Below are 102,322 nucleotides of genomic sequence, written 5' to 3'. Positions count from 1 at the left end.
GTCGATGTGGCAAGAGGAGAGACCTTCAATTTGGTAACAAAAATCCGCTGCGGATAACTTTCTGCGCGGTTCAGCTTGACAAGCGAGAGGCGGATGGACTCGACCTGTCGGGTCGCTGGGCGAGGCAGTGCTCGATCCACCAGCGGTCGGTCAGTCCCGCGGCGCCGTCGCGCCCGAGAAAATCCGGCGACGGCGGCGGTCATCCTCGCGATAATGGCCGACGTGCACGAGGTCGAGGTCGTCGTCGCCCATCACGAGCGCGCAACCCTGCGCGTCGGCGACGTGTACTTGAAGATCGACACCGATCAGACGCGCACCGACGTCGAGGTCGAGGCGATGGCCTTGGCGCCGATTCCGACTCCGGAGATCCTGTGGCGTGAGCCACCCGTACTAGCGCTCGCCGCCCTCCCCGGGACGGCACTCGGGCGCCTGGGGGAACCGTCGACCGCGTCACCGGCGGCATGGGCCGCGGCAGGCGCCGCGATACGGAAGCTGCACGAAGCACCGCTGCCGCCATGGCCCGGTCGCAGCGTCGACGACCTCGCCGCTGAACTCGACCGTGAATGCGCGTGGCTCATCACGAACGACGTCCTTCCCGCCGACTTGGTCGAGCGCAACCGCCGGATCGCCGAGGCCGCCCTGCGGCCGTGGACGCCGTCGTTCACGCACGGTGACCTGCAGATCGCCCACATGTTCGTCGCCGGTGACGAGGTCACCGGCGTGCTCGACTGGTCCGAGGCGGCCCAGGGCGACGCCATGTACGACCTGGCAAGCTTGACGCTCGGACACGCCGAGCACCTCGACGACCTCGTCGCCGGCTACGGCACCGATGTCGACCTCGACCTGATCCGCGCATGGTGGTCGTTGCGCAGCCTGCGCGGGATCCGCTGGCTGATCGAACACGGCTTCGATCCGACCATGCCGGGCGGCGAGGTCGACGTGCTGAAGTCCCAGTGACGAGCGAGCGGGGGCAAGTGCATCGGAACCTGTTGTGCGCCAGAAAATTGCGGACGCCTCGCGTCACGTTCGGCGCATGAAAGCTATTGTGTAGTACACGTTCTGGATGTTCCGCTCCACGACGCTGACGAGCTCCCAGCCCTGTGACTCGAGCAGTTCGATGCCGTTGACCAAGTGCACGACCGGTTCGAAGATCGCGCGCTGATACCCGGCCGAGCCGAACACGAATCCGCCGGTCTGCGGCGAGCTCAACACGAGGTGCCTGCGTGGATAGGATCGCAGGTCCACCACGCCGTTCAACACGGCGATCACATCGAAAATAGGTCCTGGCGCAGGAGTATTCACCTACCCATCGTCGTGCATGCCGTTCGCTGGGACACTTCGCCCCCGAGTGGTCGGACGTGGAGTGCCGCGGACCGTCAGTGCTTGACCAGCGGCTCTGCTGTCGCATGGCTTCCGGACTGGAACGCGGGCAGGTTCGGCTGCGTCTGCGCCCACAGTGCCCGACGGTGCTGCTGGGCCGTCGGTTCGGCAACCGGCACCGCCAGCAGCAGGCGTTGCGTGTAGGGCGATCGGGGTGCTGTCAGCACCTGTGCGGTCGGCCCCTGTTCGATGATGGCGCCATTGCGCAGGACGACGACATGATCGGCAAGTTGTTGGACGATGGCGAAATCGTGCGTGATGAACACCGCCGCGAATCCGTGCGTGGACTGGAGTCGCCGGATCAGCGCCAAGACCGACGCCTGCACGGCCGCGTCGAGGGCGCTGGTCGGCTCGTCCATCACCAGGACATCGGGTTGGACCGCCAGCGCGCGAGCGATGGCGACGCGTTGACGTTGTCCGCCGGAGAGCTGGCGTGGGTAGCGCGTGATCAAGTCCGGGTCGAGCGACACCTCGTCGAGGAGTTCCTCGACCCGTTCACGCCGCTGTCTACTGTCGAGCTCGGTGTGCACGAGCAGCGGTAGTTCCACCGATTGGAGCACCGTGTGCTGCGGATTCAACGAGGACATCGGGTCTTGGAACACCACGCCGAGCTGTTTGCCGAGTGCCCGGCGACTCCGCTTCTGCAGCACCGGAATCGGCTCGCCGTTCAAGGTGACCCGGCCTGCGGAGGGGGTGACCAGCCCGCACAATGCGCGACCCAGTGTCGACTTCCCGGCACCGGATTCACCGACGAGTGCCACGATGTGGTGTTCGTGGACAACGAGATTCGCGTCCCGCAACGCGGTGAACCGGACACCGCCCTTGCGGTAGTCGACGGTGAGGTTCTCGACCGCGAGTACCGGCTTCGCCTCCTCGACAGCAGAACTCGGCGCTGGCACCGGCGGTTCCAGCTGCAACACCGCATCGAGCAGCGTTTTCGTATAGTCCTGCTGCGGAGCGATGAGCACTTGCCGAGTCGGCCCCGTTTCGACCGGGCTGCCGTCGCGAAGCACAACGACATCGTCGGCGAGGTCGGCGACAACGCCCATGTCGTGTGTGATCAGCAGAATGGCAATGTCGTTGTCTTGCTGCAATTCTCGAAACAGCTGCAGCACCTCGGCCTGCACGTTGGCATCGAGCGCGGTCGTCGGTTCGTCCGCGATGAGCAGCTGCGGCCCGCGGGAAATCGCCATCGCGATCATGGCGCGCTGCAGCTGCCCACCGGAGATCTCGTGCGGATAGCTGTCAGCCACTCGCTCGGGATCGTCGATCTTGACTCGCTCGAACAGGTCGAGAACCATTGCATTCGCCTGCGGCTTAGTGCATTTGCGAGTACTGCGGATCACCTCGCGCAGTTGCTGCCCGATTCGATACACCGGGTCGAATGCGGCCGCCGGGTCCTGGAACACCACCCCGACATCGTTCCTGCGCACCTGCCGCAGCACGTCGGGCTTCATCCCGAACAGGTGTTTGCCCGCCAGGGTCACCGTTCCTGCGGTTGTCGAACCCGGCGGAAGCAAGCCGAGCACCGCGAGGGCGGTGAGTGACTTGCCGGAGCCGGATTCGCCAACCAGTGCAAGGGTTTTCCCACGCTCGATCTCGAAACTGAGGTCGCGCAGAATGGGTCTGTCATCGATGGCGATGCCGAGATCGTGGACTGCCAGGACGGGCGACGGTGTCATTGTGCGAGTGAGACTTTGAAGTACACCGGGTAGGCAGGGAACGGCGGCACGTAGAAGTTACGGACGTCGCTGCCGAAGAGGAACGTATTCACCGAATTGATCAAGGGAACGTTCGCGACGTCTCCGGTGACGATCCGGTCCACCTCGAGCCACAGCTCACCCGCCCGCTTCGGATCGACTTCCGCGGTTGCCCGCTCGATCAGATCGTCGACCTTCGGGTTGCTGTACCGCGAGAGATTGAAGCCGCCGTTGCCGATCTCCGAGGTGCCGAAGCCGGGCTGCAACATCGAGGCCGCGCTCGGGAAATCGGCCTGCCAACTGGCCAGCGCCAGGTCGTAGCCGGATCCGTCCTTGTGCTGGGTGATGTCGGTCAAGCTTGCGTTGTCGAGGGCCTGGATGGTGACCCGGATGCCAGCGCGGCGCAATCCGGCCTCGATGGCCTGGCCGCCCGCCGAGTTCGTTGCGTCGTTCTTGGTCACCAACACCAGATCGATACCGTTGGGGTGCCCCGCCTCGGTGAGGAGTTGCTTTGCCTTCTCGACGTCACCGGTCGGCTGGGTGGGGAACGCGTCGAACTTCTGGTAGCCGGGGATCGCCGGTGGAATGTTGGTGGTGGCGTAGTCGCCGCGGGACTCGCCACCGAGCGAGGTTCGGAACGCCTGCTTGTCCGTCGCGTAGAGGACGGCCTGACGGACCTTCGGATCGTTGAGCGGCGACCGGCTGACGTTGATCTGCAGTTGATAGAGCGATCCGCCGCCTGCCTCGGCCACCCGGTTCTTCGCCGACGGATTCGATCGAACCAGCGGCAGCTGCGAGGCGGGCACAAAGGCGGCAGAAAACGCTGATTTGGCTGTGCCGGTGTCGGCGATGAGCTCCTGGCTGATCGTCGTCTGCTGCATTCCGAGCTGGAAAATCACGCGGTCGGGACCGGCGGTGCGCGCGGTGTCGGTCTTCGGATCCCAGTTCGGATTGCGTACCAGGACCACCTCGGAGGCTTTGTCGAACTTCTCCACCTGATACGGCCCGGACGCGACGGGCGACTGGAAGTAGGTTGCTGGGTTGTCCTTCGCCTTGGGCACCGGAGTGAACGCCGGTTGCGACGCGATCCAGGGGAAGTCACCGAACGGCTTGTTGAGGTGGAAGATCACCGTCTTCGCGTCGGGCGTTTCGATCGAGTCGAGCGACTTGCCTTGGTACGGGCCGTCATACGCCTCGCCGCCCTGGAACAGCGTGCGGTGGTAGGTGAAGCCGCCTGCGAGCAGCGGCGCGAACGAACGTTCCAGACCGTACTTGATGTCTGCCGACGTGATCGGCGCACCGTCTTGGAATTTGAGATCGTCTTTGAGGGTGTATTTCCAGGTGCGCCCGCCATCGGTCGTCGTTCCGATATCGGTCGCGAGATCCGGGATCGGCTTCATCTCTTTGCCCGGCTCGGCCTGCCAGGTGGTGAGCCGCCGTGCGATGAAACTGAGCGAGGTGATCGCCAAGTTCGTCGACTTGGCCGGGTCGAAGTTGAAATCGGTGTTCGACGAAAGGATCCGCAAGGTGCCGCCCCGCTGCGGCGGGACGGATTGTGTTGTGCCACTGGCGCTGTCGGTCGGGTTGGCATTGCAGGACGTTACCGACAATGCCACGGCTAGCGCGGCGGCGGCGAGCGCCGACTTGGACTGTTTCTTCATCACTTCACCCTGGGATCGAGCAGTCCGAGAACCGCGTCTATGAGGAAATTTGCGGCCAGCACGACCGCGGCGGAGAAGATGGTGACTCCCACGATGATCGGGAGATCGATGGTGTGCACCGCATCGATGAGGAGCCGGCCGAGGCCGGGCATGCCGAAGACTTGTTCGGTGATGACTGCCCCGCCGAGCAGTGCGCCGAGATCGACCGCGAACAACGTCAGAATCGGCGCGAGAATGTTGCGCACCGCATGCCCGAAGACAACGCGCCGCTCATCCAGGCCGTTCGCCCGTGCGGTGCGGATGAAGTCCTCGCGGAAGATCTCGATCAGCTGGTTGCGCGAAATGCGTGCGTACATGGCCGCATTCACCAGCGCGAGCACGACCCACGCCGCAACCATGTGCCAGGCCCACTGCACGACGCCCGAGCTCAACGGCACATAGCCGCTCACCGGAATGACGTTGAGCGTGAACCCGAACAGCAGCACCACGAGCAGGCCGAGCAGGTACGTCGGCGTCGACAGTCCGAGCGCGGCCAACGAGGTGACAGCCCGGTCGGTCAGCTTGCCTTGTCGCCGTGCCGCGAGCAATCCCGCACCGACACCGAGGATCAGCCACAACACCCCCGCGCCGATCGCGATGGACAGCGTGATCGGCAGGCGCTCGAAAATCAGCGACGCCACCGACTCGTTCTGTTGGAACGAGTAGCCGAAACATGGTGCAGCGCACTGGATCGTCGCCAACCCGGACCCGTAACTACGACCCGCGACGACGCCGACGATGAAGTCGAAGAACTGCTGGTACCACGGATGGTCGAGTCCCATGTACAGCTGCGCTTTGAGCAGATTGTCCGGGGTACAAGGCTCATGCCGGACCGAACGTATTTCGCAGGCCGTCGCCCACCAGGTTGAACGCCAACGTCAGTGTGACCAAAGCGATTCCAGGAAAGATCAGGAACCACGGATCGGTTTGCACCCACGCGACCGCTTCGCCGATCGACCTACCCCAGGACGGAGTCGGCGCGGGGACGCCAACCCCGAGAAAGGACAGCGATGCCTCGGTCGCGATGAGTCCAGGCACGCTGGTGGTGGCGAAAACAACGACCAGCGCACGCAAATTCGGCAACACCTCGCGGAACAGGGCGTGCAGCGGCGAAACGCCGATCACCAGCGCGGCGCGGACAAAATTTCGGTTTCGCAGTGACAAGGCTTGCGCTCGAATGACTCTCGCCATTCCCGGCCAGCCGAAGATGCCGACGATGAAGACCACGAGCACGGGCCGCGGGAACGTGGCCGGTAGCACCGCGCTGAGCGCGATCATGAAGAGCAGGGACGGAAATCCGAAGAGCACGTTGATCGCTCCGGACAGGATCCGATCCACCCAGCCGCCGATGAATCCGGCGGTAACGCCGATCACCAGGCCGAGCGCCGTCGAAATCACCAGCGCGCCTAGCGCGATGAACAGCGACGTCCGCGTTCCGGCGATGATGACCGCCAGGAGATCTCGACCGGTCAACGGTTCGACGCCCAACGGGTGCGCGGCACTCGCGCCGCCGAAACTGCCTGCCGGCACGCTCTGCGCATCCAGGGTCTCGGCATGAAATGTGTACGGATCGATGTCGAGGACGCGGTTGATCTGTGTCGCAAACGCGGCGACCAAGACGTAGCACACGACCACGATCAGGCCGACAGTGCTCCAGCGGTCGCTCGAAAATTGAACCAAGCGCGACCGCGCCACACCTAACCCCCTCTAACCCAACGAACCGTCCGCGTCACTGTAGGTAGGGAGCAGGGGGTGATCTACTGATTCCCTCAGCGAGATCCTAATTCGACACCGGTCGGGCGGGCAGGTCGCGGCTGCCATCGAGACGTCCCTCGGCAAGGGGACGTCTCGCGAGGCATCGAAAGCATTGGGAGATATGAGATTTTCCCTACGCTTGGATAACCTCGATGCGCACCAATGCATTGAATGAGTCGCAGCTGGCCCATGATTGGTTCTGGCCGTACTGCGCCGGGCCGTATTTCCAGTAGGTGAAGGGGACCGGCCATGCCACGCACGTGAGTTTCACCTGGTGCCAGGTCGGTAGTTCACAATTGGCCATCCCGCCGGTGTTGAAGATGTTGTAAACGTGACACCTGGCTTCCCACACCGGTACATCAGCCTGGGCAACGCCACCACCAGCGAAAACAGTGGCCGCAGTGGCGGTGGCGACGACGGCGCCTGCGGCGAGCCGCTTTGCAGAGAACATTCCGAACCTCCTTGATCGGTGTTGTCTGAACACATCGCACGCGGATCGCACGTGTTACGCAAACCGCCCGCTACATGCATTGCCAACCCAATGTTCGGTTTTACGAAAGAGGCGACGAGCCCGTGCATATCCGTCGGTACGAGAGGCGGAGAGTATGCCGCTAGCTCGTCGCCTGTGCGGTGATTTCGCGGGGCGTGAGCACGCGAATATCGGCCCCGCCGGCCGCGACGGCGATCATGGCGCGACCGATCTCTCGATTGTCGTTGAACGCGTTCGGGGCCAGTCGTTTGAACAGCGGGATCAGTGGTCCGGTGACCGCGTAGGCGGCGCGATACAACCGGGTCTTGGAGACCACACCGTCCATCGGCTGGACGAAGCCTGGCCGAAACATGTACGCCTGGAAGGGAAGTGCGAGCAGATCGTTCTCGGTCTTGCCCTTCACCCTTCGCCACATCGAGCGGCCACGCTCGGTGCTGTCGGTGCCCTGCCCGGACACGTAGATGAACGTCAGCTTCGGGTTCGCGGCCGCCAATGCGCGGCCGACTTTCATGGTGAGGTCGTAGGTGACCCGACGGTAGTCCTCCTCCTTCATGCCGACGGAGGAGACGCCGAGGCAGAAGAAGCAGGCGTCGAATTCCGGCAGTTCGCCGGCGATCGCGGAGAGATCGCTCGGATCGGACTGCACCACCTCTCGCAGCTTGGGATTCTCGATGCCCAGTGAGCTGCGCCCGACGGCGACGACCTGTTCGACCCGCTCGTCCCGGAGGCACTCGTTGAGCACGCCCTGCCCGATCATGCCGGTCGCCCCGAAGAGGATCACCTTCATGCCACCTATCTTCCTCCACCAGCATCTGGATCGAGCGGAACCACCGCCGGTGGTATCAACTCGCGACCACCGGGCACCGGAATTGCCGTTCAGCTCGGCACGGTGGGTGGAGCGGTGGTGGTGAATCGGCGCTTGTAGTCGGTGGGGGTGAGTCCGAGGTGGCGGGCGAAGGCGCGGCGCAGGGATTCGTCGCTGCCGAGTCCGCTGTGCCTGGCGGCGGAGGTGATCGTGTGCCCGCGCAGGATCAGTTGCTGGGCCAGGTCGAGGCGGACGCGTTCGATCCATCGGGCGGGGGTGGTGCCCAGCTCTGTGTGGAACAGGCGCGCGATCTGGCGGGTGCTCAGCGAGACGGTGGCGGCGAGCGTGGCGGCACTGTGGTCTGCGGCGGGATCGGCGTGGACGGCGTCGATGATGGTGCGCAGCGCCGTGGTTTGCGGGGATGGGGTGTGCAGAGCGGTCGAGAATTGGGATTGGCCGCCGGGGCGTTGCAGGTAGACGACCAGTTCGCGAGCGACCGCGAGGGCGCGGTCCGGGCCGAGGTCGTATTCGACCATCGCCAAAGCCATGTCGATGCCTGCGCTGATTCCCGCCGAGGTGAGGAAGCGGCCGTCGTTGACATGCAGCGCGTCGGGGAGAACGTCCACTCGGGGGTAGCGGTGGGCCAGGGTGCGGGCGTGTCGCCAGTGGGTCGCGGCGCGGCGGCCGTCGAGGAGGCCGAGCTCGGCCAGCACGAAAGCACCGGTGCACACCGACGCAACGCGGGCGGCGTCGGTGGCCAGTGTGCGCGCGGCGTCGAGTAGCGCCTCGTCGATGCGGTGCTCGGCCAGGGCATCGGCGCCGGGCACCACGAGGGTGTCGATCGGCCCGGCGGCCGCGGCGGCGGTCGTGGCGAGGCTGATCTTCGACGACGTGATGATCGGACCGCCGTTGGGCGAGAGCAGCACCGATTCGTAGGCGCCCGCGGTGTGCAGCACCTCGATCGGTCCGGTGACGTCGAGGAGCGTGACATCGTCGAAAACGAGGATTCCTACCCGATGGGTCATGTCTGAATCTGTGGTTTATTTGTCACTTTGGACATGGAGACAGCGTAGTGGACGCGGGCACAGTGAGGAGGTCGGCCACGATCGAAGGAGAAGCGAGATGAGTGCGGAGACGATCGCCGGGGTAAGGATCCCCGACAGCAGGATGGCGCGCGAAGCGACTGAGCTGGTGCGAGAAGTCGCGACCCCCTTGGTGTTTCATCATTCGCGGCGGGTTTTCGTGTTCGGGGCCTTGCGAGGCGGCGCATCGGGTCTCGAGTTCGATGCGGAGCTCTTGTATGTGGGTGCGATGTTCCACGATCTTGGGCTGACCGAGAAATACCGCAGCACCGATCAGCGCTTCGAGATCGATGGCGCCGACGAAGCCCGCAGGTTCCTGCGCGCGCACGGCCACGACGTCGCGGCCGCCGAACGGGTGTGGACTGCGATCGCGCTGCACACCACCCCGGAGATCCCGCTGCACATGGCGCCCGAGATCGCGCTGGTGACCCGCGGAGTCGAATTGGATGTGCTCGGAATCGGTTACGAGTCGATCACTGACGACCAGCGCGCCGAGGTGGTGGCCGCGCACCCGCGACCGAACTTCAAGACCGAGATCCTGGCCGCGTTCACCGAAGGGATCCGCCACCGCCCGCAGACCACCTTCGGCAACGTGAAGGCTGATGTCCTCGCACATTTCGTCCCCGGCTTCGAGCGCGCGGACTTCGTCGAGATCATCGAGAACTCGCCGTGGGCAGCATGAACACGCTGATCGTTTCGCCGGTGCACACCGACGCAGCGCGCGCCGCACTGCGGATCGCGGGGGAGTACTACTCGCCCGCGCTGCTGAATCACGCTGTGCGCTCTTATCATTGGGCGGCGGTGCTGGCGCAGGCGGAAGACATCGCCGTCGATGACGAGCTGCTCTTTGTCGCAGCAATGCTGCACGACTTCGGTCTAGTGCCCGAATTCGACTCCTATGCTCTCGATTTCGAATACGCGGGTGGTCATATCGCGGTGGTGTTCGCGGCCGGCGCGGGCTGGGCGCAGGCACGTGCCCGCCGAGTGCAAGAGATCATCGTCCGGCACATGGGGGATCAGGTCGATGTCGGCACCGATCCCGAGGGGCATCTGCTGCACCGGGCCACCGGCATCGATATCACCGGACGCGAGGCAGACCTGCTCCCTACGGACGTGCGAGCCCAAGTGCTGTCGCAGTGGCCGCGACTGGGCTTGGCCGAGGAGTTCACCCACTGCTTCGAACAACAAGCTGTCCGCAAACCGCGCAGCACGGCGGCCGTGGCGCTGCGTCACGGCCTGGCGACCAAACTGCGCGAGAACCCCCTCGGCGCCTAGGTCAACCGGGCTACCAGCCGCTTCGCGTTCATGTAGGCGATCGCTTCGATGGAGATCATCGGGTTGACGCCGGACGCGGTGGGGAAGCAGGATCCATCGGCGACAACAACATTGGCGACCTCCCAGGTGGCGCCGTCGGGGTTGGTTGCCGAGTGTTGCGGCGATCCGCCCATGCGGGCCGAGCCCATGATGTGCAGGGCGCCCATCGCGCAATGGCCCGGTCCGTAGCCTGCATCGCGGCAGGCGGTGGCGAAATCGGCGTGTGCGCCGCGGCGGCCGGGTTCGTAGTCGACGCCGGCTTGGTGGCCGGAGAAGATACGGCGTGCGCCCGCTGCCTCGAGAATGCTTGCGGCGCCATCGATCCCCGTGTGCAGGTGGGCGGCGTCATAGGCCGACAGGCGGTAGTTGACGATCGGTTCGCCGGTTTTGTCGATGGTGACGGTGCCCGAGTCGCGGTCGCGGGTGATGACGCCGATCGCGGTGGTGTTGGCGAAATCGAGCAGCGTGCGGCGGTGGGCGTCCGCCCCGCGCCAGCCCATGAAGCCGATGGCAAGGCCGGGATGGATCGGGCCCGTCTCGTAGATGACGCCGTAGCCGTTGCCGTCGAGATTCGCGTGCTGACGGCAGATCCTGCCCTGCAGTGCGCCTTCCCAGCCCCGCACTTGCTCGTCGAAGACGCCGAATACCGCGGCGGCCGGGTGCAGGCGCAGGTGGCGGCCGATGTTCTCGTTGCGCAGACCGGATCGGCGCAGCAGCGCAGGTGTCTGCACCGCGCCCGCGGCGACGACGACGGCGCGGGCCCGAACCTCGATCGGTACTCCGGACTCGGTGATCGCGGAGACACCTTCGGCACGGCCATTTTTCACCCGTATGCTGCGGACATTCGCGTCGACGACCAGCCGGGCACCGGCCGCCGCGGCGTCGGCAAGCCAGGTCTTGGTGACGGACTGCTTGGCGCCGACGCGGCAGCCGTAACCGCAGGTGCCACATTCGGTTCCGGCATCGCAGGCGTCGGTGACGTTGCGCGGCAACGTGTCTACCGCCCAGCCGAGTGCCCCTGCGCCGCGTTCCAGGACACCGTCGCGGGCCGACAGTGGGGAGCGGGTGTCGGTGACGGCGAGCCGGCGTTGCACGACGTCGATGGCATCGCCGAACTCGGCCGTTGCGAACTGTGCTGCACCCAATTCGGCCCATTCCGCGCGGACCGAATCGGGGGTGGGGAGGGAGGTGCTCCAGTTGACGACGGTGCCTCCGCCCAGGCAAGTGCCGGCGACCAGGGTGATCTGCCCCTCGGATGAACTGGCGCCGGGAGCGTACAGCTGTTCCAGGGCGACGAGTTCGCCTGCGCCGAAATCACGGTCGTCGTAATAGTTTCCGCGTTCGAGCACGATTACGTCGAGTCCGGCTTCGGCGAGCACGGCGGCTGCGGTGCCGCCGCCCGCGCCCGATCCGACGATCACGACATCGCAGGTCAGCGTGGCGCTGTCGGTGTGCCGCATCGGCGTCAGTGCCGGTTGCGGTGCGGTACCGAGCTGCCCGGTCGGCGCGGGATAGCCGACCTCTTTCCACAACGGGTTGGTGCCCGTTGGGCCCGGAGTCACGTTGTAGGCCAACAGTGCCGCCTGTTTGAGCGCTTGGAAGATCGCACGCACGGGTGCAAGTCGCGACGCGCCGAGCCGAAGCAGCGCCCGCTCTCGTTCCTGTTGTGACAGTGTGGAAAACCGACGCGGTCCGGCACCGAGGAGCAGGCCGGCCAAGCGGGAATCCCACCACCCCAACAGCATTGCCAGCTGCTTGCGATCGGCTTCCCGCGGCGCGCGAGCCAGCAGCCGGAACACGGTGTCCACCGCGCCGAGTTCGCTCGCCGAAGGCAACGTCGATCCGTCGCCGGGGACGAACGTATCGCAGATCATGCTCAGCGCTGCCCGCTGCTCGGCCGTTGGCTCCATGTAAAACTCCCCTTCTCCAATGCCGGTCGAGTTAATCATGTCGCGCGGAGTGCGCGCACCGTTTGGTGTCAACAACCAGGTAGGAGCCCTGCGGCGGCGGAATGTTCATTCACTTACGGCGTAATGTAGAATAATCACTCTAATACAAGATCCAGGAGGAGTGATGGCCGTATACAACGTGCACGAGCGACTACTGGCTGGAAAGCCCAGCGAGGTGGGACCGCTGATCGACACCCTGTCGAGCAGCAACGACATGCTGTGGCCGCGAGCGGCGTGGCCGCCGATGGAGTTCGATCGACCCCTCGAGGTCGGTGCGGTCGGCGGGCACAAGCCGATCCGCTATACGGTTGCCGCGTATGTCCCGGCTACCTGGGTGCGTTTCACCTTCACCGGGCCGCGCGGCTTCCACGGTTTTCACGAATACGCCGTCCTTGCCGTTGACGACGACCACACGCTGCTTCGGCACACGGTCGCCATGAAGACCACCGGTCTGGCCCGTCTCACCTGGCCACTGGCCATCGGGCCACTGCACGACGCATGTATGGAAGACAGCCTCGACCGCGCCGAACTGGCCTGCACGGGCGCGGTGGCGAAGCCGGCGCAGTGGGGACGCTACGTCCGTCTACTGCGCAAACTCCTGGGATCACCAAATCCCCAGAACAGCTGAACGCGGTCCGACCGGAGCCCGGCGTGGCTGACTGCGCGTGGAGGTGGCGCCGTTGAATCGTCGGTAGCCCGACAGTGGCACGCCCGGCAGGTCTGCATCGAGTGCAAACATGCCGAATATGCTTGTCGGGCACCGGATCACGACCTGGGCGGTACCGTCGAAACGGTTACCGAGAGTTATCGTGTCTGCGGGTCGGTCTTCGAAGCGAGCCGCCTGAAGCGTCCGAGCCGGGCGGGAAGATCGAGCGGGTCGGTCTGGAACGGCATGAATGTGCGCAGCGTGGTTTCGGTGATGGACTCCGCCGCCCATCCCGCTGCGAAGCCGTTACGCAGGTGGTCTGCCGTCAGCGAGGGCAGCATGTCCTCGAGTTTCAGCGCGTCACTGGGGAGTTGGTTCTCGAGCTGCTCGGCCACTGCCGACTGTTCGTTCCGGAGGAATGTGAAGGCGCGGTCGCTGATGCCGAGGATATGCACCGTGGCATCCACGCGGCAGGCGCGGTGTAGCGCTGCGGCATACCGGGTGAGCTGGTCGGGGTCGAACAAGTGCGCCAGGGCGGAGTCGATGACGGTGTCGAATTGGTCGTGGTAGCCGGTGAGTTCGAGGGCGTCGGCGGTAGTGAAGGTCGCGGTGAGTCCGCGTTCGCGTGCCTTCTTCTGTGCAATCGAGATGGCCGTCGGTGCGAGATCGACGCCGGTCACCGTGTGGCCCTTCGTGGCAAGGAAGAGTACGTTTTCGCCGCTGCCGCAACCACAATCGAGCACATCGCCGGCGATTGCCGCCGTCTGTTCGAGCGCAACGAAGGCGGGTTGCGGCCCGTCGATGTCCCATGGTGCCCGCGCACCGAACGGACTGTCGTCGCGATAGGCCGTGTCGAAGTCGAAATCATCTGTGCCGGAACGAGTATCGGATTCACCCATGCCTCAACCATGACGCGAACCAAGCCTGGCGGCAAGGCTAATCTTCAGCAATTATCGGCGCGGCCCCGAACCGCCTTGCAGCACGCTCAGGCACATGCGGGTGCATTCGGCGGCCAGCTCGGTGGTGGTCATGGTGACGGTGCCGTCGAGCCAGCCTTCGATCAGCTGATTGACCCCGCCGGTGATGAACATGGCCGCGCGGCGGAGTTGATCAGGGTCGTGCTCGCCCCCGAGGATGTCAGGGGCGTGCTGCACGACGAGGTCGGCGATCATGGTCAGCACGTCGTGACGGCGTTCGGTCAGTCCCGCAACGGCATTGGTGTCGCTGGTGACGATCCGCATGATCTGTGGATCCTCGGCCGCGGTGTCGAGAAATGCTTGGAGCGCCGCTTGGAGCTTTTCCGTGGCACCGCCCGGTGTGGTGAGTCCGGCCTCGACCATGACGGCGAGCAACTGGTCGCGCACATCGTCGGCGACGGCGAGCAGTAGCGCGTCGCGGTTGGCGAACTGCTCGTAGAAGTAGCGGTCGGTCAACCCCGACAGCGCGCAGATCCCGCGCACCTTCACTCCGGCGGGCCCGGATTCGGCCCATGCCTTGCGTCCGGCCGCCAGCAGCCGTGTGCGCCGTTCCGCTCGCCGGTCTTCGGCGCTGACCCCGCCGTAGGGGCGCACGACTTCAGCCCTCGTCATTGACATCACTCTAGGCCCCTCCTTAAATTGGATGACGAACGTCATCAGATTATCGGTTTCAAAGGAGAAGCGATGTCGATCGATGCGGTTGGTACGCCTGCCACGGGCTTGTACGAGGGTGTGTATGCGCCTCTGCTGGAGGAGCACGACTATCGCGTCGAGCAGATCGACGGAACGCTGCCCAAGGACCTCACGGGCACGCTCTATCGCATCGGCCCTGGTAAACATCAGGTCGGTCGTACGTTGCTGCACAACCTCTTCGACGGCGACGGCATGGTGTCGCAGTTCGTGCTCGACGGTTCGTCGGTGCGCTACCGTAACCGGTACGTCCGCACCCGCCATTTCACGCACGGGCAGCGCTCCGATCGCATCCGCTATCGCGGTGTCGGCACCCAGATACCCGGTGGTCCGCCTGCCAACATCGGACGGCTGCCTGCCAACGTGGCCAACACCAATATCGTCAACTACGACGGCGGGCTGCTGGCGTTGTGGGAGTTCGGCAATCCGCACCGCATCGACCCGGACACGCTGGATACGTTGGGCGCCTTCGATTTCGACGGCAGACTCGGATTTCTCGGCGCGTTCTCCGCGCATCCCAAGTGGGATCCCGACACCGGCGAGATGTACAACTTCGGGCTCGACCTACTGCCCACCCCGCGGATCCGGACCTACAAGGTGGACCGCTCCGGCAGGCTCCGCCCGCTCGCCACGGTGCCGATGCTGGACCTGGTCTGGAACCACGACTTCGCGCTGACCCGGAAATACCTGGTGTTCGTGCTCGATCCGCTGCTGCCCGACCTGTCCAAGATCGTGCCCGCGACGCATACGTTCATCGATTCACTGCGCTTCAAGAAGTCGAAGGGCACGCGATTCCTGTTGGTGCCCAAGGCCGGTGGTCGCCCACGCATCGTCGAGCACCAGGCTCTGCTGCACTTCCACCTGACCAACGCCTACGACGACGGTGATGATGTCGTCGTCGAGTTGGTTCGGTTCGACACCGCGTGGCACGAGATCCGCAGGCTGACAAACGCGATCAACACCGCCGTGCCGGAAGGCGTACGGTTCCCGGACTCGCGACTCATGCAATACCGAATTACCCGGGGTGGCACAGTAATCGAACGTGAACTCACCGACCGCTCGGTAGAGTTTCCGCAATACGACTGGCGGCAGTCCACGCGCAAGCACCGCTACAGCTACCTTGCGGGCAAGAGCGCGGACGCGAGGGTGTACGACTCGATCATCAAGGTCGACCAGCAGACCGGTGCGGAGACGCGCTGCGAGTTCCCGATCAGCAGCGTCGGCGAACCACTCTTCGTACCAAGGACTCCCGAAGCCGACGAGGACGACGGCTGGCTGCTGTTCCTCAATCACGAGCTTGCCGAACATCGTTCACAGCTCGTCATCCTCGATGCTCGCGATGTCGAACGGGGCCCGCTCGCCACTGCATGGCTCAACCATCACATCCCCTGGGGATTCCACGGCACATTCACCCGCCGGATCGCCCAATCGGGAACGCCGATTCCGAGCCCCGATGAGCTACCGGCCCGCTGACCAGTCCTTGTGGTCGTCGAAACACGCGTAGGCTCAGACAGTGAAGCAACTGACCATCGGTGTAGTCGCGACCTCCCGCAAAGAGGACGAGCACCGACTGGCGATCCACCCCGCACACTTCGACCGGATCGATCCGTCACTGCGTAATCGCGTTTTCCTCGAGCGTGGCTACGGTGACCGGTTCGGGTACACCGATGAGCACTTGGCGCCGCTGATCGGCGGCCATCGCTCGCGTGCGGAGCTCTTCGCCGAGTGCGACGTGCTGCTCTTGCCCAAGCCGCTGCCCGAAGACCTGGAGAATCTGCGTCCAGGGCAGGTGGTGTGGGGGTGGCCGCACTGCGTGCAGGACGAGCGGATGACGCAGTTGGCCATTGACCGCAGTCTCACCCTGATCGCGTGGGAGGCGATGAACCACTGGACGAAAGAGGGCAACTTCAGCGTCCATGTCTTCCATAAGAACAACGAGCTGGCGGGGTACTGCTCGGTCCTGCATGCGTTGCAATTGCGGGGATCCGCGGGGGATTATGGGCGGCGAATGCGTGCTGCGGTGATCAGCTTCGGTGCGACCGCCCGCGGTGCCGTTCGTGCGCTGTCCGCGCTCGGCATCAGTGATGTCACGGTGCTTACCCAGCGCAGCGTGTCCGCGGTCGCTTCGCCGTTCGCGTCGGTGCGGATGCAGCATTTCGAGCGTGACCCCGCGAACCCCAGTCGCACCTTGGCCCTCAAAGCGCCGGAACCGGGACCGCTCGCGGAAATGCTCGCCCAGTACGACATTGTCGTGAACTGCATCCTCCAGGACACCGAGCAGCCGCTGATGTTCGTCAACAACGAGGACCTACCCCTGTTCGCGCGCGGCACGCTTTTCGTCGACGTCTCCTGCGACGAGGGGATGGGCTTCGAATGGGCCCGACCGACATCGTTCGCCGACCCGATGTTCACCATCGGCGAAGACTTGCATTATTACGGCGTCGACCACAGCCCTTCCTACCTGTGGAACTCCGCCACCTGGGAGAACTCCGAAGCGCTGCTGGAATACCTGCCGATCGTGATGGCCGGGCCTGACGGCTGGGACGGCAACGCCACCATCCGCCGTGCCATCGAGATTCGCGAGGGTCGAGTGCAGAACCTGCGCATCCTCTCCTTCCAGCACCGCGCCGCGGCCTTCCCGTACGCCGTCGCCTGATCGCTTCCTCGAATGTGCCGAGAGGTGCGATTCGTGGCGGAGCGTATCTCGGCGCATAGCAGCAGCGGGGGACTGCTCAGTGGCAGGTGGAAGGTGCGGGGATACCGTTGAATCGGTCGTTGAGCCAATCCTGCGCCTCGGTGAATCCGACGATCGGCGCGTTGACAGTGTGTCCGATGATGGTGCCGGGCAACACCATTGGGAGCGGCAGGTCGACCAAGTCAACCGTGGCGCCTTTGTCGCACCAGGTGCGTGCGAGTTGTCGCGGGTCCGTAGGGGGCACCAGGTCGTCATTGCTCCCGGTCGAAAGCAGCACTGGCGCAGTGGGTCCGGTGCCGCCGAGCATCATGTCCTCGAGCACCTGAGCCGTCCGCGGGTCGGCTTCGAGCGCCTGTGCCATCGGTCGGCCGTCCTTGGTGAGCGAATCGGACGGCTGGAAGCCGTAACTCAGCATCGCCCCGCCGACGCATTGGGCGGTAGTCGTTTCCAGGAATTGCCTGCCTTTGTCGTTGAGCATCTCGTCGACTGCCGCGGCCAGCTCTGGGTAGGAGCTGATGAGCGATTTCAGGAAGAAACCGCCCGCGCCCAGCGACATTCCGCCCTCGGCGTACCTGAACAGGTTCAGATGCGATACCGGTGGTGCACCGACGTAAGAGCCCTTGAGATCGAGTTCAGGTGCATAAGATCCAGCCAGCTCGGCGGCGGCGCCTACCGCGTGCCCGCCCTGTGAGTAACCCCAGAACGCGATCGGCCCGCGCGCTGGAATACCGGCGTCCGGCAGCCGTTGTGCGGCCCGCGCCGCGTCGATGACAGCGTGTCCTTCGGCTGCGGTGATGAGATAGGTGCTGGGAATGTAATCGGTGACCACTACCGCGATGCCTCGCAACAGCATCGCACCGAGGAACACCGCCTCGTACTCTGTGGAAACATCGAACGGTGGGCGATGGGTCAGCACGCGTTGCATCAATTCCGAAGTGCGGCAATGGGATGCGATCCCATGGGTGCCGACCGCGAAGCTCACCAGTGGCCGCTCGCCGATGCCGCGCCACGGGAGAATCGGGCTGAGCACCGTGGCGATCGCGGTGGTCGGCGCACCCTTGGCGTCGGTCGTGCGGTAGACGATTCGCTGCGCGTTGGCGGGAAACGATCCAGGATCGACCGGTACCGACAGCGCCATCTGTAGCGGCTCGCTGGTGAGGATATCGCCCGGCGACATTGCTGCCGGCGAGGCGGCGAAATCGTCGGCGACCGCGACTGGCGGCACGTTGGCCGCGCTGCCCACAAGGACCATAGCCGTCAACCCGGCCGACACCACGACTGCTCGTCGAACCCTGCCGGCCATGGGCAACTCGTTTCACTCCGAAGGGAAACGCTCGACCGGACGGAGAATAGCCCGCCGAGGTCGGCATCGAACCGCAAACGCGCCGACATCCGCGGGCCGAGCACCTCCGAGATGGTCCGCCAGACGGAAAGGGCCGGACTGGCTTTTCGGGCGGCGGGGCCTGGCACCTTCGAGACGGCCTGTCGCGCGGCGGGGGATGGGCACCGTCGAGATGCCCCCCTCGGGCGGCAGGGGACAGGCTCCCCCGAGATGGCCCCTCGGCGGCAGGGGCGAGGAGCCATCTCGCGAGGTCTGGCTATGCGCTACCGGTGGGCGGCAGCGGGAACGGGCCGGGCTGCGGGCCAGGGCCCGGTTGCGGACCGGGGCCGGGCTGCTTGTCGGGGCCGGGCTGCGGGCCAGGATGCTGATCCGGGCCCTGCTGCGGCCCATGCGTGAGCTGCAGGACGGCCTGGTCGTTGGCGGGTGCCGCAGCGAACGCGGGCGCCGCAACGAGTGCCGTCGGAACGGCAAGCAGCGCGCCGGCGACGGCGATCTTGACGGCGGTCCGTTTGCGTGCGGTGTTCTTCGTTGTCATCTGGTCGGGACCTTTCATTCGCGAGTCCGGACGGTGCCCGGTAGGTCACGTACTCGGTGTGACCTGGGATGTAGTCAAACGTCGGCGGATGGGTGGCGACTTTGTCCATGCTGTGCATCGGATAAGCGCACACCCCGACAGGTGGCTCACAGCGAATACATAGCTACGGCACAGTCACGCCCGAGCTCGCTCGCACACGATGTGCAGATGTCCACCATCAGCGCTGGAAATGCCGGTCTCCCGGTGGAACGTGTCGTGATGCACCGTGCCGACGGTGCTCCCGTCACCGTGCTCGTCGTCGACGATGAGGCGGTGCTGGCCGAGATGGTGTCGATGGCGTTGCGCTACGAGGGGTGGTCGGTCACGACAGCGGGCGACGGCGCTGGCGCGGTGGTCGCGGCGCGTGAAGTCCGGCCGGATGTAGTGGTGCTCGATGTCATGCTGCCGGACATGACCGGGCTCGAGGTGCTCGGCCGACTCCGTGCGCAGATTCCGCACCTGCCCGTATTGCTGTTGACCGCAAAGGATTCGGTGGAGGACCGCATCGCGGGCTTCACCGCGGGCGGTGACGACTATGTCACCAAGCCGTTCAGTATCGAAGAGGTGATCCTGCGGCTGCGTGCGTTGCTGCGGCGTACCGGGATCACCACCGAAACCGACGGCGCCAGGGTCGTGGTCGGCGACCTGGTGCTCGACGAGGACAGCCACGAGGTTTCCCGCGCGGGGGAGCCGATCACGTTGACCTCGACCGAGTTCGAGCTGCTCCGATATTTCATGCGCAATCCCAAGCGGGTGTTGAGCAAGGCGCAAATCCTGGATCGAGTGTGGCGCTACGATTTCGGCGGCCGCTCCAACATCGTCGAGCTCTACATTTCGTATCTGCGCAAGAAGATCGACAGCGGGCGCGAACCGATGATCCACACCCTGCGCGGCGCGGGCTATGTGCTCAAACCCACGCTCTGAGATGGGATCACCGGGCCGAAGCTGGTTGCGCCGGCCGTGGTCGCTGCGGGCGCGGCTCCTGGTAGGTCAGGTGGTACTTCTCGCGGTGGTATGTGCGGGCATCGGCGTCGCGACCGAGCTTGCGCTGCAACAGTTTCTGACCAGCCGACTGGACAGCCAGTTGATCGATGTCGTGCAGCGGACGGCGCACGACGTCACTTGGGACCCCGGTCCGCCCCCGGGAGATCCACCGATGGGCCCGGTGACCGGACCGGGACCCGAGTTCCTCGGGCGGCCGGGCCAGCCCATCGGCACCATCGGCGCCGTCGTCGAGAACGGCAGGGTCATCACCGGCGGCGAACTGAATTCCAGTTCTTCCCGAGAGCCGTTGTCGGACACTGCGAGTGCGGCGATGGCGGCGGTACCGGTTGGTGCGAACCCGACGACCCGCGCCATCGGCGGCATGGGCAGCTACCGCATGATCGCTGAGTACAACCAGTCCGGCGAGATCATCGTCATCGGAATGCCGTTGGCGGACGTGCAGGCCACGCTGATTCGGCTGGCGCTGGTCTTGGTGGCCGTCACGGTGGTTGCCCTGGTCGCGGCGGCCTCGGTGGGCATGCTGATCGTCCACCGCGCGCTCACCCCGCTGAACCGGGTCGCGGACACCGCGGACCGGGTCGCCGATCTGCGGCTGGATCGCGGCGAAGTGACACTGCCGGTGCGGGTTCCGGCTGCGGATGCCACCCCGCGCACCGAGGTCGGTCGATTGGGTTCGGCGCTCAACCGGATGCTCGACCACATCACCGAGGCGCTTGGCGCGCGACAAGCCAGCGAGACCAGGGTCCGCCAGTTCCTCGCCGACGCCAGTCATGAATTGCGCACGCCCCTCACCGCGATCCGCGGCTATGCCGAACTCGCACAACGCAACCGGGACGAGGTCCCCGCCGTCGTCGCGCACGCGCTCGGCCGAGTGGAATCGGAGACCGGCCGGATGACGCACCTGCTCGAGGACATGCTGCTACTGGCGCGCCTGGATTCGGGCCGGCCGCTGGAACAGCAACCGGTCGACCTGTCGAGGTTGACCGTCGACGCGGTGAGCGATGCGCACGCCGCGGGCCCGGACCACCGATGGAACCTCGACCTGCCCGCCGACCCCGTGGTGGTGGCCGGTGACGGGGCGAGACTGCACCAGGTGCTGAGCAATCTGCTCGCCAACGCCCGAACCCACACCGGCCCAGGCACATCCGTGACCACCGCACTGACGGCCGATGCATCCGGCGGTGCGGTATGGCGGGTGATCGACGACGGCCCAGGCATTCCTGCCGCGCTGCAGCCGGAGATCTTCGAACGATTCGCTCGCGGCGACTCGTCTCGGTCGCGGCGAACGGGCAGCACCGGCCTCGGGCTCGCCATCGTGGCCGCGGTGGTCAAGGCGCACGGTGGAACCATCGAAGTGGACAGCGTTCCAGGCAACACCGAGTTCACCGTGCGACTGCCGGGTCCATTGCACACAGCTGCCTCATAGCGAGGACCAACGGCGCACATAGTCGGCCACACAACCATCGAAGGTATGACAACTGCCGCCCCGATCGACGGTATGACGACTGCCGCCCGCCCGCCGGACACCGAATGGCCGAGCCGTCCGGTGTCCCGGGCACCGCGCTGGGCTCGACCGAGCCTCGCGGCGCTGCTGATCGGCACCGCGGTGCTGTATCTGTGGGGCTTGGGTGCCTCCGGCTGGGCCAACGACTTCTACGCTGCCGCCGTCCAAGCGGGCACCCAGAGTTGGAAGGCCCTGCTGTTCGGTTCGCTGGATGCGGGCAACGCCATCACCGTAGACAAGCCGCCCGCGGCGATCTGGGTGATGGCGTTGTCCGGCAGGCTGTTCGGGTTCGGCCCATGGTCGTTGCTGGTTCCGCAGGCGCTGATGGGCGTCGGGTCCGTCGCATTGCTGTACAGCGCGGTGAAACGGTGGAGTGGACATGGGGCAGGCCTGCTCGCCGGTGCCATCCTCGCGCTGACTCCTGTTGCGGCGCTGATGTTCCGGTTCGACAACCCGGACGCACTGCTGGTGTTGCTGCTGGTCGCCGCCGCCTACTGCATGGTGCGCGCCACCGCGTCCGGCAGTACGGGCTGGCTCGTATTGGCCGGGACGGCAGTCGGATTCGCCTTCCTCACCAAACTTCTGCAAGCGTTCCTCGTGCTTCCCGCCTTCGGGTTGGTGTTCCTGGTCGCCGCACCCGGCGGCATCTGGAAACGGATAGGCAAGCTGCTGATCGCCTGCCTCGCCATGGTGATTTCCGGCGGCTGGTTTGTCGCACTGGTCAGCCTGTGGCCCGCGGCGTCGCGGCCTTATATCGGTGGCTCCACGAACAACAGCCTCTGGGAACTGGCGCTCGGCTACAACGGCCTCGGCCGCATTGTCGGCGGCGAAGGTAATGGTGGTGGTCCGGGTGGGGGAAGCGCCAACGCTGCGTTCGGCGGCAGCACCGGCATCACCAGGCTGTTCGGCGACTCGATGGGCACCGAGATCTCCTGGCTGCTGCCCGCAGCGCTGATCGGATTGGTCGCAGGGTTGTGGTTCAGCCGTCCGGGACACCATGCACGCTGGCCAGGGATCGCGCGCGCCGGACTGCTGCTGTGGGGCGTCTGGCTGGTGACGACCGGACTGGTATTCAGCTACATGAGCGGCACCATCCACCCGTACTACACCGTGGCACTTGTCCCGGCGATCGCGGCGGTCGTCGCGATCAGCGTGTACGAATTGTGGCGCGGCAAAGAGTATTTGGCCGCCCGGGTGGTGCTCGGCGCAATGGTGGTGGCGACCGGTATCTGGAACTACATCCTGTTGGATCGCACGCATGACTGGCTGCCGTGGTTGCGCTGGGTGTTGCTGATCGGCGCTCTCGCCGTCGCCGCGGTGCTGATCGCAGGCGGTCACCAATTGCGCAAGTTCACCGTCGTACTCGTCACCGCCGGGCTGCTGTTCGGCCTCGGTGGCACCACGGCCTACGCGATCGACACTGCCGCACAACCACACTCGGGATCGATACCCACCTCCGGTCCGAGCACCGTAGGCGCGAGTGCGGGGATGCCCGGTGGCCCAGGCGACAACACAAGCACCAACACTGTCTTGGAAACCTTGTTGCAGGACACGACCTCTCGCTGGGCCGCGGCCACCGTCGGCTCACACGGCGCAGTCGGCCTGGAACTGGACACCGGGAAATCGGTGATGGCGATCGGTGGTTTCAGTGGCTCGGACAACTCGCCCACGCTGGCGCAATTCCAGCAATACGTGGCGGGCGGCGACATCCGCTACTTCATTCGAAGTGACGGCCCAGGACGCGACGGTCGAACGGGCGACGGCCCGGAACGCGGCCCCGACGGAGGTGCGGACAACAGCGGGGGAACGAAGTCAGTCGGCCAGCAGATCACCACGTGGGTGCAGACCCATTTCGCCTCGACGACGGTTGGTGGCACCACCGTCTACGACCTGAGCTCGCCACTGAGTCTCTGAGCGACGTGGGAGTAGCCTCCTTTATGCAACCCGTGCATAAGTCTGTGAACTGAGGGTAGGCGGTAAAGGGCAGCTACTTCGATGAATGGAGGCTCTGATGAACGTCGACAACGTTTCTGCAGACCGAGGCCCGGCGCTCAGAATCCCGCGTAGCCGGGGAGCCCTCGGCGGGCTCGCGGTGCTATTGCTGGGGATCTGGGGCGCACTGATCCCGTTCCTCGGGCCCTACTTCGATTTCGCGTTCACGCCAGACGACTCCTGGGCGTGGACATCGGCGCGTGGTTGGCTGGAGGTACTCCCCGGCGCCACCGCGGTCATCGGCGGTTTGCTGATGCTGACAAGTCGCAACCGCCTCATCGCCGGCTTCGGCGGATGGCTGGCCGCAGCAGCGGGCCTGTGGTTCATCATCGGACCGTTCCTGACCGATCTGCTGAACATCGGCACCCTCGGCGACCCGGTCGCCACCTCCGACCTGAAACGCGCCGCCTTGCACCTGACCTTCTTCTACGGTCTCGGCGCCCTCATCCTGTTCTTCGCCGCCACGTCGCTCGGCCGCCTGTCAGTACGCACAGCCCGCGACATCGCCTTCGCCCGCCGCGAGGTCGACGCCAAGGCCGCCGCCCGAACCGACACCCAAACCGCCGTAGTACCAGAACCAGTGAGCACCACCGCCCGACCCGCCACAGGAACCAAGCCGCAACTGCACAAGCCCCGATTGGGCGGCGCTTGACCCACAGTCGTGGCCGCGGCTACACATCATCCGTACTCGGAGTCCCGGACCTCCAATCGGAACGCTTCGTGTCGGCACTCTCGCAATAGGTCGCGAGTTGGACGGAACTCCACCGAAAGTAGGTCCTCTCCGCTCGGGGCGCCCTTGATAGCAGTCTCGTAATCCTCCGTGGTCAGTTGGTCCAGTGGTGTCGTAAACGCTATTCGTCACGGGTTGGCGAATTCACTTTTGACGTAGTCGGCGTAGGGGATTGCTGGCTTCCATAGGCGCTGGCGTACTCCCTCGCAGTGGGCAGCAATTCGCGGATCGGTAGTCAGGGCGAGCCCGGCAGGCGCGCCAGTCTCGGTGGTCAGGTTGAACGCCACCTGTGCAGCGTCCATGAGCCACCAATCATCCGAGGGCACTTCGCCCGCAAGGTGGCGGGGCAGATAGCGGATATCTTCACCATCGTTCACCCGTACCCCGGTAACCGAAAGCAGCCAGCGGTGATAGTCGGTGTGCGGCACGGTAACCACTCGCACTCTGGATATCGATACGCCCCTGCTGGTGGCCTCATGGATGAGGTCGGGCCATTCCCGGCTAGGCGCGGGTACCGCTTCCTCTCCGGAGAGATAGCGGCGAATCCGTTCGGCCTCTTCTGGTACCGCGTAGGAGTCTCGCTGCTCCAGATGGAACGCCGAACGCTGACAGTGGGCGAACAGAGTTGGCCATAGTCTTGGCTCGTCGCCAGGCCGCAGGAGCACCGTAGAAAGTCCTTCCTCTTGCTATGTTTGTCCGGGGCGGCAGAGCTTTGGGACCAGAGCCGAATCCGCAGGCTTGCAACACGTCTCGGATATGACTTCGCCGACATGGTGATCTATGACCCGAAGTTCGGGCGGCCACCTCTGGCCCGTCTGAAAGCCCAGGCATTCCGCCTGGCGGCTGAGGCGATCATAGTGCCGAGCGTCGAGCATTTCGCAGGCGGCCAGGTGCCGGAGATGTTGGTGAAGCAACTCGACGTGATCACGGTGACCCCGGAGCAGACGTATGCGCGCTGGGCGACGCCACCTTCTCACTGTGCGAAGGCGTGAATCGTTCGGCTCGTTGGGGTTTCGATGAGGGTGTTCTTGATGATGGTGCCGTCTTTGATGATGAGGGTGAGGGCTTGTTCGGGGCGTTCGAGGAGGGTGATGTCTTTGAGGGGGTTGCCGTCGAAGAGGAGTAGGTCGGCTAGGGCGCCGGGTTTGATGACGCCGAGTTCACCGGGGTAGGGGTTGCGGGGGCCGGACAGGGCGAGGAGGTCGGCGTTGGTGGCGGTGGCCATGGTCAAGATTTCGGCGGCGGTGTACCAGCGGGTCATCTTGGCGAGTAGATGTCCGTGGCGGGCAACAAGTTCGGGGGAGAAGAGGATGTCGGTTCCCCAGGCGACGGCCATGCCGTATTTCTTGGCCATGCCGTAGGCGTTGTCGGTGCCGCGCACCATCTGTAACAGCTTCGCGCGGTTGGCCGGTGGCATCGGCGGTGCGTCCGCGTCGTCGAGGAACGGTTGCAGGCTCCACCAAACACCTTGTGCTGCCATGAGTTCGACGGTGGCTTCGTCGAGCAGCTGGCCGTGTTCGATGGACTTGGCTCCCGCGCGGATGGCCTGCCGCACCGAGCGCGGAGTGTAGGCGTGCACCGCGACGTAAGTCCCCCAGTTTTCGGCTGCCTCGACGGCCGCGCGCAGTTCGGCTTCGTCGTACTGGGTGACGTCGAGCGGATCGTGATCGGAGGCCACGCCGCCGCCCGCCATGACTTTGAGCTGACTGGCTCCCTGCATGAGTTGTTCACGGGCGGCGCGTAACACCTCGGCGGTGCCGTCAGCGACGATTCCGACTCCTGCCACCTCGGCGAAGCCGCGCCCGCCGGTGCGGCCCCTGGGGAGGTCGGAGATCGGACGGAAGTCGCCGTGGCCGGAGGTTTGGGAGATCATCGCGCCGGACGGGAAAATCCTTGGCCCACTGATACTTCCATTGTCGATGGCGTGCTTGAGGCCGAACACCGGCCCACCCATGTCCCGCACGGTGGTGAATCCTTGCCGCAGTGTCTGTGTCGCGGTCCTGCCTGCCAGCACATGGGCGTACCCGATATCGGCGGTCGCGAGATCCTCCTTGGGCACGGCGGCCATGAACCCATGCCAGTGTGCATCGATCAACCCCGGGGTGAGCGTGCGACCGTCGCCCTCGATCACGACGGCGCCTGGCTCCGCTGCCGCCGGTACCGGGCCGAGAGGTTGCACCGCTTCGATTCTGTGGTCACGAACGACAACCACCTGCGGATGCGTCGACAACCGGCCTGCTCTGCTGTCGAACACTCGAACGTTCCTGATGATCAAGACATTTCGCGCTGAGCTGGTGGTCATGGCGTCTCCAAGTCTGGTGTGATGTCCGGCCGTTCCCGGATGAGGCGAGGTCCCCTCGGTAGCGGACCGCCTCGGGTCCTGCCATTCGGCATGGTTCGAGATCGCGCTATTCCGTGTGCGCCGCGTGCCGGGCGGGGAGGCAGTAGACGCGGCGCGCGGTGTTGCCCATGACGGCGGCACGCTCGGCAGGGTTCAAGCCGTTCAGGAGAGCCTCGGCGGTCTCGAGGACTTGCTCGTAAGGGGCGGCCAGGGCGCTGGTCGGCCAGTCGGAACCGAACATCAGGCGGTCCGGGCCGAAGACCTCGATGGCGTGCTGCGTGTACGGGACGAGGTCGGCGGTCGTCCACGAGGTCCAGTTCGCCTGGGTGATCAGGCCGGACAATTTGGCGGTGACATTGGGAAGGGTGGCAAGGAAACTGAGGTGCGCGGCCCATGGATCGCTCGCCCCTTCGTCGATTCGGGGGAGGGCGAGGTGATCGACCACGAACCGCGTCTCGGGTAGCCGGGCGGCCGCCTCGATGGCGGCGGGCAACTCGCGTTCGCTGATGTGCAGGTCATAGACCAGTCCCGCCGCACCGAGCGCGCGCAGGCCGCGCATGACGTCGTCGCGGAGTAGCCAACATGGATCTGGCTCATCGCATACGGGGTGCCGAATGCCCGTCAGGGCGATGCAGTTCAGCGCAGCCAGCCGTGCGTCCACGTCGGGTGCGGTCAGGTCGACCCAGCCGACGACACCGGCGATCAGCGGATTCGCGACGGCATGCGCGAGCAGGTAGCGGGTTTCCTCCTCGGAGGCGAGCGCCTGTACCAAGACGGCCGCCTCGATCCGATGTGGTGCGGTCACCGCTGTGAACTCCATCGGCCCGACGAGGTGTCGCGACGATTGGACCGCGGGGTCATCGGGATGTGGGTAGTCGTGCCGCCAGATATCCCACAGGTGAAAGTGAGCGTCTACCACCATCTCGGCCCTCCTCGATCACTGATGCTGCTGACCCAAAGAGATTTCCAAGCACAGCATGCATGTCGGCACCGAAGGTGTCAACATAGTTGTCACCAATGGTGACAACAGTGTGGGCAATCTGACATACTACGAGGGTGGCCGCGAAAAAGGGGACCCAGAACGCATCGGGCGAGAAGGCAGCAGACGCCGGGAAAGCCCGCTTTCTCAGCCGCGATGTGCTGCTGAACGCCGCGATGGAGCTGGTCGAGCGGAAGGGCCCCGACAAGCTGACGATCCGAGCCCTCGGTGCCGATCTCGGCGTCGACCACACCGCCATCTACCGGCATTTCCGCAGCATGGATGAACTACTCCTGGCACTGGCAGATCAGCTGCTCGCCCAAGCCGTCGCCGATATCGAGCCCTCACCGGACTGGCGCGCCACACTGCGCCGGCTCGCACTCGGCGTCCGTCGCGCCTACCTCACCCATCCGCGCCTGGCACCGTTGGCCGCTGCTCGCGTCACCCGCGGCGAGGCCGAGTTCCGCATCGTCGACCTCGGCCTCGGTGCCCTCAAAGCCGCCGGGATGGACGACCGCACCGCCGCCCGCTCCTATCTCGGCTTCGCCCATCTGGTCCTCGGGTCCACCGCACTCGAAGCCATCACCCAGGGCCTGGACGAGCGGGCCCGTGCCGGTGACCTCGCGGCGACAACGCGCGAATACCTGGCCGCGACACCGGCGGACTACCCGCATCTGGCAGCCGCTCTGCCGCACTTCGCCGAGGCCATCCACGACGATCGTTTCGAACTCGGTCTCGAACTTCTCCTCGACTCCGTCGCGCTGCAGGCCGCCAAATTCAGGAGTAATTCCTAAGCCTCACCCCACATACTCCCGTTCTGGAGTTGGTCGACTGATCACTGGGAACTGGTGGCGGCATCGCCCGAGAGGCCCCCGCCACCAGTTCCCACTCGGCACGAACCGCGTGCAGAAGCGGCAACGGCACAGGCCGGACGTGTTGCGCGGCGGTGGCGAAGGAAATTTACGTCACAACTACGCGAGTGAGTGATGTAGGCGATATTTACGACCAAACGGTCATGCTGTCATTCTGTGAGACACCATTAGGTGTGTGTCTCGTGCCGATGTTTCCGTGAGTGCATCCAGCAAGGAGTGGCGAGAATGCGTATTCAACGACGTTTGGGCGTTCTGCTCGGTGTTCACGGGCGGCGAAGTAGGGCCGCGTCCTACGCGGGTATTGCCGCGCCGGTGCGGAATGATCGTGAGATGCAACAACGTCGGAGGAGCGTTGATGGGGGTTCCGCACAATGGGTGCGGAGGGCGGTGCTGGGTGGCGCGGTCTGTGTTCTGGTGTTGGGCGCCGGAGCGTTTGCCACGGCTGCCCCCGACGGCAACGGTCTCGCCCGATCGAACGACTATCGCCCACCGGTTGTGCCCACCGAGCCGGGCCCGGTGCAATCCGAACACCTGACGGCCGCGTGGTACCTGAAGGCCCATCCGAACGCGACGCCGATGGGCACCAACGACTTCAATTGCAAGCCGAGTGCTGAACATCCGCGTCCGGTGATCCTGGCGCACGGCACCGACGCCTCCGCCTATTCCGACTGGTCGGCCGTCGGCCCGCTATTGGCGCAGGCCGGATTCTGCGTGTTCGCCCCGAATTACGGCGGGAAGCCGGGCGCGAAAAGCTATGGCACCGAGGATTTGTGGATGTCGTCCAGGCAGATCGGCGATTTCGTCGATCAGGTGCTTGCGGCGACTGGTGCGGCACAAGTCGATCTGGTCGGATTCTCCCAGGGGGCCAGCGTTACTCGGTATTACATCAACAAGCTCGGCGGTGCTCCCAAAGTCGGGCACTGGGTAGGGCTGGCGTCGCCGAGCTACGGCGGAGTCATGTACGGCCTGGTTCCGATCGCCAACGCGGTGCCCCCGCTCTGGGGCGTATACGAGAAACTCACCTCGCTTGCCGCGGTTCAACAGGCCCACGGCGCACCGTTCATGCGGGAGCTGAACGCGGGCGGTGACACCGTGCCCGGCGTCCGCTACACCACGGTCGGCAGCCGTGTCGACGAGATGATCCAGCCCTTCACGAACATCGCGCTACGTGGGCCGGGCGCGGAAAACATTGTGCTGCAAGATGAATGCCCGATCAACCTGACCGGGCACTTTCACGCGGTGTACGACGCGTTCGTCCAGCAGCTGGTGCTGACCATCCTTGATCCGAAGCACGCTGAGGAGCCGACCTGCACATTCGTACCCCTCGGCACCGGGATTCCCGAGGTGATCCTGAGTGGGCACTCCTGAACGGGCCGATCTTGTTGCGGGTCAGCGCATTTCAAGTCAGCGGAGGAATTCCGTCAGCAGAAAGCTGACGGCGAAAACCAGGAGCACCAGCGAGCAGTAAATGGCGGACGCATAAATCAGAACGCGCCGCCACCGTGCCGGTCGCTGAACTGCCCACTGCCGGATGACCGGCGGCGATTCGCTGCCCTGCGCGCGGAATTCCTTCACGGCGACACCGCTACCATGTCAAGCTCGATCATCCTCGGGCTCCTTCGGGTATTCGATGTGTCCGCCGTCATTCGATACTGTTAGCTAAAAATTAGCCGACTGGCTTTACGCAGCATGCTACACCCGTGAATCATAGTCAACCAACCCGCGATGTGACCTAGCTTATATGCAGGTAGGGGTGGATCCATCGCGTGAAAGGCTGACGCTGGCATGTGGTGACGGCTGCCCGACGGCGTGCACTTCGGCAGATAGCTGTCACATAGCGGCCCCCGTGACGGATTCGTTGCTGCTCGATGCGTGACATCGAATCCGCCACGGACGCGGGGGTTGCCATGAACGTCGAGACCCGCTCGCGCGGCGACGTCGAGGTGGGTTGCCCACTGCTATCGGTCAGAACAGGCCGCCGCCGTTGAACCCACCTCCGAGATCGGCGAGATCGCCCAATCCGCCGCCGAACATGTCTTGGCCGCCGCCCCCGCCGCCGCCGAACCAATCGAAACTGTCGCCGCCGCCGCCGAAGAGATCGCCACCGCCGAACGGGTCGCTGTCACCGCCGCCGAAGAGATCACCGCCGCCGAACGGGTCGCTGTCGCCGCCGAACGGGCTGCTGCTGTCGCTGTCGCCGCCGAAGAGATCGCCGAATGGGTTGCTGCCGCTGTCGGATTCGGAGTCGCCGCCGAAGAGATCGCCGAACGGGTTACCGCTGTCGGAGTCGCCGCCGGATTGGTCGTCACCGCCGAACAGGTCGCCGAACGGGTTGCCGCCGTCGGAGTCGCCGGACTGGTCGCCGCCATCGCTGTCGCCGCCGAAGAGGTCGCCGAACGGGTTACCGCTGTCGGAGTCGCCGCCGGACTGGTCGCCTGAGTCGGACGAGTCGTTGTCCTTGCTGTCTCCGAACCAATCGAAGCCGTCGCCGGATTGGTCGTCGCCACCGTCCTGGTCGGATTGGTCGCCGCCGCCATCCATATCCGACTGATCGCCGCCGGAGTCCATATCCGACTGATCGTCGCCGCCGTCCATGCCGGGCTGGTTCGACTGGTCGTCACCGGAGTCCTGATCCGACGGGTTCGACTGGTCGTCACCGGAGTCCTGGTCCGACGGGTTCGACTGGTCGTCACCGGAGTCCTGATCCGATGGGCTCGACTCATCCCCGCCCGAGTCCTGCTTCGGCTTCTTCGGACCGCCTGGCTGTTTACCGCTGTCGCCCGGCTTGTCCTTGCCGCCTGGCTGTTTACCGCTGTCGCCCGGCTTGTCCTTGCCGCCCGGCTTCTTGCCGCTGTCGCCCGGCTTGCCGCTATCGCCCGGCTTCTTGCCGCTGTCGCCCGGCTTGTCCTTGTCGCCTGGCTTGTCCTCGGAATCCTTGCCCGGCTTCCCCTTCTTGTACATGCTGTTGAGCTCGTTGATCTCCTTCTTCTGCAGCGGCGTCGGTCCACCGTTGCATCGGTTGACCACGCTGGCCATGATGCTGCAGCCGCTGTCGTCGTGATCGAGCCCGATCGAGTGCAGCAATTCGTGCCCGGCGACCTCGGTTCTGTCGGCGGAATTCATGCTGTTGTTATTGGAGTCGATTTTGACGAATGGACCGCTGGCGTCCATTCCGCCGAGACCGGCTACGCCATTTCCGAGTTGGCCGCGGCTGATATTGATCGCGCCTTTGCCCGTGCCGGGCTTGAACACGATGTTGAGACCCTGGGTCGAGTTCAGATGCTTGATGGCATTCTCGATACTGGGGTCGTTGATCTTGTTGTTGTAATGAATAATTGCTCGGCCATCTTTGTCGTAGCCCTGGATCGGCGCTTTGAAGCCGAGTCCAGCGGCCTGCGCCACCGGCGCTGTGGTCGTCGACAAGCTCAGTCCGACCGGTGTGAGCAGGGCGCCGGCGAGCACGGTTGCGAACAGTCGGGGTGTGCCATTCGTGGGTGACTTTGCGGCGCGATGCCGTCCGCGGTAGTTGCGACGATTGGCAGCATTCGGCATGCTGGGGAGACCTCCGGTACATGACATGGGAACGTGGCGCCGTTTTCGCGATAGCGGCGGAATGATAGAGAATTGCTATCCGTCGAATTGTCGATCGGCACGCTCGACCGTACTCGGGGAACGGCGGATTACCGCACAGTGTAAGTGGTGCTAAAGCTGACTGAGTGTGCATTTAAGCCTGCACTCGCACGCACTATTGGATTGGCGAAAACGTTGGGCGCGTGCACAAACGCTTCGCTGTTTCCGCTGCGCTCGCTTGCCTCCTCGGCCGCGCGCTGCGACGGCCACCGGGCTCGCCGCGAGCAGGGCCGGAACGCTGCCCGACTCCTACGCACGACGTGCGGTTAGCGACATGTTCGCTCGATGTGGCAATAATGGGTTGTTATGACACGATGGCGAGCGGTCGTTTGGGTGCCGTTGCTCGCTGCGGTCGTCTTCATCGCCGAGCTGCTAGAGCGCGTGCACATACCGGCGCCCCAGATGGTCCTGGCGATCGTGGTCGGTGCGCTGCTCGCGATGACCGGCTGGCTGCCCGCCCCGCTTCCGTGGCGGGTTACCGTCGGAACCCACGCCATGATGGGTGTGCTGATGGGTAGCTATCTTCAGTTGTCGCTGCTGTCCTCGCTCGGTAGCGCGTTGCTGCCGGTGTTGGCGATCACGCTGATGACTCCGGTGGTCGGCGTGCTGGTGTCGATCGGATACGCGCGGGTGGTGAAGGTCGGGCTGCCGACCTCGTTCCTCGGGCTGCTGGCAGGCGGCTCGGCCGCGGTGATCGTGGTGGCCGACGAGGTGGACGCGGACGCGCGGCAGGTCGCGTTCATGCAGTACCTGCGGGTTGCCTTGGTCGCGATCAGTGCCCCGGTCGTCGTCGCGCTGCTCGGTGGCGAGTCGGCGGGGATCGGACCGACGCACTTGGTCGACATCGGCAGCATCGGAGACCTGCCGCGGTGGACGATCGTCGCGCGCGAGGACCAGGCCGCCGGTCTGTCCATCGCGATCGTGCTCTGTCTGGTCGGGCTCGCGCTGGGGCGCAGGCTGCGACTACCGAGCCCGGACCTGATGGGCCCGATGCTGGTCGCTGCCTTCTGCACCGCGGTGGGTTTCACCCGCGACTACGCCCCGACACACCTGTTCCAGGAACTGTTGTTCGTCTTGATCGGCTTCGAGGTCGGCACGCGCTTCACCAGGCCCGTGGTGGCCGCGATGGCGCGCATGATCCCGGCAATGATCGCGGCCATCGCCACGCTGTCGGCCGCGATCGGCGTGCTGGCTTTCGCCGTGGCGTCGTTGGTGGATCTGAAACCGTCGGACGTCTATCTGGCCACCACGCCCGGCGGTATCAACGCCGTCTTGGCCGTCGCCGGGGACATGAACGCGAATATGGCGCTGATCACCACGGTACAAAGCCTGCGGCTGATCCTGGTGATGCTCAGCCTCCCGCTGCTACTGCGACTGCTGCGCAAGCTTTCCGCGCGAGAACTGGAGCACCGGCCCCACGCGACCGTCAGTGGCTGACGGAACTGTTCGGCGATTTCGTCGCGGCGCCATGAATGCCGTTGTGGTCGACCATGTTCGGAGTGAGGGTCTGCGCAACGCCGTCGATGATCGCGGCCGGCGCAGGTCGCTACCTGGCCAGAAAGCCCTTGTCTACGGGTATCTGCGCCCCGGTGATCACCCCTGACGAGTCGCCGGCCAACCAGACCACGACCTCCGAGATCTCTTCTGGCTCAACGAGTCCGTCGGTCTTCAACAGGTTCGGCGGGTAGCTGTAGACGAAGCCGGGATGCTGCTCGAACATCGAGTACATCGACGTGTCGGTACCGAGCGGGGTGTTGGTGCCGTAGGGCAGCACAGTGTTCACCCGGATGCTGTACTCGCTCAGCTCGACCGCGAGCGACTTGGTCAGGCCGACGACGCCGAATTTGCTTGCGGCGTAATGGCCGCAGCCGGGCGGTGCCTTGACACCCGCCGAGGAGCTGACCGTGACGATCGATCCGCCGTTGCCCGCCTCGATCATCGCGGGCACCGTCGCCTTCACGGTGTTCCACACGCCGACCAGATTGACGTCGATGGCTTCCTGGAACTGTTCGGCCGAGATCTCCCATAGCCTGCCCCAACTGCACACGCCCGCATTGGCGATGACGATATCGAGGCGGCCGAACACGGCGATGGTGTCGGCGACGGCTGCCTGCTGGCCTGCGAGGTCGCGCACATCGACCTGCTTGGTCAGGATCTTGCGTCCTTCCGCCTCGACCAGGCGCGCGGTTTCGGCCAGGTCCTCGGGCTCGGCCAGCGGATAACCGCTGAATTTCGCGGTCTGCGCGCAGACGTCGATGGCGACGATGTCGGCGCCGGCGCGTGCCAGCCGGACCGCGTGCGAACGTCCCTGTCCCCGAGCGGCTCCGGTCACCACGGCGACCTTGCCGGTGAGTGTGGTCGTGGACATGATGGTGCCTCGATTCTCGATGGATTCAGTGCTTCGCGGTGAACGTGTAGTCGTCGAACGACGAGTACCGGCTGAACCACACTGCGCCGCTGAGGGTTTGCGGACGGTAGTAGAGCGCTTCGCCATGTGAGTTGACGTAGTAGCTGCGCAGCCCTGGGTTGCAGTCGACGGTGTAGGTGCTGATGACCTTCCCGTGTCGGCGCATCTTGCGCACCCAGCGATCGAACGCCGCGGTACGCACCTGTGCCACTGCGGCTTTGCGGCGCTTGGCCTCGGCGATGACGCGCGCCGCGTGGCGCGCGGTGAGATCGACGGTGGTGTGCCAGGCGAAACCGACGTTGCCTTGCGGCCCGACCAGGGACCAGCGATTGGGCAGGCCCGGGTGGGCGCTGCCACCGTAGCTGTGCAAGCCGTTGCGGTGGTAGTCGTCGGCCAGGTCGAAACCGTTGGGGCCGAGCGTTGTTCCGGGTCGATAGGTTTCCGGGTCGGTGAACAGCTCGTATCCTGTGGCCAGGACGATGAGGTCGTAGGCGCGGGTCGTGCCGTCGGCGGTGCGAATGCCGTCGGCCGTGATCCGTGCGATCGGATCCGCGATCAACGCGGCCGAGGGCGATTCGAGCACCGTGAGAAAGGTGCTCGACAGTACGGGACGCTTGGCGAGAATCCCGTAGCGGGGGACAAGGACACGTCGAGCTGCTTCATCGGAAACCTTGCTTCGCAACAGGAGTCGATAGAGACCGCGCCAGATCCGGTCGTACTGCGGCAGCAGGGCGGCGAGCAGTGTGCGTGGCAGGAGTGGCAGCACGTGGCAGATCAGTTGCAGCGGTAGTTCCATGACGGCGAGCGCGGCGGCATTGATCGCCGTGATGACTCCCGGCAGCGCCAGAAAGCGTTGTGCGCGAGGAGATATCGCGACATTGGGTTTGGGCAGGATCCACGAGGGCGTGCGCTGGTAGACGTCGATCTGTGCGGCGGCGTCCGCGAGCGCGGGCACGATCTGCACGGAACTCGATCCGGTGCCGATCACCGCCACGCGTTTGCCGTGCCACGAGTAGTCATGGTCCCAGGCGTTGGGGCGCAATATCGTGCCGCGGAAGTCCGCGGTGCCCGCGATCGTGTCGGCGGATTTGGCGTTGATGTAGCCGCCGACCGCGTTGACGACGAAGCGGGCTCGGACCGGCTGTTCTCCGGCGATGTCGAGCACCCACACCTTGTCCGCGTCGTCCCACGCCTCACGCTCGACGGCATGGTTGCCGCGAAAGTACTTGTACAGGTTGAGATCTGCGGCGACCTGCTGGTTGTACCGCTGGATCTCGGGCCCGTCGGGGAACAATCGAGTCCAGTCGGCCTTTCGCGCGAACGGGAACTGATAGAACAGCGTCGGCACGTCGACAGCAAGGCCTGGATAGGCATTGTCGCGCCAGCTGCCCCCGAAATCGCCTGCGCGTTCGAGGATGACGAAATCGGTGATGCCGGAACGGAGTAGGTGATGGGCCGCGGTGATGCCGCCGGGGCCTGCGCCGATGATCGCGACCTCGAAGTCCTCACTTGCCATCGGGGTCGGCTTTCTCGGCGCCGCGCGGCGCGAGACCATGTAGCAGGAATTCGGCGGTGCGCGACCGTACTTCGTCCGCGTTCGTGAATCCGGCGACGACGAACGGCAAGATCTCCAAGCTGAGCAGCACACGCACGATCCAGTCGCCCGCATGCAGTGGATCGAGCGCCGGGTCGACCTCGCCGCGTTCTTGTGCGGCCGCGACCAGGGTCGCCCAGAAGCTCGCCCAGCTATGGCACAGGTGCTCGCCGTAGTGTTCCAGCAGTGTGGCGATGATGCTTTCGGTGCGCAGCGCGGGGGTGAACGCCTGCGGCGTCTTGACGTGGTCGTAGATCATCGCCGCGGCCTCGCCGATCTGCGCGCGCAGCGTCGGCAACGGTCGAACACCTGCCGCCAACCCTTCGATGAAGGCGTTGCACAGGTAGGCCAGACCCGCGTTGATCGCGGTTTCCTTGTCGCCGAAGCCGTTGTACACCGTGCCTCTGGACACGCCAGCGATCTTGGCGACCTCGGTCAGTCGAAATCCGTTGACGCCGAAGCGCCGTACGCATTCCGCCGCGCCGAGCACCAACTCGATGGGTGCATCGCCCCAGGGCGCTTCTTCCGCCGTGCTAATCACGTTGAACATATTGCGTCAATATGTTCAAACCGTCAAGGGTGCGTTGGCGATTCGTGTCGCTCCCGGAAAGATGTTGAGCCGCTGTGGGGTTCAGCTTGCAGGGCGGCCTTGGCGGGTGTGGTCGGCGGATATTCGCTGGCCAGGACCCACCTGGACGCGGGATCATTGCTCACCTGCATCGCTCGTTGAATCGAGGGAAGAGGGGGAGCATGAGTTCACGCGCAACGGCGCTCAAGCTGGTGCTGCGTTTTTACGGCCGGGAACTGGCCGCTCGCAAGGCAATGGCGATTCCGGCGCTGCTCGGGCCTGCGCTGGGCAATATCTGCAACCTGTACGTCGCACCGCTGCTCGTCGCCATGATGGTCGGCCGAGTCGCGGCGACCGGGGATACGAGTTTCGGAGCCCTCGCTTCGTATATCGTCGCCTTCGGTGGCGCCCTGCTGCTCGCGGAGCTGCTATGGCGCATCGGGCTGCACTATCTGAACCGAGTCGACGCCTACGGTATCGAGCACCTGTACGTGGTCGCCATGGACGAGCTACTGGCCAAGGACGCGGCGTTCTTCCACAACAACTTCGCTGGTTCGCTGACGAAGCGCTCGCTCAGCTTCGCGGCTCGGTTCGAACAGTTCGTGGACACCCTCTCCTTCGAGATCCTGGCAGCGCTGGTCCCACTGGTGTTCGCCTCGGTGGTGTTGTGGCGCTACGACCCCATGCTCGTCATCGTGCTGATGGGGATGATCGTGGTGACCGGTCTGATCATCGCGCCGTTGATCCAGCGCCGCCAGCGGCTCGTCGACGCCAGGGAAGCCGCCATCGCGCAGGTTTCCGGTCATGTGGCCGACAGCCTGTCGAATATGCAGGTGGTGCGCGCCTTCGCCGCCGAGCCGCAGGAGGCCGCCGAGCATCAACGCCGAGTCGCTTCGGCGCGGCGAAAATCATTGCGCTCCTGGGATTACGCGAACCTGCGGATCGACACGGTCGTGGCGCCGCTTGTGGTGCTGACCAACGTGATCGGCCTGCTGATCGCGCTCGGCCTCAGCGGCGGGAATGCCGGGATCGAGGCCATCGTGGTGGCGTTCACCTACTACTTCAACGCCACCACGATCATGTTCCGGTTCAACCAGATCTACCGGCGGCTGGAGACGGTGCTCACCGAGGCGGCGCAATTCACCGAGCTGCTGTTGGACGAACCGACGGTGCTCGATACCGAAAAGCCGGAACCGGTGCGGCCCAATGGCTTCGACGTGCGGTTCGAGAAGGTGGATTTCACGCACAGCGGGGCGCGGCAGCTGTTCCGCGGATTGGATCTGCATGTGCCGAGCGGCGCGAAGGTGGGCCTGGTCGGACGGTCCGGTGGCGGCAAGACCACCATCACCCAACTGCTGCTGCGGTTGATGGATATCCAATCCGGCACCATCCGCCTCGGCGGGCAGGACATCACCCGGCTGCGGCAGGCGGATCTGCGCAAGCTGATCGCTTATGTGCCACAGGATCCGGCCATGTTTCACCGCACGCTGAGCGAGAACATCCGCTTCGCGCGCCCCGACGCCACCGACGAGGAGATCCTGCGGGCCGCGAAGGCCGCGCACGTCACCGAATTCGCGGACGCACTGCCGAAGGGCATGGAAACGCTCATCGGCGAGCGCGGCGTGAAACTGTCCGGCGGCCAACGCCAACGGGTCGCGCTCGCCAGGGCCATCCTGCGGGACGCGCCCGTTCTGCTCCTGGACGAGGCCACCAGTGCCCTCGACTCGGAAAGCGAAGTGCTTGTGCAGCAAGCGCTCTGGGAGGTGATGGAAGGGCGCACCGCGCTGGTCGTCGCGCACCGGCTCAGCACGGTGGCGGGCATGGACCGGCTGGTAGTGCTCGACCACGGGCGCGTCCTCGAGGAGGGGACGCACGAGGAATTGCTCTGTGCAGAAGGAACATACGCACAGCTGTGGCGGCACCAGTCCGGCGGATTCCTCGGTGACGACGCGATACCGAGGCGGTAGCGCAGCGGTCAGGGGAGGCCGAAGGCCAGCAGGACGTTGCCAGGCATACCGGTGGTGATCTGCCTGCCGTAACCGGAATTGGTGAACAGCATTCCGTTCGAGACGACGGCGCCGTGGCCGTTGATCCCGCCGCCGACGCCAGGCACGCCGTTCACGGTGTGGAAGGGGCGTGCGGTGTTGTATTCCCAAAGGATGGCGCCACTCTCGGCGGCGAAGATTCGCATCTTGCCGTCCAGGCTGCCCTCGTACACCAGGCCGGGCGTGGTGGTGACGGCGTTCGGCATGGCGAGTTGGCACAGCGGAAGCATCGGTATCGGCGGCGGATCGAACAGGCAACCGTGCGCGGGATTCGGTGTGCTCCAGATGACTTCGCCGGTGGCGGGATGCAACGCGAACAGGGTGCCCGGCGTGCCCTGATAGGTGGCAACGTACAGGCGTTGGCCGTCATAGCTTGCGCCCCACTGGATGCCCTGCAGCGACTCCGAGCCGGGGATGGGCAGCGCAGGTATCGGCGTGTTCAACCTGGTCTGCCAGATGATCTCGCCGGTGGTGGCATCGAGTAGGTGGTAGACACCGCTCTTCTGCCCCGCGCCGACGACCAGGCGGTCACCGATCTCGAAAATGTTGGGCTGCGAACCGAAGTCGTAATCGTGGCCCGGGTCGGGGCAGTTGCCTGCTGGCGGCGGGTACGCGCAGCGGCCGTTCCACGGCGCGTCCCCCGGGGTCATCCTGCGGACCCACCGGGTGGTTCCGGTGTCGAGGTCGAGCGCGCTGATCGCTTCTGCCCCTTCGGGATAACCCGTGTAGGGGTTGCCCGCGGTGTAGTACAGCGTGCGCGACTCCGGATGGATCGTCTGCGAAGACCACACCGGCGCGCCGCTGGGAGCGAACGGCGGCGAGCCGCTCGGGGTCGGCTCCGGCAGCGGGATCGTGTAGTGCTGCCATTGCACGCTGCCGGTCGCGGCGTCGAGCGCAACGACGCTGCCGCGGAAGGTGCAACACTGGTAGAGATCGATGGTGGCGGCGCCCAGTTCCTGACTGGACACACCGACGTAGACGCGACCCTCGAACACCAGGGGAGACCCGGTGATGATCGCGTGTGGATGGTCGTCCAGCTTGCGAACCCAGCGCTTGGCGCCGGTTTGTGCGTCGAGGGCCCACATCCTGGCCGAGTTGTCGCCGAAGTAGACCGTGCCGTCGACGACCGCCGGCCCGTTGCGCAATCCATAGGTCGGGAGGTTTCCGCCGAGCGGCGTCTCCGCTTGGAACGACCACCGGGTCGCGCCGGTGCTGGCGTCCAGCGCATAAAACGTCCCGTTGCGGCCGCCGACGTACACCGTGCCGTCCACGACGGCAGGCTGGCTGGACGCGGCGATCGTCTCGGGGAAGGCGAACGCCCACTTCAACCGCAACGATCCGACGGTAGCCGGGGTGAGGGCGGTCTCGTTCGGATTGTGCCGGGAACCGGCGAGATCGAACTGCCACATCGGCCAATCACCGCTGGTGCCAACAGGTTGCGCCGCGCTGGCGGTCGGCAGCAGCAGGACCGCCGCGGCGACCAGGATCGGGATGCGCAGGAACGATGTCTTCCGCAGTCCGAATGCCAACGCCGCGAAGATCGTTGCCTGGGTCTTCCCGTTCATGGTCAGACAAGCCTGCCACTCCGGTGGCCGGATTTCAGGCGGACGACGAATTATTGCGGCCTACATGGCGCCGAGGGTTCCGGCGAGCAGGACGCCGCCGATGATGACCGCGGGGACGCCGAAGACGATCGTCCCGACTATGGCGCCCAGGGCGGCGCCGGGAATGGCGGTGACGATGCAGCCGCCGAGGAAGCCGGGGATGGTGAGGACGCCGAAAGTGGGAACGGTGGCGGCGCCGCCGACCAGGACGCCGCCGACGAGGCAGCCGAGGGAAGCGCCGACGAGGGTGCCGATGATCGTGCCCAAGGCCGCGCCGATGCCGACGATGGTGGAGAAGGTCGACAGCGCGGCGCCGAAACCGGGAGAGGTCGGGTCCAGCGCCACGTTGTTCAATTGGTCGGTGACGCCGGGAGCCGGGGTAGCGCTCGCGGGGTCGACGCTGGGGGTCAACGTCGCGGTGTTGCCGTCGATCCGGGCGGCGATCGGCCAGCGCTGGTTGTCTCGGTAGTAGCCGAGTGGGAACGCGGCCATCAGGTTGCCGTTGTCGTCACGGATTTCGAGCCGGTCGTCGGCGGTATCGAGCGAACCGGAATCGGTGGTGAGGGTCATCGCGTTGCCCACGGCCTGCGCCGTGTAGTTGATGCCTGCCTGCTCGGGTTCGGCCTGCGCCGTGGTGAGCGTTCCGGCCACGACCGCAGCCGTACATGCCGCCACTGCAATGAATTTCGTCGGTCCATTCATGCGCACACATACCCTCGACTAGGCCGTCTGACACGGCGGTACCGCATATCAGATCGGGCTTTGCGAACCTGTCGACGGCGGCGCGCCCCCTCGCTGACAATAGCGATTTCGTATGAATATATGGCCAAACGTAAGACGGGGAGTCGCTGCCCGCAAGTCATGCTGAATGTTAACTACGGCACAGGGCGGTTCCCGAGGTCAGCGCGCCCGGTCAGCTCCGGTGCGCGGCAAGCCGGGTCGTTGTGTGCGCTGGGCCCGCCTTGGTACGGTCGCTGCTGTACACGTTCTCAGGGCGGGGTGGAATTCCCCACCGGCGGTGATGACATCCGGGTGGTCCGGATGTATGAGCCCGCGAGCGCCATCGCAATCATTGCTGCGGTGGGTCGAGCAGATTCCGGTGTGATCCCGGAGCCGACGGTCACAGTCCGGATGAAAGAGAACGCGGCGTCGGAGTGCATCCGTGCGGTGTCTCCTGTTCGCGTTTGTCATGCCCTGGGTGACATAGCGAACGGAGGAAACATGTCACCCAATTCGAATCGCATCGGTTTGGTTGCTGCGCGCTGGCACGCCGACATCGTCGACCGGGCGGTGGTCGCGTGCCGTGCCGGTCTCGAGGAGCGCGGATTCACCGAGATCGACCTGATCGAGGTCCCCGGCGCCTTCGAAATCCCTTTGCGTATCAAGAGATTGGCGACCAGCGGTCGATATGCCGCGCTCGCGGGCTGCGCGTTGGTTGTCGATGGTGGCATCTATCGGCACGATTTCGTGGCGGCGACCGTGGTGGACGCGCTCATGCGCGTGCAGATCGACACCGATGTGCCGGTGTTCTCGGCGGTGCTGACACCACACAACTTCCATGAGCACGGTGAGCATCTGGCGTACTTCGCCCGTCACTTCGACATCAAGGGCGCTGAGCTGGCCAACGCCATCGCGGCGACATTGAGCCTGGACGGTGTCACCGTCTGACGCACCCATCCCTGCCCCGGATCCGATGCCGGGGCAGGGATTCGCCCCCGCTCAGCTAGCAGGGCCGTCTCCGCTAGATTCGCCACCGTGGAATCTTCGCCCTCGCTCGGCCGCCCCCAGCCGCCCTACTACGCCGTGATCATCACCACGCAACTCCGAGGCGAGGAAACTCCCGACTATCGGGAAATGTCCACCCGCATGACCGAACTCGGCACCAAGCAACCGGGCTACCTCGGCAGGCAAGGCATGAGCGACAGCGAGGGCCGAGACCTGTCGATCATCTACTACCGCGACGAGGAATCCATCCGCGCCTGGAAGGCCGACCTGGAGCACCTCGAGGCACAACGCCTCGGCAAAGAGCTTTGGTACCAGAGCTATACGGTCGAAGTCGCCCGAGTCGAACGGGAATACTCCTTCTCCCGAGCCACCCAGGACGATGCGTTGTAGTCCCCCGCAACTCAGAGTCTGAATGCCCGGCCAACTTTGATAGTCAGATCCTCTCCGGACAAGGCGGATTGGGGGAGGTGGGCTGGTCGGGCTAGGGTCGGCGCGTGGATGTGCGAGTGGTGGCGGGTCGGTTGCTCGAGGTGGCGACGCCGGATGTGAGCGGGATGGATCGGCGGGCGTTCGGTGAGTTCGTCGGTCCGGGAGGCGAACTCGCGTCGTATGCCATCGGTTGGACGACCGGCTCGGACCCGCACGTTGGGCGGTTGAGTGTTGGCATCGGCGCTGGGAACCCGGGTGGTGGCACGTTCCACGCCGAAGTTTTCTGTCACGAGGATTCGCATGCCTGCGCGCTGGTGGACGAGCCGTTCGAGCAGGTGCCGGAGGGCGGTCCGGATCTGACCGCCGAGCAGGCGCGCGCCCACGGGGACCTGCCGTTCATCTGGTGGGTGGTCGACCTGGTGATGGAACGCGATCCGCGGGCTTGGTGGATGCAGCACTGGCTGCTGGGCACGCGATGCATACAGACTGGCGAGGTCTTCAAGAAGCAGGAGCCGATCCTGTTCGTCACCCACGATGACGACGGAATGTGGCAGCTGATCGGGCCGACCGACGCTGGGAACGAGGGCCACATCGGGCACCTGCACCACGCCATCGACGAGGACCCGACCTTGATGGATGTGCTCGACCTCGTCCCGACCGCGCAAGGAACCCGCTCCGCCGTCGGCCAGCCGTGGACCCGGCACGATCCGGTCGCCTGAGCTTCAAGTCAACACCACCGCACCGAACGCGAACTAGCCGATGCGCGACCGCTCGTGATCACCGAACTGTGTGCACCGGCGGGCCGTCGCGGAGCGCGCCGCGCACCTGGTCCAGTGCGACGCCGGGCGGAAACTCTGCCATCCACCAGGTGGCGCCTGCTGCTACGTAGGGTGCGAGGTCGGTTCCTGGTGGGAAGGCGACGGCGATGTCGTACGGCGTTGTGGTGTCTTGGCGGAGGTCGGTGAGGGTGGCGGCGACTTCGGCGACCTGATCGGGGTGTTCGAGGTTGACGGGGAAGAAGCCGTCGTATTTGGCTGCCCGGCGCATCGGCGCGACCTTGCCCGGGAATCCGCCGACCCATACGGGCACGCCTGGTTGTTGTATCGGCCGGGGAAGGAATTCGATGTCGTCGACGACGTAGTGTTCGCCGCGGTGGTGCACGGGCTGACCGGACCATGCGGCGGTGAGGATCTCCAGTGACTCGTCGAGCATCTGCCCGCGTCGCCGATCGTCGAGCGATTCGCCGGTCTTGGACAGCTCGGAGCCGAACCGGTCGCTGCCCAATCCGACGCCGAGGGTGAGGCGTCCGCCGCTGAGCCGGTCCAGCGTCGCGGTCTCCTTGGCTACTTTGGTTGGCCTGCGTCTGGCGAGCGGCGTGATCATGGGGCCGAGCCGCAGGCGTTCGGTGGCGGTGGCGATCGCCGCCAGCGTGATCCACGGGTCGGCTACCTGCCGCACGGGCGCTTGCCAGCGCAGGTGGTCCCAGAGGAACACGCCGTCCCATCCGGCCTCTTCCGCTTCGACCGCCAACCGCGTGATCACCACGGGGTCGGCGAGTTCGTCGAACACCGGAAGCCAGAGTGCGGAGCGCAGCGCGGTCGCGGGCTCGAAGAGCTTCGCGCCGTTGGGCGTTGGTTCAATCATGAGGCTCACGGTATGCCGCGAAGGCGGTTCTGGCGCGAACTTCCGCACCGTGACATCAGTCGTCCCGCGGCTCAGCAGGCCGCGGTTCGCTGGGCGGATCGGTCCGTGTACAGCTGCCGGGCGAGGTGGGCAGGATTGCAGCTGACCATGGAAAAACTGGGCGCGATGCGATCGGGATCCGTTCGCTTTCCCCGGGCTGTGGGCATCGTGGGCGGGGTGCACGGTGGGGCTCTCGAAATTGAGTAGCCCGATACTCATGACCAGGGGTGGCGGAAGCAGAACAATAGAAATCTCGGCGGTGTGTGGTGCCCGAGTGTTTCCGGCGGATGTAGATACTTTCTGCACGGTGAGAGCGCGGCATGAAGAGTAATGGCGAAATACCACTGGGGTGGAGTGAACATTCGGGACCGGTGCGGTCGGACCCCGATCTTTTGATCGTGGACGATTGCCGGTTGTATCGCGATGGGCTCGCTGCGAGTATCGCGCGCGAGTTCGCGACCGGATCGGTACGCACCGCGGATGATTCGGCATCGATGGTGCGCGCGTTGAGTCAACGGGCGCCCGAAGTGATCCTGTTGAACCTGGCCTCTGCCGACAGTCGTGCGGTGATGCAGGCGGCGCGCAGGCACAGTCCGGAGAGCCGTTTGATCGTGCTCGGTGTGTCCGAGGAGGACGAGGTCGGCATCGTCGCATGTGCGGAGGCCGGCGTGCGCGGTTACCACCTGCGCTCGGGGTCGCTGGCCGATCTGCTCGACTTGGTCGACAGCGTGCTGGCCGGTGAATCGCTGTGTTCGCCGCGCATCGCCGCGGTGTTGTTGCGCCGGGTTTCCGCGCTCGCGGATCAGGGCCGTTCGGAACGCAAGGAACTAGTCCTCACCGAGCGGGAGAACCAGATCCTGCAATTGGTGGAACTAGGCCTTTCCAACCGAGATATCGCGACGAAGCTGTGCATCGAGATCCCGACGGTGAAAAACCATGTGCACAGCCTGCTTTCGAAGCTCGGCGTGCGCCGTCGCGCCGATGCGGCCGCGGTGATGCGGGGGCGAACGCAGGCAGGTATCTGAATCCATCTGGACCGAAAGATGGATCCGATGGTTCATTTACCAGAGGGGGGAGTGGCAGTGATGGTTATCAGGTGCCCATTCGACTTGCACTCATCGAGTTACCGAGGCTGCTCGCCGACCTCATCGCCGACACCTTCGCCGGCGACGAAGACGTTCGCATCGACCAGCTTTCCGACGATTCGGAGCTAGAGCTGACGGTCGAGGGGGCGTCGAGTCACGACGTGGTCATCGTCGGGGTGACCGATCCCTGGCGCGGCCGGTTGCTCGACCGGATGACGAGGGCGACCAGACCGACGTTGCTCGGCGTGCGGACCGATGGGCGGGAGGCATGGATGTACCAGATGCGGCCGTGCCCACACAGGCTCGGGTCGCTCGGTCCGGATCAGATACGCGCGGTGGTGCTTGGCCACCAAGACCCGCTGGTTTAGCACAGTCGAAAGGACTTTCCCGATGCCAGTTCAAGTTTCCTACCCCGGTGTGTACATCGAGGAGATTTCCAGTGGCGTGCGCACCATTACCGGTGTCGCCACATCGATCACCGCCTTTCTCGGGCAGGCGCCGCAGGGGCCTACCACCAAGGCGGGCCGGGTACTCAACTATTCCGATTTCGTGCGTCAGTACGGCGATCTGGATGTGAACTATCCGATGGGGTTCGCGGTGCGCGATTTCTTCCTCAACGGTGGTACGAACGCGGTGATCGCCCGGCTCTACAAAGCGCCGAGCGACACGACGAAGAATCCGGCGGCCGGGCTGCAGATCGGTGAGGCGACGAAGGTCGGGTTGCTCGCGAATTCCCCAGGGACGTGGGGCAATGCGCTGCTGGCCAGGGTCGACGACAAGGTCGATCAGGAGGTTGCCGACGACCTGGGCGTCGACAAAGCGGATCTGTTCAATCTGCGGGTGCGCCTCGGCCCGACCGGTCCGTTGGAGACCTTCCTGAATCTGACGGTGGAGGACACCGCACGCCGGATCGATCGGGTGCTCGCCGCGGAATCGGCACTGGTCGTTCTGGATTCAGCAACGCCGCTGCCTGCGACGGTGCCCGAGAAGACGCCGGATCCCACGGATCCCAACAAGTCGGAATGGCTGGACGCCAAGACCAAGCGGGTGGCGACCGAAGCCGAGAAGGGGCACGACAGCGATCCGCTGGACAAGGCCGCCTACGAAGGAAATCGGAACCTGCGCACGGGCAAGTACCTGCTCGAGGACATCGATCTGTTCAACATGGTGTGTGTCTTCGGAAAGAAGGCGTCGTCGTTGACCGATGCCGTCGTGTACAAGGACATCTTGTCGTACTGCATCGAGCGCCGCGCATTCTTGCTTGTCGATCCGCCGACGGATTGGTCGCACAACGGGTTGATGACGAATCCGGCGACCGAACTGGCGAAGTTGGATATCGTCGGCAAGCCCGCGCGTAACGCTGCGGTGTTCTATCCCCGCCTGCTGCAAGCCAATCCGCTGCGCAACAACATTATCGAGCCGTTCGCAGGCAGCGGTGCACTGGCTGGTGTGCTTGCCCGGACCGACGCCGAGCGCGGCGTGTGGAAGGCCGCGGCGGGTATCGACGCCTCCCTCAACGGTGTGGTCGGCCTCGCCGACGTCCTCACCGACGCCGAGAACGGGGTGCTCAATCAAGAGGGCATCAACGTCGTACGGCAATTCCCGGTGCACGGCCGAGTGGTCTGGGGCGCGCGCACTCTGCGCGGCGCCGATCGGACCGGGGACGAATACAAATACGTCCCTGTGCGCCGCACGGCGTTGTTCTTGGAGGAGAGCCTGTATCGGGGTTTGCAGTGGGTGGTGTTCGAGCCCAACGACGAACCGCTGTGGGCGCAGATCCGGCTGAATGTCGGCGCGTTCATGCAAAGCCTGTTCCGGCAGGGCGCTTTTCAGGGCAAGACGCCCACCGAGGCGTACTTCGTCAAGTGCGACAAGGAAACAACGACCCAGGACGACATCAACAAGGGAATCGTGCACATCGTGGTGGGTTTCGCGCCCTTGAAGCCCGCCGAATTCGTGATCGTGCAGCTACAGCAGATTGCCGGTCAGCTCGCGGCCTGATACCTGCGTAAAGGTTTGGAGGACCTGTCATGGCGGAGTTCACCGTCAACGCATTGCGTTTCGACCCGTACAAGAACTTCAAGTTCCGGGTGAAGTGGGATGGGCGCTATGTCGCCGGAATCTCGAAGGTGTCGGCGCTCAAGCGCACCACCGAGGTAGTCAAGCATCGCCATGGCGGCGATCCTTCGACGAGCCGGAAGTCGCCGGGGCGCACCGAGTTCGACGCGATCACCTTGGAGCGCGGGGTGACCCACGATCCGGAGTTCGAGCGGTGGGCGAACCGGGTGTGGAGCTTCGGCGCCGGGCTCGGCGCGGAGACCTCGCTTGCCGATTTCCGCAAGGACATCCTGCTCGAGGTCTACAACGAGGCCGGCCAGGTCGCGTTGACCTACAAGATCTATCGCTGCTGGGTTTCGGAGTTCCAGCCGGTCGCCGATTTCGACGCCAATGCCAATGCCATCTCGATTCAGCACATCAAGCTGGAGAACGAGGGCTGGGAGCGGGATCTGACCGTGGTGGAGCCGACCGAGCCGACGTTGGCGTGATGTGCCCATGACTGCGACTGCACTCCGGGTGCCTGCGACCGCCGCGCTGCTCGATGCGTGGGAGTCGGGGCTCGGCGCCGATCCGGCGGATCGGCCGCTGCCGTTGCTCGCGCTGATGTGCGCGGACGACCGGGATCTCGACGAGTGCGCGCCAGGCGAACTGAATCGGTTGCTGCTGCGGGCGCGGGCGTTGTTGTTCGGCGCCGCGGCCGACGCGGTGGCCGACTGCCCGGACTGTGGCACTCAACTCGAGGCATCGATTCCGTTGGCGGAGTTGACCGTCGGCGAACCCGCCGGTGTCGGCGCCGCCGTGTTCGGCGCGGTTGATGTGCGTTTTCGGTTGCCGACGCGACGGGATCTCGTTGCGCTTGCCGATTTTCCGGTGGAGCAGGCGGCGCGGCAGTTGCTCGAACGCTGTGTGTTGTCGCTGCGCTCCGGCGCGGCGGAACTGTCGCTGGCGGAGTTGTCCGCGGAGACCGCCGACGCGGTGGACGCCGCGATTTCGGAGGCGGACCCGGACGCGGTGATCGAGGTGACCTTGACCTGTCCCGAATGCGGTGACGCGGTGCGACTTTCGCTGGATCCCGCGTCGTTTCTGTGGGACGAGGTCGATCGCTGGGCGCTGCGGGTGCTGTGGGAGGTGGCCGCGCTGGCGACGGCGTTCGGCTGGAGTGAGGATGCGATCGTCGCGTTGAGCCCGTGGCGCAGGCAGATGTATCTGTCGCTGTCCGGCGCGCACCGGTGGTCGTCATGACCGGGGGCTTGCGCGGGTTGATCGCCAGCAGCCGGGCCGAGACGCCGCGGCTGCGGCCGCGTCCGGTCGGCCGCTTCGAGTCCGGCGGCATGAGCGGGCCCGATATCGACACCGAGGTGGAGACGCCGGTGCGCGCGGCCGAGCGGCCGGCGCCGGAGCAGGTCGAGGTCGCAACGGCGCCGCGCACTGCGGCGCCCGCAGTCGCGTCGCCAGTGCCGTCGATCGTGGTGCGGGACAGTCGGATACGTGAGCCGGAACCGGTCCGCGCCGAGCGTCGCACGACCGCGCCCGCGTTGCGTCCGAGCGTCCCGATACCTGCACCGCAAGTACCAGCAGGCGAACCGAGAGATACCCCGACAGTGACTGTTGTGCAGCATGTTTCGGCCGAGCAGCCGATCGCGCCACGTCGTCTCGGCCACGAGTCCGAGCTGCCGCGGCCCGAACCGGCCGCCCGGCCCCCTGCGCGCGCCGAGCACGAACGCGGCGCACTGGTGTCGCCACCACTGCCCGACGTGCCGGTGCCGGCCACTCATCGATCCACTGACCGCATGGACCGCCGTGCGCCGCAATCAGTTTCGGACCCGGTCGCGCGTGCCGCCGACCCGGTGGTGCAGGTGAGTATCGGCCGGATCGAGGTGCGTGCCAGCACGGCGGCGAAGGAAACACCCGCACGTGCGTCGACCACGCGATCGGCGGTCATCGGATTGGACGACTATCTGAACCAACGGGGGGCGCGATGAGCAACGGACACGCCATCGCCGCGGTGACAAGGACCTTGCAGACTCTGCTGGTCGCGGCGACGCCGAACGTGACGATGCTGCCGTTGGACAAGGCCCGCGACGGTGCGGCCGCGGACGAGCAGCTGAATCTGTTCCTCTACAACGCCCCCATGTCGGCGGCGTTCCGCAACAGCGACGCGGTTGGCCTGCGTCCCGGCGAATCCGGCGGGCCGCCTTTGCCGTTGACGTTGCACTACCTGATCACCACCTACGGCCCGGACGAGGCGTCGGCGCATCGCGTGCTCGGCTTGGCGATGAGCATCCTGCACGATCACACGTTGCTCGGCAGGCAGGAGATCGTCGACGCCAACCACGGCGAGCCGGTCAGCGAGCTGGATCGGCAGCCGGAGCGGCTGCGGATCACCCCGCTGCCGTTGTCGAACCACGACATGTTCGAACTGTGGAGCGGATTCGCCACCAGCTACCGGGTTTCGACCGCCTACGAGGTGTCGGTGGTGCTCATCGACAGCACGCGCAACCGGCGCTCGCCGCTGCCGGTATTGCGGCGCGGTCCGACCGCGGTGGCGGGCGGCGACGCGGTGTTGACCGCGATGCTGGCCCCCGAGCGGGCGATGATCGCGACGATCGGCGCACCGGCGCGGATGATCGGCTCGAACCTGGGTGCGGTGAGCACCGTGGAGTTCAGCCATCCGCGGCTGAGCGCACCGCTGGTGTCGGCGCCGGAGACCGGTGGCGACCAGGAGCGCCGCGTGCGCGTGCCCGCCGACGCAGGCGCGGTCTGCGGCTTCTATCAGGTGCGGGCGCTGACCGAGCGGGTCGGCGTGCCGACGGTGGCAAGCAACAGCGTGCCGATGGGCTTGGGCCCCACCATCGAGGTGACCTCGCCGTTGGCCGTGCCTGCGGGGACGGTGGCCGTGACGGTGCGGTGCAGGCCGCGCATCGCCGAGGGCCAGCGGGTCGCGGTGTTGCTCGGGTCCGCGTCGGCCGCGCCGTCCACGGTGGTCACGCCGCCCGATCCCGACGACTTCAGCACGGTGACCGCAACGTTCCCCTTGATCGGTCCGGGAACCTACACGGTGCGATTGCGCATCGACGGCGCCGACAGCGACCCGGTCCGCTATCGCGGCGCCCCCGCGGTGCCGGAATTCGATCCGGCCGTACAGGTGGTGGTGTCATGACCGAGCCCGGATTCGACTCGAACGACCGCTATTTGGTGTTGTCGCTGGCGTGGTTGCGGCTGCTGCTGCGCAGGGTCGCGCAGCGACGCGGACCGGTGGTCACTTCCGCGCTGCCGGAAGCGGTTGTGCCGGTGACCCGTTCGCGTCGCTGGTGGCAGGGCCAGGGCGAGCCTGCCGTCGCGCCCGTGCTCGCTGCGCCGGTGGTTCCGCCGTCCGCGCTGGATGCCGAGATCGCCGAGGCGGCTCGGCGAATCGAGGAGGCCGCCGCGACGGACCTGCCCGAGTTGGAGTCGCTGCGTCGGGTGTTCGGCCTGACCGAGTTCGAACGCAACGTGCTGTTGCTCTGTGCCGCACCGGAATTGGACACCGGTATCGGCGCACTGCTCGAAGCTTCCTACGGCTGCCCCCGTCCGAGTTTCGCGATGGCGATGGACCTGTTCGACGACGCCGCATGGGATGCGCGGTCTCCGCAACGCCCGCTGCGGTACTGGCAGCTGGTCACCACGGTCGGCGAACCGATGTCGACCGGCGCGGGCCTGCGGATCGACGAGCGAATCCTGCACGCGATCAAGGGATTGCATCACCTCGATGCCCGCTTGGCGACGGCGATGGAACCGATCCCGCCCGGCGACGACCTGCCTGGCAGTCAGCAGGAAGTGGCCGATGCCGCGGTGGAGCTGATCGCCCGCGCCGCCAACAGCGGCGAGCTCCCGGTGGTGCAGCTGGTCGGCACATACGCACCCGACCGCACCGCGGTGGCGGCCGCGATCGCGAACGCCCTTCGGCTCGAGCTCTATCGGATGCGGATCTCCGCGTTGGCCGCGGTGCCGGTCGGCGAGATCGACACCATAGCCAGGCTGTGGCATCGCGAAACCCTGTTGGTGCCACGCGCATTGCTGTTCGACGACGACGGCACCGACGAGCTCGCCACGCTGCGCCAGTCGCGGGCGATGTTCGTGCGCCGCAGCGGCGGTCTGGTCCTGTCCAGCGCGCCTGACCTCAGCCCCGACCTGCCCGCACCGACCGTGAGCATGGAGGTCGGCAGGCCGACCGGCCCGGAACAGCACGAATTGTGGGTGCGGGCACTGGGTTCCGCGGATCGGGCGCGGGTGGGGATGCTGGCCGAACAGTTCCGCCTCGACGGTCCGGAGATCGCCCGCGTCGTCGCTTACACCGACCTGCCCGCCGACCCCGATGCCGCGACCAGGGCACTGCAGACGGCCGCGCGCCGGTCGTTGCGCCCGCGGCTGGAGAAGCTGGCTTCGCGCGTGCGACCGGTCGCCACCTGGGACACCCTCGTGCTGCCCGAGAACGAGCTCGACCAGCTGCATCAGATCGCCGAGCAGGTCGCGCACCGCTCGACGGTGTACGCGCAGTGGGGCTTCGGTGCACGGATGAACCGTGGGCTCGGCATCAACGCGCTGTTCGCCGGGGAGAGCGGGACGGGCAAGACGATGGCGGCCGAGGTGCTCGCCAACGCGCTCGGCCTGGACCTGTACCGGATCGATCTGTCCGGCGTGGTAGATAAATACGTCGGCGAGACACCGAAACACGTGCGCACCATCTTCGACTGGGGCGAGGCGGGCGAGGCGATCCTGTTCTTCGACGAATGCGATGCCATCTTCGGCAAGCGCAGCGAGGTCAAGGACGCGCACGACCGGTACGCCAACATCGAGATCGACTACCTGCTGCAGCGCATGGAAACCTATCGCGGCCTCGCCATCCTGGCGACGAATATGCGCGACGCGGTGGATCGGGCGTTCCTGCGCAGGCTCCGATTCGTGGTGAACTTCCCGTTCCCGTCGCAGACGGATCGGGAACGGATGTGGCGCATCGCTTTTCCGGCCGACACGCCCGTCGGGTCGCTGGATTACGAGCGGTTGGCCAGGATCTCGCTGACCGGCGCCGCGATCACCGATGCCGCGCTCGGCGCGGCGTTCCGCGCGGCAGCACACGGCGGGGAGATCGGCATGGGCGATGTGCTCGCCGCCGCCCGCGATCAGCTGCGCAAGCAGAACCGCCCGATCAACGAGGCCGATTTCCGGATCGAGCAGGGGGTGCCGGCATGAACATCCGAATCGAGGTGGAACGGCTTGTGTTGCACGATCTTCCGATCGCGCAGGCGGATCGCAGGCGGTTGCTCGCTGCGGTGGAGTCGGCGATCGCCGAACGGCTGACCGCGGCGCACCCGAACTGGGATCCAGCCACGGTTCCGGTGCTGACCGCACCGCCGATCACGCTGCCAGGCACTGGGATCGGTCCGTTGGCCGACGGCATCGCGGCCGCGGCGACCCAGGCGATCGGCGTGTCCGGCAGGGGGCGACCATGACGATTTCTCCCCGAGTGATCAGCGGCGGGATCGTTCTCGTCCCCGCGAGCGGGCCGATGCGGACCTTCCCGCTGCAGTACAACCCCGATTCGGTCTCACGCTCGCTGCAACCACAAGGCACCGGTGCTTCGGGGCAGGATCGGTCCGAAGCGTTGCGGCTCAAGGGCCCGGCCACCGAAACCTACAGCGTCGATGCGGAATTCGACCTCACGGACGCCATGGCGGCGGCCGTGACCCAACCGGACGCGGTCCGTGACGGCCTGCACCCGCAGCTGGCGTTCCTGTCCGGGCTGATCAATCCGACCGCAGCGACGCTCGCGACCAACGACGCGCTCGCCCGCGCCGGAAAGCTGGAGATCATCCCAGCCCAGGCGCCGCTGACCTTGTTCGTGTGGAGCAGGCACCGGATCGTTCCGGTGCGCATCACCGGGCTGACCATCGTCGAAGAGGCCTTCGACACCGCGCTCAACCCGATCCGCGCCAAGGTGTCGCTGACCATGCGGGTGCTCACCGTCAACGACTTGCCCTACGACCATCCCGGCTCGACGATCTTCCTGAACCACCTGCGCGCCACCGAACGACTCGCCGCGCCAGGTTCGGCCTCGTTGAGCCAACTCGGCATCACCACCATCGGATAAGGAGGACCGACCATGCCACCCGCACCGTTTCCACCGTCGAGTCGCTACGCGAGCGTCGAGGTCGCCACCTACACCGCACCGAATGGCCGGGTGTATCCGTATCTGCGGCGGCGGTTCTGCCCGGATCCGGACCGCCTCGTCCAGATCGGCACGCACACCGTCGTCGACGACGATCGGCTCGATCGGATCGCGGCCGCCGCGATCGGCGACCCCACCCAGTTCTGGCAGCTCGCCGACGCCAACCGGGCCGTGCGCCCCGAGGAACTCACCGAACGGATCGGCCGCAGGCTGCGCATCACGCTGCCCGAAGGCTTCGGAGGTGGGCTCGGTGCTTGATCGGGTGCAGCTGTCGCTGATGATCGGGCCGGTGGTGCCGATCCCGGCGTCGAAGACGGTGATGGAGGCGTTGACCTCGATCGAGGTCACCACCTCCGAACGCGGCACCGGCTTCCAGCTGACCTTCGCGCTCGGCAACCGGTCTCCGCTGCAGACCCTGTTCCTGATCGCGGGCGGCGGCCCGATCCTGTTCATGCGGGTGATCATCGAGGTCACCGTGAACGGTGAATCCACGGTGCTCGCCGACGGGGTGATCACCGATCACCAGATCGGCGCAGGCACCGACGACACCCATTCGAGCCTGGTGATCACCGGCGAGGACATCAGCGTGCTGATGGACAAGCAGGATTTCAGCGGCTTGCCGTTTCCGGCGATGCCCGCCGAAGCCAGGGTCGCGTTGCTGCTGGCGAAATACGCGCTGTTCGGCGTAATTCCGTTGATCGTGCCGAGTGTGTTCGTGCACGTGCCGCTGCCCACCGGCAACATTCCGAGCCAGCGCGGCACCGATCTGGCGTATATCCGGTGGCTGGCCGCGCAGGTCGGCTATGTGTTCTACATCGACCCCGGCCCGAAAACGGGCACCAACGTTGCCTATTGGGGACCGCGCATCAAGGTCGGCGTGCCGCAGCCCGCGCTGAACGTCGACATGGACGCGTACACCAACGTGCAGACCTTGTCGTTCCGGTTCGATTCGAAGAAGAACAAGATCCCCACGGTCTACCTGTACAACGAGTTGACCAAAGTGGTTATCCCGGTGCCTATTCCGCCGATCACGCCGTTGAATCCACCGCTGGGGGTGATCCCGCCGCTGCCGACCAGCCTCGCCGATTTCGCGCCGGTGGCCGACAATCTGTCGAAACTCTCTCCGGTGCAAGCGATTCTGATCGGCATGGCCAAGGCGTCCAACTATGCGGACGCGGTGACCGGGCAGGGGACCCTCGATGTGGTGCGCTACGGGCGAGTGTTGCAGGCGCGCAAGCTTGTCGGCGTGCGCGGGGTCGGGCCCGCGTTCGACGGGCTGCATTACGTCACCCAGGTGACCCACCACATCTCGCCAGGCAGCTACACCCAGTCTTTCAGCTTGAGCCGCAACGGTTTGCTTTCCACGGTCCCGGAGGTACGGGTATGACGAGCCCCGACGAGACGGCGGGCGCCAGGTACTACGGCAAGTACCGCGGCACCGTCATCAACAACATCGATCCCGAACAGCGCGGACGGCTGCTCGCCCAGGTGCCCGATGTGCTCGGGCTTGTGCCGTCGAGCTGGGCGATGCCGTGCGTACCGCTTGCCGGAAAACAGCAGGGCACCTTCATGGTTCCGCAAATCGGGGCAGGCGTGTGGATCGAATTCGAACAGGGCGATCCGGACTATCCGATCTGGGTCGGCGGATTCTGGGGCAGCGCCGCCGAAGTGCCCGCGCTCGCGCTGGTGCCGCCGGCCATCCCGCCCGGACAGAACATCGTCGTGCAGACCACCGCGCAGACCACGCTGGTGCTCAGCGACGCGGCGCCGACCCCGGTGTCGGGTGGCATCGTGTTGCGCAGCCCTGGCGGCGCCATGGTGGTGGTCAACGATTCGGGGATCTACCTGAGCAACGGCAAAGGCGCCACGCTGACCATGATCGGTCCGACCGTCGCGGTCAACCAGACCGCACTGGTGGTGACCTGATGCCCGGGCCGCTGCTGCACCTGGGCGCCCAGGTCAAATGCAGCCACGGTGGCACAGCGACGCCTGCGTCGGTGAACCCGAGGGTGACGGTCTCGGCACAGCCGACCGCGCTGCTTCCGGTGCCGTATCTGATCGCGGGGTGCGCGCTGCCGCCACCGATCGCGGCCAACGGGCCGTGTGTGACCGGGCAATGGATCACCGGCACGACCCGGGTCACTTCCAACGGGCAGCCGTTGGCCATTCTCGGCGGCACCTCCGTCTGTGCGCCTTCGGGCACGCCGATGTTGCCGCTGTCCGCACAAACCAGGGTGGTGGCGTTATGACCGACCGCGTGGATATCGCGTACCCGTACGGATTCGACAATCGCGGGCGCACCGCGAGCGCCGACTATCCGGCGCATGTGCACCAGATGATCGAGCAACTGCTGTTGACGTTGCCCGGCGAGCGGGTGAACCGGCCGGACTTCGGCGCCGGGCTCGAACGTCACCTCTTCGGACCCAACAGCCCCGAGATCGCCGCCGCGGTCGAGCTGAGTCTGCAGACCGCGCTGGCGCGTTGGCTCGCCGAGGTGATCGAGGTGCGCACGCTGCGGGTGATCAGCGAGGGCGCCACCTTGAAGGTGCGCATCGACTATCTGTTGCGCGACCTCGGCGAGACGCGCACCGAAGACTTCGAGGTGGGGAGCACACCATGACCGAAACCATGTTGCGGTGCCGCGACGAACGCCGTCGTGCGCTGGTCCGCCGCGACCCGTGCCTCAACGGCCTCGACTATCTGGAGGTGTCTGCCGATCAGCGGAGGCTGACGGTGTACTTCCTGGACAAGGCGCCCGATGACCTCGAGCTCGGCAACCTGCGCGTCGTCGGCGGCAGGCGGATCACCGACATTCGGGTCACCGGATTCTCGATCTGCGCCAATGAGGACCCCGAACGCGACGACTGCCTGACCGTGCAGCTGGATCGGCCCGGTGACCACTCCTGCTATCGGCTGGAGGTCGTTGAGGCCGACGAGTACGGATATCCCACCGCGACAAGGCATCACGGGTTCGACCCGCGCTACTACGCGCTGGAATTCAGTTTCAAGGTCGACTGCCCGTCCGAGCTGGACTGTCTGCCCGTCCCGTGCCCGCCGCCGGCGTGGTCACAGCCCGATATTCGTTATCTGGCAAAGGATTACCAGAGTTTCACCGAGCTGCTCCTGGACCGGATGGCGGTGCTCGCCCCTGGGTGGCGCGAGCGCAGCGCGGCCGACATGTACGTGATGCTGCTCGAAGTGCTTGCCTACGTTGGCGATCAGCTGAGCTACCGGCAGGACGCGATCGCGACCGAGGCGTATCTGACGACTGCGCGGCTCCGCACCTCGGTGCGCAGGCACGCGCGACTGGTCGACTACCGCATGCACGAGGGAGCCAGTGCGCGGGCGTGGGTGGTTGTCGAGACGACCCACGACCTGGACGCGCCGAAGGCGTTCGTCACCGATGTCGCCGCGTTGCTCGCCGATGCCGCGCCGCTCATGAAACCGGAGGCACTGGAGCGGATTTCGTCGGCCGACTATCTGTGGTTCGAACCGGTGTGGGCGCGGCCGATCCGCAAAGACCGCTCCACCATTCACTTCTACACCTGGGGCGACGGTGACTGCTGTCTGCCCGCGGGTACTACCACCGCCACCCTGATCGATGTCGTCGACGAGTGCGGGGACAGCACGCTGGGTTTGGCGGCGGGGGATGTGCTGGTGTTCGAGGAGATCCTCGGGCCTGGCACCGGCCTTGCCGCCGACGCCGACCTCAATCACCGCCACGCGGTGCGCCTCACCGAGGCGCGCCGCGACACCGATCCGCTGACGGATACCGAGATCGTCGAAATTGCCTGGGGCACAGCCGATGCGCTGCCGTTCGCGCTGTGCTTGTCCGCGATCGGGCCGCCGCCGGAGTGTGCGGTGCTCGATCCGGTCAGTGTGGTGCGCGGCAACGTCACGCTCGTCGACCACGGCAGGACGACGTGCGAAGAGCTCGGCGAGGTGCCGATTGTCTCGCGCGTCGAGCCCTGCCAGGACGGCTGCCCGGATCCGCCGGTGCTGCGGCCGGGACGGTACCGGCCCGCGCTCACCGACACCCCGCTGTCCTATCGGATGCCGTTCGCGCCGGACGCGCCTGCCGCCGCGATCACCGTCGATGCTCCGCGAGCAGCGCTCGCCCAGCTGCGCTTGACCAGCACCGATCACGGTGTGAAAGCGCGGTGGGAGCCGCGCCATGATCTGCTCGACAGCGGGCCCGGCGACCGGCACCTGGTGGTGGAGACCGACGACGAGGCCATCGTGCACCTGCGTTTCGGTGACGACACCCTCGGGCGGGCGCCCGCCGCGACCGAGCGGTTCCTGGCCGACTATCGAGTCGGGGCGGGACCGGTGGGCAACGTCGGGCCGGACAGCATCCGGCACCTCGTGTACGACGACCTCGTCAGCGGCGCCGAAGTGCGCGTCCACAATCCGCTGCCCGCCGTTGGCGGGCTTGCCCCGGAATCGGTCGTCGAGGTGAAGAAGTTCGCGCCGCGCGCCATGCACCGCGACCGGCAGCGCGCCATCACCCCCGCCGACTACGCCGAGCTCACCATGCGTGACTTTCCGGCGCGGGTGCAGCGCGCCGCCGCCGAACAGCGGTGGACCGGGAGCTGGTACGAGATGCGGGTCGGCGTGGATTCGTTCGGCGCGTTCGACCCGTGCCCGGATCTGCTCGCCGCCATCGCCGCCCGCCTCGACCACTATCGCCGGATCGGCCACGACGTTGCCGTGGTGCCCGCGATCAACGTCGGGCTGGAGATCGACATGCGGATCTGCGTCGCCGAAGGCTACCGGCGCGCCGATGTCGCACGAATTCTGCACGCGCGGTTGGGAAGTCGGCGACTCAGCGACGGCACCCTCGGGATGTTCCATCCCGACGCCGTGACCTTCGGGGCGAGCGTGGCCGCGTCGACCTTGGTCGCGGTGGCCGCCGCGGTGGCGGGCGTCGGCAACGCCGAGGTCACCCGGTTGCGGCGCTACGGCCAGTCCACGGTGCCCGCGGACGCGAAAGACCTGCCCGACAACGGAGTACTGCGCATGCGGCCGATGGAGGTCCCGCGCCTGGACAACGATCCCGCCGCGCCCGAACACGGCATCCTGCGACTGGATCTGCGAGGTGGACGATGAACACCGACTGTGGCACACCAACCTGCGGCGGCGGCAGCGCCTGCGGCTGCGACGACTGCTGCACTGGAACCGCCGTTGCGACACCGGTTTCGGTGGCCAACCGGCCCGGCCTGCCTGCCTTGACCTACCGGGTCGGCACGCATCCGCAGTTCCTCGCGAGTATGCGCGCGCGGCTCGGCAGCTCCGAGGTGCCCGCGCTCGCCGCGCTCACCACTCGCGAGCCGTCGGATCTGTCGATGGCGCTGCTCGACGGGTGGGCAACCGTCGCCGATGTGCTCACCTTCTACTCCGAACGCATTGCCAACGAAGGCTTTCTGCGCACCGCCACCGAGGAGTACTCGGTGCGGCGCCTGGCCGAACTCGTCGGCTATCGGCCCCGTCCTGGACTGTCGGCCTCGGCGTATCTGGCGTTCACGGTCAACAAGGACCAGCGGGTGCCGATCCCGGCGGGCACCAAGGCGCAGCAGATCCCGGGGCCAGGGCAGCTGCCTGCCACCTTCGAGACCGCCGAAGCCGTTGTGGGGTACGGGAATCTGAGCGCGTTGGCGGTGCGGCGCAGGGAGCCGCAGCTGTTGATTCCGAAAACACTGCGATTCACCGAGGAATTGGTGTTCAAAGGTGTGTTGACCGACTTGCGGGACGGCGACAAGATCACGATCGATTTCGGTGGCGCGCGGACGATCTATGCGGTGACCGGCGTAGTCGTCGATGCCCCTGCCGATCTCACCACCGCCAAGGTCACGTGGCTCGATTATGCCACCCGCAATCTTCCGTCCGCCGCCAAATCCTGGCGCCCCGCCAGCGCATTGGCCGCCGACAACGTGGCGGCGCGAAAGATGAACGGGCACATCCCGACCCGGCTCGAACTACTGGTCGATGCACTGCGCAAACCGCCGTCGGTGCCGCCGAGCGCCGCTGCCGATCTGCCGCGCGATCTGCGTGATCTGCTCGGCGCGGACAAAGCGGGTGTCAGTGCCCTGCTCGGTGATCTGGTTCCGGAGATCGCGGGCACCCTCGACAGCGCGCTGGCCAACAGCACTGCGTCGAACTCGTCGCCGCCCAAGGTCCGTCGGATGCGGCTGAGCGCCATGCTGTTCGGTGCCGCCGCGCCGAAGTTCCCGATCTATCAGAACGGCGCCATCACCGGCTACACCGACCCGAAGATCAAGGCACTGCAGTCCGAACCTGCCAATCCGCCGGCCGGTGGCGGTGGTGGGGTGCACCTTGCGATCCCCAATGGGGTGGACGAAAACCATCCAACGATCAAACCGCCGAAGTACATACGCGGAAAGACACTCGATCTCGACGCCGTCTACCCGGCGGTCACCGTGGGCAGCACCATCGTCCTGATCAACCAGTGGGTGAGCCCCAAGGTCGCCACTCGCGAGGTCACCGCCATCGAGACGGTGACCGCCAACATCCTGGGCTTGTCCACCAAGGTAAGCAGACTCACCCTTGCTCAGGACTGGCCGGAGGGTGGCTCCGATGAACTGCACAAGGTGCTCGACGAGACCACGGTGCTCGCGCAGGAGGAAACTCTGACGCTGGCCGGTATCTCACTGGACGACAAGGATATCGGCTGCCCGCGCCAGCAGCTGCTGGCCGCCGCCCAGCCGGTGATCTACGACGATATTTCGTGCGACACACTGGAATTGGATGGTCTTTTCCCCGAACTGACGCCGGGCCACCGGCTGATCGTTACCGGGGAACGCACCGACGCCGCCATCCGGGAGGGCCAGAACCCCGACACGTCTCAGGCCGGACCGACCGGTGTGCGCGGTGGGGAAGTGGTCATGGTCGCCGCGGTCGAACACCACTCCACCCGAAAAGTCGTGTGCGACTCCAGCGGTGACCGCCTCGACGGCTGCCCGCACTCCGAGGTCGTCGAGCTGCCCGGCGATACCGTGCACACCTTCGTCCGGTTGGCGGAACCGCTGGCGTTCACCTACCGGCGTTCGAGTGTGACCATCTACGGCAACGTCGCGCCGGCCACGCACGGCGAGACCCGCGGCGAAGTGCTCGGATCCGGGGATCCCACCAAGGAATTCGCGCGCTACCCACTCAAGCAGCCGCCGCTGACCTACCTGCCCGCGCCGACCAGCGCGGGTGCGAGCGCCGCACTCGAGGTGTTCGTGGACCAGGTGCGCTGGCACCAAGCCGACAGCCTGCTCGATATCGGCCGCAACGACCGCGGTTATGTCATCGACACCGACGACGACGGCAACAGCGCGGTGGTGTTCGGCGCGGCCCGCCCGTCCAGCGGTGTCGAGAACATCCGGGCCCGATATCGCAGCGGCATAGGCCTTTCCGGCAATGCGGCCGCGGGATCGATTGCCACCCCGTTGGATCAGCCGCTCGGTGTCACCGCGGTCACCAATCCGCTGCCCGCCACCGGCGGCGCGAACCGGGACGGTCGCGAAACCGTGCGCCGCAATGCGGCGGTCAGCGTGCAGGCGCTCGATCGGCTCGTCTCGGTCTCGGACTACGCCGATTTCGCCACCGCCTTCGCAGGCATCGGCACCGCCACCGCGCAGGAACTGTCCGATGGGCGCAGGCTGGTCGTGCACGTCACCGTCGCGGGCATCGACGACGCCCCGATCGCGCCGACCTCGGCGCTCACCGCCAATCTGCGGCGGGCGTTGCAGGAACTCGGCGATCCCGATCAAGAGGTGCAGGTCGCCATTCGCGCCCTGCGCGCCCTGGCCGTTTCGGCGAAGGTGCGCATCGATCCGGATCGGGTGTGGGCCGAGGTCGAACCGGTGATCCGGGCCAGGCTGCTTGCCGAGTTCGGACCAGGCAAGCGCGATATCGCCAGTGCCATCACCCAATCGGCGGTGCTGGCGGCCATCCATGCGGTGCCCGGCGTCGTCTATGCGGATCTGAGCATTCTGGATTCGATCGGCGAGACCGAACTGATCGCTGCCGATCCGACCGCGGGACTGACCCTGCGGCTGGTAGTACCTGCCGCGCCAGCCGAATTCGACTCGCACGCCTGGCCGGGACTGGGTGTGATCCGGCCCGCCGAACTGTTGATCCTGAGCCCAACGGCCCCCGACACCTTGATCCTGGAGGCGCTATGACCCTGCCTGCTGAGCGATGGGACCAGCTGTATCGGCTGGTGCCCGCGATCTATCGGGCCCGCGACGAAGCGGAGGGCTACCCGCTGCGAGATCTGTTGCGGGTCATCAGCGAACAGGTCGTCCATGTCGAGGACGATCTGGACGGCCTGTACGACAACTGGTTCATCGAGACCGCCGCCGACTGGGTGGTGCCGTATCTCGGCGACCTCGTCGGCTATCGACCCGGCAGTGCCGCAGGCGAACTCGCCCAGGCCGCGCCCGAACAGGTGCGGGCGCTGATCCCGCGCAGGGAGGTCGCCGACAGCGTGCGCGCTCACCGCCGCAAAGGGACCCTGGCGCTGCTCGAGGAGCTCGCCGCCGATGTGGCGGGCTGGCCTGCCAAAGCGGTCGAATTCTATCGACTGCTCGCGGTCTTCCAGCACCTGAACCATCTGCACCACGATCGGGGCGTGGTGGCCGACCTCCACGAGATCGAGCGACTGCTGCGCCTGGGCGGCCCCTTCGACACCCTTGCGCACACCGTGGATGTTCGGCGGATCAATTCCACCCGCGGACAAGGGTTCTACAACATTCCCGAGGTCGGACTGTTCGTGTGGCGGTTGCGCGCCTACCCGATCACCGATGCGCCCGCGGCGTGCATCGAGGAGGTCGAGCCGAGCTGCTTCACCTTCAGCGTGCTCGGCAACGACGCGCCGTTGTTCACCAAGCCCGACCCGAAGACCGGTGGGGAGCTGGGGCTGCCGATCCCGATCCGGCGGCACATGCTGGCCCGCCGGTTCCGCGAATATTACGGTGCCGGACGCAGTTTCCGGGTCGAGATCGGGGAGCGGTCGCGCGGTCGGGTACGGCGCAAGACGGTGCCCGTCGAGGATTTCATCGTCGCCGATCTCACCGACTGGTCCTATCGCACCCCCAAAGGCAAGGTGGCCATCGATCCAGAACTCGGGCGGCTGGCGTTCCCGCCCGGCTATCCGCCGCACGGGGTATGGGTGCGCTACCACTACGGTTTCAGCTCCGATATCGGTGGCGGTGAGTACCCGCGCCGCCTGTCCGCGATCGCGCAGGAAGAGCCCGAATCCGCGGAGCACGAGCAGTCCGCGGCGGGGGAGTCCGAGCAGTCCTCGGTCGCTCCGAAGGTCTTCTATCAGGCCGTCGCCAAGAAGCGTGGACCCGGCGTGCTCGACAGCATCGAAGACGCCCTGCACGCCTGGGACGACGTGCGGGACAAGCAGCCGGTCGCGGTGATCGAAATCCGGGACAGCGATGTGTATGTCGAGCAACTCACTATTGAATTGCGGAAGGGCGAAAGCCTCACCATTCGCGCCGCCGACCGCACGCGCCCGGTGATCTATCTGCTCGACAAGCAGCGCAACGCTCCCGACGCGCTGACCGTGTTCACCGAGCGCGGCGAAAAGGGCCGCCCTGGTGGATGTTTCACCCTCGACGGGATCCTGGTCGCCGGACGTCCGATGCATGTGGAAGGTCCACTGCAGCGGGTGGAGATCCGGGACTGCACGTTGGTGCCAGGATGGGGGTTGGCGGGGGACTGCAGCCCGCGGCGCCCCGCCGAGCCGAGTCTGGAGATCTATCTGTGCGACGGACGGATCTCGGTGCTGCGCAGCATCATCGGATCCATCCAGGTCTACGCGGACGAGGTCACCGCCGACCCCACCGTCATCGAGATCGCCGACAGCGTCATCGACGCCACCGATCCCGAGCGCGAAGCCGTCGGTGCGCCCAACTGGCCGTTGGCGCACGCCGCGGTCTCGTTCACCGACTGCACGGTGATCGGAACCGTTGGCACCCATGCCATCCCGATCGGCCAGAACACCCTGTTCCTCGGCTGTGTGCGGGTGGCGCGCAGGCAGATCGGCTGCCTCCGCTACAGCTATGTACCGCCGGGTTCGCGGACCCCGCGCAGGCACCGCTGCCAGCCCGATCTGGTCGACGCCGTCGTCCGCGACCTGCCGGGATGGTCCGATCTCACGCCGGCACAGCAGGCCGAACTGCTTGCCCCCGAACGAGATCGGGTGCGTCCGCTGTTCACCAGCCTGCGCTACGGCACCCCCGGCTACGTCCAGTTGCGCACCGACTGCGCGCCCGAGATCGTGCGCGGGGCCGACGACGAATCCGAGATGGGCGTCCTGCACGACCTCTACCAGCCGCAACGGCTGGCCAACCTGACCGCCCGGCTCGAACAGTTCAGTCCAGCCCACACCGACATTGCCGTCTTGATCGCGAACTAGGAGATTCCGATGCGTGGAGACTTTTCCCGGCTGACGCCGGACCCGGCCGACTACAGTCTCGTCCTGCTGCAACAGGGGCGGGTGCTGGTGGAATCGGACTGGAATACCGCCATGGCCACCCTCATCGGCGCCCAGCGCACGCTGGCCGCCGACCTCATCGGTCCGCACGGTGGTCCCGAGAACAACCTCGGGTTCGGTGCCGAGCCGATCAGCAACGGGCGCAGTGATCTCGAATTGCGGGCCGGCGTCTACTACGTCGACGGCATCCGCGCTGAGCTGCCGCTCGAACTCGACGAGCTGCACTGGTCCGAGCAGCCGTACCCCGTCGCGGAGGAAACACCGGAGCTGCCGAAGCCGCCCTACGTGGTGTACCTGGATGTGTGGGAGCGCCACGTCAGCACGCTCGAAGACGACCGCATCCGCGAGGTCGCGCTCGGCGGGCCGGACACGGCCTCGCGCCGTCAGGTCATCTGGCAGGTCCGCGCCGCCGAATACGCAGGCGAGGAACCCTCGTGCGGAGACTTTCCGCTCGACGAGTGGCGCGCCGGACTGCGCGGCAACCCGCCGTTGCTGCGGGCGCGCACCGGACCTCCGCCGAAGGACGAAGACCCATGCCTTGCCGCGCCCGACGCCCGCTACCGTGGCGTCGAAAATCAGCTCTACCGTGTCGAAGTCGCCTCGGTGAAGGACGAAGCCGTCAAGGGTTCGGTGACCTCGTTCGTATGGTCACGGGAAAACGGATCGGTCGCCGCCGCCTGGACCGGAACCATCGGCAACCGGCTGCACGTCGCGGGGATCAAGGACGTCAAACGCGGCTTCGCGGCCGGTGACTGGGTCGAATTGACCTGGGACACCCTCGAATACGCGGGAGTCGCGGGCACAAGGGTCAAGCTCACCGGCGTCGACGGCAACCTGCTCATCTTCGACCCAACCAGCAAGACCGGCGAGATCGAGACGGACCCGGCCAGCCGCCCGCACGCCAAGGTGCGCCGCTGGGACCAGCGCGAGCGCAAGGCCGCACCCCTGGTCCGCGGTGCGGTGGAGCTTGTCGAAGGCATCGGCGACAACGGCTGGATCCCGCTGGAGAACGGCATCGAAATCCAGTTCCTCGCAGCCGATCCCGGCGGAACCCACACCTACCGGGTCGGCGACTACTGGACCATCCCCGCCCGCGTGGCCACCGGCGACATCATCTGGCCGCGCGACGCCGACGGTGTCACGGCGTCTTTCGTGCCGCCGCACGGCGTCGAACACCACTACGCGCCGTTGACCTGGGTCGGCGAGGGCACCTCTCGAAACCTGCGGCAACAGTTCGAACAAGCCGCCCGCTGCCACGTCACCTAACCCGACGGGTCCCGCCATGATGAAGCCCGCGCACCAGCACCAGACGGAGACTCGCACCCTCCGGCACTCCGCGGCACGAAGCGAATCCGAGTTCGAGCCCGAACGGGGCTCGAACGCAACGGATTTCGGGATCGACGTCACCGCCGTTCCCGTCAACGGCACACCACTGGACGCCACCACGCGCACCAGGATGGAAGCCCGCTTCGGTCACGACTTCGGTGCCGTGCGCACTCACGTCGGCCCTGCTGCCGACACCTCCGCACGCACCATGCGCGCCCGCGCCTACGCCGTCGGCACTGATCTGGTATTCCGCGACGACGCCTATCGTCCCGGCACTCCCGTGGGTGACCATCTCCTCGCCCACGAACTCGCCCACGTCGTCCAGCAAAGCCGTGCCCGGCCCACGACCGAAACGCCGGTCTCGGCAATGGAACACGACGCCCACCACGCTGCCGAACAGTGGGCAGGAACGGACACCATCCGCGTCACTGGGCAAAGCCCTGTGCGAATCGCCTGCTTGGACGAAGATGAGCCGACCAAGTCGGCCGCATCCCCCGCACCGGCGCAAGCTCCGGAGCCCGGTGCCGGAGTGACGCTCGGTGCGGCGGACAATAAACGTTTCACCAATGACCGTGCGGCTGTTGATTTCTACGTGAAGTACTCCGAGCTGGCCCTCGCGAACCAGGCCAAGACCGGGGTGCCCGCTCTCGTCACACTCGGCCAAATGGTCCTGGAGAGTGGCTGGAAGCCCGGACCGCAGCAGAGCTTTTTCGGTGTCAAGGCCGACCCGGACGCGGCTCCCGAGACGATTCGGTGGCAGTGGACGACGGAGTTCGTCGTAGATCGCGAAAAGGTGCGCCAAAGATACCGCAAGTACAAGGAATTCGCGGAAAAGGAGCCGGCGCCGGGTGCTGATCGCTACCAGGTGAAACTGCCGTTCCGGCGCTATGACAGCGTTGCCGACGCGATCGCGGGCCACAGTAGGACACTGCTGGGGAAGAACTACTCGAAGGCATGGGCAAACACCGCGGACCCGGAGGCATTCGCCAAGGCGGTGACCGGCGGCGGCTACGGCGGCGGCACGGAGAAGGCGAACCAGGCCGGCTACGGCGTGTTACTCATCGACATCATGCGGACGCTGAACAAGGCTGCTGCCTACGCCCGGCAGCACAAGCTGCTCGATCCGGTCCGCCAGATCATCCATATTCTCGAGGAGAACCGATCGAGTGCGGGCTACCAAGAAGCACGCTCGCTGCTCCCCAGCATAATTCCCAACTTCTTTGTCCTTTCCGAAGCGTCCCAGCGCGCTGAGCTGGACAAGATTCGAGAGCAGCTCGTAAGAGCAGGCCAACCCCCGGAGGTAGCGGCCGAGGTGTGTCGGCCATGATCCGGCACGGCCTCTCGATTCGACACGAACTGGCGCTTGTCGTCAGCTGAAACCCGATAGGCCCGGTCATGAGCATATTCGCCAATCAGCAGAGCGCGGATACCCAGGCGTTGCGGCAACTGCATGCGCCGCGCGAATCCGTCCGTGGGGACGAACAGGAGTCGAGCACAACAGGTTTCGGCATAGACCTCACCGCAGTTCCTGCCACGCCGCAGGGCGCTCAGCCTGCAGGAGGCCCCGAATTCCGGGTCGGCGACGTCGGCGATCGCATGGAACACGAGGCCGACTACGTGGCAGGTCAGGTGGGCGGGACGCCTGCTGATGCCAGGGCGAGGTTCGACATCACGCGCGACGATCACGGACGTGGTTCGGGCGCAGGGAATCTCGAAGGGGAGGCGCGGGCGCAGGTGCACGAGGCGCTGGCCGAACCTGGCCTGCCGCTCGACGGCACGACCCGCGGCGCCTTCGAATCCAGGCTCGGTCGCGACCTTTCCGGTGTGCGCGTGCACAGTGGTGCCGCGGCGGCACGGTCGGCGCAGGCGCTGGACGCGAACGCGTATACGGTCGGTGACGCGATTGTCTTCGGACACGGCCGATTCGAACCACACTCGGCGCCGGGTCGGCAGTTGCTCGCGCACGAGCTCACCCATGTCGCGCAGCAGGCGTGTCAACCGAAAGCCGTTCCGTCGATGGTGATCCGGCGGAATCCAGCGGGACCGGCTGGGCCGCCGTCGGTGCCGATTCTGGGCGGAGGGAGCCCGGGTGCAACGGAATCGCTCTACCACTACGGAGATCTGGAGGGCGCGACCTCGTTGAAGTCACCGAGAGGCTATCCGCGTCTGACGGATTGCGATATCGCGACCACGGTCGAGGAAGTGGTGGAGCACACTGGAACCCCGGTGCGGCCCTCGCTGAAGTACAAATACGAGCTGAAGATCAATCGCGCCTTCTTCCAGCAGAATTTCCAGAACGTTGCGACTCGTCCGACCGGCTACTCCGAATACGGCACGAATTTGTCCATACCCAGGGAGTACTTCCGGAAAGTGCTGGACTTGACGCGCGGTCCGTCCGGCACGGTGCCGCCCGTCGCGGGCGGCGGCGGTGCGGCGGGCGGCGGTGCGACCGGTGGTAGTGCCGCTGGCACCGCGCCTGCTCCTGCACCTACGCCTGCTCCGAAACCACCGACCGGCACCACGCCTACGCCTGCTCCGAAGCCGACGGGTGCTGCGCCGACGCCGAAGCCGCCGACCGGCGCAGTGCAGCCGGCGGTACCGCCGGGCGCGGTCACGGAGGGCGCTGCGGAAGGCGCTGGGGGAGGCGCATTGTCGAAGGTCCCCGGCGGCGTGGTGCGTGGCGCCGAAGGCGGTGCCGAGGGCGCCGCGGCCGGTGCCGCGGCGCGCGGCGTCCTGCGCGGTGGGTTGCGATTCCTCGGAGGTGCGGCCATCGGCGTCGCGATCGGTTTGCTCGCCTCGTACATCCACGCGGTCGCGACGCGGAAGCTGATCGAAGGTGACATCCAGTACACGCTGAAGAACATCCCCGACGACCGGCAGCAGAAGATTCAAGCGCGCATCGACGCACTCCCGGCGGGTAAGAAGAAGTTCGCCAGGATCACCCTGGACTACGGCATGTTCCGGTCGACCCTCGGCGTCCTCGGCGGCCCGGATGCCTACGACTTGGCCAGCGTCCGCCTGATCGGCGTGCACGCAGGAAATGAGGAACTCGACTTCCCGCCGTCCGTCTCGGAGACGCCAGGGGAGGCGTACCCGGTGCTGGCCACCCGAAGGTTCACGATCCGCATCAGCTACACCGTCCCCATCGATTGACCGCCCGCCCGTCTCCTACCTGTCACAAGGCGCCGTCGTCACTTCCACAGTTGTTGTGCCGGTTGATTTTCCGCCGTCGATGCGGCTCATCCAGGCTATCGCCGTGATTTCGTGGGTGCCTGCGGTGGTTGGAGTCCAGGTGGCGGAGCGGTCTCCGCCGGGGCCCTTGGCGGGGCCGATGCCGATGTGGGTTCCGTTGTCGTAGAAGTAGGTCGACCATCCGGTCGTGGGGGCCGGGTCGGAATGTGACGTCAGGGTCACGAGGCAGCCGACTGCGACGGTTCCGGCGGTCACTTTGACGGTCGTGATCGAGGTGGCCGATGCGTTGGGCGCCAACAACACCCCGGCGGTGATCATTGCCATCGCTCCGGCTGCCGCCGTGATGGTGCGTGTTCTCGTCAACATTGCTCATCCACTCCTCGCTGCGTACTGAATTACGAACTAGAGCTTGTGAATTCAGGATGCGCGCCACTGCGGCGGCGGCGCGACATCCTGGTCCACTCATCGGCACAGCAGCCGAAATTCTCTTCGCGCGAGTCCCGCAGCGTTACCTGTCGACCATCAGCTCGGTCGTGCGATCTCGTAGCGGAGCAGCGCAACGCCGTTGTCGAACCCGGTGGCCTCGACCAACTTCAGGTCTCGCGGATCCTCGAAAACCGGCCGCCCCTTGCCGCGCGCCACCGGGCATACCAGCATCCGAACCTCATCGACGACACCGGCATCCAACAGCGCCCGCATGAGAGTCAAGCTGCCCCACAACCAAATGTCCTTACCGTCTTGCTCTTTGAGCTCCCGGATGGTGGCGGCTGGATCGCGCGTCACGGTCGCCGCGGAAAAGTCACCCCACGGCGCATCATCCAGCGTCGACGACGCAACGAACTTGCTGAGGCTGTTCAGCTTCTTCCCGTACTCACCCTGTTCCTCGGCATACGGCCAGTAGTCCTTGGTCTGAGCGTAGGTATTCGCCCCGAGAATCATCGTGTCGACCGAGTCGATGAGCCCCATCATGTTCGCCTTGAACGCACTGGTGTCGTTCTCTGAAAACGGCTCCCCCGACACAAAACTCAGCCCGCCATCCTCCTCCGCGGCAATGTTGTCGACGGTAACCCACTGCTGGACTACAAGCTTGCGCATGATGCTCCCTCTCCTTCGCCAGGCGACCCGTGTAGCCGCTCTGCCCCTGAGACGGACCCACCCCACCCTTCTCGACACCCCACTCTTGTGACCTACCTCACCCCGCTTCGCGCGCTGGAGTTGGTCGGTTGATCACTGGGAAATGGTGGCGGCATCGCCCGAGAAGCCTCCGCCCTGAGTTCCCACTCTGTGCGAAACCACCGTTCTGATCCCACATACCGGGAGCGCAGAGCGGTTTCGTGCCGAGGGGGCAATGGTGGCGGGAGCTTCTCGGGCGATGCCGCCACCAGTGCCACCTGATCAGCCGACCAACTTGCGCTGACCAACCTGCCGCGGCGAGACCACGCCAGGCGCGGCGAGAGAGGCCGCGTGGTGGAGACGCCTACCCCGCTCCATGCCAGTTAGCGAGGTTCGGTCGCCAGCAAGGTTTTCAGTTGGTCGTGTGGGAGGGCGGGCGAGTGGTGGCCGTCGCGGCCGGTCATCGAAGTGTTCACGATGAGGGCGTTGAGGACGGACTCTTCGACTGCCTCGACGACCGCGGTGTATATCGGGTCCATTCGGTTCCACGGTAGGCGGGTGGTGGTGACGAGGTCGGCGGGGGTGGGGTCGCCGATCGGGAAGCCGGTGTCGGAGGGGCGGTCTGCGGCGGTGGAGAAGGCGAGGAACAAGTCGCCGGAGAAGAGGCTGCCGGTGGTGCCGGTGCGGGCCAGGCCGAAGGGGACGCGGCGGGCCATGGCCTTGCACTGCAGCGGATCCAGTGGGGCGTCGGTCGCGACTACGACGATGACCGAACCAGAACCGCCGGGCGCGGCGGGCATTCGGTCGGGCGGGGTGCCCCAATCGGTCGATTCCATCGGGTTGTTGAGGTCGAGTCGATCGCCGATGCGGTGGCCGCGGATCGTCAGTTCGTGTCGGGAGCCGAAGTTCGCCTGGAGAAACACGCCGACGGTGTAGGTGTGCGGTCCGAACTCGACCAGTCGGGAGGAGGTTCCGCTGCCGCCTTTGCATGCGTAGCAGTTCATTCCGGTGCCGCCACCGACCGAGCCCTCGTCCAGCGGACCGCTGCGGGCCGAATCCAATGCGGCAACAACGATTTCCGGTGTGACATGGCCGCCGTTGATGTCGTTGAGGTAACCGTCCCAGGTTTCGGCGCAGACCGGGAGCAGCCATTCCCGAGCCAGCGCGGGATGGGTCTTGTTGATCCACTCGATCGCGCCGGTGTGGCAGGCGCCGATGGCGTGCGTGTTGGAGATCGTGACGGGCATCGACAGCTGGCCGACCTCGTCGATCCATGCGGTGCCGGTCATTTCGCCGTTTCCGTTGAGCGAGTAGCGACCAGCTGTGCACGGGCGGCCGACGCCGGAACGGCCGCGCGGCAGGATCGCCGTCACGCCGGTGCGTACCGGGCCTTCGCCTACTCGCAAGGGCCCGTCGCCTTCGATCAGTGTCCGATACCCGACCTCGATTCCGGCCACATCGGTGATGGCGTTCCACGCACCCGGTGTCCCGCTCGGCGCGATGCCGAGGGCCCGCGCTCGCGGACGTCCATCCGGGGAAAGGTCACCCGCCACCCGGCCGCCACCCCTCATCGAATCGCTGCGCGCTGCTCCACTCATCTGTTCATCCTTCGGGCGTCGTGATGTCGAGGCAGTGGGTGGCGGTCCGGGCGTAGGTGCAGATCATTTCTGCGGCACGGGTTTTCGTTATCGATCGATTGCCGCTGATGATGTGCAAGCCGTAGGCGTCTTCCAGCGCAACCAGGTTCGCGGCGACGTCGAGGATCGGCGCATCGATCGTGAAGTGTTCCTGCGCGATTCCCACTTCCAGCGCGCCCATGTACACCGCGACCTGTTTCTCGAACAGGGCGGTGATCAGGTCGCCGTGCTCGGCGGCGACGCTGCGATAGGCGGCAAGCCGATACAGCGCGACGACGAGGGCGTCGGTATCCGAGGCAGGCAACCCGGCCCAGATCAACGCACCGATCTTCGCGCGGGCATCGGTGATCGTGGCGACCATGGCGAGTCGATCGCCGAAGAACCGGTCGCTGGCTTCGCGGTGGACCTCGCGCAGCAGGTTGTCGAGATCGTCGAAGTAGTAGTGCACGGTCGCGGGCGATACCCCGGCGACTTCGGCGACCTCACGGATCTTGAGCTTGCCGACACCACGGTCGGACACCGCCGTCAGCGCCGCATCGAGAATCTCCCGGCGAGCTCGCTCCTGATCCTTCCTGCGTGCCATCCGGCGCCTCCCGTTGCCTCATGTTGATGACGAATTAATTATTCGTAACGTCAAAATCGATCCTTGACAGCGGCTTTAGTCCATTCTTTGACTGTACATCAAAGAAAGGACCGGCCATGGCTACCCAGACCACCGGCCAGACTGCCGACGACGACAACCAACAGCCCCGATACCGTCAGCAGCTCTCGCGCGCGCTGGGCATGGGCGAGAACATTCTGATCACACTGTCGGCGGTGACGCCTGCGTCGAGCGTGTTCATCATCATTCCGGCGATCCTGCTGGCAGCGGGTGGCGCGTCAGTGCTGACACTGGCCATCGCGGCAGTGGCGTCGGTGTTCATCGGACTGTGTTACGCCGAACTCTCGGCGACCTTTCCGATTACCGGCGGTGAATACACCTGGGCTGCAAGGCTACTCGGTAGACCCGTCGGATTCGCCTTGTTCGCACTGACTTTGGTGAACGGCGTGCTGATCATCTCGGTGATCGCCCTCGGCACCGGCGACTACCTCGGCGTCGCGATACCGCAGCTCGGCGGAAAATGGGTCGGCGTCGGCGTCATCGTGGTGACGACCGGCATCGCGCTGCTCAACATCAAGGCCAACGCCTGGGTCACCGGGGTTTTCCTGTGTATCGAGATCGCGGCGATCGCGGTGCTTGCGTTCCTCGGCTTCAGCACGATCGAACGCGGACCCTCGGAATGGTTGCACGCGACCACGATCGGCGACGGTGGCCTGACCTCGGTAGGAGCGGGAGCGTTGGCCGCCCTCATCCCGGTGGCGCTGTTCGGCTACAACGGTTACGGCGCTGCGGTCTACTACGCGGAGGAGACGAAGAACGCGACGCACACAATCGGCCGCGTGATCATGGTCTGCCTGGCCGCAACCGTCACCATCGAAATCGTGCCACTGGCCGCAGTGGTCCTCGGCGCGCCCTCCATGACCGACTTGTTGAGCAGTTCGGCGCCGATGAACTACTTCCTGACCGCGCGCGGCGGCGCCACGGTGAACACGTTGGTGAGCGTCGGCATCGCGATCGCGATCGTCAACGCGGTGATCGCCATCATCCTGCAGATCTCCCGGCTGCTGTTCGCCTCGGCCCGCGACCGCAGCTGGCCGGACCCGATCGATCGCGCACTCGCCAGCGTGCACCCGCGCTGGCACACACCGGCGGTCGCCACCATCGTCGTCGGCGCACTGGCCACCATCGCGGCAGCCGCGCTCCCACTGTCCTGGCTGATCACCGCAACCGGCGCGGGCCTCGTCCTGGTGTACCTGTTCGTCGCGCTTGCCGCGTTCCGAGTCCGCAGCCGTCCAAGTTCCGGCGGCTACCGAATGCCACTCTGGCCGCTGCCACCCATCATCGTCGTCGCCGCCATGGCCTACGCGGCATACAGCGTCATCGACGCCTCCTGGCAACAAATGGTCGTAGCAGTCGCCGCCATGCTCCTCGGCTGCGCCTACTACCTCCTCTACCTCCGCCCCCGCCCAGACCGCTGGAAACTCCCCGACCCCATCCAGGAATCATGAACTCCGCCAATCGAATCACCGCGGTGCTGGAGGCGAGCTCCGCAACGGCGGCATAGCACGCCGTGAATAGGTCTCCTCGGGGTTCACTGTGATCACGTCGAGCCGCTGCACGAGGGTCCCTGGTATTTCGTTGCCCTCAAAGTGCTCCGAGCTTGGGACGATGACCGCTTCTGCCTGGAGGCGGGTGGCTTGGGCTTTGAGCCGAGCAAGCGGCGGTCGGCTGAACTTCGGGTCGTAGATCACCATGTCGGCAAAGTCGTACCCGAGACGATCCGCAAGTCGTCGTATCTGGGCCTGATCCCAGAGTTGAGCTACACCGGACACGTCGGTCCGTAGATACCCGATACATGTTGGCTTCCAGCTCATTACAGCCCCTGAATCGCTTCCGTCTTCGATCTCTTCGTATCCGCGGAGCTCCAGGTAGAAGCCAGAGCAGTCAGCGTTCGCGTCTCCGGTGCTCCGGAGTTCCAACACGCCTCCGGGGAACGGGAAAAGTCGTGAGCATTCCGCCTCGTCCTCCAGCTCTCCAGCCATGGCCGTGCCCCTGTCGTCGGTTCGATAAGGCAGTCCGGGACCGAGACGACTGCACTGCCCCGAACGCCAACCCGACTCTATGAAGTCTCTGGCTCCTCCAGCCATACCTATGCCGAACTATGCTGAAATCAACTAATCTCAGCTCAGACAACACATCTGAGAGACACAATGGAGACGCTGAAGCATAGATTCGCTTAGTCCAGGCAGGAGTTCTCCATGTTGTTGACATTCCTTGGCAAGGGTGGTTCGGGTGACGGCGAGTGCCCTGCCCTGTACGCGACCGACGCCGGTACCTACGTCGTAGTGGGCTGGAAGACGGAAACCCCCGGAACCGTTGAGATTCCGCATCTGTTGTTAGGGTTCGCCGAACCGGACACGTTCATCGGTGCCACCATGAGCGACACCGGCCGCGGAACGTTCCGGGTCTCTGGTCTGCCCGTCACCGACCGTGCGGCAGTTGATGAGATGAGCATGGAGCCACACGAGACCGCCGTCGAAGTATCGAAGGCGGAGAGGACCTTCTACGGTGTTTCTGCGGCAGCCTAGCCCGTGGCCTGAACTGTTCCGGAAGGCCGAACAGGAGGTGTTCCACCTCGAGGTGCGCGACACCTACTCGGTACCCAGCGAGTCCGAACCGCTGCGTCGATTCCTGAACGGTGAACCGCCGATGCCGCAGTACAGCAAGCGTCCGTGGACAGAACTGGTTCAGGAGACCGTTAGGCGAGGCGTGCGGGTTACCCGGGTCCGGGTAGTCACCGTGCCGCACAGTGATTATCAGCGCTGGTTGCTCTCGATCACATCCAGCAACGTAGATGCGGGCGAAGACATTCGTTACCTGCCCCGGCACCTTGCCGGGGACGTGCCTCACGATGACTGGTGGCTGTTCGACGACACGACAGTGGGTTTCAATCTGGTAGACGACGATGGCAAACCTGCGGGAGCGGCAATAACGACTGATCCTGGTATTGCGTCGTACTGTCGGAGCGTCAAGGTAAAGCTGTGGCAATCAGCGGTGCCGTTCAACGAATACGCCGGTGAAGTCTGACTGGTGACCAATTCGGTACAACAAGCGCGCGAAGCTCTCGGAGAACGCCTCCGAGAGCTTCGCCAGTCTGCCGGTTTGAGCGGCAGCGAGCTTGCCCGCAGGGCCGGTTGGCATCAGACGAGGGTGCCGAAGATCGAGTACGGAAAGACCAAGCCCTCGGTGATCGACATACAAGTCTGGTGCAGGATCACCGCGGCCGAGAGCGAGATTCCGGACCTCGTCGCTACTCTCCGCAATATTGAAGCCGCATACCGTGAGTGGCGACGCTCACTCAGCGGTGGGACCAAACAGAAGCAACACGAGATCCTGCGCTTGATGCAGCAGTCCGAGGTGATACGCATGTATCAGCCATCGCTGATACCTGGGTTACTTCAGACCGCCGAGTACGCTTCCGCGATTCTGCGTCGGTCCATCAAGTTCCACGGGATCCCCGACGATCTGGACGAAGGCGTAGCCAAGCGCCTCGAGCGACAACAGGTCCTGTACAAGGGCGACCGAAGGTTTCACCTCCTGATGGGTGAGCAAGCCCTATACAACGACGTCGGCGGCGACTCGGTGATGCGGGGCCAACTGGATAGGTTGCTGGCGGCAATGGGCTTGCCGCGTGTCAGCTTCGCGATCGTGCCCTTCGCTGCTCAACTGCCGATGCAGCTGACGAACTTCGTCATGTTCGACGAGCGTCGGGTAACTGTCGAAGGGATCACCGCAGAGCTGACGATCACTCAACCGCGTGAGATCAGGCTGTATCACCGGACGTTCGATGTCCTGGTTGGTCAGTCTGTGACCGGCGAGTCGGCTCGAGGGCTGATTCGGATGGCGCTGGATGCACGTTCCGGGTAGCCGGGATAACGCTGACTGCCCCTGATTGTCGGTGCTGGGAAGGTGTGGGGGTGGTGGGCACAATGTGGTGCGTGAGTGCACCGGGTATGGGCCATGCTGCTTCGGCTTCGGGGCTTGGGGGACAACCGCATCCGAGGCATGGGGTGGTGCCGGAGGTGGCGGGGGATAATCGGCTGTCGTTGGCGGCGCTTGTGGATGGGGTTGTGGCGCTGATCGGTGGTTTGGCGTTGTCGCAACGGGTGTTTCATGCGACCGGTGGGGTGGCGGAGTTTTTGCCTGCGTTCATCCTCTGTGTGCTGGCAGTGTCATTCGTCAACCATGTCTTCGGCACCCTGGTGTTGCGTGTCAGTCTGGGCAAGCTGCTGTTCGGGATGCGGGTGTTGCGCTGGAAGGACGGCGGGCGGCCGCGGTTCTGGCAGACGTTGGGGCGGTGGATGTTCGGGTTCGTCGTGATCGTTCTTCAGTTCGTGCTGGAGGGTGCGAGCGTGGGTCAGGCGTGTGGTCTGCGCACTGTGCGCCGCCGCTGACATTCGGGCCTACGGCGGCGCCGACCGGGCGTGCGGTATGCTCTCGAAACTTGAGGTTTCTCCTCCGTTTCCCACTATTCGTTGATCGACCGGTGGGAGCCGGGGGAGTGTTCGCACGCGTAGCGGGCCGCGAAGGTGCTGTATACGGGCCCTGGACTCAGCACAACCGGTTACCTCTAGGAGAACTCAGTCGTGTCCGTATTCCTCTATCGGTGGGGCAAATTCGCCTTCCGCCGCAAGTGGATCGTTCTGCCGCTGTGGGTCGTGTTCCTCGCGCTGCTCGGTGTCGCGGGCAGCGCGCTGAGTAAGCCGATGAGCGACGAGTTCAGCATGCCGTCGCTGCCGTCGGAGCGCGCCACCGACATCCTGGACAAGCAGTTCCCCGGTATGTCGGGCCGGTTCAGCATCGAAGCCGTGAGCGGTGCCTATGTCATCAAGGCGCCCGAGGGAACGAAGCTGACCGACAAGGCCAACAGTGCCGCCATCGACATGCTGATCGCCGACCTGACGGCGTTGTCCGTCGACGATGGCAAGCACCGGCTTGTCGCCGAAAAGGACGCTGCGGCACTGAAAAACCCGGTTGCCGTGACCGAGTCGATGGGCTGCCTGACCAAAGCCGACCGAGAAGTATGCTCCGGCGCGCCACTCAATGTGCTGAGCAAGGACGCCCCGTCCACCGTCGCCGTGCTCACGGTGCCGTTCGACATCTCCGGCCCGATGGAGGTCACCGACGAACAGCGGCATGCCGCCTACGACGTGGCCAATCGCGCCCGCGCACAGGGATTGACCGTCGAACTCGGCGGACCCATCGCGCAGCAGCAGGAGCAGCCGAGCGGCCGGGCCGAGATGATCGGCATGGGTGTGGCATTGGTCGTCATGGTGATCGCCTTCGGCGCCATCATGGCCGCCTTCGTGCCGATCATCACCGCCATCGTCGGCCTGAGCGCCGCCATGCTGGTGATTTCGCTGAGCACCTCGATCATCGAGGTGCCGAGCTTCACGACGTTCCTGGCGTCGATGATCGGTATCGCGCTGTCCATCGACTATGCGCTGTTCATCGTCTCCCGCTACAAACACGAACTCCAAGTCGCCAGGAATCCCGAAGAGGCAGCGGGCATTTCGGTCGGCACCGCCGGATCCGCGGTGGTGTTCGCCGGTCTCACGGTCATCGTCGCCCTGGCCGCGCTGAGCATCGTCGGCGTGAACTTCCTGACCTTCATGGGCCTCGGCGGCGCCGTGGCGGCCTTGTTCGCCGTCCTCACCGCCATCACCCTGATGCCTGCCGTGCTCGGCGCTTTCGGCCGCTTCCTCTTCAAACCGAAGCTGCCGTTGGTCGCCAAGCATGATCCGGAAGACGACAGCTCCGTCACCAACGGCATGCGGGTGGCCCGCCTGATCAGCAAAAGGCCTTGGGTCGCACTGATATTCGCCGTTGCCGCGTTGGCGGCGCTGGCGGCTCCCGCTCTCAAACTCCAGTTGGGACTGCCGGGTGAGGACAGCTTCCCGACCAGCTCGACGATCCGGCAGGCCTACGACATCAGGACGGCGGGTTTCGGCGAGGGCAGCAACGGCATCCTGACCGTGGTCGCCGACCTGGAACAGGTGCCGCAAGGCGAGCGCGAGGCGGCGGTCACCGCGCTGCGGGACCGGCTCGCCGCGTTCCCGCAGATGGATTACATCACCAAGCCGCAGTTCAGCACGAACGGGCTCGGCGCAATGCTCAGCGGTGTGCCGAAGTCGGGGCCGAACAACCAGGACACCAAGGATCTGGTGCGCGACGCCCGCGACGCCGAAAGCGAACTGTCCCAACGGTATGGCATCGAGTACGGCATCACCGGCACCACCGCGATCTACGCCGATATGGACCGCGTGCTGCTCGGCAAGATCGTCCCTTACCTGGCGATCGTCGCCGGCGCGGCCTTCGTGCTGTTGATCCTGGTGTTCCGGTCCATCCTGGTCCCGTTCACCGCGGCCCTCGGCTTCCTGCTGTCCATGGCGGCGACCTTCGGCGCCACCGTCTTGATCTTCCAGGAAGGCGCCTTCGGCCTGATCGCCGATCCGCATCCGATCGTGAGCTTCTTGCCGATCATGTTGATCGGCTTGGTATTCGGGCTCGCGATGGACTACCAGGTGTTCCTGGTGACCCGAATGCGCGAGGAGTACGTGCATTCCAGGTCGCCGAGGTTCGCCATGATCACCGGGTACCAGCACGGTGCCCGGGTGGTCACCTCGGCGGCGATCATCATGGTCTCGGTGTTCGGCTCGTTCCTGCTGGAATCCGACGCCACCGCCAAGTCCATGGGCTTCGCATTGGCCTGCGGTGTCGCCATCGACGCCTTCGTGGTGCGCATGGTGCTCGTCCCGGCGCTGCTGGTGATCATGGGGCGGCGCGCATGGTGGATTCCGAAGTGGCTCAACCGTATTCTGCCGGACATCGATGTCGAAGGCACGAAGCTGCGGGGTCTGCGTGAGTCCGATCGCGCCGAGCTCGCGCAGGTCGTCGCTGCGCATGTCGCGCTGGCCGAGGCGGAGTCGATACGGTTCACGGAGCAGATCTGGGAGCCTGCCACCGTCCCCGCAGCAGAACCGGTGCTCACTCCGGCCGAGGTCTCCCACATAGACACCAACAACAATGGGGAGCAACGGTTGTCGGATATGCCGATCGAGCAGGGCATCGCCTCGACGAGTGGCATGGCGATCGGCGGCTGTATCCGCCGTGACGACGGGCACCTGGTGCCTGACGCGGCACTGACGCTGATAGATCCACGGGGACACCAAGTTTCACGTGCGAAAGGCGACGCCGACGGCACCTACACCATCGAGCCGCCCGCGCCGGGCAGCTACGTCCTGATCGTCTCGGCCAACGGGCATCAACCGGCCGCAGTGAATGTCACCGCCTCGGACGGCATCGCGCATGTCGACGTCACGCTGCAGGGTGCAGGCGAGTTGACGGGTGTCGTGCGCACGGCCGCACACGAGCCGGTCGCGGATGCCACCGTCACTGTGACGGACCTGAGTGGTGAGGTAGTCGGTGCTGCGGTCACGGCGGCAGACGGCACATACGCCTGCCGTGGCGTCATGGCGGGAACCTACACGTGCGTGACGGTCGCCGCGCGAATGCGGCCTGCCGCAACGACATTGAGCGTGCCTGCCAGCGGCCGGTTGCGTTTCGACATCGAGCTGGCCCCGATGGCGATGCTGTGGGGAACGGTGCGCGCCGAAGGCAGAGCGGTGCGCGACGCCAGGGTCACCGTGCTCGACTGGTCCGGTACAGCCGTCGGCGCCACCCACACCGACGACGACGGCCGCTACGTGGTCGCCGACCTGCCCGAGGGCGAGTACACCGTCGTCGCCCGCGGCTACCCGCTGGTGACCGGCCAGGTGACGATCACCGGAAGCCAAGTCGACCACGACATCTGGTTGAGCTTCGGCGCCGACGAACACGCAGATCTGTCATGAGCGAACTGGGCACACCGAGGTCGGCCAACAGGCGCACAGGAGACGCCGTGCGGCCGCACAATTAGTGCGACGAAGCCACAACCAGCAGGCCTTCGCGGAAGAAAGTTTGCCGATGTCGACCCTCAACGGCCTTCCGGTTCACATCCTTCTCGTCCACCTCATCGTCGTGTTGGTCCCGTTGACCGCGATCTCGGTGACGCTGTCGGCGCTGTGGCCGTCGGTCCGCCAACGGCTGGTGTGGCCGACGGTCTTCTTCGCCGTAGTCGTGGTGATCTTGACTCCGATCACGACCGAGGCAGGAGAATGGCTCGAGCAGTTCATCGGCGAAAATCCCCACCTGCAGAACCACATTCAGCTGGGGGAGACCTTCCTCTACTTCGCCGTCCCGCTCTTGATAGCAGCCGTTCTTGTGGCGATCATGCACGTGCGTCTGGCCCGCGGGCACACCGTCTCGCGGCTGATCATCGGCGCGGTGGCGGTGGTCGCGATCGCCGCGAGCGTCGCCGCATCGGTGCAGGTGTATCGCATCGGCGAGTCCGGCTCGCGGGCGGTATGGGGTGGCGTCGGCACGCAATCGGCCTCGTGACCGCCAGCGGTGCGCAGTAGTCGATCGCTGGTTCGCCGAGCGATATTCAGGAAGGCAGTCGATCCAAGGACTCGACGTACAGCTGGAGCATGGTGACGAACACGTCCATGGTCCGGCGATCCATATCCTCGGACGGGAAGGGCAGCCGGGTCAGCGCGTCCCCATCGGACTGAGCGATGAGGACCCAGAGCACTCCGCTGCGCAGTTCGCGCGGAATCTTCTGCATCGCGGGAACCTGCTCGGCCACCGCGAGTATCTCCCTGCCGTACTCCGTCATCACCGGTGCGAGGCGCTCGCGCAACTGCTCGTCGGTGCGTGCGGCGACGAGCAATTCGTTCCAGACCGCGTTGATCGGCGCGCGGGCGCTCTGCCGGAGCAGCGGCATGATGACCGCCGGATCGTCGATGTCGGGCAGGCGGGCGATGTTGTCCAGGAAGTGTTCCAGTTGCCGCCGGGAAACCTCGGCGGCCGCCGCGACGATCAGGTCGAGCCGGGTGGCGAAGCGGCCGAACAGCGCACCGTGCGTCACGCCTGCGCGATCGCAGATCGGCTTGACGGTCGCCTGCGCATACCCCTGCTCGGAGACGAGCTGTATCGTCGCCTCGATCAGTTTCGCGCTCGTCTCGGCCCGTCGTTCGGCCTGGGTACGGCGCGCTGTGGTCGTGTTCGACACGGTCGCGCTCCTCGTGTTGTTCGCGCCGGGGGTGGGGCGCTGGAACAATCATGCCGTATTGCCCAAAGATGACCGGCATGTTGTGTGCAGATGACCAAGGTCGGACGATGGCTATCGGCGGACACAAGAAGCCGCCGCACAGCAGAGGCTGTGCGGCGGCTTTGCGCGCGATCTAGCGAAAGAGTCTTCGGGCCAGCGATTCTGGCGTATCGACTAGGAGGTCGGGTTCAATTTGGTGACAGTGCCCAGGTAGCTCGTGGCATAGAGGGCGGCCGGATCCCAGCCTTGGCCGGAACCGAATTCGACGGCGGTGCTCAACGGCAGGTTGTCCGCGATGGTGCAGGAGGCGCCGGTGCCTGGGTCGAGCCGAACAATCCTGCCGCCGGTGCTCAGCGCGACGTACACCACGCCGTCCGACCCGACGGTCAGATCGTCACCACCGTTGAGCGGCCCGAATCCCGGCAGGGTGAACAGCGTCGGCGCGGCGCCGGGGCGGTCGATGTCGAACATCGCGATGGTGGTGGCCGGATCGAAGGTGGTCGAGACGAACAGTCGCCGTCGGGATTGATCGTAGGCGACACCGTTGGTCGAGGTCAGGGCCGCGAACGGGCCTGCATAGACATTGTTGCGCACCAACGACATCCGGGTGTCGGACCCCATGTCGCTGGTGACGACGAAGTCCCCGTTGGGCAGCAGCGCGATACCGTTCGGCGCGCGCAGGCCCGACACGGTCGTCGACACCGCGCCGGTATCCAGGTCGATGGCGTTGATGGTTCCGTTGGCCTGTCCCGCCAACACCGAGGGCATGCTGAGCCCCGCGACGAAGTAGGCGGTGTTCTCCGAAACCAATACCGCACCAGGACCGTCCACCGTGGCCAGGGTGCTGCGTGCCCCTGCGGCGTCGATACGCCGGATGGCCCCGCCGGTTCCGCTGGCCGATTGATCCGACAGCAGCAAGCCGCCGCGGCCGTCGAATGCCAAGCCTTCCAACATGTTATAGCCGGAGGCCACGACCGAGGTGCGCCACGGGCCGCAGCCTGCGACGGGGTTCGGGTCTGCGGTGGCGGTTGTCGCGCCTACCGCGGCGATGAGCGCGACGCTGGACAGCGCCGCGAATGCTGATCCGGCAACGTTGCCGCGAATTCTCATGTCTGCTGCCTCTCCTCGGGCGGGGCATGAGCCGATGATCCATCAAGGTGCGCGACGGACTTCGAACACGCACGGGCACAGTCGGTTTCGTGCCGACCCCGGCGATTCGAGTTCGGTCCCCAAGCGTTCGATGTTGGTGCCGTGCGTCACAGATCGGGTCGCGATGTGACACAGGCCATGGCAGACACCGTAGCGCTGTGACGCGGCACGCACAAGACAGAAAAATGGTGGTCGCAATAAAACTTGCGGCAACCGTTGAGCGGCCGTACGGTGAAGTCGCACGGTCTAATTGGCGCGGCGATCACGATCTGACGCGGCGTCCCGGGAGACCTGCCGGCGAGGAACGTCCTGATCGTCTTTCTCGCGGGTCACCGCTATTGCCGTGCGGTACAAGGAAAGTGCCGGTTCACCGGTGTCTTTCGGCGAAGCTGCCGAACCCCGTCATCGCGCAGTCGCGCTGCCAGCCGCTAGTTCGTTTCCGAAGCGAACGCTGCCGTCGTCAGTCGCCCGAGTGGGAAGCCCCGTCTACACACAGCGCGGGAAGGTTACGAAACTCTTGACACTCCAGGTTTTTGAGCAAATCAGCGGCCTAGTGAGCCGCAAACTTCAGGTTACGGAGCTGGATCCGGATACCGCCCTTGTCGAGTACGGCATGGACTCGGTGCGCGCGGCCGAGCTCGTCGTCGAGCTGGAAACCCTTTTCCAGGTGGAAATTTCGGACGAGCAAGCAGCCGCGATGCGCACCGTGCGCGACATCGCGACCAGGCTGGCAGGCCTTGCCACGAGCCCGGCCGTCGGCCGGTCGGCGTGATGGATTCCTATCGGTCCTACGCCGCGCACGCCAGGCCTGAGCTGGCCAGGCTGCTGCGCGCGCTCGATCTGGACATCACCTACGGTGCCGCGCGCGGCGACGAATTATTTCCGGCGGCACCGATTTTCGCCGGGTCTCGAACACGTGGCGTGCTCGATCTCGTCGGCGGACACGGTGCAACGCTGTTCGGGCACAACCATCCGGCCCTGCTCGGGGTGGCCGAGGACAGCCTGCGCGATCGGGTGCCGTTCGCCGCACAGGCGAGCATCCGCGGCGCGGCCGCGCGACTGGCGCAACGCCTCTCTGTGCTGGCCGGTGCCGCCACCGGTGCGGACTACGTGGTCACGTTCGGCAGTACCGGCGCGGACGCGGTCGAGGCCGCCATCAAACATGCTGCGGTAGCGCGCAATAGACGCTTGGCGGCAATCGCGGAAGAACTGGAACGCACCCTGCGCCTGGTGCGTCGCGATGGCGTCGCCGATCAACTCTTCCAGCAAGGACCGGTCGAGGGACAGACCTGTGCAGCGGTGCTGACGGCCGCGATCGCGACCGTCACGGCGATCCAGGCGACCGATCCAGTGTTCGTCTCGCTCGGCGGCGCCTTCCACGGGCGGACCGTCGGCGCAGGCGCCCTTACCGACAATGCCGGTGCGCCCGCTGATCTGGAGGTGCCGGGTCCACGGAGGATCCGGCTGGCGAGCTGGGAGCCGGATCACGTTGTCGGCGCGCTCGACGGTGAGCGGCGGCCGTATTGTGCCGTGATCTTCGACGACACCGGTGCACCGCAGGCGGTCCTGCGTCATGTCTCCTCGGTGGCAGCGTGTTTCACCGAACCGATCCAGGGCGAGGGCGGGGTGCACGAGGTGCCTGCCGCAACGCTGTCGGCCCTGCGGGCGCTGGCTGATCGCCACGACGCTGCGCTCGTCTTCGATGAAATCCAATGCGGGATGGGTCGAACCGGCACGTTCTTCGCGGCCGAGACCTCCGGCGTGCACGCCGACTACTACCTGCTGTCCAAGTCGCTCGGCGGCGGACTCGCGAAAATCTCGGCGCTGCTGGTCGACTCGCGGCACTATGTGCTCGAGTTCGGCAGGCATCACACCTCCACCTTCGCCGAGGACGACTTCTCGGCGGCGATCGCGGCAAAGGCCCTCGATCTCTTGGCGATCGAGCAACCGCGCATTGTGGCCGCAGGCGAGCGCCTGCGCCTGCGGCTGGACGCCTTCGCCGCCCGCTGGCCCGATGTCGTCGCCGAGGTTCGCGGACGTGGGCTGCTGCTCGGCCTCGAGTTGCGCCTGCCCGAGCCGACCTCGTCGCTGTTGCGCGCGATCGTCGCACAGCACCTGTGGGGCTACCTGATCGCCGGTTATTTCCTGCATGAGCACGGTATCCGGATCATGCCGACCCTCTCGGCCCCGACCACGCTGCGCCTGCAACCGTCGGCCTATCTGAGCGCCGCCGAGGTGGATCGGATCATCTGCGCGTTCGACGCGACCGCCGCCGTGATCCGGCGCGGTGACTACGCCAGGCTGCTCGCCCACCTGGCCAGGCCCGCCGCGACCACTTGGATTCCACCGCAACATGTTCCGCGGCTGCGCGACAGCGCGGAGCAGCGGAACGCCGCGCCGAATCGGATCGCCTTCCTGGCGAATTTGGACACCGCATCGACGCTGCGGACGCTGGCACCGGAGCTGGCGAGTTGGTCGGACACCCAGTGCACCGCACTGTTCGACCGCGTGCGCGGCGTTCTGGAACCGTTCGAGATCACCAGGGAGACAGTCGAGTCGCCGACCGGCGCCAGCGTCGAGGTCAGCATGATCGCGGTGCCGGTGTCGGCCGCGCAGATCGTGGCCGACCAGCGGGCCGGGCAGGGGCGATGGGCCCGTCGCCTGGTGCTCGATGCCGTCGACCACGCGGTGGCCGACGGCGCCTCGGTGATCGGGCTCGGCGGTTACACCTCGATCGTCACCGACGGCTCGCGTGACGTCGTCGAGGACGGCGCCCGGGTCACCTCGGGCAACTCGCTCACCGCCGCATGCGCTTACGAGGTGCTGCGCGCCGAGCTCGCGGAGCTGCCTGCCGGTGCGCGCACGATCGGTGTGGTCGGCGCCCTCGGCAATATCGGCGCTGTGATGGCTGAACTGCTGGCACCGCACTGTGATTCGATCGTTCTCGTGGGGCGGCCCGGGTCCGCGTCGCGACTGTCGAGGGTGGCGGCCCGGCTGGTCGACACCGAGGTGATGGTGCGCGAGGACATGACCGCGCTGCGGAACTGTCGGGTGATCGTCACCGCGACCAACGCGGCCGCTCCGGTGATCGAGCCGGGTCATCTCGCGTCCGATCGCTCGGTGCTGGTCTGCGACCTCGCGGTGCCGGGCGACGTCGGGACCGAGGTCGCGGCGCGGCCCAACGTCACTGTGCTCGGCGGCGGCCGGATCCGCCTGCCGCTCGGGCAGACTCCGGATTTTCCCGGCACCGGTCTCGAACCCGGCGTGCTGTACGCCTGCATGGCCGAGACCATCCTGCTCGGCTTCGAACCGGAGACCGCGAGCCCCTCCTACGGCGCGCTCACCGTCGCGGGCGTGCGTGCCGCGCGCGAGCTGGCCGCGCGGCACGACCTACTTCCCGTCCGCCAGCCGAGGTCAGGACCAATCGCCATGCCACAGACGTCACCATCGCTGCTCGGCGCCGCGGACTTTCCCATTGAGGCCGCGGGCGGCAAGGCGCGCACGCTGCACGAGCTACAGGCCGCTGGATTCCCGGTGCCGCCAGGATTCGTGCTCGCGCCCGACATCGACCTCGGCGAGCTGAGCGATGCCGAATTGCGCGACTGGATCGACCGGCTCGGCGGCTTCCCGGTCGCCGTGCGATCCAGCGGCGTGCTCGAGGACCTGGACGACGCGAGCTTCGCCGGGCTCTATCAGACCTATCTCGACGTCGGCGACGTGGACACGCTGCGCCGCCGCATCGTCGACTGCCGGCATTCCGCCGAAAGCGACAGGGTCCGTGCCTATCTCGCCCGCGCGGGCTTCGACCCGTCGGCGGCTCGGGTGGCGGTGCTCGTGCAGCGGCTGATTCCGGCCCGCACCGCGGGCGTGGCGTTCACCATCGACCCGCTGTCCGGCATCGAGGACAACGCCGTGCTCGAATGCTGCTGCGGCCTCGGCGAGCGCCTGGTCTCGGGTCACGTCACGCCGACAACGGTGCGCCTCCGTTTGCGCGATGGCGAGGTGCTCGACCGGATCGATGGCGACGAGGACGTCGAATGCTCGGACGCCGAGATCGCGGAGCTGGCCCGACTGATGGTCGCGGTGCAGGCCTACCGGCGTCGCCCGCAGGACCTGGAGTGGGCGATCGACGGCGACGGCGTGCTGTGGTTGCTGCAATCGCGCGCGATCACGGCGGTGAGCTGGCGGACCGACATCGAGCAGTTCACCGACGCGGACTTCCGTGACGGCGGTGTGGCCGCGACGGTGTGCACGCCGCTGATGTTCTCGTTGTACGACAACGCATTCCAGCACTCGATGCAGCGGTTCCTGGTCGGTCTGCATTTGCTCGACGCCGCGGACGAGCCGGACTGGGTCGCCATGTACTACGGCAGGCCCTACTGGAATGCCGGTGCCGTAAAGCGTTCCTACACCAAGGTTCCCGGCTATCACGAGCAGCATTTCGACCTCGATCTCGGCGTTACGAAGGACTACGGTGCCGAGGGCCCGCGGCGCACGCCGATCACCCCGGTCACCGTGGCGCGTGCGGTGCCGATCGTGCGGGCGCTCTACGCGAGCTACCGCGAACAACTCGCCGTGGTCGAGCGATTCACCGAGGCATGGGCGGCCACTTACCCGCGCTGGCGTGCGCGGGTCGCGGCACTGCCGCGCACCGACGACGCGGAGTTCTATCCCGATCTCGTCGCGTGCCTGCGCGACTTCCACGCCGACACCGAGCGCACCTACTTCACCACGATCTACCACAACAGCAGCGTGCAAACGGATTTCAAGGGCCTGCTCGACAAGATCGAGGCGCGCACCGGCTCGGCCATCGTGGCCATCGATCTGATGGGCGGGCTCGGCGACATCGGCCACATGGCGATGCAGCGCGGCATCCTCGCGCTGTACGACGTCGCGGTTGCGGCCGGATTCGACGGGCCGGAGTGGTCCGCCGCGCTGGCGGAGTTCCTGGCCGAGCACGGGTTTCACGCCGACGCCGAACTCGAGCTGACCTGCCCGCGCTGGTCGGAACAGCCTGAGCGGGTGCGGTCGATGATCGAGTCGATGATCGCGGCCGGGACACCACCCGCCGATCCCGACCGCGCACTCGCCGAGCAGCGCGCGAAATTCGATGCCGCGCTCGCGACGCTGCGGCGCGCGGTGCGGTCGGATCTGCCTGCGCGCGTGCGATTCAGCAGGGCGCTGGAGCGTCACGTCGAGCGCGCGCGGCGCTATCTGATTGCCCGCGAACGCATGCGGGATCACTCGGCACGCTGCTACGCGATCGTGCGCGCCTATGTGGTCGAGGCCGGGTCGCGTCTGGCGGCCGACGGGTGCCTCGCCGCACCGGACGAGGTGTTCATGCTGTCCATGCACGAACTGGCCGAGCTGGCTCGAACCCGCAGCGCCGCACCGGATCTGGCTGAGCAGCTGCGTTATCGGCGGGCGATGTACGACGGCTATCGCGACCTGATCCCGCCGCACGAGCTCGGGCGAGGCATCACCGCGGTGCCGGTCGCGCGGGGCAGCGACTCGGCACTGACCGGGCTCGGCTGCAGTCCGGGCGTGGTCGAGGGCACCGTCCGCGTGCTCACCTCGCTGCGCGACATCGGGCAGCTGCGCACCGGCGACATTCTGGTCACGCAGTTCACCGATCCCGGGTGGACGCCTGCACTCGGGCTGGTCGCCGGCGTCGTCACCGAGGTCGGCGGCATGTTGTCGCACGCCGCCGTCATCGGACGCGAGTACGGCATTCCCGCGGTGCTCAACGTGGCGGGGGCGACGCAGGTGCTGCGGTCGGGGCAGCGCGTTCGTGTGGATGGTGGTGCGGGCACGGTCGAGGTCATCGACCAGGGGGGTGCCGAGGTGGCCGAATCCGATTCCCTGCCAGGCGTGCCCGACGGCGGCGCGCTCGGTGTTCTCCCTCTCGAAAACTCAGGAGCCATGATGTCCGACGTTACCGACCCGGTCCGATCCGGCGCCGCCGCAGGCGAGCGTGATGCCCTGGCCATGCGCAAGCGGATGATCTGTATTGCGGGCGGCGACGGTTCCGGTAAGACGACCCAGGTCGCGCGCCTGGCGGCCGCCTTCGAATCGCATGGTCAGACGGTGGCCTCGGTGACGATCTGGGACGCCTTCCTCGATCCGAGCGTCGCGTCGAAGCTGCCGTTCGACCGGCCCGGCCAGATCTACCAGTATCTGCAGTTGCTCAACCCGCTCGCGCGGACACACTTCCTCTTCCACGCCATGCAGCTCGCCCTCGATCTGGCGGCCGCCCGCGGGCCGGATGTGTTGCTGGTCAACGCCTATTGGTACAAGTACTACGCCACCGAGGTCGCCTACGGCGGCGATCCTGCGGTGCTCCGCGCACTCGCCTCCGGCTTCCCGGAGCCCGATCTCACCTTCCACCTGGGGATTTCGCCGCAGGACGCGCTGTCGCGCAAGAACAAGCGCAGCGATTACGAGAGCGGCTACGGCGACCAGCAGGAGTTCCTCGAGTTCCAGTCGCGGGCACACGAGGCCATCGGTGCGCTGTCCACGGAGTTCGGCTGGATCGAACTGGACGGCACCGCACCCGCGGACACCATCACCGCCGACATCTTGGCCCGGCTGGAAGGTGATGACCGGTGAGCGACACCAAGACCCGCCGGGTGGCGGTCGTCGGCATCGACGGCTGCGGCAAATCCTCGGTGCTGGCGCGCCTGCGCGAATTAGCCCCGCCGACAACCACATTCGAGTCCTTCACCTGTCCGGACTTCCACGACACCCGCAATGCCCCGCTCGCCACGCTGTCCAGGCAGCTGAAGGCGATGAGCGACGGCGCGGACACGATCGGCAATCTGCAGCTGAAGGCGCTGGCGCTGTACCTGCAGATGACGCTGTACGGACCGGTGGAACGGTTCTTCACCGACACTTATCGGCCCGCGGTGCTGGTATGCGAACGGCATCCGCTCATCGAAACGCTGGTGTACGGGCCGTTCTATCTGCTGCTGGCGGGCATCGACGGCAACGGAGCGGCCGCGCTCGACGAGCTCGGCGCGGTTCTCCACCGCACCGATCCCGGCGCGCTCGACGCGATCACGGCCTGGCATGCGGCCGAAATGCGCAGGCTCGGTGAGAAATTCGAGCTGTGGGAGCTGCTAGGCGAGGTGGCCGATGTAGTCGGCGCCGACACGGCAGACAGCGTCGCGGCGCTCGGCGCGCGTTACCGCACCACGTTGCCCGATGCGGTGCTGTGGCTCGATGTGCCACCGGCACAGGCCGCGGCCCGCTGCGCGCTGCGCAGCAACGGGGCGGTCATGGAGGCGCACGAGACGCCCGAGTTCCTCGACACCTTGCGCGGCGGCTACCTGCGCACGCGCGACCTGCTCACCGCGGCCTTCCCCGAGCTGCGGTTCCACACCATCGACACCAGCGACGGTGTCGACCTGGACGAGTCCGTGTCCACCTGCGTCACCGAAGGGCGGTTGTTCGATGAATGATGCCGCGTCTCCCGCCGAATCCGCTGTCGCCCAGCGCGACAACGACCTCGAAGCCAGGGTGCGTGCCGTGGTCGCCGAGGTGCTGTGGTTGTCCGCCGCCGATATCGACGTCACGACCCCGTTGATCGACTTCGGGCTCGATTCGCCGACGGCGATCGACCTCACCGTGCAACTGGAGAAGGTGTTCGACATCGCCATTCCCGATGACGTCGCGGCGGAGTTGGCCACGGTCGATCAGATCGTCGCCTACGTGCGGGAGCAGCTGTCGTGACCGTGGTCCCTCGGCACGAGAGCATCGTGCACGCACTGCTCAGTTATCTCGACCGCGCCGCACCGACCTCCCGGATGATCTTTGCCGCGGAAGCGCCTGGCGCACAGGAGATGTCCTACGCCGCGCTGGCGGCGGCCGCGGGCAGGTCCGCCGCCGCGCTTGCCGAGGACGGTGTGCGCCACGGTGATCGAGTGCTGCTCTGTCTGCCCACCTCGCCGGGCTTCTTGACCACATTCTTCGGCGTCCAGTTCCTCGGCGCGGTACCCACCGCGGTGGCGACGCCAGGCGGGTTCGGCAGTCTCGAGTTGTTCGCCGACAAGTTCGCCAGGCTCGTGGACTATCTGCGGCCGTCGGCCATCGTGACGACTCCGGCCGTGGCAGAGGCGCTTTCGGCGCTGATTCGGGATGTCACTGTGCTGGATGGCGATGCGCTGCATCGCCGCGCGACGAGCGCGGACGCGCCGACCCGCGCGCCGGTGCTGCCCGCCGCGGCGGACGTGGCGTTCATCCAATGCACCTCCGGTTCCACCGGAACGCCGAAGGGCGTGCTCGTCTCGCACGGAAATCTCGCCGCGAACTGCGAACAGATCTCCCGCGCCTGCGGCTGCGGACCGGACGACACCTGGGTCGGCTGGCTGCCGCTCTACCACGACATGGGCTTGATCGGCGGCTCGTTGACGCCGGTCTTCTCCGGCGCGGCCGCCGTGCTGCTGCCGCCGAGCCGCTTCCTGCGGGCACCGGCCGAGTGGCTGCAGAATGTCGGGAAATATCGGGGAACCATCACCGCGGCACCGAATTTCGCGTTCGGCTACGCCGCGGCCAGGATCCGTGACGAGGACCTCGACGGCGTCGACCTGTCGACCTGGCGGTTCCTGTTCTGCGGGGCCGAACCCATTGTGCCCGAGACGGTCCGGGGTTTCGTCGACCGATTCGGGCGATGGGGGCTACCCGCCGACGCGCTCGTGCCCTGCTACGGCATGGCCGAGGGCGCGCTCGCCATCACCGTGGCAGGCCCGCGCGCGCCGTTCGCGCACGACGCGATCGGGCGTACCCCGCTGGCGTTGGACGGTGACGTCGTCGATGTCGCCGACGACGATCCCGACGCGCTGCACATCGTCGACTGCGGGCCGCCGGTCTCGGGCACCGAGCTGCGGATCGTGGACGCACAGGGCAACCCGATCGGCGAGAACCAGCTGGGGCACATACAGTTTCGCGGGCCGTCGCGCACCGCAGGCTATTTCGCCATGCCCGCCGAGACCGCCGCGGCGACCGACGCCGACGGCTGGTGGCAGACCGGGGATCTGGGCTATCTGCGCGACGGGCATCTCCGGGTCACCGGACGACACAAGGACCTGATCATCATCAGAGGCGCGAACTATTTCCCCGCCGACTTCGAGAAGGCCGCGGAAGCCGTGCCTGGCGTCCGAACCGGCGGCGTGGTCGCCTGCGGCCATCGCGGACCAGGCACCGACTCCGAGGCGCTGCACCTGATCGTGGAGACCGAGGTCGACGCGGCAGAGCACGATCAGCTGCGCCGGGCCATCCGGGCCGCGGTGAGCGTGCGCACCGGAGTGCTGGCCGCGGGGATCGCACTGGTGCCCAAGCGCAGCATCCCGAAGACCACGAGCGGGAAAGTGCAACGCGCGGAGGCCTATCGGCGCTTCCTGCACGACTCCACACTCGTCACGGCAAGCGTCGGTGCCCGATGACCGCGACACGCAGGCTGGCAGGCCCGGCCTTCCGGAATCCGCTCGGCGCGTACCTCGACTATCGCCGCGATCCGCTGACCCTGTTCTACGAGCAGGCCAACGCCTTCGGGGGCAGCGTCCGCCTGCGCCTGGTCTACGAGCAGCTGCACCTGCTGGTCGATCCGGCGCATATCCGCCAGGTGATGGTGACCAACGTCGACGCCTATACCAAGGGCATCAGCTATCGCAGCCTCGACCATCTGCTCGGTCCAGGCCTGCTCACCAGCGACGGGCCGCTGTGGCACCGGCAGCGCGCGTTGATCAAACCGGCGTTCGGGCGCAAACACGTCACCGACGAGGTGCCGCTGATGGTGGCGTGCGCCGATCGCATGCTGGCCAAGGTCGCCACGCACGCGGACACCGGCGAGGTGTTCGACCTGGTGCCCGTGGTGATGGGTTTCGCGGCGGATGTGGTCTGCCGTGCGGTGATGGGCGCCGACGTGGCAGGCCTGATGCCGCGGATCGAGGAGGACGTGCGCGACGGCGTCGACTGGGTGATGCGGAACATGGCTTCCCCGGTGCCGCTGCCGCCTTCGGTGCCGACCCCGGCCAACCGCCGGTTCCGCAAGATTCTCGCGCGGCTGCATCAGGTCGTCGACGACGTCATCGCGGCGCACCGCACCGGCGAGGACGCGCAGGGAGATCTGTTGAGCCGCTTGCTCGCCGCCCGTGACGACGACGGTCACGCCATGGACGAGCAGCAGCTGCGCCACGAGGTGCTGACCTTCCTGCTCGCCGGGCACGAGACCACCGGAGGTGCGCTCGCCTGGACGATCTACGAATTGTGCCGCAACAGCGCGGTATTGCGTGATGTCGTCGACGAGGTCGACGGCAGGCTCGGCGGCGGCGCACCCGATGCGGCGAGCGTCGGGCTGCTCGAGCTGACCGGCCGTGCGATCGATGAGAGCATGCGACTGCACCCGCCCGCGTGGGCGTTCAGCCGCACGTCGCTCGCCCCCGATTCGTTCGACAGCTTCGACCTCGGCAAGGGCGCGTTGATCGTGATCAGCCCGTTCGTGAATCACCGGCTGCCCGCATTCTGGTCTGCGCCGCTGCGTTTCGACCCGGATCGGTTCACTCCCGATGCGGTGCGCGCCAGGCCCGCGTTGCACTACTTCCCGTTCGGCTGGGGACCGCATCTGTGTGTCGGTCAGCACCTGTCGCTGACCGAGGTGCGGGTCGGCTTGTCAATGCTGTTGTCCCGCTTCGATATCGAACTGGTCAATGGTCTGCGGGTGCGTGAGCACCCCGAGATCTCCAACACGCCGGGTCCGGTGCTCGTTCGCGTTCGAAACCGGCGGGCGGGCAGCGGAACTGTGGCCGCGCCTGCCGCGTCGGTGGCGGGCTGCCCGGTGGTCCATACCGAGGTGACGCGATGACAGCGGCGCCGCAGAGTGATTCGATGCGGGGTGGCCCCGGCCTCGCCGCCGCGGTACTCGACGAGCGGGCGACCGCCGAGGTGGGCTCGGACCTGGTGGGACACAAGGCCGCCAACCTGGCCTGGCTGGTCGCGCGGGGCTACACCGTGCCCCGGTTCTGTGTACTCACCGTCGAGGCGTGCACCAGGATCCTGCGCCCGGTCGCCCCTGAGATCGACACCGTGCTGGCCGCGTTGGACCCGCAGGACCGTGGCTCGTTGCGCGACACCGCTGCCGCCATCGGCGTGCTGATCGCCGGACTCGCGGTGCCCGAGGACATTCGGTCCGAACTCAAGGCCGCGATCGGTGCGCTCGGCACGCACACCCTTGCCGTGCGCTCCTCCGCGCGCGGCGAGGATTCCGCGGCCGATTCCTTTGCCGGACAGCTGGATACCGTCCTGGGCGTCGCGCCTGACCAGGTCGATACGGCCGTGCTGACCTGCTTGGCATCGGCCTATTCCGAACGCGCACTGTTCTATCGGGCCCGCCGCGGGCTGGACAACGCGGTGCCGGAGCCTGCGGTGATCGTGCAGGCCCTCGTCGACAGCACCGTCGCTGGTGTCGCCTTCGCCTGCAACCCACAGAGCGGCGATCCACAGGAAGCGGTGGTCTCGGCCGGGCTCGGCCTCGGCGAGGGCGTGGTGTCGGGATCCGTCGAATGCGACACCTATTTCGTCGATGTCCGCTCGCGCACCCTCACCACGCGGGCCGTCGCGGACAAGCGCAGCCGGGTGACCCTTGGCGCCGCGGGCACCGAGATCGAGACCATCGCCGCGTCCACCGCGGCCGCGCTCGACGACGACCGGGTGATCGAGGTGGTGGACATCGCCCTGCGCCTGTCCGCCGAACTCGGTGCGCCACAGGACATCGAATGGGCGGTCGACGCGAGCGGCACGATGTACCTGTTGCAGACCCGGCCGATCACCGCGACCGGTGCGCACGAAACCGTCTTCGACAACGTCAATGTCGCCGAGTCGTATCCCGGCCTGTCCAGCCCGCTGACCTTCTCGGTGGTCCGGCTGGCCTACGAGCAGGTGTTCCGCGCCTGCCACCGGAGTTTCGGCGCCAGCCGTGCCACCGTGCGTGCGAATGCCGCGGATCTCTACCCGTACCTGGTCGGCATCGCACACGGGCACATCTACTACAACATCAGCAACTGGTATCGGCTGTTTCTGCAGATCCCAGGGATGGAATCGGCCATCGAGGGCTGGGAGGCCGCGCTCGGCATCGAGAACCGCTATCGGCGCCCGGCCGCACCCCGTTCGGCATTGGCCCGGCTGCGCGCCGCCTATCGTCGGGTGCGCATCGTGGTCATCCTGTTGTTCGGCTGGCTGCGCCTGCCGAAACGGCTCGCGGGATTTTTCGCCGTGCTCGGCGACTTCACCGCGGATCTCGGGCGGCGGTTCGCGCCGGAAACCCCGGAGCGCGAGCGCGATCCGCATCAGCTGCTCGGCTGGCTGGAGCGCTGCATCACCCAGCTCGTCCCCGCCTATTCCGTGCAGATCTTCAATGACTTTCTCGCCCAACAGCTCTTCCACGTCGTCGGCGGACTGATCGAGCGGTCCGGTATCACCGGTGACGAAGCACTGACGGTGCGCAACGAACTGTTCTGCGGCGAAAAGGGTGTCGACAGTGTCGAACCCGTCGTGTCCGCGCTCGCGCTCGCCGCCAGGATCCGCGACGACGAGGCCCTGACGGCGCTGTTCGCCGGCGAGCACGATGCCGTCGAGGTCTGGTCGACGCTGCACACCGACCCACGGTTCGCCGAGTTCCTTGCTGCCTGCGCGGCCCACATCGACGCCTACGGCGACCGGACCGTCGACGAACTCAAGCTGGAGACCGATCCGCTCGCACTGCGGCCGCATCGGCTGGTGCCTGCCCTGCGCAACTATGTGCGTGGCGGCCAGAACGTCGAGCAGATGCAGGCTCGCGAGCGCGAAATCCGCCACGCCGCCGAGGCGCGGATCGGCGCCGCGCTACGCGGACATCCTTTGCGCCGCATCGCCTTCCGTGTGGTGTTGCGGCAGGCACGGGCAACGGTCAAGCAGCGCGAGAACATGCGGCTCGGCCGGAGCCGATGCTTCGGCCTGGTGAAGCGGGTGTTTCGGGCGCTCGGCACGCAGTTCCACGAGGCAGGGCTGCTCGACGCGCCATACGACATCTTCTATCTGACCTACGAGGAGATCACCGCATTGATCAGAGGGACCGCCGTTGACGCCGATCCGCGCATGGTCATCGCCGCGCGCAAGGGCGACTACGGCCGCTGGCGCGGGCAGCCGATGCCCGCCCGCATCGTCACCTCCGGCATTGCCGCGGCCGCGGACAACTCGGTCGAATTCACCGAATACGACAGCACGGCAACGGTACTCACCGGCATCGGCTGCGCGCCGGGGCGAGTCGAGGCACCCGCGCTCGTGCTGCACGAGCCGGAGGCCGACACCCCGATCGACGGTGAGGTGCTTGTCGCCACGACCACGGATCCCGGCTGGGTGTTCCTGATGGTCGCCGCGGGCGGACTGATCAGCGAGAAGGGCAGCGTGTTGTCACACACCGCGATCATCGGCAGGGAACTCGGCATCACCACCGTCGTCGGCGTCCGCGACGCCACCAGCCTGCTGCGCTCCGGCGACCGTGTCGCGCTCGACGGGCGGGCGGGCACGGTCACCATCACCGGGCGGAGGCCGGCATGAACTCCGCGGGCAGCGAGGAGGCGATCGTCGGGCACGGCGAGAACTTCAGTCTCGCGCACTATCTCAACCCGACGGCACGCACGTTCGCCGATCGGTTCGCCGACTTCCGGCCGTATGTGACCCGATCGCGCGAGCTCGGTTTCGTCATGCGCGAGATCGCGGGCCCGGCGGGGGCGACCGTCCGGCTCCGCGACGGGACGGCGACCAGGGACGTCATCATGCTCGGCTCGAACAACTACCTCGGGCTGGCGAACGAACCCGAGATCGTCGCGGCCGCCGTCGCCGCCACCGAGGAGTACGGCGTCGGCTGCGGTGGTCCGCCGCTGCTGAACGGCACCACCTCGCTGCACGTCCAGTTGGAGGAGCGGCTGGCCGAGCTGAAGGGCTGCGAGTCGGCGCTGGTGTTCTCCTCCGGGTTCGCGGCGAATGTCGGCTGGGTGACCGGGTTGTTCGGCAAAGGCGATCTGCTGCTCTACGACGTGCAGAACCACGCGAGCCTCTATGACGGCATCCAGCTCGGGCGGGTGCGGTCGATGTCGTTCGAGCACAACGATGTCGAACAGCTGCGGTTGCGGTTGATGCAGGCGCGCTGGCGCAATCCGGGGGCCAATATCGTGGTCGCCGTCGAGGGCGTCTACTCGATGGACGGCGATATCGCGCCGCTGGCCGAGATCCGCGAGCTGTGTGACAGTTTCGGCGCGTGGCTCGCGGTGGACGACGCGCACGGCACCGGCGTGCTCGGCGCCCGCGGACGCGGCACCGCAGAGCATTTCGGCATGGAGGGCCGGGTCGACATCGCCATGGGCACCTTCTCCAAGGTGTTCGCGACGACCGGCGGATTCGTCGCCGGCTCAAAGGATCTGGTGGACTATCTGCGGTTCTTCGCCAGGCCGTACATGTTCTCCGCGGCCTTGTCGCCCGCGGTGGTCGCGTCGGTGCTCGCCGCCATCGACTTCCTCGACGCCCATCCCGAGCGGGTCGCCGCGCTGCACGACAATGTCGGCTACTTCGCGGAAGCGTTGCGCACCATCGGCTTCGCGGTGCACCCGGAGACGGCGATCGTGCCGATCCTGGTGCCTGCCGAGGTGCCGGTGGCCGAGGTGGTCGCCGCCCTCGATGCCGAGGGTGTGTTCGTCAACGGCGTCGAGTTCCCCGCGGTGCCGCGCGACCAGCAGCGCATTCGGGTGAGCATGATGGCGACGCTGACCAGGGCCCAGCTCGATACCGCCGTGGACCGAATCGGCGCCGTCGCACGGCGTTTCGGCTTTCACCCAGAACTGGATGGTGTGTCGTGACCGCGCGAATGCCCGTTGGCGGCGTGACCGCCGAGGAACGACTGGTTGTGCTCGCGACACTGGTCGCGCCGACCGCCGACGAGTTGGCCGAGCTGGTGCTGTCGGCCGGGCGGGTCAGCGATTGGGGGGCCGTCTTCGACCTCGCGATGCAAGGAGCGACGGCGCCGCTGGTGGCCGCCGGGCTACGTAAAGCGAAGGTGTTCGATGTCGTGCCCGCCTCGGTGCGTGCGAACTTCGAGTCCGTCGCCGGTGCCGTTGCCGACGTCAATCGGGCGAGATTGGCGGGGGCGCTGCCGTTGCTGCACCGGCTGCAAGAGGCCGGGGTGCGGGTGGTGGTGCTCAAGGGGATGCTGTTCGCCGCAGAGGTTTACGGCGATCCGCTGTACAAGCGGATGAACGATATCGACATCCTCGTCGAGCTCGCCGCTATCGACACCGTCATCGAGATCTATCGCGAATTCGGCATGTTCAGCGTGTCCGAGTTGCTCGGCAAGGCGCCGAAGGCGCGCGAGCGCCGCACCCATCACCTGCCGTCGTTCGTGTCCCGCGACGGTGGACTGGTGGTCGGCACACACTGGGGGCTGATCACGCCGCTGGCCGGCTACACCATCGACTACGCCGCGATCTGGTCGCGGGTGCGCGAGATCGACTACTACGGCGTGCGCGCCTGGGCGCTGTCGCACGAGGACAACCTGCACCATCTGTGTATTCATCTGCCGTACTACAAGACCGGGCTGCGCGAGCTCGCCGATATCTGGAATCTGATCCGGTTCGCCGGTCCCGAGCTCGATATCGAGCTGCTGCTTGCCGAGATCGACAAGGCCGGTTCGCACAACCTGGTCTGCCACGCGCTTTCGCTGGTCGAGCTGCTGGTGCCGAATCCGCTGTGCGCCAAGGTGGTCGATGCGGTAGCCCAGCGGGTCACCGCCTTCTACCGTTACGACGTCGCGCGCAAGACCCGGTCGGTGCGCACGCTGCTGCGCAGCCGGTCGACGCACACCGCGCGGATCGAGAAGGCGTACTTGGAGTTCAACGCCACCCAGGCGCCGGGGGAGAAGCTGGCGCGGTTCCGCGCACTGTGGTCGAACCTGCTGGTGGTGCCCGGCGCGGAGGCGGCGAAGATGAGCTCGCTGCCCGCCGACGCCACCGTGCTGGCTCGGGCCGGTGCGCGGGTGGCCGCGCCGTATCGGCTGACCAGGGTGTTCCAGCGGGATCTCGGTCCGTGGCTGTTCCCGGCGGCGTTGGTCAAGACGGTCGTAGACCTCGGGATCGCCGCGGTGCCGCGGGCACGCCGCGCCGGTCAGGCGGTCGATATCGACGCGTTCGCCGCCGGGGTCGGGATGACGCGCGGTCAGCTACAAGCGGTGCTGGATGGTCAAGAATGACCGGACCACTGGCTGCTTCGCTCCATGACCGCGGCGTGACCACGGTGCTGTGGGACCTGGACGGCACGCTGATCAAGCTGCGGCAGCGCACCTTTCGAGTACTGATGCCGCTGGTGGCCGCCGCCGCGTTCCGCGATGTCGTGCCGCCGGTGCGGTTTCTGCGCGCGCTCGACGGTGCCTTGGATCGGGTCAGAGTCAACGAGAGCGAGGAGACCAACCACGACCAGTTGGTCCGGATGCTCGCGGAGACAACCGGACTCGATCGCGCCACGGCCGACGCGCGATTCCGTGCGCTGGCAGGCACCGGATTTCCGCGGTTGCGCAGGTGTTTCCAGCCGCTACCGCACGCGCAGGCGCTGGTGGCGGAGCTAGCGAACGCGGGTGTGCGCCAGGTGGTCGCGACCAACCCGCTGTGGCCGCTGATCACCGTGACCGACCGGCTGCGCTGGGGCGGCTACGACCCGGGCACGTTCGCCCATATCACGAGTGGAGAGTCGATGCGACGAGCGAAACCACGGCTGGATTTCTACCGAGAGCTGCTCGACCAGGTGCGTATCGACGCGGGGGAGTGCGTCATGGTCGGCAACGACGCGGTCAAAGACGCGCCTGCCGCACAACTCGGCATTCCGGTGTTCTTGCTCGACGACCGCGGTGACACCGCAGGACCCGACGGTGTCACCCGCGGCGATTGGGCGGCGCTGGCCGCATGGCTCGGAGTTGGTGCGCCATGTTCGTTGTCGTGAATTCGAAGGCCAAGGGCGGCAGCGCTACTCGCTGGCCAACGGTCGAACGAGAGCTCCGCGAGCGCTACCCCGACCTGCGCTGCGCGACACCGGATTCGGTGGGTGAAGCGGAGAAGGCGATTCGGGCGGCATTGGACGCAGGCGCGCGAACGGTGGTCGCGGCAGGTGGCGACGGGACCGTCAACCTGGTGCTCAACGCGCTGATGGACCCGAGCACCGATCGGCCACGCCGCCAGGACACCGCGCTCGGCGCCATCGGCCTCGGCAGCTCCAACGACTTCCACAAACCCTTCGCCGCCGAACGCCGGGTGGCCGGTCTGCCCGTGCGGCTCGATGAGACACGAACCAGCACAGTCGATGTCGGCAAGGCGACGATGCAGCTGCCGGACGGCAGCAGCCAGGTGCGCTACTTCCTGTTGAACGCAAGCATGGGGTTGGTTGCCGAGGGTAACCACGCTTTCAACACTGCGGGCGGCCTGGTGCGCGGGCTCAAGCGACTCAGCGTCGAAGCGGCGATCCTCTGGACCACCGTGCGCACCATCGCGGCCTTCCGGCCGCTCGACATCGAAATCCACAGTGCAGACTGGACATACCCCGGCCCGATCACCAATGTCGGTGTGCTCAAGACCGTGCATTTCGCCGGTGGGATGCGCTACGACACCGGCGTCGAGCGGTCCGACGGACAGTTCGACGTGAACATCTGGGCGCCCGCCGGTCGCGCGGCGATCGTGGGGCTCATCGCCGGGCTGTACCGCGGCCGATTCTCGCAGTCACCGCTGGCGCTGACCCATCGCGGCTCCGCAGTGGGATTGCGGCCGCGGCAAGCGAGTCCGCTCGAACTCGACGGTGAGGTCACCGTCGTGACCTCGGCCCGGCTCGAGGTGCTGCCCTCGGTGCTGCGGGTGTGTGGCTGATGGCGGCACGGACAAGGAGTACGAAGGTGACTGAACAGGCAGGCGTCGTGCTGATCACCGGCGCCGCATCGGGCATGGGGCTGGCCACGGCACAGCTGCTGAGCGAGCGTGGTTATGCGGTGGAAGGAGCCGATCTGGTGGCGCCCGCCGACGCCGGATTCCCGGTCGCCGCCGTGGATGTCGCCGACGGCGCCGCGGTGCGGCGGTGGGTCGCCGACGTCACGGCGCGGCACGAGAAGGTCGGTGCGCTCATCACCTTCGCCGGTTACGCGATCAAGGGGGCGGTCGAGGAGACCGACCCGGACGAGGCGGCTGCGCTGCTGAACGTCAACGTGTTGGGCACCGCACGCGCTGTGCGCGCGGTCCTTCCGGTGCTGCGCGGCCAAGGTGCGGGCCGGGTGGTGCTGGTGAGCTCGGGGGCGGCCGTCACGGCGATGCCGTTCGGCGGTTGGTACTCCGCGAGCAAGGCGGCGATCGAGAAGCTCGGCGAGGCACTGCGACTGGAGACCGCGGGGTCCGGCGTGCAGGTGACCACCCTGGTGCCGGGCTGGACCCGCACCCCGATCTTCGCAAGCGCCAGGGAGACCCGCATCCGCATCGACGAATACCGCGGTGCGGCAGCGGAAGTCGACAGGCGCCTGGCGGGCTTCCTCGAGCACGGCCAAGAACCGGCGGCGATCGCGGACGCGGTGGCCACGATTCTGGCCGCGCGCCGGGTCCGCGGCACCTATCGGGTCGGCAAGGACGTGCGCCGCTCGTATCTGGCTCGCAGGCTGCTCCCGGCCGCGCTGTACGAGCGAAGCGTCAACGACTACTACGGAATTGGAGTATCTGCCCCCGTGTCTACCTTCACCACCATGCCGCCCATGATCGATCCGGCGAGCCGCGCACCGCTGACCGAGGCCGCCGACGGTTCGCTCGTCACCGCCGACGGCACCGTCGGACTGCAGGTCCTCGATCGCGGACTGCGGCTCTACCGGGACGCGAACGCGGCACCGGCCGCCGATGCCGACCGCAAGGACACCATCCGGCTGGCTTACCGGATCTATTCCAAGGCATACCCGATCGTGGCCACTCTGCTGTTCTGGGTGGTCTGGCGGGGCAACCTGCGCGCGCTCGGCAAGTTCTGCGGCGACCAGATGCGCTCCGCGCAGACCAGGGGAACAGCCTTCGTCGAGGTAGGGGTCGGCGATGGCAGCCTGACCAAGTTCGCCGTGCGCACGGCGAAGGTCAAGAGCTTGCCGCCGTTGCTGTTCGTCGACCTGTCGCCGGACATGCTGGTGAAGGCGGCCAAGCGATTCCGCAAGGCGGACAACATGATTGCGCTGGTGCAGGACGCCACCACGCTGGGTCTGGCGCCCGGCTCGGTCCGGTCGCTCGGCTGCTACGGCGCGCTGCACGTGTTCCCTGACCCGTCGGCCGTGCTGGACCATCTGGCCGGACTGCTCGCCGAAGACGGTGAACTGTCGCTGTCGGTGCTGACCAGCCCCGGCGTCGGCTGGAAGGACCGCCTGATCGAACGCGCCGTCGGCACCGGCACCATCACCTCGAACTTCACTGTCACCGACGTCGAACAACTGCTGACCAAGGCCGGGCTGGAGACTGTCGAGACCGTGCACAACGGCCACCAGCTGCTGATCCGCACGCGGCGCAGCACCAGCGCCGCATGACCGTGGTGCTGGAACTGACCGGCGTCGGCAAGAGTTATCTCCGCGGCGGTGAACGCATTCACGCGCTGCGCGAATTCGACTTCGTGCTCACCGCAGGTGAATTCGTCGTCGTCACCGGACCTTCGGGTTCGGGCAAGTCGACGCTGCTGCACATCGCGGGCGGGTTGGATGCGCCCGACACCGGCTCCGTGCGGTTTCGCGACACCGACGTCTGGGCGATGGGCGCCAACGCCCGCTCGGCGTTCCGCCGCCGCAACCTCGGCTTCGTCTTCCAGTTCTTCAACCTGGTTCCGATGCTGACCGCGGTGGAAAACGTCTCGCTCCCCCTGGTTCTCGACGGCGTACCGGCGCGGGTCGCCGACGAGCGAGCGCGCACACTGCTCGCGCGGGTCGGGCTCGGTGCGCGCGCCGAGCACCGGCCCGCCGAGCTG

The 102,322-nt window shown here is 66.3% G+C and carries 91 protein-coding genes, 1 pseudogene and 1 riboswitch; of the genes and pseudogenes, 60 read left to right on the top strand and 32 right to left on the bottom strand.

Annotation, left to right across the window (positions count from 1 at the left end):
- Positions 1-203: hypothetical protein (locus tag NA11_RS46345; RefSeq protein ID WP_218023359.1), on the bottom strand; the 203-nt coding region annotated here is incomplete at its 3' end.
- A gap of 10 nt (positions 204-213) precedes the next feature.
- Between NA11_RS46345 and NA11_RS21785 the strand changes: the two genes are divergently transcribed.
- Entirely contained in the window at positions 214-957 is a 744-nt protein-coding gene (locus NA11_RS21785; protein ID WP_218023358.1) for a phosphotransferase family protein, read from the top strand.
- 63 nt (positions 958-1,020) lie between these two features.
- On the opposite strand, the gene NA11_RS21780 is transcribed toward NA11_RS21785, so the two are convergent.
- The 8 genes from NA11_RS21780 to NA11_RS21750 all read right to left on the bottom strand — a co-directional run bounded on the left by NA11_RS21780 (position 1,021) and on the right by NA11_RS21750 (position 8,855).
- Complete coding sequence (locus NA11_RS21780; protein WP_141717757.1) at positions 1,021-1,302, bottom strand: hypothetical protein; 282 nt, start codon at positions 1,300-1,302, stop codon at positions 1,021-1,023.
- A 74-nt stretch (positions 1,303-1,376) separates the two neighbouring features.
- Positions 1,377-3,062, bottom strand: coding sequence for a dipeptide ABC transporter ATP-binding protein (locus NA11_RS21775; protein WP_069163799.1), 1,686 nt, complete (start codon positions 3,060-3,062; stop codon positions 1,377-1,379).
- Entirely contained in the window at positions 3,059-4,741 is a 1,683-nt protein-coding gene (locus NA11_RS21770) for an ABC transporter substrate-binding protein (protein ID WP_069163798.1), read from the bottom strand. The genes NA11_RS21775 and NA11_RS21770 overlap by 4 nt, the downstream gene beginning before the upstream one ends.
- The gene (locus NA11_RS21765) at positions 4,741-5,622 is read right to left on the bottom strand and encodes an ABC transporter permease (RefSeq protein WP_281197036.1); all 882 of its coding nucleotides are present in this window, start codon (positions 5,620-5,622) and stop codon (positions 4,741-4,743) included. The genes NA11_RS21770 and NA11_RS21765 overlap by 1 nt, the downstream gene beginning before the upstream one ends.
- Positions 5,603-6,460: an ABC transporter permease gene (locus tag NA11_RS44935; RefSeq protein WP_167837698.1), complete on the bottom strand. Its 858-nt coding sequence runs from the start codon at positions 6,458-6,460 to the stop codon at positions 5,603-5,605. Before NA11_RS44935 ends, NA11_RS21765 begins: the two co-directional genes overlap by 20 nt.
- Positions 6,461-6,668: 208 nt before the next feature.
- Positions 6,669-6,986, bottom strand: a complete 318-nt coding sequence (locus tag NA11_RS21760) for a hypothetical protein (RefSeq protein ID WP_069163797.1) — start codon at positions 6,984-6,986, stop codon at positions 6,669-6,671.
- Between the two features lie 160 nt (positions 6,987-7,146).
- Positions 7,147-7,812 carry an NAD(P)H-binding protein gene (locus NA11_RS21755; protein ID WP_069163796.1) on the bottom strand — a complete coding sequence of 222 codons (666 nt, stop codon included), beginning with the start codon at positions 7,810-7,812 and terminating at the stop codon, positions 7,147-7,149.
- An 89-nt stretch (positions 7,813-7,901) separates the two neighbouring features.
- Positions 7,902-8,855: a GlxA family transcriptional regulator gene (locus tag NA11_RS21750; RefSeq protein ID WP_069163795.1), complete on the bottom strand. Its 954-nt coding sequence runs from the start codon at positions 8,853-8,855 to the stop codon at positions 7,902-7,904.
- A 97-nt stretch (positions 8,856-8,952) separates the two neighbouring features.
- On the opposite strand from NA11_RS21750, the gene NA11_RS21745 reads away from it, so the two are divergent.
- The gene (locus tag NA11_RS21745) at positions 8,953-9,594 is read left to right on the top strand and encodes an HD domain-containing protein (RefSeq protein WP_069163794.1); all 642 of its coding nucleotides are present in this window, start codon (positions 8,953-8,955) and stop codon (positions 9,592-9,594) included.
- The gene (locus tag NA11_RS21740) at positions 9,591-10,187 is read left to right on the top strand and encodes an HD domain-containing protein (RefSeq protein WP_069163793.1); all 597 of its coding nucleotides are present in this window, start codon (positions 9,591-9,593) and stop codon (positions 10,185-10,187) included. The genes NA11_RS21745 and NA11_RS21740 overlap by 4 nt, the downstream gene beginning before the upstream one ends.
- Here the strand turns inward: NA11_RS21740 and NA11_RS21735 are convergent.
- Positions 10,184-12,136 (bottom strand): FAD-dependent oxidoreductase, encoded by a 1,953-nt coding sequence (locus NA11_RS21735; protein ID WP_069163792.1) that lies wholly within the window; start codon positions 12,134-12,136, stop codon positions 10,184-10,186. The two genes, NA11_RS21740 and NA11_RS21735, sit on opposite strands and share 4 nt — an antisense overlap.
- Before the next feature lie 163 nt (positions 12,137-12,299).
- Here NA11_RS21735 and NA11_RS21730 point away from each other — a divergent pair, with 163 nt between their 5' ends.
- Positions 12,300-12,803 (top strand): hypothetical protein, encoded by a 504-nt coding sequence (locus NA11_RS21730; protein WP_069163814.1) that lies wholly within the window; start codon positions 12,300-12,302, stop codon positions 12,801-12,803.
- Between the two features lie 176 nt (positions 12,804-12,979).
- On the opposite strand, the gene NA11_RS21725 is transcribed toward NA11_RS21730, so the two are convergent.
- Together NA11_RS21725 and NA11_RS21720 are read right to left on the bottom strand one after the other, a co-directional pair.
- Positions 12,980-13,720, bottom strand: coding sequence for a class I SAM-dependent methyltransferase (locus NA11_RS21725; RefSeq protein WP_069163791.1), 741 nt, complete (start codon positions 13,718-13,720; stop codon positions 12,980-12,982).
- A gap of 51 nt (positions 13,721-13,771) precedes the next feature.
- Positions 13,772-14,410, bottom strand: coding sequence for a TetR/AcrR family transcriptional regulator (locus NA11_RS21720; RefSeq protein WP_069163790.1), 639 nt, complete (start codon positions 14,408-14,410; stop codon positions 13,772-13,774).
- Between the two features lie 72 nt (positions 14,411-14,482).
- Here NA11_RS21720 and NA11_RS21715 point away from each other — a divergent pair, with 72 nt between their 5' ends.
- Positions 14,483-15,961 carry a carotenoid oxygenase family protein gene (locus NA11_RS21715; RefSeq protein WP_069163789.1) on the top strand — a complete coding sequence of 493 codons (1,479 nt, stop codon included), beginning with the start codon at positions 14,483-14,485 and terminating at the stop codon, positions 15,959-15,961.
- 40 nt (positions 15,962-16,001) lie between these two features.
- Complete coding sequence (locus NA11_RS21710; protein ID WP_069163788.1) at positions 16,002-17,144, top strand: N(5)-(carboxyethyl)ornithine synthase; 1,143 nt, start codon at positions 16,002-16,004, stop codon at positions 17,142-17,144.
- A gap of 76 nt (positions 17,145-17,220) precedes the next feature.
- On the opposite strand, the gene NA11_RS21705 is transcribed toward NA11_RS21710, so the two are convergent.
- Both NA11_RS21705 and NA11_RS21700 read right to left on the bottom strand, forming a co-directional pair.
- Positions 17,221-18,486: a lipase family protein gene (locus NA11_RS21705; RefSeq protein WP_084654913.1), complete on the bottom strand. Its 1,266-nt coding sequence runs from the start codon at positions 18,484-18,486 to the stop codon at positions 17,221-17,223.
- A gap of 295 nt (positions 18,487-18,781) precedes the next feature.
- Entirely contained in the window at positions 18,782-19,060 is a 279-nt protein-coding gene (locus tag NA11_RS21700) for a hypothetical protein (RefSeq protein ID WP_141717754.1), read from the bottom strand.
- 258 nt (positions 19,061-19,318) lie between these two features.
- On the opposite strand from NA11_RS21700, the gene NA11_RS21695 reads away from it, so the two are divergent.
- The 4 genes from NA11_RS21695 to NA11_RS21680 all read left to right on the top strand — a co-directional run bounded on the left by NA11_RS21695 (position 19,319) and on the right by NA11_RS21680 (position 24,252).
- Positions 19,319-20,023 (top strand): response regulator transcription factor, encoded by a 705-nt coding sequence (locus tag NA11_RS21695; RefSeq protein ID WP_167837700.1) that lies wholly within the window; start codon positions 19,319-19,321, stop codon positions 20,021-20,023.
- Positions 20,001-21,530, top strand: a complete 1,530-nt coding sequence (locus NA11_RS21690) for a sensor histidine kinase (RefSeq protein ID WP_069163784.1) — start codon at positions 20,001-20,003, stop codon at positions 21,528-21,530. The genes NA11_RS21695 and NA11_RS21690 overlap by 23 nt, the downstream gene beginning before the upstream one ends.
- Positions 21,531-21,602: 72 nt before the next feature.
- Positions 21,603-23,522, top strand: a complete 1,920-nt coding sequence (locus NA11_RS21685) for an ArnT family glycosyltransferase (protein ID WP_069163813.1) — start codon at positions 21,603-21,605, stop codon at positions 23,520-23,522.
- 97 nt (positions 23,523-23,619) lie between these two features.
- The gene (locus NA11_RS21680) at positions 23,620-24,252 is read left to right on the top strand and encodes a hypothetical protein (RefSeq protein ID WP_245746038.1); all 633 of its coding nucleotides are present in this window, start codon (positions 23,620-23,622) and stop codon (positions 24,250-24,252) included.
- A gap of 206 nt (positions 24,253-24,458) precedes the next feature.
- Here NA11_RS21680 and NA11_RS47215 read toward each other — a convergent pair whose 3' ends face one another.
- Entirely contained in the window at positions 24,459-24,995 is a 537-nt protein-coding gene (locus NA11_RS47215; protein ID WP_369691146.1) for a DUF6879 family protein, read from the bottom strand.
- Between the two features lie 105 nt (positions 24,996-25,100).
- Between NA11_RS47215 and NA11_RS21670 the strand changes: the two genes are divergently transcribed.
- Positions 25,101-25,322: a hypothetical protein gene (locus tag NA11_RS21670; protein ID WP_084654909.1), complete on the top strand. Its 222-nt coding sequence runs from the start codon at positions 25,101-25,103 to the stop codon at positions 25,320-25,322.
- Here the strand turns inward: NA11_RS21670 and NA11_RS21665 are convergent.
- Together NA11_RS21665 and NA11_RS21660 are read right to left on the bottom strand one after the other, a co-directional pair.
- Entirely contained in the window at positions 25,304-26,632 is a 1,329-nt protein-coding gene (locus NA11_RS21665) for a metal-dependent hydrolase family protein (RefSeq protein ID WP_069163781.1), read from the bottom strand. The two genes, NA11_RS21670 and NA11_RS21665, sit on opposite strands and share 19 nt — an antisense overlap.
- 106 nt (positions 26,633-26,738) lie before the next feature.
- Positions 26,739-27,593 (bottom strand): amidohydrolase family protein, encoded by an 855-nt coding sequence (locus NA11_RS21660; protein WP_218023357.1) that lies wholly within the window; start codon positions 27,591-27,593, stop codon positions 26,739-26,741.
- Positions 27,594-27,727: 134 nt separating this feature from the next.
- Between NA11_RS21660 and NA11_RS21655 the strand changes: the two genes are divergently transcribed.
- Complete coding sequence (locus NA11_RS21655; protein ID WP_218023356.1) at positions 27,728-28,444, top strand: TetR/AcrR family transcriptional regulator; 717 nt, start codon at positions 27,728-27,730, stop codon at positions 28,442-28,444.
- A 453-nt stretch (positions 28,445-28,897) separates the two neighbouring features.
- Complete coding sequence (locus NA11_RS21650) at positions 28,898-29,890, top strand: lipase family alpha/beta hydrolase (protein WP_069163780.1); 993 nt, start codon at positions 28,898-28,900, stop codon at positions 29,888-29,890.
- 36 nt (positions 29,891-29,926) lie between these two features.
- Here the strand turns inward: NA11_RS21650 and NA11_RS45750 are convergent, their stop codons facing one another.
- Together NA11_RS45750 and NA11_RS21645 are read right to left on the bottom strand one after the other, a co-directional pair.
- Entirely contained in the window at positions 29,927-30,097 is a 171-nt protein-coding gene (locus NA11_RS45750; RefSeq protein ID WP_167837696.1) for a hypothetical protein, read from the bottom strand.
- Positions 30,098-30,487: 390 nt separating this feature from the next.
- Complete coding sequence (locus NA11_RS21645; RefSeq protein ID WP_141717753.1) at positions 30,488-31,984, bottom strand: matrixin family metalloprotease; 1,497 nt, start codon at positions 31,982-31,984, stop codon at positions 30,488-30,490.
- A 474-nt stretch (positions 31,985-32,458) separates the two neighbouring features.
- Here NA11_RS21645 and NA11_RS21640 point away from each other — a divergent pair, with 474 nt between their 5' ends.
- Positions 32,459-33,589: an AbrB family transcriptional regulator gene (locus NA11_RS21640; RefSeq protein WP_084654906.1), complete on the top strand. Its 1,131-nt coding sequence runs from the start codon at positions 32,459-32,461 to the stop codon at positions 33,587-33,589.
- A gap of 109 nt (positions 33,590-33,698) precedes the next feature.
- Here NA11_RS21640 and NA11_RS21635 read toward each other — a convergent pair whose 3' ends face one another.
- The 3 genes from NA11_RS21635 to NA11_RS21625 are packed head-to-tail and all read right to left on the bottom strand — an operon-like array spanning position 33,699 to position 36,703.
- Positions 33,699-34,520, bottom strand: coding sequence for a mycofactocin-coupled SDR family oxidoreductase (locus NA11_RS21635; RefSeq protein ID WP_069163778.1), 822 nt, complete (start codon positions 34,518-34,520; stop codon positions 33,699-33,701).
- A gap of 25 nt (positions 34,521-34,545) precedes the next feature.
- Positions 34,546-36,075: a flavin-containing monooxygenase gene (locus NA11_RS21630; protein ID WP_069163808.1), complete on the bottom strand. Its 1,530-nt coding sequence runs from the start codon at positions 36,073-36,075 to the stop codon at positions 34,546-34,548.
- Positions 36,065-36,703, bottom strand: coding sequence for a TetR/AcrR family transcriptional regulator (locus NA11_RS21625; RefSeq protein ID WP_069163777.1), 639 nt, complete (start codon positions 36,701-36,703; stop codon positions 36,065-36,067). The genes NA11_RS21630 and NA11_RS21625 overlap by 11 nt, the downstream gene beginning before the upstream one ends.
- A gap of 200 nt (positions 36,704-36,903) precedes the next feature.
- Here NA11_RS21625 and NA11_RS21620 point away from each other — a divergent pair, with 200 nt between their 5' ends.
- Positions 36,904-38,688: an ABC transporter ATP-binding protein gene (locus tag NA11_RS21620; RefSeq protein WP_245746036.1), complete on the top strand. Its 1,785-nt coding sequence runs from the start codon at positions 36,904-36,906 to the stop codon at positions 38,686-38,688.
- An 8-nt stretch (positions 38,689-38,696) separates the two neighbouring features.
- Here NA11_RS21620 and NA11_RS21615 read toward each other — a convergent pair whose 3' ends face one another.
- The gene (locus NA11_RS21615) at positions 38,697-40,331 is read right to left on the bottom strand and encodes an outer membrane protein assembly factor BamB family protein (protein WP_084654904.1); all 1,635 of its coding nucleotides are present in this window, start codon (positions 40,329-40,331) and stop codon (positions 38,697-38,699) included.
- 60 nt (positions 40,332-40,391) lie between these two features.
- A complete protein-coding gene (locus NA11_RS21610; protein WP_245746035.1) occupies positions 40,392-41,021 on the bottom strand; it encodes a DUF8020 domain-containing protein in 630 nt (209 codons plus the stop codon).
- 330 nt (positions 41,022-41,351) lie between these two features.
- Positions 41,352-41,517, top strand: a riboswitch (FMN riboswitch).
- A 74-nt stretch (positions 41,518-41,591) separates the two neighbouring features.
- Here NA11_RS21610 and NA11_RS21605 point away from each other — a divergent pair.
- From NA11_RS21605 to NA11_RS21595, 3 genes are all read left to right on the top strand, one after another.
- Positions 41,592-42,038, top strand: a complete 447-nt coding sequence (locus NA11_RS21605) for a 6,7-dimethyl-8-ribityllumazine synthase (RefSeq protein ID WP_069163775.1) — start codon at positions 41,592-41,594, stop codon at positions 42,036-42,038.
- A gap of 87 nt (positions 42,039-42,125) precedes the next feature.
- Positions 42,126-42,485, top strand: coding sequence for an antibiotic biosynthesis monooxygenase family protein (locus NA11_RS21600; protein ID WP_069163774.1), 360 nt, complete (start codon positions 42,126-42,128; stop codon positions 42,483-42,485).
- A gap of 104 nt (positions 42,486-42,589) precedes the next feature.
- Positions 42,590-43,243: a hypothetical protein gene (locus tag NA11_RS21595; RefSeq protein WP_069163773.1), complete on the top strand. Its 654-nt coding sequence runs from the start codon at positions 42,590-42,592 to the stop codon at positions 43,241-43,243.
- 58 nt (positions 43,244-43,301) lie between these two features.
- Here NA11_RS21595 and NA11_RS21590 read toward each other — a convergent pair whose 3' ends face one another.
- Positions 43,302-44,168, bottom strand: coding sequence for an LLM class flavin-dependent oxidoreductase (locus tag NA11_RS21590; RefSeq protein WP_069163772.1), 867 nt, complete (start codon positions 44,166-44,168; stop codon positions 43,302-43,304).
- 410 nt (positions 44,169-44,578) lie between these two features.
- Here NA11_RS21590 and NA11_RS21585 point away from each other — a divergent pair, with 410 nt between their 5' ends.
- The 21 genes from NA11_RS21585 (at position 44,579) to NA11_RS46340 (ending at position 68,547) form a co-directional block, all read left to right on the top strand.
- Positions 44,579-45,232 (top strand): LuxR C-terminal-related transcriptional regulator, encoded by a 654-nt coding sequence (locus NA11_RS21585; RefSeq protein WP_069163771.1) that lies wholly within the window; start codon positions 44,579-44,581, stop codon positions 45,230-45,232.
- Positions 45,233-45,303: 71 nt separating this feature from the next.
- Positions 45,304-45,660 (top strand): hypothetical protein, encoded by a 357-nt coding sequence (locus tag NA11_RS21580; protein ID WP_069163770.1) that lies wholly within the window; start codon positions 45,304-45,306, stop codon positions 45,658-45,660.
- 22 nt (positions 45,661-45,682) lie between these two features.
- Positions 45,683-47,293 carry a phage tail sheath C-terminal domain-containing protein gene (locus NA11_RS21575; protein WP_069163769.1) on the top strand — a complete coding sequence of 537 codons (1,611 nt, stop codon included), beginning with the start codon at positions 45,683-45,685 and terminating at the stop codon, positions 47,291-47,293.
- Positions 47,294-47,322: 29 nt separating this feature from the next.
- Complete coding sequence (locus NA11_RS21570; RefSeq protein ID WP_069163768.1) at positions 47,323-47,838, top strand: phage tail protein; 516 nt, start codon at positions 47,323-47,325, stop codon at positions 47,836-47,838.
- A gap of 7 nt (positions 47,839-47,845) precedes the next feature.
- Positions 47,846-48,592 (top strand): T4 family baseplate hub assembly chaperone, encoded by a 747-nt coding sequence (locus tag NA11_RS21565; RefSeq protein ID WP_069163767.1) that lies wholly within the window; start codon positions 47,846-47,848, stop codon positions 48,590-48,592.
- Positions 48,589-49,332, top strand: coding sequence for a hypothetical protein (locus tag NA11_RS21560; protein ID WP_141717752.1), 744 nt, complete (start codon positions 48,589-48,591; stop codon positions 49,330-49,332). Before NA11_RS21565 ends, NA11_RS21560 begins: the two co-directional genes overlap by 4 nt.
- Positions 49,329-50,510, top strand: a complete 1,182-nt coding sequence (locus NA11_RS21555; RefSeq protein ID WP_069163765.1) for a Pvc16 family protein — start codon at positions 49,329-49,331, stop codon at positions 50,508-50,510. Before NA11_RS21560 ends, NA11_RS21555 begins: the two co-directional genes overlap by 4 nt.
- Positions 50,507-52,579 (top strand): ATP-binding protein, encoded by a 2,073-nt coding sequence (locus NA11_RS21550; protein ID WP_069163764.1) that lies wholly within the window; start codon positions 50,507-50,509, stop codon positions 52,577-52,579. The genes NA11_RS21555 and NA11_RS21550 overlap by 4 nt, the downstream gene beginning before the upstream one ends.
- Complete coding sequence (locus NA11_RS21545) at positions 52,576-52,839, top strand: hypothetical protein (protein ID WP_069163763.1); 264 nt, start codon at positions 52,576-52,578, stop codon at positions 52,837-52,839. Before NA11_RS21550 ends, NA11_RS21545 begins: the two co-directional genes overlap by 4 nt.
- Positions 52,836-53,477 (top strand): hypothetical protein, encoded by a 642-nt coding sequence (locus NA11_RS21540; RefSeq protein WP_069163762.1) that lies wholly within the window; start codon positions 52,836-52,838, stop codon positions 53,475-53,477. Before NA11_RS21545 ends, NA11_RS21540 begins: the two co-directional genes overlap by 4 nt.
- A 12-nt stretch (positions 53,478-53,489) precedes the next feature.
- The gene (locus tag NA11_RS21535) at positions 53,490-53,813 is read left to right on the top strand and encodes a hypothetical protein (RefSeq protein ID WP_069163761.1); all 324 of its coding nucleotides are present in this window, start codon (positions 53,490-53,492) and stop codon (positions 53,811-53,813) included.
- On the top strand, positions 53,806-54,942 hold the full coding sequence (locus NA11_RS21530; RefSeq protein WP_069163804.1) for a hypothetical protein: 1,137 nt from the start codon (positions 53,806-53,808) through the stop codon (positions 54,940-54,942). Before NA11_RS21535 ends, NA11_RS21530 begins: the two co-directional genes overlap by 8 nt.
- The gene (locus NA11_RS21525; protein WP_069163760.1) at positions 54,939-55,481 is read left to right on the top strand and encodes a phage baseplate assembly protein V; all 543 of its coding nucleotides are present in this window, start codon (positions 54,939-54,941) and stop codon (positions 55,479-55,481) included. Before NA11_RS21530 ends, NA11_RS21525 begins: the two co-directional genes overlap by 4 nt.
- The gene (locus NA11_RS21520; RefSeq protein WP_069163759.1) at positions 55,481-55,804 is read left to right on the top strand and encodes a hypothetical protein; all 324 of its coding nucleotides are present in this window, start codon (positions 55,481-55,483) and stop codon (positions 55,802-55,804) included. Before NA11_RS21525 ends, NA11_RS21520 begins: the two co-directional genes overlap by 1 nt.
- Positions 55,801-56,175: a GPW/gp25 family protein gene (locus tag NA11_RS21515; RefSeq protein WP_174567708.1), complete on the top strand. Its 375-nt coding sequence runs from the start codon at positions 55,801-55,803 to the stop codon at positions 56,173-56,175. The genes NA11_RS21520 and NA11_RS21515 overlap by 4 nt, the downstream gene beginning before the upstream one ends.
- Positions 56,172-58,664: a putative baseplate assembly protein gene (locus NA11_RS21510; RefSeq protein WP_069163758.1), complete on the top strand. Its 2,493-nt coding sequence runs from the start codon at positions 56,172-56,174 to the stop codon at positions 58,662-58,664. The genes NA11_RS21515 and NA11_RS21510 overlap by 4 nt, the downstream gene beginning before the upstream one ends.
- Positions 58,661-61,744, top strand: coding sequence for a putative baseplate assembly protein (locus tag NA11_RS21505; RefSeq protein WP_069163757.1), 3,084 nt, complete (start codon positions 58,661-58,663; stop codon positions 61,742-61,744). Before NA11_RS21510 ends, NA11_RS21505 begins: the two co-directional genes overlap by 4 nt.
- Positions 61,741-63,990, top strand: coding sequence for a hypothetical protein (locus tag NA11_RS21500; protein WP_069163756.1), 2,250 nt, complete (start codon positions 61,741-61,743; stop codon positions 63,988-63,990). The genes NA11_RS21505 and NA11_RS21500 overlap by 4 nt, the downstream gene beginning before the upstream one ends.
- Before the next feature lie 9 nt (positions 63,991-63,999).
- Entirely contained in the window at positions 64,000-65,334 is a 1,335-nt protein-coding gene (locus NA11_RS21495) for a DUF6519 domain-containing protein (protein WP_069163755.1), read from the top strand.
- Positions 65,335-65,350: 16 nt separating this feature from the next.
- Complete coding sequence (locus NA11_RS21490; RefSeq protein ID WP_069163754.1) at positions 65,351-66,721, top strand: eCIS core domain-containing protein; 1,371 nt, start codon at positions 65,351-65,353, stop codon at positions 66,719-66,721.
- Positions 66,722-66,789: 68 nt separating this feature from the next.
- Positions 66,790-68,547, top strand: coding sequence for an eCIS core domain-containing protein (locus tag NA11_RS46340; protein WP_069163753.1), 1,758 nt, complete (start codon positions 66,790-66,792; stop codon positions 68,545-68,547).
- A 15-nt stretch (positions 68,548-68,562) separates the two neighbouring features.
- Here the strand turns inward: NA11_RS46340 and NA11_RS21480 are convergent, their stop codons facing one another.
- From NA11_RS21480 to NA11_RS21465, 4 genes are all read right to left on the bottom strand, one after another.
- A complete protein-coding gene (locus tag NA11_RS21480; RefSeq protein WP_069163752.1) occupies positions 68,563-68,952 on the bottom strand; it encodes a hypothetical protein in 390 nt (129 codons plus the stop codon).
- Positions 68,953-69,108: 156 nt separating this feature from the next.
- Positions 69,109-69,681 (bottom strand): dihydrofolate reductase family protein, encoded by a 573-nt coding sequence (locus NA11_RS21475; RefSeq protein WP_069163751.1) that lies wholly within the window; start codon positions 69,679-69,681, stop codon positions 69,109-69,111.
- Between the two features lie 401 nt (positions 69,682-70,082).
- On the bottom strand, positions 70,083-71,297 hold the full coding sequence (locus tag NA11_RS21470; RefSeq protein WP_245746034.1) for a DmpA family aminopeptidase: 1,215 nt from the start codon (positions 71,295-71,297) through the stop codon (positions 70,083-70,085).
- A gap of 4 nt (positions 71,298-71,301) precedes the next feature.
- Positions 71,302-71,919, bottom strand: a complete 618-nt coding sequence (locus NA11_RS21465) for a TetR/AcrR family transcriptional regulator (RefSeq protein WP_069163750.1) — start codon at positions 71,917-71,919, stop codon at positions 71,302-71,304.
- Between the two features lie 116 nt (positions 71,920-72,035).
- Here NA11_RS21465 and NA11_RS21460 point away from each other — a divergent pair, with 116 nt between their 5' ends.
- Positions 72,036-73,445 carry an APC family permease gene (locus tag NA11_RS21460; protein ID WP_069163749.1) on the top strand — a complete coding sequence of 470 codons (1,410 nt, stop codon included), beginning with the start codon at positions 72,036-72,038 and terminating at the stop codon, positions 73,443-73,445.
- A 15-nt stretch (positions 73,446-73,460) separates the two neighbouring features.
- On the opposite strand, the gene NA11_RS21455 is transcribed toward NA11_RS21460, so the two are convergent.
- Positions 73,461-73,979, bottom strand: a complete 519-nt coding sequence (locus NA11_RS21455) for a hypothetical protein (RefSeq protein WP_245746033.1) — start codon at positions 73,977-73,979, stop codon at positions 73,461-73,463.
- A gap of 216 nt (positions 73,980-74,195) precedes the next feature.
- On the opposite strand from NA11_RS21455, the gene NA11_RS21450 reads away from it, so the two are divergent.
- The 7 genes and pseudogenes from NA11_RS21450 to NA11_RS21425 all read left to right on the top strand — a co-directional run bounded on the left by NA11_RS21450 (position 74,196) and on the right by NA11_RS21425 (position 80,436).
- On the top strand, positions 74,196-74,525 hold the full coding sequence (locus NA11_RS21450; RefSeq protein ID WP_069163748.1) for a hypothetical protein: 330 nt from the start codon (positions 74,196-74,198) through the stop codon (positions 74,523-74,525).
- The gene (locus tag NA11_RS21445) at positions 74,506-75,024 is read left to right on the top strand and encodes a DUF6879 family protein (protein WP_069163747.1); all 519 of its coding nucleotides are present in this window, start codon (positions 74,506-74,508) and stop codon (positions 75,022-75,024) included. The genes NA11_RS21450 and NA11_RS21445 overlap by 20 nt, the downstream gene beginning before the upstream one ends.
- A 3-nt stretch (positions 75,025-75,027) precedes the next feature.
- A complete protein-coding gene (locus NA11_RS21440) occupies positions 75,028-75,864 on the top strand; it encodes a helix-turn-helix domain-containing protein (protein ID WP_069163746.1) in 837 nt (278 codons plus the stop codon).
- A 71-nt stretch (positions 75,865-75,935) separates the two neighbouring features.
- Entirely contained in the window at positions 75,936-76,391 is a 456-nt protein-coding gene (locus tag NA11_RS21435; protein ID WP_167837694.1) for an RDD family protein, read from the top strand.
- A 192-nt stretch (positions 76,392-76,583) separates the two neighbouring features.
- Positions 76,584-78,887, top strand: a pseudogene (locus NA11_RS21430) (MMPL family transporter); the annotation flags it as partial.
- 159 nt (positions 78,888-79,046) lie between these two features.
- The gene (locus tag NA11_RS47355) at positions 79,047-79,850 is read left to right on the top strand and encodes an MSCRAMM family protein (RefSeq protein ID WP_439957087.1); all 804 of its coding nucleotides are present in this window, start codon (positions 79,047-79,049) and stop codon (positions 79,848-79,850) included.
- 112 nt (positions 79,851-79,962) lie between these two features.
- Entirely contained in the window at positions 79,963-80,436 is a 474-nt protein-coding gene (locus NA11_RS21425) for a DUF2231 domain-containing protein (RefSeq protein WP_069163743.1), read from the top strand.
- 46 nt (positions 80,437-80,482) lie between these two features.
- On the opposite strand, the gene NA11_RS21420 is transcribed toward NA11_RS21425, so the two are convergent.
- Positions 80,483-81,109: a TetR/AcrR family transcriptional regulator gene (locus NA11_RS21420; protein WP_069163801.1), complete on the bottom strand. Its 627-nt coding sequence runs from the start codon at positions 81,107-81,109 to the stop codon at positions 80,483-80,485.
- Between the two features lie 213 nt (positions 81,110-81,322).
- Positions 81,323-82,258 carry an SMP-30/gluconolactonase/LRE family protein gene (locus NA11_RS21415; RefSeq protein WP_069163742.1) on the bottom strand — a complete coding sequence of 312 codons (936 nt, stop codon included), beginning with the start codon at positions 82,256-82,258 and terminating at the stop codon, positions 81,323-81,325.
- A gap of 382 nt (positions 82,259-82,640) precedes the next feature.
- Here NA11_RS21415 and NA11_RS45745 point away from each other — a divergent pair, with 382 nt between their 5' ends.
- The 13 genes from NA11_RS45745 to NA11_RS21350 form a co-directional block, all read left to right on the top strand.
- A complete protein-coding gene (locus NA11_RS45745) occupies positions 82,641-83,069 on the top strand; it encodes an acyl carrier protein (protein WP_369691145.1) in 429 nt (142 codons plus the stop codon).
- Complete coding sequence (locus NA11_RS21405; protein ID WP_069163740.1) at positions 83,069-88,906, top strand: aminotransferase class III-fold pyridoxal phosphate-dependent enzyme; 5,838 nt, start codon at positions 83,069-83,071, stop codon at positions 88,904-88,906. Before NA11_RS45745 ends, NA11_RS21405 begins: the two co-directional genes overlap by 1 nt.
- The gene (locus tag NA11_RS45740) at positions 88,903-89,757 is read left to right on the top strand and encodes a hypothetical protein (RefSeq protein ID WP_069163739.1); all 855 of its coding nucleotides are present in this window, start codon (positions 88,903-88,905) and stop codon (positions 89,755-89,757) included. Before NA11_RS21405 ends, NA11_RS45740 begins: the two co-directional genes overlap by 4 nt.
- Complete coding sequence (locus NA11_RS45735) at positions 89,750-90,028, top strand: acyl carrier protein (RefSeq protein WP_069163738.1); 279 nt, start codon at positions 89,750-89,752, stop codon at positions 90,026-90,028. The genes NA11_RS45740 and NA11_RS45735 overlap by 8 nt, the downstream gene beginning before the upstream one ends.
- The gene (locus NA11_RS21390; protein ID WP_069163737.1) at positions 90,025-91,737 is read left to right on the top strand and encodes a fatty acyl-AMP ligase; all 1,713 of its coding nucleotides are present in this window, start codon (positions 90,025-90,027) and stop codon (positions 91,735-91,737) included. The genes NA11_RS45735 and NA11_RS21390 overlap by 4 nt, the downstream gene beginning before the upstream one ends.
- Positions 91,734-93,155 carry a cytochrome P450 gene (locus tag NA11_RS21385; protein WP_069163736.1) on the top strand — a complete coding sequence of 474 codons (1,422 nt, stop codon included), beginning with the start codon at positions 91,734-91,736 and terminating at the stop codon, positions 93,153-93,155. Before NA11_RS21390 ends, NA11_RS21385 begins: the two co-directional genes overlap by 4 nt.
- A complete protein-coding gene (locus tag NA11_RS21380) occupies positions 93,152-95,884 on the top strand; it encodes a PEP/pyruvate-binding domain-containing protein (RefSeq protein ID WP_069163735.1) in 2,733 nt (910 codons plus the stop codon). The genes NA11_RS21385 and NA11_RS21380 overlap by 4 nt, the downstream gene beginning before the upstream one ends.
- Positions 95,881-97,179, top strand: a complete 1,299-nt coding sequence (locus NA11_RS21375; RefSeq protein WP_069163734.1) for an aminotransferase class I/II-fold pyridoxal phosphate-dependent enzyme — start codon at positions 95,881-95,883, stop codon at positions 97,177-97,179. The genes NA11_RS21380 and NA11_RS21375 overlap by 4 nt, the downstream gene beginning before the upstream one ends.
- Positions 97,176-98,564 carry a nucleotidyltransferase domain-containing protein gene (locus NA11_RS21370; RefSeq protein ID WP_069163733.1) on the top strand — a complete coding sequence of 463 codons (1,389 nt, stop codon included), beginning with the start codon at positions 97,176-97,178 and terminating at the stop codon, positions 98,562-98,564. The genes NA11_RS21375 and NA11_RS21370 overlap by 4 nt, the downstream gene beginning before the upstream one ends.
- Positions 98,561-99,307, top strand: a complete 747-nt coding sequence (locus tag NA11_RS21365) for an HAD family hydrolase (RefSeq protein ID WP_084654892.1) — start codon at positions 98,561-98,563, stop codon at positions 99,305-99,307. Before NA11_RS21370 ends, NA11_RS21365 begins: the two co-directional genes overlap by 4 nt.
- Complete coding sequence (locus NA11_RS21360) at positions 99,304-100,221, top strand: diacylglycerol/lipid kinase family protein (protein WP_069163731.1); 918 nt, start codon at positions 99,304-99,306, stop codon at positions 100,219-100,221. The genes NA11_RS21365 and NA11_RS21360 overlap by 4 nt, the downstream gene beginning before the upstream one ends.
- 26 nt (positions 100,222-100,247) lie before the next feature.
- Entirely contained in the window at positions 100,248-101,891 is a 1,644-nt protein-coding gene (locus NA11_RS21355) for an SDR family NAD(P)-dependent oxidoreductase (protein ID WP_069163730.1), read from the top strand.
- Positions 101,888-102,322 (top strand): ABC transporter ATP-binding protein (locus NA11_RS21350; protein WP_141717749.1); only part of this gene is annotated, 435 nt, incomplete at its 3' end. The genes NA11_RS21355 and NA11_RS21350, both read left to right, overlap by 4 nt.

Source organism: Nocardia altamirensis NBRC 108246, from assembly GCF_001612685.1.
GTDB classification, from domain to species: domain Bacteria; phylum Actinomycetota; class Actinomycetes; order Mycobacteriales; family Mycobacteriaceae; genus Nocardia; species Nocardia altamirensis.
This window is presented reverse-complemented; position numbering and strand designations above follow the sequence as displayed.

What these genes read in the sequence shown, in the direction of transcription:
- NA11_RS21665 (WP_069163781.1), bottom strand. Translation starts at nt 26,632, where the DNA reads ATGACCACCAGCTCAGCGCGAAATGTCTTGATCATCAGGAACGTTCGA.
- NA11_RS21745 (WP_069163794.1), top strand. Translation starts at nt 8,953, where the DNA reads ATGAGTGCGGAGACGATCGCCGGGGTAAGGATCCCCGACAGCAGGATG.
- NA11_RS21365 (WP_084654892.1), top strand. Translation starts at nt 98,561, where the DNA reads ATGACCGGACCACTGGCTGCTTCGCTCCATGACCGCGGCGTGACCACG.
- NA11_RS21690 (WP_069163784.1), top strand. Translation starts at nt 20,001, where the DNA reads ATGTGCTCAAACCCACGCTCTGAGATGGGATCACCGGGCCGAAGCTGG.
- NA11_RS21470 (WP_245746034.1), bottom strand. Translation starts at nt 71,297, where the DNA reads ATGAGTGGAGCAGCGCGCAGCGATTCGATGAGGGGTGGCGGCCGGGTG.
- NA11_RS21670 (WP_084654909.1), top strand. Translation starts at nt 25,101, where the DNA reads ATGGTGATCTATGACCCGAAGTTCGGGCGGCCACCTCTGGCCCGTCTG.
- NA11_RS46340 (WP_069163753.1), top strand. Translation starts at nt 66,790, where the DNA reads ATGAGCATATTCGCCAATCAGCAGAGCGCGGATACCCAGGCGTTGCGG.
- NA11_RS21740 (WP_069163793.1), top strand. Translation starts at nt 9,591, where the DNA reads ATGAACACGCTGATCGTTTCGCCGGTGCACACCGACGCAGCGCGCGCC.
- NA11_RS21490 (WP_069163754.1), top strand. Translation starts at nt 65,351, where the DNA reads ATGATGAAGCCCGCGCACCAGCACCAGACGGAGACTCGCACCCTCCGG.
- NA11_RS21550 (WP_069163764.1), top strand. Translation starts at nt 50,507, where the DNA reads ATGACCGAGCCCGGATTCGACTCGAACGACCGCTATTTGGTGTTGTCG.
- NA11_RS21775 (WP_069163799.1), bottom strand. Translation starts at nt 3,062, where the DNA reads ATGACACCGTCGCCCGTCCTGGCAGTCCACGATCTCGGCATCGCCATC.
- NA11_RS21635 (WP_069163778.1), bottom strand. Translation starts at nt 34,520, where the DNA reads ATGTCCACGACCACACTCACCGGCAAGGTCGCCGTGGTGACCGGAGCC.
- NA11_RS21620 (WP_245746036.1), top strand. Translation starts at nt 36,904, where the DNA reads ATGAGTTCACGCGCAACGGCGCTCAAGCTGGTGCTGCGTTTTTACGGC.
- NA11_RS21770 (WP_069163798.1), bottom strand. Translation starts at nt 4,741, where the DNA reads ATGAAGAAACAGTCCAAGTCGGCGCTCGCCGCCGCCGCGCTAGCCGTG.
- NA11_RS21560 (WP_141717752.1), top strand. Translation starts at nt 48,589, where the DNA reads ATGACCGGGGGCTTGCGCGGGTTGATCGCCAGCAGCCGGGCCGAGACG.
- NA11_RS21700 (WP_141717754.1), bottom strand. Translation starts at nt 19,060, where the DNA reads ATGACAACGAAGAACACCGCACGCAAACGGACCGCCGTCAAGATCGCC.
- NA11_RS21510 (WP_069163758.1), top strand. Translation starts at nt 56,172, where the DNA reads ATGACCGAAACCATGTTGCGGTGCCGCGACGAACGCCGTCGTGCGCTG.
- NA11_RS21625 (WP_069163777.1), bottom strand. Translation starts at nt 36,703, where the DNA reads ATGTTCAACGTGATTAGCACGGCGGAAGAAGCGCCCTGGGGCGATGCA.
- NA11_RS21460 (WP_069163749.1), top strand. Translation starts at nt 72,036, where the DNA reads ATGGCTACCCAGACCACCGGCCAGACTGCCGACGACGACAACCAACAG.
- NA11_RS21685 (WP_069163813.1), top strand. Translation starts at nt 21,603, where the DNA reads ATGACGACTGCCGCCCGCCCGCCGGACACCGAATGGCCGAGCCGTCCG.
- NA11_RS21535 (WP_069163761.1), top strand. Translation starts at nt 53,490, where the DNA reads ATGCCACCCGCACCGTTTCCACCGTCGAGTCGCTACGCGAGCGTCGAG.
- NA11_RS45735 (WP_069163738.1), top strand. Translation starts at nt 89,750, where the DNA reads ATGAATGATGCCGCGTCTCCCGCCGAATCCGCTGTCGCCCAGCGCGAC.
- NA11_RS21465 (WP_069163750.1), bottom strand. Translation starts at nt 71,919, where the DNA reads ATGGCACGCAGGAAGGATCAGGAGCGAGCTCGCCGGGAGATTCTCGAT.
- NA11_RS21405 (WP_069163740.1), top strand. Translation starts at nt 83,069, where the DNA reads ATGGATTCCTATCGGTCCTACGCCGCGCACGCCAGGCCTGAGCTGGCC.
- NA11_RS21525 (WP_069163760.1), top strand. Translation starts at nt 54,939, where the DNA reads ATGACGAGCCCCGACGAGACGGCGGGCGCCAGGTACTACGGCAAGTAC.
- NA11_RS21695 (WP_167837700.1), top strand. Translation starts at nt 19,319, where the DNA reads ATGCACCGTGCCGACGGTGCTCCCGTCACCGTGCTCGTCGTCGACGAT.
- NA11_RS21570 (WP_069163768.1), top strand. Translation starts at nt 47,323, where the DNA reads ATGGCGGAGTTCACCGTCAACGCATTGCGTTTCGACCCGTACAAGAAC.
- NA11_RS21515 (WP_174567708.1), top strand. Translation starts at nt 55,801, where the DNA reads ATGACCGACCGCGTGGATATCGCGTACCCGTACGGATTCGACAATCGC.
- NA11_RS21750 (WP_069163795.1), bottom strand. Translation starts at nt 8,855, where the DNA reads ATGACCCATCGGGTAGGAATCCTCGTTTTCGACGATGTCACGCTCCTC.
- NA11_RS21640 (WP_084654906.1), top strand. Translation starts at nt 32,459, where the DNA reads ATGACACGATGGCGAGCGGTCGTTTGGGTGCCGTTGCTCGCTGCGGTC.
- NA11_RS21755 (WP_069163796.1), bottom strand. Translation starts at nt 7,812, where the DNA reads ATGAAGGTGATCCTCTTCGGGGCGACCGGCATGATCGGGCAGGGCGTG.
- NA11_RS21735 (WP_069163792.1), bottom strand. Translation starts at nt 12,136, where the DNA reads ATGGAGCCAACGGCCGAGCAGCGGGCAGCGCTGAGCATGATCTGCGAT.
- NA11_RS21630 (WP_069163808.1), bottom strand. Translation starts at nt 36,075, where the DNA reads ATGGCAAGTGAGGACTTCGAGGTCGCGATCATCGGCGCAGGCCCCGGC.
- NA11_RS21540 (WP_069163762.1), top strand. Translation starts at nt 52,836, where the DNA reads ATGACGATTTCTCCCCGAGTGATCAGCGGCGGGATCGTTCTCGTCCCC.
- NA11_RS21385 (WP_069163736.1), top strand. Translation starts at nt 91,734, where the DNA reads ATGACCGCGACACGCAGGCTGGCAGGCCCGGCCTTCCGGAATCCGCTC.
- NA11_RS21425 (WP_069163743.1), top strand. Translation starts at nt 79,963, where the DNA reads ATGTCGACCCTCAACGGCCTTCCGGTTCACATCCTTCTCGTCCACCTC.
- NA11_RS21495 (WP_069163755.1), top strand. Translation starts at nt 64,000, where the DNA reads ATGCGTGGAGACTTTTCCCGGCTGACGCCGGACCCGGCCGACTACAGT.
- NA11_RS21680 (WP_245746038.1), top strand. Translation starts at nt 23,620, where the DNA reads ATGAACGTCGACAACGTTTCTGCAGACCGAGGCCCGGCGCTCAGAATC.
- NA11_RS21725 (WP_069163791.1), bottom strand. Translation starts at nt 13,720, where the DNA reads ATGGGTGAATCCGATACTCGTTCCGGCACAGATGATTTCGACTTCGAC.
- NA11_RS21615 (WP_084654904.1), bottom strand. Translation starts at nt 40,331, where the DNA reads ATGAACGGGAAGACCCAGGCAACGATCTTCGCGGCGTTGGCATTCGGA.
- NA11_RS21520 (WP_069163759.1), top strand. Translation starts at nt 55,481, where the DNA reads ATGCCCGGGCCGCTGCTGCACCTGGGCGCCCAGGTCAAATGCAGCCAC.
- NA11_RS21590 (WP_069163772.1), bottom strand. Translation starts at nt 44,168, where the DNA reads ATGATTGAACCAACGCCCAACGGCGCGAAGCTCTTCGAGCCCGCGACC.
- NA11_RS21545 (WP_069163763.1), top strand. Translation starts at nt 52,576, where the DNA reads ATGAACATCCGAATCGAGGTGGAACGGCTTGTGTTGCACGATCTTCCG.
- NA11_RS21475 (WP_069163751.1), bottom strand. Translation starts at nt 69,681, where the DNA reads ATGCGCAAGCTTGTAGTCCAGCAGTGGGTTACCGTCGACAACATTGCC.
- NA11_RS21760 (WP_069163797.1), bottom strand. Translation starts at nt 6,986, where the DNA reads ATGTTCTCTGCAAAGCGGCTCGCCGCAGGCGCCGTCGTCGCCACCGCC.
- NA11_RS21375 (WP_069163734.1), top strand. Translation starts at nt 95,881, where the DNA reads ATGAACTCCGCGGGCAGCGAGGAGGCGATCGTCGGGCACGGCGAGAAC.
- NA11_RS21505 (WP_069163757.1), top strand. Translation starts at nt 58,661, where the DNA reads ATGAACACCGACTGTGGCACACCAACCTGCGGCGGCGGCAGCGCCTGC.
- NA11_RS21715 (WP_069163789.1), top strand. Translation starts at nt 14,483, where the DNA reads ATGTCGATCGATGCGGTTGGTACGCCTGCCACGGGCTTGTACGAGGGT.
- NA11_RS47355 (WP_439957087.1), top strand. Translation starts at nt 79,047, where the DNA reads ATGCCGATCGAGCAGGGCATCGCCTCGACGAGTGGCATGGCGATCGGC.
- NA11_RS21605 (WP_069163775.1), top strand. Translation starts at nt 41,592, where the DNA reads ATGTCACCCAATTCGAATCGCATCGGTTTGGTTGCTGCGCGCTGGCAC.
- NA11_RS21785 (WP_218023358.1), top strand. Translation starts at nt 214, where the DNA reads ATGGCCGACGTGCACGAGGTCGAGGTCGTCGTCGCCCATCACGAGCGC.
- NA11_RS21415 (WP_069163742.1), bottom strand. Translation starts at nt 82,258, where the DNA reads ATGAGAATTCGCGGCAACGTTGCCGGATCAGCATTCGCGGCGCTGTCC.
- NA11_RS21380 (WP_069163735.1), top strand. Translation starts at nt 93,152, where the DNA reads ATGACAGCGGCGCCGCAGAGTGATTCGATGCGGGGTGGCCCCGGCCTC.
- NA11_RS21565 (WP_069163767.1), top strand. Translation starts at nt 47,846, where the DNA reads ATGACTGCGACTGCACTCCGGGTGCCTGCGACCGCCGCGCTGCTCGAT.
- NA11_RS21730 (WP_069163814.1), top strand. Translation starts at nt 12,300, where the DNA reads ATGGCCGTATACAACGTGCACGAGCGACTACTGGCTGGAAAGCCCAGC.
- NA11_RS21660 (WP_218023357.1), bottom strand. Translation starts at nt 27,593, where the DNA reads ATGGTGGTAGACGCTCACTTTCACCTGTGGGATATCTGGCGGCACGAC.
- NA11_RS21480 (WP_069163752.1), bottom strand. Translation starts at nt 68,952, where the DNA reads ATGTTGACGAGAACACGCACCATCACGGCGGCAGCCGGAGCGATGGCA.
- NA11_RS21555 (WP_069163765.1), top strand. Translation starts at nt 49,329, where the DNA reads ATGAGCAACGGACACGCCATCGCCGCGGTGACAAGGACCTTGCAGACT.
- NA11_RS21450 (WP_069163748.1), top strand. Translation starts at nt 74,196, where the DNA reads ATGTTGTTGACATTCCTTGGCAAGGGTGGTTCGGGTGACGGCGAGTGC.
- NA11_RS21575 (WP_069163769.1), top strand. Translation starts at nt 45,683, where the DNA reads ATGCCAGTTCAAGTTTCCTACCCCGGTGTGTACATCGAGGAGATTTCC.
- NA11_RS21720 (WP_069163790.1), bottom strand. Translation starts at nt 14,410, where the DNA reads ATGACGAGGGCTGAAGTCGTGCGCCCCTACGGCGGGGTCAGCGCCGAA.
- NA11_RS21455 (WP_245746033.1), bottom strand. Translation starts at nt 73,979, where the DNA reads ATGGCTGGAGAGCTGGAGGACGAGGCGGAATGCTCACGACTTTTCCCG.
- NA11_RS21705 (WP_084654913.1), bottom strand. Translation starts at nt 18,486, where the DNA reads ATGGCCGGCAGGGTTCGACGAGCAGTCGTGGTGTCGGCCGGGTTGACG.
- NA11_RS21500 (WP_069163756.1), top strand. Translation starts at nt 61,741, where the DNA reads ATGACCCTGCCTGCTGAGCGATGGGACCAGCTGTATCGGCTGGTGCCC.